This is a genomic window from Psychrobacter sp. ANT206 (genome assembly GCF_056880555.1).
In genome coordinates this window covers 1,960,832-2,076,174 of record NZ_CP096271.1, presented here as the reverse complement: position 1 = coordinate 2,076,174, position 115,343 = coordinate 1,960,832, and the positions used below count along the sequence as shown (strand labels likewise).

Genomic DNA, 115,343 nt, shown 5'->3' with positions numbered 1-115,343 from the left:
ATTGTCAATAAGATGGAAAGTGATCGTCGTTTGATGGTCAATATGTTCTTAAAAGTTGGACAAAAAGAAATCAATTTTATTTGGCATATTAGTGCTTTGATTGGGCTGATTTTTGGCATTATCCAAATGTTTATATTCTTGGTAGTGCCGCAACATTGGACAGTACCGTTTTTTGCGGCCATTTGGGGCTTTTTGACCAATTGGATTGCGATTTGGATGGTATTTAATCCTGTAGAGCCGCATTTTATCCGTTATGTGAAGTTTTTTGCGCTACAGAGCCGTTTTCCTTTTATCAAGCCACAATTACCGCATATCGCTCGATATCGACTCCAAGGCGGCTTTATGAAGCGCCAAGAAGAGGTATCTGAAGTATTTGCTGAGATTGTGGTCAAAGATTTGGTGACGCTTGAGAACATCATGAATGAGATGATGTATGGTGACCGCGCTATTGAGACGCGTGAATTGATGAAGTCGCATCTGTATAAAGTCTTAGAGTCACCAGTGATTAATACGACTTTACGATTAGGGCTGGGTCGCCGCGAGTTTGGGCAATTAAAAAATACCATCATTGATAAATCTATCGTTGCAACGATGGTGCCACTAAGGGACCCTGAGCTCAATGAAAGTCGTGCCAGTAAGATATTTGGACTGTTTCGTGATCGCATCCGAGCGCTGACGCCTGATGAATTCCAAAACTTATTACGTCCTGCCTTTCGTGAAGATGAGATGACGCTAATTGTGCTTGGCGGCTTGACGGGATTTTTGGCAGGTTGGCTACATCTGGTATTGGTGTTTTTCCCATCCATGCAGTGATGAGCACTGTTTCATGCTTTTTATACACATCGCATACAGAGTGGATACAGAAACGTGACAAGTTGACGCTAATGTACCATGTTGTAAGCTCTCTAAGCTGCAATGGCTTAGGGCGTTATTTAGATAATAATAATCGCTTAAACTACAAGCAGTAACAAGTACTGGATACTTTCAATTATCCTGCAATACCAATCCCTAAAATAAACAATGACCGTATTAAGGTAAACAAGGTTAGACCGTATGTTAATCACAGAATTGGGTTATTTTGCCGTGCTAGCCGCCTTTATGTTGGCGATTTTGCAGGTAGTATTACCAACGATAGGCGTTATGCGTGACCATGTTGCTTGGCAGCGTTTGGCACCGAGCTTGGCATGGGCGCAATTTGCCGCCATGATTACCTCGTTTGGCGCATTGATGGCAGGCTTTTATTTTAATGACTTTAGCCTTGTCTATGTGTCGCAGCACTCGAATACCTTGCTGCCTTGGTATTATAAGTTATCAGCGACGTGGGGCGGGCATGAAGGCTCGCTGCTACTATGGATGACTATCATGGCAACGTGGTGTGCCTTGGTCTCATACTTTAGTCGTGGTTTGCCATTGTCGATGCGGGCGCGTGTATTGGTGATATTAGCCGCTGTACAAATGATGATGCTGGCCATGCTCATCTTTACCTCGTCACCGTTTGACCGCACTTTGCCAAACTTGCCCGTGGATGGTGCTGATTTAAACCCTGTCTTACAGGATTTTGGTTTAATTATCCATCCGCCGATGCTGTATATGGGCTATGTCGGTATGGTGGTGCCGTTTGCGTTTTGTATGGCAGCACTGTGGGAAGGTCGCTTAGATGCGGTATGGACACGTTGGTCACGTCCATGGGCATTGGCTGCTTGGGGCTTTTTAACCATTGGTATTGCACTGGGTTCTTGGTGGGCGTATTACGAGCTTGGTTGGGGTGGCTGGTGGTTTTGGGATCCAGTAGAAAATGCTTCGCTATTGCCTTGGTTGGCAGGTTTGGCGTTGCTCCATTCACTGGCAGTCACTGAAAAACGCGGTGTCTTTAAAGCGTGGACGATTATGCTGGCCATTTTTGCTTTTGCATTAAGCTTACTTGGGACATTCTTAGTACGCTCTGGGGTTATTACCTCTGTGCATTCATTTGCCGCAGATCCTACACGTGGTTTAGTGATTTTAGCGATTCTTGGCATTATTGTGGGCGGTGGTTTATTGATGTTCGCTGTGCGTGGCTGGCGTCTGACTATTGAGAGTCAGTATCAGCTGATTTCCCGTGAGTCATTTTTAGTCATTAACAATGTCATCATTTTGATTGCGACCTTAGTGGTATTACTTGGTACGCTCTATCCTATCATTGCCGATGCCTTTAATTTAGGTCAGGTATCCGTAGGTCCTCCATATTTTAATGCGCTGTTTGTGCCACTGACTTGGCTATTAATGATAGCAATGGGCATGGGCTCCAATATCCGCTGGAAACAAGACAGTCGCCCGCTCTTAGGCGCTGGCATGGTTATTGCGGCAAGTAGCCTTGTTTTAGCTGCAGTCATTGCCTATTTTGTTAGCCCATCTGCCATGCTCAATATTGGTGTGACGCTAGCAGTAAGTTTTTGGGTATTGTTATGGATGGTGGTCGATTTTAAAGACAAAACCAAAAATGCCCCAAGCTTATTCAAGGGCTTAGCTAAGCTCCGCTTGAGTTACTGGGGTCAGCAGACCGCTCACATCGGCGTTATTATAGCGGTCATCGGTGTTGCGTTTACCAGTACCTTAAGCATCGAGCGTGATGTGGCATTAAGAATTGGTGAAACGGTTAATGTCCAAGGTTATGACTTTGCATTAACCGATTTAAGAGAGACGAGAGGCAGTAACTTTGATGCAACGCAAGCCGAGGTCACAGTAACTAAGAAGGGCAAGGAAGTAACGATACTTCATCCTGAAAAACGGACTTACATCATCAGTACGATGCCGACGACTGAGGCGGCAATTAATGCCAACCTCATGCGTGACTTGTATGTCGCACTCGGTGAGCCTATCGCTGAGGGTAGCAATCAATGGGCAGTACGTATTTATGTGAAGCCATTGATTCGCTGGATATGGCTCGGCGCTATTATTATGGCATTAGGTGGTCTATTGAGTATGCTTGATAGGCGCTATCGTCTCAAAACAACTAAGACGCCCGCTCAAATTACAGCAAGCAAGTCAGGTTTCGCGACCGTTGCTGACTTAGATGGCAACAATGCGACAGATGCCACGGCAACAATAGGGGAGAAATAATATGACTCAATCAGAGAAGTCTCCTCAAAAAGGTACTGATAAAAAAGGCAATCAAACGATGAAAAAAAGCCAAATCAGAATATGGTTTTTGATTCCGCTGATCATCTTTGCGGCTTTTATAGTCATGCTGTATTTTCGTTTAGGTCAGCCGACCGAAATCGTAACCAATACCGCTCTTGAGCGTCCAGTGCCCGCTTTTGAGCTGCCGTTATTGTCCGATACCAGTCGTATCATGACCAATGACAACCTGCCAGATCAGCCGTTTTTGATGAATATTTGGGGCTCTTGGTGCCCAACTTGTATCATTGAGCATCCTTTTTTAATGCAGTTAGAGGAACGTGGCGTCAATCTGGTGGGCGTCAACTATAAAGATGATATTGGCGACGCCCTCGGTTATTTAAACCGTGGCGGTGACCCTTTTTCGATGTCTATCCAAGACTTATCTGGTCAATTTGCCTTAGATTTGGGTTTGACCGGTGCACCTGAAACCTTTGTGGTTGATGGTGAAGGTATTATTCGTCAGCACATTGTTGGTGAGATTAATGAGAGTAATTGGCAGAGCCGTATCACGCCTTGTCTGATGGTGCTCAATGAGGCTGATAAAAGTAATGTCAGCCCTGATCTTGACCAAGTTAAGGAGGCGTGCAAATGATTATGATGCCATTAAAATCTATCACGAAAAATTTGGCAAGTTTGATCGTTGCTTGTCTTTTTGGCGTGCTTAGTATCAATGCTTATGCCGCCATTGACGTCTACGACTTTGACTCAGTGCAGCAAGAAGCCCAGTACCGTGGTCTTATCGAAGAGCTACGTTGCCCAAAATGTCAAAACCAAAACTTGGCAGGTTCTGATGCGCCGATTGCCCAAGATTTAAAGCAAAAAACCTATGACATGATTAAAGAAGGTCGTAGTGATGGTGAGATTCGCGCTTATATGCAAGAGCGCTATGGCGACTTTATCACTTATAAGCCGCCCGTACGTCCTTCAACGTGGATATTATGGTTCTTCCCGCCATTATTATTAATTGTATTAATTGCTGGCTGGTTTTGGCAAAGCAAACGCAGTCAGCGGATAGCCCGTGGTCAAAGTGGCATCTTGGTAGACAGCGCCGCCGCCTTATCAGCAGCAGAAGAAGCGGAACTTGATCGTCTGTTATCACGAGCTGATCGCAATAAAACAGATCATGACATCACAAGCATAGAGGACAAAAAATGACCCTATTTTCTACTTTTGGCTTATTTATTGCCCTAAGCTTACTGATTGCACTTGTACTGGCAGTGATCGTTATCACACCTTGGCTACGAGCTTCAAGGTTACGAGAAAATCCTGTTGACAATCAGCTACTAGACATCAATATCGGTGTATTTCGTGAGCGTTTGACAGAATTACAATCAGACAAAGACAACGGCACAATTGATGACGCCCATTATCAAAATCAAAAGATCGAGCTTGAGCGTCAGCTATTGGATGCACAGTGTGAAGTCACCTCAATGGTCGCGCCTGGTATTAAGAGTCGTTTGATTATCATGGTATGGGTGCCTGTGCTGGCAGCATTGGCTTATTTCTTAGTCGGTGATCGTACACCAGTATTTGATTTGTGGGAAGCAGAAGACAAAGTTGCCCAAGTGGCGGATGATTTGTTGACCGGTAAGATTGACCAGCCACCCGCTTGGGCGATTGAAGATGGTACTCAGTTGATCAGCGCGATGCAGACCAACGTCTATCGTCATGCCGAGGACCATGATCGCTGGATGCGTTTATCAGAGCTGTTTTTGTCGTTAGAAGCTACTGACTCAGCGATTGAAGCTTTGTCTCGTGCTTATCGTCTGTCGCCTGACAACGAAGAAATCGCCACCACTTATGCGCAGATTAGCTTTTTTGCTAATAAAGGTCAGCTTGATGCCAATAGCCGCCGTGTGCTGCAAGATGTTCTTGCCAAAAATCCGCAGCACGAAGGTGCGCAAATGCTGATGGCAATGGGCGAGGCGCGCGGTAATAATTTTGAACAAGCGCAAGGTTGGATTAAGCGGTTACGTAAGAGCATTGCTGCTAAACCAGGTGACCATACCCAAGCATTGAGCAGTCTTGATGAGCTAAGTGCCAATGTCACGGCACAAGAGCAGCAAGCATCTGAAGGGATTGAAGTTACCATCTCTATTGATCGTTCATTGTTGCCACTAGTGAAAGCTGAAGATGTATTGTTTGTCGCGATACGTGATGTGAAAGGTGGCCCGCCATTTGCCGCCAAGCGTTTACCGATTAGCGTGATTAAGCAAGGCGAAGCAACTGTTAGTCTAAGTGATTTAGATGCGATGATGCCAGAGCGCACATTAAAATCTGCGCGTGATGAAAAAGTTCAACTCGCTGTCATTGCTCGCATCAGTCATAGTGGTACTGCCATTGCCGAGTCAGGTGATCTATCAGGTAATCCTGTGGTGATAAGCGTCGAGCAGAATCAAGTCAATGTGGCCATTAATCAGCAAGTTCCTTAACTCGCTGAGTTCAGAATATCATTCTACATTTAGTGCGCGCTATTGTCTCATCTATGGCGCGCAACCTTCTCTCATGAACAGATAAGTCATCATATGTTGCTGCATCAATACTAAAAATACTTGAGGTTTTGAAAGCCACAAGGTAAGGTAAGCTCTGCAAACCACCAATCCCTAAGTTTTATTAGTCCCAAAATCCTATTTATTAAGGAGAATCGTGTAATGATGCGTATTATTTTGCTAGGTCCACCAGGCGCCGGTAAAGGTACCCAAGCTCAGTTTATTTCTAAAGAATATGATATTCCGCAGATCTCAACGGGTGATATGCTGCGTGCAGCAATCAAAGAAGGCACTGAGCTTGGCAAACAAGCCAAAGACGTGATGAACGCTGGTGGTTTGGTTTCTGATGATCTGATCATTAACCTCGTGCAAGAACGCATCGCTAAGCCTGATTGTGTTAACGGCTGTATTTTAGATGGTTTCCCGCGTACCATTCCACAAGCTCAAGCGCTTGCAGATGCCAACGTGACGATTGATCATGTAATTGAAATCAGTGTACCTGATGATGAAATCGTCAAGCGATTATCAGGTCGTCGCCAACATGCTGGCTCGGGTCGTGTATATCATATTGATCACAATCCACCAAAGCAAGAAGGCATTGATGATGTCACCGGTGAAGCGCTTATCCAACGTGAAGACGATAAAGAGTCAACCATTCGCGACCGCTTAGCTACGTATCATGAGCAAACATCAGCCCTCGTTGGCTTTTATCAGAACAAAGCTAAAGAAGGCGGCGATGCGCCTAAGTATGATAAGTTCGATGGTACCCAAGGTATTGATGACGTTAAGCAACAAATATTTTCTGCCCTAAAAGGCTAATATTTGTACTGACGCTAGAATATAGCGGATTAATCGAATAGTGTTATGAAAGACCCTGCCGCTAGTAATAGCAATCAGCAGGGTTTTTTAATGGGTCAAAAATAATGACCAATAGCAACATAAATTTAAATGATTAAAAATAAACTCTAAAAATTTCCATAAAAAAACCCCTTACTCATGATGAGTAAACGGCTTTTTTATTAAAACGTCTTACTGGTACAGCCAGTAGCGTTTAATTTAAAACTTAAGCGTTACCTTCAGCATCAACTTGTGCTTGCTGCTGACTTTGCGCAAAAGCTTGGTCAAAGTTAACTGGTGCAAGCAATAACTGCGGGAAGCTACCACGCGTTACGATATCGCTGATGACTTCACGAGCATATGGGAACAAAACGTTCGGGCAATAAGCACCTAGGATTTGACCAATCTGATCTTCTGGGATGTCTTTTAATAAGAAGATACCTGCTTGATGAACTTCCGCGATAAACGCCGCTTCTTCAGCATTTTTCGCAGTGACACTAACGGTCAATACAACCTGATAATGGTCATCGTCCAGTTTTTCGGCATTGCTAGATAGATTAATATCAAGCTCAGGGTTCCACTCTTTGGTGAATACGCCAGCGCCTGGGACTTCAAGTGACATGTCTTTGACATAAATACGTTCTAGTGCTAATTGCGGTTGTGCTTGTTCTTCAGCCATGATAATTCCTCTAAAAGTTAATCAAGTGATTGGGCAAACTGTTATTTTAGTAAAATAGCATTGTAATATAATTCGAGACAAAAGCTCGATATTTTTTATCAAAGCCCTTTATAGCTGTCCCTATCGTTACTTATATAAATGACTCACATATAGACTAGTAAAATAAATAAAGACAGCCAGAGTAGCAAGATAGTAAATTAACCCGCTAATAGCTCGTCAAGTTTGCCTTGTTGGTTCATTTGATTGAGCTCATCAAAGCCACCGACAAAGGTCTCACCGACGAAGATTTGTGGCACGGTACGATAGTTATTAGTCTTTTGCATTAAAGCACGGCGATCATCGCTGCTCATATCGTGCATGCCAATCTCTTCATAATCAACGCCTTTTGATTTCAGCAGTTGCTTAGCATTTGAGCAATATGGGCAGATAGGAGTAGTATAAACTTTAACAGATACAGTCATGATAAATCCTTATTTATAAATGTATAGAGCAATTGTTATCGGATAGGTTATAGGATGGAAAATAGTATTATAAAATTTGCCTATAGAGGCTGCAATCAAGTAAATCACAAGCCTATATTCTATTATGCTCACTATAAAGTGGGGATAGGCAGTATAAATTCAAGCCAAATAAATATAAAAGCGTCGTCAGTATCACAAATGCCACATAAAAAAAACACCCTATGAAAAGGTGTCTTTTTTATTCACTACCGATAGATAGTAAGTCATAGTTTAATAAAGCGCGCTATCAAACTACTTGTGCAAGCTCGGTTTTGCTTTGACTTTAGTCTTCGGCTTAGCATCCTTTATGCCAACAAGTGGCATTCCAGCAGCTTGCCAGCCACCAACACCGCCTTCTAAGCGATAGACGTTTTCTTTACCAATCATCTGAATGGCCGCACCTGCTTGTACGCCCATATCGCAGATAATAATTACTGGCTGTTCAATCGCACGAATTTCCTCAATGCGGTCTTTTAGCTCAGTAAATGGGATATTGCGACTGCCTTGGATATAACCGGTGACAAACTTCTTTTTGGCACGGATATCGATAAGCTGCGCATTTTGCGAGTTCACCATCATACCAAGGGTATTGGGTGAAATCTTTTTACCGCTACGTTTGTTTTCAATAGCAAAAAATAGCACGGCTAGTACGGCTAATATACCAAATAAAAACGGGTGGTTGCCCACAAATTCCAGCGCACGATCCAAACCATACCTCCAAAAAAATAAGTGTTCTATTACGCTGAGAAGACAGCCTAATGGATTGAACAAGGCGCTATTATACCGATTAGCCTATCCATAGTAAACGTGTGATGGTCATCATCGTGATTAACAGTGGATAAGAATTAATAAGGCTCAATAGGGCTTGGTATCTGCCTCTTCTCTTAGCGTCACGAGGTTTTCAACGCGTCGCTGCAATACTTTGCCATCAGCAACTGCTTCCCATAACGCGCAGCCTTTACTATTATGAGTATGGCGACAGTCGCGGAACTGACAATCACCAGATAATGGTGCAAGCTCAACAAAGCCAGCAATAATGTCATCAGGCGTCAAGTGCCAAATACCATACTCGCGAATACCAGGGGTATCGACGATGCCGCCTTGGGTCAAATCGGCTGGATTAAAGGGCAGTAAGCGACTGGTGGTGGTGGTATGTTGACCAAGTTTTGAGTTATCAGAGATAATATTGACGCTTTGTGCTGATTCAGGTAGCAGCGCATTGATCAAGCTGCTTTTACCGACGCCAGATTGCCCAGCAAAAATAACCAGCTTTTTATCTATATAGCGTTTTAGCTCGTCAAGTCCTTCCTGGTCATCGCTATCCGCGACGTTTTCAGGACAGTCAACTGAGGTCAAAACGCTCTCATAACCAAGTGCGGCATATTGCGCCAATAACTCATTGGTATCGACGCCTTTTTCTTGAGCCAATAAATCGGCTTTATTCAGCACTAATAAAGGCTTGACCCCAGCATGATGGCAAACGACTAAATAGCGATCTATAAGTGTCGGGGCGGCAGCAGGTAAGGGTGCAAATACGATCGCCAAAATATCGACATTGGCGGCGACAGGCTTGAGCTTATGATAACGGTCAGGGCGCGAAACTAGTGATGTACGCGGCTTGACTGATTCAATCCGACCAAATCCTGTATTAGAGTCAGCATTCCAGCGCACTTGATCACCTGCTGCTAGCATTGGTAGATTGGTACGTACGTGGCAGCGCCAAATATCACCGAGTGCCAACTCTTGCCAAAACGGCTCAGGGTCATCAGGTGCAACCTCAGGCTGCACAGGTATGAATGATGGTAAGCTGGTCACTTGCACTTCCAATTGCTTGCCATAATGCGCCATGACCACACCATCCATCAAACTGTCATCGATACTATCTTGACTTAATAATTGCTGCTTATCGATGCGCCGAATCTGTTGTTTCGTTAGTTTGCGTTGTCGGATTAATGCCATGGGTTGGTGACCTATTATAAAATATTGCTCAGTGTAGCGTGAAAATTTGCTAACATACAGCCTAAAGCGCCTGCACTGGGCAGAGATTTTGTAATATTTTAGTATTCATAAATTCTAAGTGAAATTCACAGCTGCCTAATTACAAATATTTTTTGCACTGAGATAGTTAGATAGGCGCATTATTTTATTCACATTGCTATTAAAGCATTGCTTGTAAGTTGTCTCAAACTTTATTGACCATAGGATATTTTATGACCACCGGCGACCATCCCAATAAAATTAAAATCAGAAACCAAGGCAAAAAAGGGCTGGTATGGATTGATTTAGAAATGACCGGACTTGATACTCTAAATGATGAGATTATCGAGATAGCGACTGTTGTCACCGATGAAGATTTGAATGTCCTTGCCGAAGGACCTGTCTTTGCGATTAAAGTATCAGATCAAAAGTTAAATGGCATGGATGACTGGAATACCAAGCAGCATGGGCAATCAGGGTTGGTTGACCGTGTACGCCGTAGTACGGTGACATTGGCTGAGGCGGAAGCTGAAACCATTAAATTTTTGAATAAATGGGTCGATAGTGGTAAGTCGCCAATGTGTGGCAATTCAATCTGCCAAGATCGCCGCTTTATGGCGCGTCAAATGCCTGAGCTTGAGCGGTTTTTTCATTATCGAAACCTTGATGTGTCGTCTATTAAAGAGCTCTGCTTCCGCTGGCGCCCTGATGTCCTCAAGAATTTTGAGAAAGGCGGCAGTCATTTAGCGTTAGATGATATTCGTGACTCAATTCGTGAGCTTAAGCACTATCGTCAGCATTTCTTTAAACTGATACCTTAAAATCGGCACCTTAGAAAAAAAGCTATCAAGAAAGCCTTCAGATGAATCAAGCGCTACGATTGGGCTAATTTGTTTGAAGGCTTTTTTGTATTAAATAATCCAAATTATAATCTAGAGGTGTTATTTGAGTCATGATTAATAAGGCTGTCTTAGTTTTTAACGCAGCCCATGCAACGCCAGTACCATGATTACCTACTATTGCAGTAGCAAATACCAAAGGTTTACCAAGCTTAGAGTCGACCGTTGCTATATCAATATCGACTATATCTATATTAAGGTGTTTTGCTAATATGCATCCTAGCGCGTAGGAACCACCTAGAGCTTTATAGGCATTAAGTCCAAAACGCTTTGATTCATCTTTTACTAAAGTTGATTTAACGCCGAGTTTAGTTGCCAGCAGTGGTAACGAGACCAAAGGTGTTGGTTGCTACCCATCAATTTAACAATGAAATGCATGAGCTGGCTTAGCAATTTTTACAGTGAATAGAGGTGAGTTCTGACCAGTATAAAAATTATTTTTAGCGACATTTAGTATAAGACTCTCTTCCATGAAAATTGACCACATCATGAGTATGTCATGTAAAAGGATAAGGATGGTCATCGTTTAATCACCGACTATTCAAATGGCGACTTTAATAATAGTAATTATTTATTATTGAAGATAGATAACGGAGGAGAGTAAGGAGCCAGTGAGCCACGGGAGGACAGAAGATTTAAAAGGCAGGGATTACCTATAATAGAGGTTTAGGTAAATAATAAACACAAAAAAACCTCAAACAATCTAATGTTTGAGGTTGAAACTTTTGTATTAAAACTAAGTTTTAAATATGGCGCAGCGGACGGGACTCGAACCCGCGACGTGACAGGCTAGACCCACTAAAATACTTAAAAAAACCTTAAGGTATATTATCCTATAACACTATATATAGCAATAGCTTAACTCATTACTGAACTACGATACTTAGCGCAATTTAAGAAACTTTATATTGGATATAACTTGAGTTTTGGTCACTAAAAATGTGTAAAAATTAAACATATAATAAAATTTAATGTGTAATATTTAAACATTAAATTTTCAATATTAATGTATTACCTGCCAATAATAGTAAGTAAGGAACATGTTTGCTCAGCAACTCTTAACCACAACTAATCGATGCCTAGGCAGTTATGAACCACCTAGGTATTGTCGAAGATTTAACATTCTTAGAGAGAACTACAGTGCAAATATAAGAGACAGTATATGCATGTGGAAGGCAGTTAAAGATCTAACTATTACGTCCTATAAAGCATTTTCATCACATGACAGGCAAATCTGGTTTTCACTAATATGATGTGAATATCTCACCTTTAAGGCAGACTCTATTAAGTACTTATACCATTGCCAATCGAGTTTGGTAACTAAAAATAATGAATCATGTTTAAAACACAAAGGCTTTGCTTTTTGAGCCTTCCCCATTATGAAGAATATACTAACGCTTTACACATTTTAGTAAAACCTAAAGAACTAGCTCTTGGCATTACTGCAAAGCTTAGAAAAGGAGATCAGTTTGGTGTGATAGCTCAGAATGAATCAACCCGCTTATAAGGTCCATCAGGCTATAGCTTAGATTAATGTAAACAAAGTCGAATGTTATTACACAGCTAAATTAATCAGATTAACGCTTCTAATTATCTTTGACTTTATTATGATTAATAACAGTGAATCGAGTCTTATCAATAAGCATTGAAAAATCTTTTTGACTAAAGTGACTTATTGGCAACTCACCTTCATTACCAAATATTTCGTTCCAGACAGTGCTACTATATTTGCTTTTCGCCCGTGATAACTCTCTAACTTCTGAATACATGACACCTGGTTTTGAGAGTGAGAGAATAGAAATTGCCCTAATATACTCCATATATATAAAGTCTATTACGTCTTGATCAAACTTATCTTTGATTCTTTTTTTAACTCTGTTTACCTGTTCATCAGTTTTATTTTTTGTATCATGGCCTTGAGATGTTGTATAACTTAAAATTATAGTATTCTCATTAGAAATATCATTTAGATCAAATATAGGGGAAAAACAGCCTCCGATGATTTCGTATGAACCATCTTTAAATATGACAGAAATATTATGAATAGGTATCTCAACTCTGCTGCCAAAGAAATTAGATATTTTTTTTAGGTAGGTACTCTTATTACTACTAATATAGGCTTTCATCAGTACTTGATGAAGCCTCCTAGCTAAAGGATGGAATTTTACGGTTGAGTTGCTATTTAAGCTAATCGTTTTAGCAGATAGTTTCATAATGTTAATCCTTGACTTGATTTTATCCTCTTGCCCATCACTATGAATACATAGTGACTAAATATTTGTATTGTCCTCACATTCCACTGCGTTATAGGCATAGTAGAGTTTGCTCTATTTTGAATTCTTGTAGCTTCAGTTTGACTAGCGAGTGATAACTCTACTCGGATCTGCCTTTGATTTTGATAAAAATTCTCTGCTCGCTCATTATCCATATTTCTTCTCTGCGAAATAGGTATATCTTTTAAAGCATTGTTCCAAGCATTCTGATCTTGTTTGGCAGCTTGCGCATAGTTGTAGTATTTCAGTCGAATATCTTTTTTGTAGATTAGTTTACGAATAATCTGAAGGTAGTTATAGAGATCTACCGCGCTATTGAATGTGATAAAATTTGTATTATATTGAGAATGAGTAAGTGTATGATATATAAATTGATGGATAGGTTTTTTGTCATCACTCTCTAGGTATAGGCTGCGAAATCTTTCCATCATTTGCATCATTATTTTTTTATCATCATCATACCTGTCCTTAATAGGTAATAAGCCTTTCTTATCATTTATATCAAATAATCTAGGATTGTCTTTTGTGGTTTGAAATTCTGAAGCATCTCTTAGTTGCTTTGCATTAGAATGCCATTTTTCGAAAGTTTCTTGACTGACATCATAGATATGCATAAGGTTCTCATAATCACCTTTCTGAGTGTAGGCTTCCAAGATTTGATATACTTCATCAAAAGAATACCTCTTAACCTTTGAAATTTCTTCATTACATATTTTGCTAAATATATTACTATGCATAGGTTGCAGAAGATAAGAAGGCTTATGCTTATTCATTAGATACTCATTTATTTCTAAATGCACACTCCCAGTTTCAAATCTTCGTCGTCTCGGTATTTTTAGTATCTGATTGTGCTTAAGAGACAGTTTGAAATTGGTCTGCGATAATAATAGTCCAACTTGAATGTCCGTAAAATGTACATATGACGAAAATGTTGTACTAGGAGTAGCGTGCCCTGCTATCCCTGCCAGAGCATATATTTTCTTGTATGCAAGATTGGTTTCGAAATGATTAATAATGCTAACAGCTTGGTCTGATTCGTAAGGTAGTAAGCTTTTTAAGAACTTTACACTTGGATGGTTATTGAATTGATGATCTTTATCATATAGAAATGACATCAATTGAAAGTTAGTTAGGCAACTATGACGCAAGTGATGTGTAGTGAGGTAACTTAGCCCAGTAACTTCCTTTATGAGACTACTGAGCATTTTTGATAGTGCTTGAGCTTTATATGGCAGCCCAGCTTGATTTGCGATGAGTGTTTGGGTCTTATAATCTGAACGTTTAATGTACACGCGTTTTATGAGTTTAACATCAGACTCTGTCAACAGTTGTGCCAGTAGGACACGGCGGCGGGCAGAGAGGCTCTTATTATTGCCAAATTTATTATTCCGAACCTCTAAATAGTTTTGGGTCTCTGCTACATCATGTATTCTTATTTTAACGATTTCACCAATCCTAAGACCACAACGATGACCTAATATGAGTGCTAAGCTTAGAGCTTGCTTTTCATCAACAGTCATAGTTAAGCCATTAATTTTGATGAGCAGAGCTTGAAACATATTTTCTGAGATATAACCCACTCTATGATGGGCTCTATCGCCAGTTGCTAATGGAGCTATAGACTCTACTTGATAGTGGTCAACTAGATACTGGTGTACCTCGTTAATCAGTGTTGCAACTTTATTCTTGGCTTTTTCGGTTTTACTAAGTTCAATCATTTCGTTATATAGAGCTACAAAATCTTCTTCTTGATAGTGCTTTAAGTCTACATCTTGTGTAAGTGCCAGCCAGCGATTAGTAACTCTATTACTATAGGTCTGGATGCTACTTACTTCACAGTTAGATGTTTTTGATAGAAGCCAGCCAACGATCGCTTTTTCATTTAATGGATAATGATTACTTTCTAGTTTTTTATTGAGATGCTCTAACTGTTCAACAAATGTCTTTTTAGCAACTTTTGCATTCTCATCCCTTTTAAATAATTTAGCAATCTCAACTGCCAATTGATGGTTTTTCTCTTTAGAACTACTATTGGATACACTAGATATTCTGCTATTCAGCTCTTCTTTTTGATCGCTTGTATGGTGTTGAATATCATAAATAATGGACTGCCAATTAGATGTTGCTAAACTATAAGTATCTTCCTCTCCAATAACTATGTACCAAGTATGCTCTGAGAGATTAAAATAAAAATAATTCTCAAGAACATAAATTGCGCCCATTAAAAAACGTTTCAAACCAAACTCTACATCATTACCTTGGTTTGCTTGTGTTAGTTGTATGCTTTGATACCGTTTGTATATCGTGAGATTTCTATCACGATTAATAACGTTATTTTTCTGCTCTTTGATATATGACAGAATAAGATGAGCTGACAGTGGAGAAATAAAGACCTGTGCTTGATGTACTGCTTTTGACGCTTTATAAGTATTTGTGTGATAAGACTCATCATTGACAATCACAGTGATAGTTGGTAAACCTGAAATTTGTTCAATTTTTAAACGTTTCTCAATGACTTGATCTAATATCTCCTGTAGTACAGGAGCCTTTAGGATTGCACTGTGAAAGATTAGAGTAAATAAGATATCACTTATAGTTATATCAACCGTTTTTTTAGTTTCTAAACCTTTAACCCAGTTTAGATAAAAATCTAATACGCGCTTGCCGTCATTGAACCATTTTTGTGTACGAAAAGATTTGGCACGAGAGGATTGAATGATAAGCTTAGGAAAGCCTATATCAATATTTGCATTCTCTACTTGATTTTGACAGTATTTTACAGCGTGATTATATGCGGTAGAATATTTTTTAACATCTTGAAAATGTTTATTAGCGGATAAATTAGTATCAAATTTTACCCACATCGAGTTAAACGATCTCTGTTGGTCTTCAGATGCTGAAATTTCTGTTAGGTCGATGTGTTTGTCTATTAGTTTATAAGCTAACGAAAAATTCTTTTCTTCTAGTTTGTCTCGTTTTCCTTTACGTATTTGAATACCAGATTTTTGACGTGCCATCTTTAGTGCTCCAATTGAATGGCTATAAAGCCAATATCTCTGATGATTCCATCTAGTATATTCGCAAACTCTCTAAGTTCAGATCGTTTCAAACCGCTGAAACGGTCATAGAAACTGAATCCTAGTTCATCAGAATGTCCCATCCAAGCACTAATAACGTCATACCCAATTGGTCTTTCATTGAAGACTGAGCTGTATGAATATTTACCGATGTCTATATTTTTGAGTGAGCGTATAAAGTGTCTATGCCAATTAAGAGGTAGCGATATATATTGTGACATGCGCTCTTTTATGAATACTTTATTTAGCTTCACCTGAATAACTGTATTAGTTATCTCATCTAATTTTAAATAACTTATCAGTCCAATATGGCTATTCAAAATATCCATGTATATTTGACCAATATTACTTCCTAACTTATTAAAAAGAATGCCATTATTTTTAATGAAATTTTTATACTCGTTGATTTGCTGGCATACGGTATGTGGAAGATAGATGAGTCTACCAATAGTGTCAGCTTGCACTTCCTTATCGCTAATAAAATAGACTCCAGTTCTGGTATCTATATCTGACAACCTGCCAAATGGCTCAGTAACAGGTCGATAGCCACTTGCAATAGACATCAAAATATATAGATAATCTATAAAGCTGTTATGTAGATAAACCAATGAACCCAAGTTATTTAACTTTAAATCTGCAGTAGCAGCTTCTACTTTTTGTCTTAGTTTAACCACGATCTCTTTTAGTCTAAATTCATTAACCGCTAATGCACTTCCGATAGTCTTACCCCAATAAGCTGTTGATTTTTCATCAGGTAGTTCAAAAAGCATATATAGTTTAGTTTCAGTTTGCTTCGGACCATATTTATCTTCAAGTAGTCCTATCAAGTGATCCATGTAATCTCGTTGACATCTAAATAAATCATATTGACTGACATTATAATAAGGTAGTGCCGAGAGATGATGAACGGCACAGTTAGTCAATACTTCTATAAGCGCTTTATCTATGTTTTTTTGAGCTAAATAGTGAGGCAAATAGTTTCTAATCTTATTTATGCTCAGTCTTATCCCAAACTCTTTATTGAGTTTACGGAGATCCTCTTTTGCTTCTTCATGAATAGAATCTCTCATTTTATCATCAGTACTTTCAATCATTTCAATATGCATCGCACCTAACGAGGACGGCATGAAAAGATACAGTCTGTCTGGCTTATTCAATTTATGGGTACATAACGATTTATCCCAGTCATCATCGATATGGCTACGTGCTGGACAAAATGTGAGTTGGTAGCGATAGCCGTTAGATCCAAGATGTAACTGTTCGGAAGTATATATGTCATGAATACCGGTCAATAAAAGCATATATAGATATAATGCGGATTGATCAGCTATATCGAATTTAAGCTTTCCTTCTTCGTATTCATGCTCATATTTGTACTCTTTATCAATAGATAAAAAATCAAGTCTACTTAGTTTGCTAGCTATATATTCGACCAATCTTTTTATTTCATCTTCATGCGCTGTATTAACATCAGTGACCTGATTCATAGCTTTTTTCCGACGACTGTTTGATTGACCCTCTGCTTTTACCAGATCTAAATAATAGTTACTTGGGTTATTTATAGTTACTTGTTCAAAGGATTCCTGCTCATTATCTTGGCGTTCACCAGCTTCAAAAGCATCTGTATTACTTGTAACTTCAGAGATGTTTGCTAGATCATTGATTATATTACCTGTCGTGTCGTCATAATATGAGGGACCCCTAACAATCTGATAAGGGATGCTAGTTACTCGAGTAATACCAGAATCATTTTTGAAGTAGTTTTCAATCGGTAGGATATATTCGTAAATATATTGGGCTATACGCTCATTAATATCATTTCTAGCATCGCTGGAAGGAAATAATGTATTTTTATTCAGCAACTTGCTTTTATATCTTTTTATTTCTGACTCAAAGGTATCAGGAGAGCTATTAAACCATCTGGTATAGTTATCGCTTTCTTGAGCTTCAATAAGATTTTCCTGCACATCTTCCAAGCTATCCATTTCTGTTAAGTCCGGTAAGAAAGGAATCAGAAATTCACGGGTTTTATTGGTTAAAAATCTGCATTCATCAAGTGTCGTCTCAACTCGACTGTCATAATCCGTTAGCTCAACCATCCTTAGACACAAGAAAAAATAAAGAGCACGAATATTATTTACCTTAGATGAGTCTGCTCGATGGACTAAAAAGGTAATAAGATAAAGATCTTTCAGATAAAGACGACGCTCTTTAAATTTTTCTAAAAACACTTTATGATCGATACCTTTTTCATATGTTTGTGACTTCTTTAACTCCACTAGAGAGCCTTCAACCTCTACTGTTTCTATCCACTCAGCCAATGATTGATATTCATTGTTTAACTCTAATCTAAATTGTTCAGGCAAAGTATCTTTTAAAAACTCTAGCTCAATTATTAAGCTTGCTACCTCTCCAATATTGGCAAAATCAAGGATATTAACCTTTAACCAATTCTTAATATTATTAGAGATATTATTTTTATCAGCCATTATTCTATAACCATTACGAACTCTTTCCTTAACTGTAGCTCCATTTATATAAAGCATCCAGCGATAAAACTGAAAAAAGACATCTAGTTGGATGTCTTTTTGTTAAGTATAGGCTTTTTCATACGTTTTGTAGTATTCCCCGTGCTATCAGTAGCTTATCTAAAGCACTTCCGTCTTGACGAGTTAGATTTGGTACATATCGCGAATACACTGTGAATAGCATTTTAGTGTTGCTATGGCCCATTTGCGCAGCAATCCACTCAGGCGACTCACCAGCAGCGAGCCAGAGCGTTGCAGCCGTATGTCTACTTTGGTAAGGATTACGTTTATCAAGCTCTAGATATCGTAGTAACGGATACCAAACTCGCTTTGTTACATTACGATGATTCAAAGGAGTACCTGCTTTTGTACAGAAAACGAACTCACTTTGATGTTTAGTTAGGCTCTGCTGTTCAATCAACGCATCATGAACCAGTTGGTTCATCTGGATGATACGATTTGAGCCTATAGTTTTAGTCTCACCTATAACACCGTTAACGACTGCTTGATCAACGATGATTTGTCGCCGCTCAAAATCTATATTCTTCCAAGGTAAGCCATCAATCTCACCTGTACGCATACCTGTAAAAAATCGTACGATATAGTAAGGCTTATAATCTGCTCTCACGTTATTGATAATGAGCATGACCTCATCTAGATCAAAAGGACTGACATTACTTTTAGGCTCACTGAGTGGTTTTATATTCTTCCAAGGACTGTCAAAATCAAAACGCTCAGAGGCTTCGGTCAGCACCATACGTAATGGCGTCATGACATGATTAATGCGAGACGCTGATAAAGTTCGTCCGTTATTACCATCTTTGACTAACCTGCCTCGAAAAGTCATGATTTTGGCTTTGCTAATGGTATTTAGCGGTAAATTGCTAAAATGAGGAATGAGATAAATTCTAAATATATCTTCCACATTACTTATTTGAGAGTCCCGCCATTCTGGCTTTTTCTCCTCTAACCAAACTTTGCTAAAACTATCAAAGCTTGAGCTTGAGTCCTTATGACTACTCCTTGACCTCATAAGCTCTAAGCTTTGAAACTGCTCAAGCTTTTTACTTTGCGGAAAATAGTTTTCATATCGAAAACTACCTAATTGCATATCAGCTTCCATTTTTCTAACGAAATTTTCTAGACGCTTTCGATTAGGCTTAGTGTCTGCCAGCAAGGTTTGCTCTCTACAACGTTGACCTACGTATCGGAAATCTATATATAGGTTGCCATTACGGCTATTGATACTCGCCATGATTATGCTCCCGCTGCAAATGGAATGTTATCGTCGTAGCCTGTCAGCATTAACTCTTCAATCTTTTGCCATATGAAAAGGATTTTTCTACCTCCAAATGGTTTGATGTAATGAACGCCCTCAATGAATACCGCATCCTTAAGTTGATTGCGTATTGTCTTGCTGTCATATTTAATACGTTGTGACAGCTCTTCGGTTGTTAAATAGGTATAACTCATAGTAAAATCCTTACTAAAGATTAAAGTGTTATTATCTAATAGCTTTATAACCTGCTATAGAACATAATTTACACTAAAAATCATCTTTTGCAAGACATTTTTATCTACAGTAGGTTATTTTATTATGGAGGAGGTTATGGTGAAGTGTAATTTATCTAGAATTATGGGCGAAAAAAGACTTAAGATTGCCGATGTGTCTAGAGATACAGATGTCAACAGAGGCACAATCACACGTATGTATAACGAAGAAGCGACCAGAGTGGATCTAGAGGTAGTAGAAAAGCTATGCTTATATTTGGATATTGAAGTGGGTGACCTTTATGAGATAGTTAAGGAAGAAGAATAAACTTTCCTCCTTTTAAAATTCAAGATAGTGCTGCGCTTATCAGTTATTACACCAAATAATACGCAGCAATATAGTTTCTCAAATGAGTTAAATATTCTATTAAGTAACAAAAAGCTCTATAGAAGGTTATTTTAAGTTGTAGTAGCTCAAAATGTATGTATAATTTAATCTGTAGAAAGTCATTACGACCAATATAAAGAAATATTAATCTACAGGAGATTATACATGAACACATTTATTAAACCGCCGCATGCTTCAATTTGGCTAAGCGCTGAAGCGATATCGCTATCTACCAAACTTATGGTAAACCTGCAAATACAACAGGGTTCACAGTTAGCAAAGATGCTAGGCGTCAATCCGATATTTTATAATGATGAAGCGGTTAGGATATGGGTGCAACGAGAGCTAAATGAAGGATTAGCGCTGAATCGTTATACATTAACGAATCTTGAGACCAAATTTTTGACCATTATGAATCACTACGATGTCCCTTATTCGTTGTGATTAACGTTAATTATTTGGTTTGGAGATAACCATGAGCTTAAAACTTATTTTTAGCGCTAATACAGATCAGTCCGACATACAATTATGTGAAGACTATTGGGCATACGGGCATGATGGGCGATATGTAGAGCATATAGAAGTACTCTGTAGACAATACCATATCGATTATCATATTTTGTTTGGCGTATTAGCGGAGTGTCAGGCTTACTTGGATGATATACACTGTGAGTACTGTGGACGCCCATATCAACTTGATGTACCAGCGGATATACCTTATATCAGAAAACAGTCATCTTGGTTCTGCGAATCATGTATTAGTTTTTCTGGCGGGCAGCTTACAGTTGGCAGATGATAATTTAAAGATTACTTAATAACCAGATTGCTAATGCTCTCTGGTTTTTTTGCAAATGTGATTTTCTTATGAATATACGGAAATAATTGTAAAGCTCAAAGTTTAATTTTTCTCTGATTAATGATTAAACTTTACTAGATATTTTAGATTCATTTCTAACTGTTCATGAACTAAGGCAACAGGGATTTGCCACAATTCAGATAACTGCTTAGTAGCAATATCACTATCCCATGGCATTAGAGACTTTCTATTATATTTTGCAAACGGGCCATCAGTTTCAGTAAGAATCCGATCTTTTGGCATCATTGATACCAAAGCTTGCCCTTTTTTAGTATTAAGCATTGCAGGACCAACGGTGAACCAACAACCCATATTAATCGCTCTTTTAAGCTGTCCTTGAGTACCTGTAAACCAGTGAAGTAAAGGAATGCCATCAATGCTTTTTAACTCATCTAGAACTTCAGAGGCACTCTTTATACTATGAATACTCATAATCCGACCACCAGAATTGTGCGAACTCTTTAGGATATGGCGAAAAACTTTCAACTGAATGTCCCAATGCTTTTTGAAGTTAGTTCCTCCATCAAGACCAATCTCACCGATATACTTAGTTTCAGGTAGTAGAGCATCGAAAAGCTCAATTTCGTGTGCTCGATGATGAGCAAGTTGGGGATGTAGCCCCAAAGCTGTTCTAATACGAGAACTGCCATGTGCTAATAATTTGGTTCCTTCCCATGCTTTGGGAGTCGTAGTTACTGATAATAAATATATGCCTTTATCGTCACATTCTTTAGCTACTTCAAATGGGTTTTGATATAGATCCAAATGACAATGCATATCTATCTTCATAAAATACCTTCTGATTCGAAATATAGCTTAACTTCATTAAGACCTTGAGTAAACACAGTCTTATAATCTGCTAGCTCGTTTTCAGGTAAAGGCCCACTATTTAGAACCCAAGTGCTAATATTCTTACGCTCTTTTTGTGCTACAGCAATTAACATCGCCATAACATCATCCCGATGGTCAGGATCAGATAGTGCATTAGTAAGTGTTTTAAAATAAGTTATATTTTCTTGAATACCTCCTGTGTGCAGAGATGCTTTACGAATAATACAAGGCACACAAGTTCCACACTGTTGATTCTTACGTTTCCAATGGCTACAAGAGACTGTTTTATTTACTAAGTTTGCAAGTAGTGTTCTATCTTGACATTCCAAAACCATTTGACCCTTAGTTTTGAACTGATAGGGGTTAATGATAGTACATTCAATACCAACTTGATCAAAAATACTCTGAATACTTTTAATAAAGTGAGGATGGGTTGTTCTTGTACTTAACGTACCAATACGTCTAGGTGTAAGAGGCGCATTTAGGGAAATAAACCCATTTTCAGGTACGTATAAATCAACATTCTGTAAACTGTTACTTTGCTGTAGAGCGCTTGCTCCCACAACTGCAAAAGCTAAAAAGTTTATACTGCGAGTGCGCATCGTTATATCTGTTTCACCATTGGCACTAAGAGGATATGCGTTTACTTCAAAACGTGAGTACTCGCCCGACAGAATTTGGTTTATGTCTTCTTGATGAGATTTATCGCCTTTATAAGCATGACTAACTAACAACGGCTTATTCCCATCACTGAGTAAATCTATTACCCCAATAGCTGAATCTAATCCTCCTGAGAATAAACTTACGCAGTCAAGTCCATCTAGTTTAACCAGCTTAAATCTTTTACCATGGGGAATAGGAGGTTCATAGCCACCTCCTGTAAGATTTACACTCCACATATCTCCACTTAAAAAATGTAAGGCTCTCTCTAAATCCTCTTTTAGATGTATCCAATTTTCTGGCTCACAAAGCGGAATTGTGAGTGAGAGCTGCCGTGTCCATCCGTCTGCACTTTCTGACCGTAATACAAACGTATCAGCAGCAGTAACAGCTAAGGCAATTGATAAAAAATCTATTGCCTTATTACTTATTTGAACACCTAGGCGCTGAATTTTGTCAATAATTGGATTGCCTATTACACCAATATCACTACGAGAATGCTTTCCATCAATTCCGTATAATTGAACAGGTATTAGTGAGTCGTTAGCTATAGGGAGTTGATGCCAATCATGATGAAACACTAATTCTGTCATACGTAATTCTCCCATTCAGTCCAAACATCTTTAATTGTTTGTCTTTGAATATCTTTTATTTGAGCTTGGCTAATTGACTGAATATTGCTTGGAAATTTATTAGCCATATGCAAATCTACAGTTACACAAACTAAATCATTAAGCATATTCTCCATGTTAATAGCTTGGGTAGGAGTCTCTGCTTTATCAAACGCTTTGTTTGAGTCCATCATCATTTGTAAAAATATAACTTCCGAGAGATAATTGATCATAGTATGGATGATGATATCATCAGTAATACTCAAAGGATCAAAGGTTTCAATACCCTCTAAAGCTTCTGCTAAAGCCTGATTCATAGCAGATCTAATTTTTTCAGAATCACCATCGTCTGTTAAAAGTGCTTGAGTAATAATTGATATAGCAGTATCACAAGGAAGCCCAGTCAAACCATTCAAGTCGACTATCGAATCGGTTGTTCCACCTCCTCCAATGAGTAATCCAAAAAGTTGTGTACCAGCCTGAGTTGCGCTGCCCATGCGTCTTACTGCCGTTTCATTACGTCCATTAGATTTTCTTGCGTAATGTCCTATCGCTATTCTTAAGTCAGAACGACTTCCATTGGAAACTGCTCTACCTAAGGCTTGTCTGTATCCAACATATCGACGATCTGATGGTTCAGGAAGAATTTGGTCAGGACTATCATCAGCCCAAGAAGGTACTAGTGGTGAGTTGCCGCTTGGACCTGGACTAGATTGTGAAGTTCCCATTATTATTCCTTATACCAAGATTGACTTTTCAACATCATGTTCATCCAAGGCGGATTTTCATTTAGCCCATTTAAATATCTAACAAAAACTTTTGCAGCTTCTGAAGAGTATTCTGCAAGTATAAAAGCTCCTGCGAATCCTTCTGGCTGCGCATTCCAATCAGAAACATTTCTTAAATGACTAATAAGGCCTTCCATAACGGGAACCTGCTCTTCTATTACAAGCTCTTCTAGACTTTTCTTAGCAGCTGGAGATGATACTTTCTTAGTCTTACTTAAAGATTCTAATGCGACTCTACCTATTGGAGACAAACCAGTTACATAACTACCTAGTGGTATAGTCTCACGAGATAAATAAATTGCTGGTCTTAGATCGATTTCACTTAGCTTAGGCTCAAGTAAACACCACTCGTTAATGAAATCGCGTCGTTGATTTAGTGACTCTGGTAGAGATACTGATTCATTTTTGTCTTCTAAAGCTTTAAGAAAATTAGGTTTACCTTTCTCTTTATCAATTGCACTATAGAATTCCTTAGTTGCAGCTGCTCCAGCACATCTTTCGAATATTACTAGTTTAGTAATAATAGCTTCGTTAATCGGCATGTCACGCCGCTGCGCAGTTTTAACACGCATTTTTATTACATTTAGCAATCTTTTTACAGTTCTTGGGTTTCCATGAATAATTGGTGAGTTAGCTAATATTGGAGCAATACGGTCTGCTCGTTCAAATGATTTTTCTAACTCGTTATCCTCAGTAAATCCGAGCAGAGCTAATGCATCATTTCTAGTGATAGGATCATCTTTCCAAGACTGTTGTAGAGCAGCTTCTAATCCCTGTCTAAGATTACTTAGTTCAGTAGAGTCGATTCCAGCTTCAATAGCATATAGCATAAATAAGTAAGAACGAATCTCTCTCATACCAGCTTTGGGCACGCGGATAGGCACTTGAATGAGTTTATCTATGTAATCAAGCTGGTGTCTATCTGAACTGCCTTTGAAATGCTCAGCAACTGAAGATTTAATCATTTCTTCATCAGCAGCAATTATAAAAGCTGTGTTTTTAAGGAACAAAAACAATCGAATAGCTTCAAGTGTGTGGATTGCATTAGCAGGCAAACAGCGATCTAAATTATCAATAATAATAACAACAGGCTTATTCAATGCATCTAATATTTCTTCATATTCTGTTCTAAAAGCATGGATTTGTTGAGGAGGAGTTTTAGCTTCTTTAGGTTTTATCGTTTTATCAAACTCATTTTTCACATCCGCTACTACAGCACGACCTTCTGTATACTCATCCTCGTCTTGAACTCCATCGGTTGCATTACCAATAGCATTAACTCCTCTCGCAAGAAGTCCTGCTGTAGGAACACCAGCAAATAGTGCAGCACCTTCTGCAGCTAGCCCTAATACTCTAAAAATATTCACTCGCTTAAGTAAACCTTTACCTTTCTCTACTAAGTCTTTATCTCCTTCAGCTTCTTCTAAAAGTCTTGTAGCTATTACTTCTAGAAGGGCGGCTCTTGCATCATCGAAACCTTGATAAAGCCATGCATCAAAATTTATTACGATATAATCCTGCTCGTCATCTTCAAGTTTAGTTTCAATAAGCTTGAGAAGCGAAGACTTTCCCGCTCCCCAGTTACCGAAAATTCCAATTGAAATAGGAAGCATATTTTTAGCAGATAAAATATCAACTGCAAGATCCGATACTTCACCAAAATTAAGATAATCTTCACTTGATTCAACGTCAGACCACATATTTTTTATCTCATTTATATAATTTTATAAACAATAATTATAAACTATTGTGTATATCTAAACTTGAATGAATATGGTGGTTTTTGAGTACAATTAGTTTGAGTAGCTCTGAGCTATAGATATGAGTACTATCGAAATTCTCAAATGGATGAGCACGTTGCTTTTTTATAGATAATGTCATCTGGATCTCCTTATTAGTCATATTGGTTTCAATATACTTAATCTACTATGTTCGGAGATCTTTACAATAGTTAGCTAATTGTTTTGCGACATATGCTGTCGTTTATTTCTAGTTCATTATAAAAATACACAATTGTTGTGCTATATTTACTAAGCAATAATTGCGTAACATTAATTCTACTATTGGAGTGATTATGAAATCACCTTTTTTACTATCTATAGCTGTTTTAACATTTTCATCTCTTATTTCTACTGTTTCTATAGCAGCTCCTGGCTTCTCGAATGGTATTGAAGTATACGAGAGCCAAGATGGAGGAGTATATACAACGACGTGGCGAGCATATCCGATGACTATAGAAGGTTATACTGGTCCAAATTATAAAAAACCAGATAGTCTATTAATTGGTCTAACAGCAGATGGAAAAACAAGTGATTTTAGAGGTGTTTTGAGAATTACTTGCTCAAGCCCGATAAACTCAAATATAGTAAGTGATGGCGGCTATAAAAGCTTAAAAGACGCTATGGCTGATGGAACCATTCCTCGTCCAGCAGTGAATGGCTTGTTCGCTAAGTTCTGTAAATAATCAATGGTATAGTTGATAATTGTAAGAGTTCAAAGAAAATTTAAATCAAAAAAAAGGACCTTATAATACAATAAGGTCCTTATTAACAATCCCATTATCACTTACAGGTTTTTAAAAGAACCAAAATCATAACTATCAAACTTACTATCCTCATCAAAAATAGGTGAGTTTAAATAGCTTTGAGTGACTGTTGTAATATGATTCACTTGTTCTATATCGGTAGTCATGAATCCTACAGGTAGAGTGACATCGTATTGATCAGGGAGTTGAACATGATAACAAACAACAGCAAGTGTATCTTCTAATACTATAACTTCGGTATTGCCCTTCAGAAAACCTTCAGAAAACCCGTAAAGGTTATCTTGAGACACTTCTTTGAACTGATGCTTTAAATCACGAACTTCATTGCGTAGGCTTCTACTTTCTTCAGGTAACGGTAAATAAGTTTTAAAGTTATACAATCTGACCTTTTCTTTATTGCGTTTCACCATAGAACCGTTGGAAATTGAGTTAATTACTTCAATTAGCTTTGTTTGCTTGCCCCAATAAAAATCACTCGGCGCAACCCAAGTCAAGTTTTTAGTTGTCTTTAGTTTACTAGCTAGTTTAGTAATTTCATCAACTACTTTATTTTGATGATATGTTTGTCCGACAAAATATGTTTTGTCGTTACTATTTAACTCTAATTCCATAAATGTATGGACATCAAGTTTACCACCTATTATAGTTTTTAAGATATCTGAAGCCCTCATTGCCTCCATACTTTGCATGATGTCAGATAAGTTGTTTTGCCCCAATCTATGGTTGCCCAGCGTTTCAGTAATCATTTGTTGAATGTTATCGGACCTAGTAAGCTCAAGTTCGCTACGCTCTAACTGAGTGCCGTCTTCAGCATTAATTTCGAAAGGCTGGGTAAATCTAAAAAAGTCAGTATAAAGTTGTTCAATTAAATCTATCTTGTACAGCTCAATGTCCTCCGAAAGATTTTCGATTACCTTATCTTCCTTTAGGTTCATAAAGTCTGATTGAAACTGGCGTTTAGCGACATCCTTACTCTCTGATAAGTCTTTGTTTGATACATTTAATTCCAATGCATTACGATTATCTTTAGAAATCCTTTTTTTCGGTATGAAGTTTCTATCTAATAGCTCTAAATGCAAACGTTGGGTTCTCTCTTGCAAACTAGGTATTTTCGGACCTTTACTGTTTTGATCAAATAAGAGTTGTCCCTTGCTTGACAGTCCGATAGTACCATCCTCATTCCATCCAACCCATCCTTTATCAGTCAAGTCTTGTATGGCGATTTCGGCTTCTCTTTGAGTAAAGTCAAAATAATCAGCTAGATGCTTAGGTTTACACGAATTTAACTTTAGTAAACGTAGGACAAACTCTCTGACAAAAGGAATTCCACGCTCATCCATATAGGAAAATATGATTTTAAAGCTAGGTGACTTGATGGCAAAATCAATTTGATTAAAAGCTATGCTTCCTGAATTATTCATTATTTGCGTCCTCGCTTGTTAGAAGACAGTTCTATAAGATTATATTTTGAGTCGTTACCGTGTTCTTTAAAATAGTTAAGAACTTCCGCTAACGGTGTATGTTTATTTTTTGGACTTTCCCAAGTTTTTGTTGCTCCAACAATAACGAGCTTATCCATAGCTCGTGATAGCGATACATTAGTACGGTTAGGTAAATGTAAGAATCCCGTTGTCAGTTGTTTATCAAAACGTGTAAGAGATACAATAATGATTCTATTTTCTTTACCTTGATAACTGTCTACCGTATCGATCTTTATCAACTGTCTAAAGCTGTCATCCCAAGTATTTTCATTGAATTTTTTACGTAACAGTCGTTTTTGTTCTGCATACATACAGATCACTCCTATTAAGTGATCGCCTTCTTTCAAACACTTTTTGGCCGTCTCACTACTTAAAAGTTCATCGTTGTTTTGGATATCTTGTAGTAATTTGATGATGACATCAACCTCAACCCGATTAGACGAACTCCCATTAGATGCACCTGTATGATATGCATTAGGCATAGAGGATGTATCAAGCCAACTGACACAGGACTGGATCTCTTTGGGTACGCTGCTATATATATCAGGAATATCTTCTTCTTGTTTACCGTTTTCAAGCAAACCGTCGTAAAAACAGTATGAAACAAGATTACCAATAGCAGGTGCCATACGGTATTGAGTTTTTAGTGTAGCACAAGTATTTTTTCCGTATTCAGACTGGAATACACGCTCAAAGTCACTACCTAAAGCATCATCTAGCTCTTCACCTCGTTTAGGAATACCTAATCGTCGTGCTAAAGCTAACTTGTGTTCTTGTGAATAGATAGGAGGTAGTTGTTTATGATCACCAACCAATAGCACTCTCTTCCCAGACTGCATGGCGATGGCTAACTCACTAGAGATTGATCTTGCTGCTTCGTCAATGATTACCCAATCATAGACATTTTCGTTAATACCGATATGTGACTGTCCCATACCAACACAGGTCCCGACTACTAACTGACGTGATCTAGCAAGGAACTCTGCATAGTTAGTACGCTCATTTGATAATGAATCAAGCATATCTTCAGTAAGTTGAATTAACTCACCAGCTTCTGAGCTTTCCTTTGGTTCAACGGAGTATTCTTTATTGATTTCAGAAACTAACTTGGTATAAATATCTTCAATACTTGACTGCTTAATGTTGAAATCTATATTGAAATTGGTTTGAGCCATCTTAGATTCAATATCTTGCTCAATAGCTTTGAGAAGATTTGTTTCCTCTTTATTATCTATATCCTTTTCCTTATTGTCTTTATCACTCATCAATAAGTTATAACGCTTAATTTGTTTACCTATATCAAAGTGTATTTGAGCTCTTTTACGTAAGTAGTCTTTTTCGAGTCCCAATAATAAACCAAGATTTTGAATGCGTTCAATTTTTTCAGCTTTGAGTAACTCGTACTTTGAATTTTGCAAGTTCTCAGAGAATACATCCTGTAATTCACTTGAAACAGTTCTACTACGGTTACTAAAACGTACAACATCCAATTCTGTATCAAGCCGACGACAGTGACGACGTATTCTTTCAGCCGCTGTATTAACAGCCTGATGAGACTGACTCACCAGTAGTATGCTTTGAGTATTCTGTTTTTCAAATAAGTAATGTACGAATGCTGCGATAAACTCAGTTTTACCTGTCCCAGGAGGTCCCTGTAGGAGAGATACTGGTCCGTTTTTTAATAGTTTTTCAAATGCCTCTTTTTGGGGATCATTTAATCTTATCGTCTGCTCATATTCATTAATACGATCATATCGTTTGAAGTCATCTTCACCAATAGTAGAGTCGTAATGAGTAGCAGGTAATTTACAAGTTGCATCAAAATATTCATAAAGGTTATTGATTACGGCCTCACCATCTAAAATTCTAGATAGCGCATTTTTACGACGGTTAAAAGAAACCTTACTCTGTTTACTTTGTATATAAACTATTGTGTCTTCAACTATAGAGTTATTACGTCTGACACTACCTGGCTTAAAATGAAGCTCGTTTAAAGAGCTCCTTTTAACATCTATGTTTCCATATACAAAGGTCTTATCATTAGCGGTATCTTTGCCTAAAGCTTGTACAATATCGTCTTTATCGAATTGGTCTAAAGGGCTTACTTCTCCATTGTAGGGTACATAAACCTTATCCTCATCCTGCCAAATAACTGAGTCAGTGGCGGTAATATATGGAAGCGCTTCGGTTTCGGTGTTTAAAATTGCTTGCCATAACTCCTTAACTGTAAAGGAGTATGAGTTTTCCTTCTTTGAAGGTTCTTCAGTAGATTCCATTATTTCAGAAGTAACATCAGGCTCAGATTCAAGTTCTACATTTTGATTGGTAGTTTCATCCGTTATTTGTAACTCTTTAATAAAGTCATCAACTGCATTAGTAAAATGAGTGTCCTTTAATAGTACTTTGTTTAAATCAGCTAAATCATGACGATGCTCGCTAGTTAGCCGCACTCCTACAGAAATAATTGATTGGCTGTCTCTTCTATCTTTAGCTGATATATGGTCTCGGCTAATAGGCGGTAGGACATGCGTGAATTTTTTTTCTGTCATTGAGTAAAAAGCTTTAAATAAACCACCTAAACCTATAAATTTAACTAGTATGTCGTTCTTTTCTTTACTTTTACTTTTTTCAAACTGAAAAAACAGCTCATCGTTTTCTGGATATATTTCAAGAGTGTCAAAAGAATCTCTATTGCCAATACCTACCGCAATCATTTGAACTTCAGATTTTGGTTGAAGAGCGTCTTTAAAACGTTCAAGAGAAATAAAGCCTGATTTGAGGTCTAACAACTCAGTAGATACGACTTCAGCAATATCAGGAAATTCAGTAGAGTCTTCACCCCAAGCGATCCCTAATAGCTCACAACTCATTTTTATAACTGCAAAAATATCACGCATTTGAGCCGTAGCGTTTTCAGCGTGGCTAGGGGCATAATCATAATTTAAGTTGCTATTGCCATTTGAAGTAAAGTCTAGAGTATCAAGTAGATAGAGCTGATAATCGATACTATTAGAATCAATTTGACTTACTTTTATATTTTCAGGATGCAAATCACCATGCGTAATATCAATCCCATGAAGATGCTCAACGGAATGAATAAGTTGATCGATTAATCCAAACTTATGTTCAATAGTTAACTTGTCATCTGAATTATGTAACTCTGACCACGCGAAACCTTCTACAAGGTCGCTAACCATATACAAACTACCAGATTTAGTAGCAACACCAAACTCGTGAATATTAGGTATGTATTTTGGTGAAAGCTGTTTTAACCTAGAAGTTCTTTGTAGCCAATCAAATATGGCACGAGCTTTATAATCTCCATTGACTGGAAAAGTATTTAACCATGCCTTAACTATTTGACCATTAGATACATAAACTTCCTTTTCATCAGTTTCAACAATGAAATCTTCATCCTCTCTAAACTGACGAGAGTAATTAATATCATGATAGAAAGGTTCTAGCTGATCTTTATCGAACGAAAAGTCTTTCTCATCTATGGGTTTAGCTTCGTTAAATGCACCTAAAAACCCCTCTGCATTCACATAAGAATCCTCAGATAAAGCTTTCCTAATAATAAGGGAATACCACTCATCATCAGCTTCTAATTCATGTTTAAATGACTCAATACTATCGTTAGATAAACGCTTTGCTTGTAGAATATGCCAGGATAATACAGCCAAAGCTCGTACGTCTAATTGGTAGGCGGTGGGTTTGTTTATAGGGTAGATATTTTGGACCAAGTCAGTGGATACGGTGAGTATGTCTCTAATGTCTCCAACAGTTCCTTTCTTAGGAAAAAAAGCAGTGGCGAAACCGGATAGGGAAACTTTCTTGTCAGCTGATAGCCATACACTGTGTGTTCCTAAATCCCTATGAGCAATATCAGCATTGTGTAAATCGACAAATTTATGCAATAGTAATTTGACATAGTCAATACGGTCTTTAATTAGAATTTGTTTGGCTGTTTGACCGATAAATTGATTAAATCTAAGTTGAGAGGGCATCAAGTCAAATAAGTCCGTATGATCGACTGTCATCTCTGATTTTTGAGGGACTGTTTTATAGTTCAAACAGGCAGAGTAAAGCTCTTCATTAATACCCTTTAAGTGTTGTAAAACCTCATACTCTCGGCTGACTAACTTGAATCTACCATCAGGCGTTTGCGCCTCTGGATTTTTTATCTTTGAAAAATCCCAACGACGTAATAGTACTTGATCATTTTTGGAGTGCTCTGAATGAGCAAAATACTCATTATAGATTTTATTTGGATGTTGAAATGCAGGGTCATCTTCTGCTACATAGCCATTCACGCGAATACTCTTAGGTTTTATGTTGCTTCCACCAAAAACCTCATCAAATATTGCAAAATCCTTATTTAAAACCTTAGCCTCTGGATGAGGTCTGAAACGGCCATTAAACTTCTTTTCATCTTTGAGTTGTAGAAACTCTTTTAAGCTTAAAGTATGTATTTTCTCATTGTCATCTAATTTGCTATAATCTGCATTACCTGTCATTACGACTAGAAAATGTATAATTGGAGTGCGGACTTTATTAGTAAATCTATTTTTGTATCGCTTTAATATACGATCAATTAAATACTGTTTATCACGTGTAATAGAGACTGGGGATTTTCCCATATCTTTACTGCCAAGATACCAACGATTATTACTACTGGTAATTTTGTTATTATTCCAATCTTTTAATTCTATTATTAATACATTGCAATGAGTGATGATTACTAAATCAAACTCACCTTCTTTATTGCCTTTAGGATCAGCCAATCTAAATCCGGAATATCCCTTCCATGGAAACATAGGATTGCTAGGTACGCTTTTTTTAAATTCAGCCAAACTAACATTTTTATTGCCTTTCTTATTAAGCTCAGCTAGCGCATCTGATGCTTGAAAGTTTGCTTTAATTTTTTCAATAGCTTGAACTTCATGCTGTGTAAGCCCGCCACCCCAATCCTGTACTTCCATTATTTATCCTTAGATTAATATCTATTCGAATCTATAAAAACTAATCATTATTATATTATTTCGAAAAAGTCTTTAGTTTATTGAAGATCTATATTTTTTTAATGTTTAATACTATGAGTAGCATTAAATTTTAAGTAAGGTTAGAAGCATCTTCACACTCACTCTCATTTACTGGCTCTGCGATAGCTTGTACTCTTCTAGTCTCAGTATATAAACTACTAAGTGGTTGTGCAGTCGAAATAGGGTGAATATTAAGCTTAGTAAGCTCACCTAAAAGCTCATCAATGATAGCTTCTTTATGCATGACGAATGTTGAGGCAAAGCAACGCCAGAATTTCCAACCAGCTCTTTCAAGAATACGTTGTCTATGTATATCGCTTTCCCATTTATCAGGACCATGATAGCGATCACCGTCACATTCTATTGCTAAACTATTATCATCTTCTCCTTCAACAACCATATCTATACGATATCGACCAACCTCTACTTGTGGTATCACCCGATATCCACGCTCTACCAAAATATCAAAAACTTCAATCTCAAAAGGTGATTCACATTTGCTACGCAAGTCATCTGCTTGCTCTTCATCCTGCATAAAAGGTTGTTTAAAGTGTTGAATAAGCTTTGATCGATAAACATCGGCTTTACTTAATTGATCCAATTCAATACTGCGCACTAGATACATTCTATCGCGAGCCCTTGATGCAGCGACATTTATACGTTGTGCAAATGACTCCGTGGTTAATGCGTGGGCATCTCCAGGCGAGACTAATAGGGACAAGAACATAATATCTCTTTCTTTACCCTGAAATGTTCTAGCATCACCGCAAGCTATATCGAAATCTGTAATAGCTTTTTCTCCCAGTTCTCGAGACAGCATCTCCATGATTTCTCGGGATTGGTAATTGCCCAGTAAAGAAATTACACCAATAGTTCTACCAATATATACAGGGTCTTCTACGATATTTTTTATTTCATCAATGATAAATCTTGCTTCAGGTAAATTAACTCCCTTTGTGTTTCTATGACCGTCAGTCACATGAACATCAATTAGTGGAGGATCTAGTCTCTCTGAAGGTTTGGACTTACGTAGCGGTTTGAGCTCATGATCATAAAACTCACGTTTAGAAAACTCAATAATAGCTGGTGCACAACGGAAGTGTTCTTTGAGCATAACTGAGCTACCAGCAAAAACGACTTTAAACAAATCATATATTGAGCGATCAGGTGACAATTGTGAGCGATAAAGTTTGACTTGATCTCCTAAGTATTGATTCATCAAGTCTTTTATCTTATCCTCTTTTAACCCAACAGTATCAGGAGAAACCTGCTTGTCATCGCCTACGACTAGGACTTTTTTTGCACGTAAAAGCGCTGGTAAAGCAGTTAAGTCAGACTGTGATGCTTCATCAATGATAACTAAATCAAAACTACCGAAATTAGCAGGTAATGACTCGCTGATACGGTAGTGGGGCATAATCCAACAAGGAATAGCAGCGCTTGCTTGTTCAGAAGCTTCTTGAGCTTCGCGGCGATAGCGTGGGGCACGTTTTCCTGTACCTTTACCAATTCGAACGATAGCAGCTCGGTATTTTTCTAGTGCCGCCCTAACGGTTGGAGTAGCATTTTCTGATAGTTTTAACCACGTTTTCTTAGTGATTACTTCCTGATAAAGACGTGCTAAGTTGTTCTCTAAGTCTTTACGTCTTGTTGCCAATTCGACTAGTTCTTGACGAGCATCAATACGATTGACAAAACTGACCAAGCGGTTTAAGCGCCAAACTTTTCGCCAGTTATCTGGTAATAATTTATCTTGAGTATCAGACGGTGGTTCTTTTCTAAGGCTGTTTGCCCAATTTATTGCTCCCGAGTTTTCGATGGCTTGGGTCACGTCATTTACAACTTGAAAATCATCTGTCAAAACACGAATACGTTCTAGCTCTACCATTAAGGTCAGCCATTCACTTTCAATATATTGTTCAGAGTGGATTTTATTACCAATATTATCCGTAATAAATGTAGTTAATTGTTCTGTAATAATTCCTGAGTGTTCTAAGAGTAAGTTTTCTATATTTTCTTTTGATTTCCAAGTCTTGGATAAAGAATGCTTCGTCAAATGTTGATTTAGAGTTTGCTCAATCTCAGTTAATATTTTTAGCGAATAATAACTATCGTTATTGGCTTGCAAGTTTAGAAATATTGAGTCGAATGATGATTGTATTTCTTTTTCTAGCTGACAATTTGACTGAATAATCTCACTCATTTCAACTGCTGACTTTAAAGCAAGTAAGCTATCAACATTAGGCTCAAAGCTTGGTAAGGATATTTCAGCAGATAAAGCATTCCAACGGACGATAAGCACTTTTGCTACTTGTTTAAAATCAATAAACGCTAAAACATGTTGCCAGTCTTCGTGGGTTACTGCTTGGACACCATTAACTTGAATATCTTCTAACAACTTTTTTTCAGCAGATTTACCGAATAAACCTGCTAAACCAAATGGTTTTTTGCCTTGAGATAGATTTCTTATAGAATCTTTCAGTTCGTCATTGTTATCGATATCTTTAGACATACTTACAGACTTAGTTATAAAAAACATTCTTTGAGCAATTAAAGTTTCAATTTCCTCTTTCAAAGCAATAAAATAGTCAATAACTTCTGTTGTATTACTATTTAAACTCTGTCTGAATAGCGTTGTCCAATTCTGGTCAGCTTTATCGACAATATTAAGTTGTGATTTTAACTGCACTATTTGAGTAACAATGTCTCCAATAGTTTGAATTGTCTCGGAAGTATTGTTTATTAATTCTGGTAGAGCACCTGTAGTTTCAGCTTGTTGCAGTTCCTTAATGTGTATAAGATTTTGGTGTAGCTCAATAATTTCATTGATCGGTGGAAAGTTGTTATGATTAGGAATGGTTTTGTTGAGATAAATTAAATCTTTTTTTAAGTTGATTCTAGCCATTCTTAAATCAACAATATCTGAGCTTGAGAACTGTGGTTTGAAAGTATCCTCTATATCCAACTTATCGGGAAACCAACTTATATCAGCCTGTTTTAATGCAACTTCTTCAGCAGCTTGAAGAGGTGTTACATGTTCATCGTCGATGATAATCTCTTCGAGATTGAGCCTTCCCCAATGAGAAATAGAAGTATCTGTACTAGCTAAATATGCATGGGTAGCATCGATCTCATCATCAAGTTGCTTGATAGTATTCTGATATTGTTTACGGTCTATGCTTGAGATTTCACTAGAAATTTTTCTAATAGAAGATTCGAATTGTTTGATTGATTCGGTATCACTGCTTAATAGACTAACTGCTAATGGGCGAATAGTTTCTGGTAGCTTTTCCTTTAGTACCGATAGCGCGGGATCTTTCATTGAAGTAACCAAAACTCTCTTACCCAGTGCAAGATAATGACAAATGACATTAGCAATAGTATGGGTCTTACCAGTTCCAGGCGGTCCTTGCACTACTACACCGTCATAAGCTTGGAGCATCTGAATGATTCGGACTTGTTCATCGTTATAAGCTTTTGGGAAGTATAAGTCATGAGGTTTACTATAATTATCCTCGCTACCTATAACTGCTGAAATTCCACGATAAGCTGGCAGGGTCACTTCTTTATTTTCTGTGTCAGGCTCAGTCAGAATAGCTTCTAATGCACCGCATATAAATTCGGAAGAATCATCAGATAATTTTCCAGCAAAATTTTCTAAGTCTTGTAGAAGAAAATTATCACCTCTTGGACGTGCCATTAAAACCCAAGTATCGGTAACAACTAAATTGTCAGTCGCTTTTGGTAGCTTCCTATCTTCTACACTATCGTTCGTAGTTTGATCTGTCCAACACTTCCCAGAAGCATCCAAAAGCATAGCTGCTGATCTTAAGATTGGTGCATAGGTACTTGGATTAAAAGGATTAAATACTAAATCCTCAGACTCGAAAAAAGACTTACTAGTTTCTATCAAGGTGACTAAATTAGGATTCTCCGTGGATGAGAATATGTCAGTCTCTAGCTTTACTGGCGATAAGTTAGGTCTAACTGACAAAGCCATTGTATTTTTATCTAATGAGATTTCTACTGACTGAGTCAGTACAGGATAATTAATAGCTCTCGCATCAGTTTGATTCCACAAAGCAATACCAACACCCCATACCAATTCTAGCTTCGCATCAGCTAAATTACCTTGTAATTCTTTAGTCAGTAAAAATAAGTCAGAATAAAGTTTAATGCTTTTTCTTATTTGCTTTTCTTGTTCTAGCCATGGTTTCCATGATTTTTCTATATAACTTTTTAGCTCTTTTTCTATATTTTCTTTATCAAAAAAATCATTTAAGACGGTATGTTTTGTCTCAGTCTCAGTCTCAGTCTCAGTCTCAGTCTCAGTCTCAGTCTCAGTCTCAGTCTCAGTCTCAGTCTCAGTCTCAGTCTCAGAGTGCAGTTCTAAACCTTCTTCTAATGACATCAATAAATCAATATCGGATTCAGTCTTTGCCTGCGCAGGAGTGATATCAGGAAATTTCACTCCTGCCTCTAGCAACCTGCTTGTTAAGACTCTTTCCTGAAGGCTGGGAGCATTGTTAAATTTTTGAGGAAACTCTATCCATAATCTTAATAGATGACTCTCAGGTAGCGGAGCCGGACTTGCATGCAGACGTTCAATAGATAGCCAAGTCTCATCTACTGACTCCACATCTTGATTTAATTTAACACCGGGCAAGTTTTGTAGTTGTTCTTCTAGCCTTACAAAACTAGTATGCTGAGAAATACTAGTTATTGGAATTTTACCCATCAACAATGTTTGTTGGGTAAACTTAATTAGTGCAGATAATCTGTCTTGTTGAATATTCATAATGAAATTTTTCCAGCTTACATGAATAGATAGATAATAAATACTAAGGGAGCAACTAGTGCTATTAACCAACTAACAGTCTTAAAACTGATTTGGGAAGGTACTTGAGGTCTAGTATGAAAGGTAGTTCTCATAACACCTTGTTTGAATTGAACTTCAAAAGATGTTTTGCAGTTTGAACAAGATAGATACTGCACTTTATCATCAAGTGCATATAAAAAGTTTGGCGTTTGACACTGTTCACATTCTACGATGTAGCGTTCGGGAGGAGTTATAGTCGGTAATACTATAGGTTCAGGCTCTACGGCTTTAGGTTTCGGATTATGTATAATCGTTGCTTCTGTACTATATGGTGACGAAGGTATCGAATGTTCCCCGCAAGAACTATTTTTGTTCGGATTAGATACAATTAATTTTTCAATTTCAGTTTCCAGTAATCGTGATTTTGAATACTTCCTATGACTGAGTTCAAACTTCAAGGCTGTAAGGGTCTCAATATCATTCTTAGATTCCGTAAAGAGAGCTTTCAACTCTTCACCACTGTATCTGAAATAAGGACGTTTACTCATTTAATCTTCCATTTCGTATATTCAGTATTACATCTGAAAACATCTAGCATCTTTCAAATAGGTGTAAATGCTAATTCGCATAAAATACTTTAGAATTGCCTAAATCATGCAGATTAGCAATCTAAAAATTAAATAGCTTAATATAGCTGAAAAATGTTGATAAAGTTAAGGCCAACAAGTATTTGAATAAGTATTCTTCAGAGCTAAGGGTCAGCACTACTATACCAAACATTGTTTTATAAAAATAATACTATAGCCATTAAACCTATAAATAGACAAAAACGTTTAGCTATTTGGTAAAAATAAGGGAACAGAATGAATTTTTGGCATATGCAATTGCATGAAGATAATATAAATTGGAAACGTGAAAAAGAAGTTCTCGAGCAAGTAGGTTACATTGGTATGGGTGACTGGAAAGAAAAAAGAAAAGCTCAACAACTTAGCTTTCAAAATGATATGGATATTGGAGACATTGTAGCTATTAAAAGAGGGGAAACTTTAATAGCTTTAGTGAAAGTAATAGGAGAATATGAATACAAGAGTGAAACCAATAGAGATTTCGATTGGTTTGAGCGAAGGCGTCAAGTTGAAATATTAGATTGGTATCGTACAGCATATGATCTAAAAATTGTAGGTAGGAAGACCTTAACTAGATGCGACATGACCAATAGCGATGCAGAAACCAACATCAATATTAAAAAATGGTATGAGGAAGTTATGAGTAACACTGAAATTAATGAAGTATCTGCACTCCTAAAATACAAGCATCAAGTAATTTTACAAGGCCCGCCAGGCACAGGTAAAACTCGACTGGCTAAATTGGTTGCTAAGAATTTGACGCAACCTGAACTTAAGGGTACACCTGAATCCATAATTGATGATTTAGTGAAAAACTTCGATACAGAGTCTGATGAAGTAAAATCAGCTAGATCAAAAAACGATAAATTATTATCTAAATTTTATGAATCTTTTCCTAAGGAGTGCTTAAGCGGACTTTCTTTGTCAGAATATGCAATTGGGCATGGGGATAACGACTCGCTCTGCTGGTGGCTAGAGGTAGGGTTAGAAAGATTGGGTACATTCTCACCAGGATTTTCAAACAACTACCCTATATATTGGAGTAAGAAGAACGATAGATACATGCTCAATAAAAAGGTTGCTAATTCAACTGATGATGAGTCTGCAATGAAGCAGATTGCTAATGAGCTATCAAAGCTAATTCAAAAAACTGACCTTGATGATTCCATTAAATTTTTTGGTCCATGTTTCACGTTAAAAGTGTTACATAGCTACTATCCAGATGAATATTTCCCTGTAAACAGTGAGAAAATATTGAATAATGCTCTAAAGCTGTTTGGTAGTTACGACAAGAAGCTAGGAGTAATTACAAAAAACACTAAGCTAAATGATATTTATCTTAGTAAAAATAATCAATTAGATACTGACCTTACGAATATTGAGTTTATTAGCATTCTTTGGAATAACTTTAATTTAGAGGATGGAGAGGATTTATCTGAGTTTGATGAAGTGATGACTCATGGTGAGTATAAAATAATTCAGTTTCATCCTGCTTATACTTATGAAGACTTTGTTAGAGGTATTGCTGCCAAGACTAATGATGCTGGAAATATCAGCTATGAAGTTGAGAATAAGATTCTCGCTGAGTTTGCAAAAAAAGCTATTGATAACCCTAATGGTAAGTACATTCTTATAGTCGACGAGATTAATCGCGCTAATCTACCATCTGTCCTAGGTGAGCTTATTTATGCGCTTGAATATCGTGGTGAGAGCGTTGAATCTATGTATGAGTATGAAAATACACTAGATATTAAACTGCCTAAAAACTTATATGTCATAGGCACAATGAATACAGCCGATCGTTCGGTAGGTCATATTGACTACGCTATTCGTAGACGTTTTGCATTTTATGACGTATTGCCATCAAAAAAAGTAATCACATTTCAAAAAGCTACAAAGCTATTCGAATCTATTGAGAAATTATTCAAAGGTGATAATGCTCAAATTTCTTCTGACTTTGATGCTGATGACGTTCAGTTGGGTCATAGCTACTTCTTACCATCTAAAAAGGATATATCCGAGGAAGATTTCTATAAAGAGCTTTCTATAAAACTGAAATATGAGATTAAACCCATTCTATACGAGTACATAAAGGACGGTGTTTTATTAGATAGCGCTAGAGAGGTAGTCAAAAACCTTCATGTCTAAGCTAATAATGTCAAACCACTTAGAAACTGTGCGCGAACACAAGCAGATAGACTTGGCTTGTAAGAGTGTAGAGGTTTCAGATATATTTTTTCAAGATAATAAGAAAAATGAGCGCTGTATTCAGGTTCTTTATGGCAGAGAAAGTCTTTCGCTTAAAATGTCATATTTTATAGGCGCAGACTGGCTTGTTAAGAATCAACAAGCCATTTATGTTGCACCGAAGATTAATAATAGTGTTCAGGAAGTTGATTACCTTGGCATGCTTCAATCATGTCTTACGCATGGTAGCATTGCTAAGAATACCAAAGACCTATACTACATTAAGCTAAACGAGCCTTTTATCGAAATTGACCAGCAGATGGATTTATTAACTCCACTACTAATCATGCAGTTTCTTCAAATTCTCAAAAGCTTGGTGAAGAAGGGATTAAAGCAATCCTATTATAAAGTCGAACGCAATCTTAATAGCAGAATTAAAGGCAAAGTCTTAATTGCTCAGAATATCAAAAAGAATGTAGTTCGAAATAAAGTTACGAACACCTTTTGTAGTTATGAAGAATTTGGCTTTGATAGCATTGAAAATAGAGTTTTAAAGCATACGCTAAGCTTTGTTAGACGTTATTTATCTCAATACCCAGAATACCTTGGATCAATGAAGTACTTAATTGACTATTGCAAACCTGCTTTTGAAAGTGTCAGTGATGAAGTCAATTTACATGAGCTTAAATCAGTTAAGCGTAATTCTTTTTATAAAGAGTATCAGGAAGCGTTAAAGCTCTCTAAGATTATTCTTAAGCGCTTTGGTTATCATATCAGTGAAATCGACCAGAATACCGTTGAAAAGATATCAGTACCGCCGTTCTGGATTGATATGTCAAAGCTCTTTGAATTATACATATTGGGGCTTCTGAAAGATAAATATGGAGATAAGATACTTTTTCAAGCCAAAGGTAACTACGGGTACCCAGACTATTTATTAATAGATGACATGCAACCGCTCATTATAGATGCCAAATACAGACCAACTTATCAACAAGACAAGAATTTAAGCTATATCATTGATGATATTAAACAGATAAGTGGTTATGCAAGAGATATGGGTATACTAGATAAGCTAGGCTACCATACGGTAGAGGAGCAGTCATCAAAGGTTGTTAGTTGCGTTGTTATCTATACTGATCAAAATGAGGGGGATAAGCTGCCAAACTGTTTAACCGCTAGCAAATCGATTGAAGGCTTTACTAAATTCTATAAGGTACCAATCTCTGTCCCTGTTCTCAAAAATAAAATAGCTGAATAAACTCTGTCAAACGGGATCGTTTACCATGACTAATTTTAACAATCTTGGTCACGAAATGGTCACCGTTTGGTCACCGAGCACTTGGTCACTGATTTTCAAAGCATAGAGCGTTTGCAAGAAAACTTGTCATTCATGCATTGTTAAAGAGTAGAGTATTTCGTAAAGGTCAACATAGGGAAAACATCCAACCCTTATAAACACAGGCTTTTAGAATAACTGCAAGCACAAAAAAACCTCAAACAATCTAATGTTTGAGGCGAAACTTGCTTAAACTCGAAAGTCTAAATTCGTTTTAAATATGGCGCAGCGGACGGGACTCGAACCCGCGACCCCCGGCGTGACAGGCCGGTATTCTAACCAACTGAACTACCGCTGCTTAGGTCATACTTAGTTTATTTAACCACTTAGCCTACTACTTTAGAGTAACGCTATACTAAATAGTGGTGGGTGATGACGGATTCGAACCGCCGACATTCTGCGTGTAAGGCAGACGCTCTACCAACTGAGCTAATCACCCTTCGAACAATTGCTAAGCAATTTATTCAACATCAACTGAGCTCTAAGTTTGTCACTAAGCTCTGCTGCTGTGGGTGTGTATTATATAGATTTACACATGGCTGTCAAACACTATTTTACATTTTTTAAAAAATGATTATTAAAAAGGCGTTTGAGAGTATGGCTAGATGATGTAACAGCCCATATGACAACTACCTAGTCAACGAATAGTTACCTATTGCGCGGCGGATAAAAGCTACTATACTTGATTGGTCGTATTTGATTATATTGTGCTATTACCAGTTGGAGGCGAAAACAATAGAAGCTTTATCTACTACTGAGCAGCAAGTGGCAGCATGGTCTTGGACAGACTTTGCTGGGCTAGGTCTGATATTTCATATTATTCTTATGATTGTGATGACGTTGCGTATTGTCTCGGTACAGCGCAATATTGGGGTGGCAATTGCATGGATAGCGGTTTTGTTTACTTTGCCCGTATTTGGCTTGATTGCCTATGTGCTGGTTGGTGAGCCGATGATAGGTCGACGTTATCGCCAGCGAATGGATCAAGCGCGACTACTGATGAATGAGATGGCACAACGGGAGCGCTTGGTGTTTGATGAAGGGCAAGAGGTATTGCCGACTCATTACCGTGGGGTCAGTCATATCGGTACGCGCTGGACAGGGTTTGGGGTATTCTCAAACCATGATATGCAATTGTTGACGCACGCCAATATTATTTTTAAACGTTTGATTGATGACATCAATGCCGCTCAGCGCAGTATCTTGATGGAGTTTTATATTATTTATCCTAAGGGGCAGGTGCTTGATGTTATAGAATCGTTAATGGCAGCCGCTCAACGCGGAGTTGAGTGTCATATTCTGATTGATAGTGTGGGGAGTTTTAGTTTTTTTAACAGTAAAGCCCATCGAAAATTAGAAAAAGCAGGCGTTTTTGTCCATCAGTCATTGCCAGTAGGGTTGTTTAAAACGTTATTTAAGCGTTCAGATTTGCGTAATCATCGTAAAATCGTAGTTATTGATGGTTATATCGGTTATATCGGTAGCTTTAATTTGGTTGATCCTAAGTTTTTTAAGCAGAATAAAGACGTCGGTGAATGGATTGATGTGGCGATACGCAGTGTCAGTGATAATGACATTAGCATTGCGACTGCAATGGCAAAAGTGGTGGTGACCGATATCGGGGCGGAAAACAGTGACAATCTAGATGCGCTGCATCAACGAGTCAACAGCTACACACGTAAGCTATATGTGCGCAATCCGACGATTAATGACATCAATAGTCGCATCAAAGTATTGGATGATGGGATAGAAAATGTAGAAACCCCCTGTACTGGTGCGATGTCGACAGTGATTCCGCAGATGCCGGTAGTAAAAGGCGTGGTCGCGCAGCTGATTCCTTCAGCGCCACAAGTGACCGCTCACGTTATTTATAATACCTTAGTAACCGTTTTACATCGTGCTAATCACTGTATTTGTATCACAACGCCGTACTTTGTACCGGATGAAGCTTTGTCAGGCGCGCTAGTGACGGCAGCCAAGCGCGGGGTCAAAGTTACGCTGATTATCCCTGAAAAGGTTGATTCATTCTTAGTTCAGCACGCCTCGCAAGCGTATTACCAAGAGTTGTTAGAAGCGGGCGTTAGCATTGCTCTGTTTAAGGGTGGTCTGCTGCATGCCAAAACAGTAGTTATAGATGACGATTATTGTATATTTGGTACCGTCAATATCGATATGCGCAGCTTTTATCTGAACATGGAAGTCAGTTTGGCGATTTATACGCCTGAAATGGTCGCGCAAGTTGCCGCTTGTCAAGATTCGTATTTACAAAGCTGTCGTTTTTTAACCTTGGATCAGTGGCAACGGCGTCATAAGGCTGAACGCTTGTTTGATAATGTGATACGCTTATTTAGTCCATTATTGTAGCCCTACATATTTTAAGTTAAGGTAAGCACTATATTTTGCATAACTGCCTGTAGTTCATTGCCTCTATGATTAATTTACTTTTTTAAAGGATACGCGTTTCTTATGTCTGCATCGCCCTTAACGCCCCTTGATTATATTGCAACAGGTTATTGGCAAGATTTTTTGGCAAGGCGTGCTGTCGCAGGCGGTATCGCTTACGAAGTGGATTTGCATCACTGTGGTTTGGATGAATCTCTGGCAAGCTTGCAGCGCATAGATACGCTACTGTCTCAGATACGTCGCGATATGGTCAAAACAAGCATTTGGGATGAAGCAACGTTATTAAAAGATGAGCGCTATCGTAACTTTATGGTGTTTTTGGCGTTTTATGCAGGGCGAGTATTAGCGCAGCAATGGCAACAATCGCCACGTTGGTTTGGTCAGTTTGAGCTAGATGCCCGCTATCCTGAGTTAGTACTGACGACCGATGATTTTTATCAGCATATGGCAATGTTTTATGGCGCTGATACTGATGTTAATACCAAAGATAGCAATGATAAAGACAATATCCCGCTTTTCTTTGCTTTAGAACCGATAGGGATGCGTTTATTTGGTCATATCGACCGCGCGTTTAAATCGGCGCAAGGTGGTGAGGTCGCTAGCGGCTTATACCAAGCCGTTAGTGACAGATTGCCAAAAGCTGTAAATCATCAGCCTCATTTGGTTGATACGACCGTAGCAGATAAACCAAACACTCAAACAGCAAATGAAAAGGTATTTATTGAGAAAGTAAGCCCTGAAAATAGTAGCACATCCCTTTACTCGAATAGTAAGTCGTCCATAGACATGGCGACAACTCAACTTTCAGATGACAAAATGGGTAATGTATCTTCTATATCAGCTACTACAATTACATCAGTGCCATTAGCAGAATATATAGAAAGAACAAACGCAACGGTAGCACCTATAGTAGAACCAGTAAAAACCACGGCAGTCGCAAAAAAACCACCCACGCCAGAGATTTTTAGCCAACTATTAACAGAGCTACATGAGATAGAAGTAACACAGACCACGGGCGAAACTGAATATGAGAAGGCGTGCAAGGTTTTAGATCAGTTTGAACGTCATATTGCAAAGCAAGAAAAACCCCGTAAGCAAGTCGTCTTTTCAGAGGCGCATCTGCAAGCAAAGCAGCAGGCCTTGCTAGGATTAAAAAACGCTGCAAATGCAGGAAACAGTGCTGCGATGTTGCGCTTGGCGATGTATGAGCTGCTCGGCGAAGGTCTGATAGCAAACGAAGGCGCTGATAAAGTCGCTGGTATAGAGGCTGGGGTTGAATGGGTGCAACAAGCGGCAAGTAAAAATGACAGCCGCGCTCAGCGCTTACTGAGTAAAATGTATTATCAAGGCGTAGGGGTTACGCAAGACCTTAAGGTTGGTAAATATTGGCTCGAGCAAGCGGCAGAAAACGGTCATGTGGAAGCGGCAAGCTTGGTCGGTAAGTGGCAACAAGCACAAACGTTAATCAACACCCAAAAGCAAGAGCAGCATAGCCTTAAGCGCTATCAGCTACTGTTTGCAGTCATTATCGTAATAGCCTTACTCATTATTATTTTGGTCTAAAAAACGATGACCAACATCCTTGAATTTAAAAACGTATTGTTTGGCAATAAATTCAGGTAGAATTGGTGCGTTTTTTGTGCGCGACTCCTATTATCTGCTCCATTAATTATCTGGGCTTTTGCATGCCATCTTCTGACACCTCAAAAAATCTTTCTATTCAGGCACAGCCTCTGCAAAGCCATGCGGTATATAAGCCACCTGTGTATTATCAAGTCGGCATAAGCTTATTAAAGCCGTTATATCGCCTGCAAGTATGGCGCCGCTCGCATGCGCGCGATAATTATCAGCAAGAAGTTGAACAGCGTTTTGGTAAGCGTTATCCTGCGCCTCCTATAGCCACAGAAACGTATCTGCCAGCTGCGGATTTAAACAGCAGCATCAATGTTAATAAGCGAAATAAAACCATTTGGTGCCACGCGGTCTCTTTAGGAGAAACCAATACCGTTGCGCCATTATTGGATGCACTATTGTCTCGTGGTTATCGGATATGGCTGACCAACACTACCCAGACTGGTTTTGCGCGCGGTGCCAGTCGATTTGCAGAAGACATTGCGCAAGGTCGATTGAGTCATAGTTATGTACCGGTTGACAGTCCGGCGGTGATTGAGCGCTTTTTAACTCATGTACAACCTGTTGCTGCTTTATTTGTAGAAACAGAGCTATGGGCAAACATCTTAACCAAATTATCTGAGCATCATATGCCAAGTATCTTGGTGAATGGGCGACTGTCAGCATCCTCTTTTAAAAGCTATCAAAAAATTGGCGCAGTCAGCACCAGCATGATGAAAAATTTGAGTTTAATCATTGCGCAGGATAATGACTCTGCCAAACGCTTTCGACAATTGGGTGCGCATAGCGCCCAAATCCGTGTGGCAGGCTCGCTAAAGTGGGTCATTAATACGCCTAAATTGTCTAATGTGTCTGAGCCAGATGATGATAAGGCGATTGATGTCGATATCGTAAATAGCGAGCAGCCAGAGTTAGCAGAAAAAACGAGTGTGACGGCGAGTGATTTGGGCGTGGTCAATCGCCCAATTTGGTTGGCAGCAAGCACTCATGGTGGTGAAGAGAATACGGTACTGTCATGGCAGCAGCAATTACTGTCAAACCCTGCATTGGCAAAAGCGCTACTTATTATCGTTCCGCGCCATCCAGAGCGTTTTGATGAAGTGGCAGCGCTCATTCAAAATTCAGGCTTGACCATGGCACGGCGCAGTGCAGCAGAAGCTATTGATATAAACACTCAAGTCTATCTGGCGGATAGCATGGGTGAGTTAATGAATTGGTATGCTCTTGCCGATGTGGCATTGGTTGGCGGCTCATTGGTCGAGGTGGGCGGACATAATCCAGTTGAGCCGGCAAGTGTGGCGACACCGGTTTTAATGGGTGTTCATACTCAATCTTGTCAAAGTGTCGTGGATAAACTGGCGAGCGTAGGGGCGTTATATCAGCCAAACAACCCTTTTTATCAGGCTATTGATCATACTAATAATCATGATGAACAAGCGAACGAAAACCAAAATTCTGCCGCTGATGAGACACTGATTTATCAGCAGCTAAAATATTGGCTGAGTCATTTAGCATTGGCTAAACAGGCAGGGGAGGCGGGCGCGCAGATGACCGATCAGCAGCAAGCAGTATTGAGTCGTCAATTATCGATGATAGAAAAAGTCATCGAGCAGCATGCTCTTCAAAGTGTTAGCCAAGATTTAAATTAAGAGCCACTATGAACTGTATTTTATTACCGGCTGCAAACTTTTCTAATGAATCTGCATATATCAATGCCGTGGCGCAAATTGAGCATGTCAACCAAGTTCTGGGAGCGAAAGTAGGCGACACCCTAAAAATTGGGCAGTTAGAAGGCAATCTTGGCACTGCTATTATTGCTGATATAACGCCTGAGCGTATTGATTTATGTGAGATAAGTTTGGTCACAGCACCGCCGCCTAAGCTTGATCTCACTGTGGTATTAGCATTGCCACGCCCAAAAGTATTGCGCCGTCTGATTATGGATATGACCGCGCTTGGTGTCCGCGATATCATCTTGATTAACAGCTATCGTACGCAAAAAAGCTACTGGCAAAGCCCGATGCTGAGTCGCCTTGATGAGTTCGTATTAGAAGGGCTGCAACAAGGCATTGATACCGTCGCGCCGCGTATCAGTTTGCAAAAACGCTTTAAGCCCTTTGTTGAAGATGAGTTGGCAAACTTAATCACCAATCGAGCTATTGTCGCTCACCCTTATGCGGAATTATCGTTTTCAAAGTATGTGCAACAACAATTAGAAAGCTCTGAATCACCTCAGAAATCGATACTACCGAGCATGGTTTTTATCGGTGCAGAAGGCGGCTGGATTGATTATGAAGTTGAGCTGCTTGCAAGGCAAGGCTGCCAAGCGGTACATATCGGTGCGCGAATATTGCGCACCGAAGCGGCAGTCAATGCTATTCTCGGACAATGGCTATTGTAAGATAATAACTGATATAAGTCTTAGTTGGAAATGCGGCAAGATTCATTACAACGGTATTAAAACCCCATTAAAAAACCACTATACACAGCATTAATTGTCGATTATTTAACTAAATAATCGGGCTAAATAAATGTATTGATAATTAATATCATTTCCATTAGTATATGCTTTCCAGACATTAGGGTCTTTTTAATCCTATCAATCCATGATTTTTAATGTCTTTTTATCCTACCTATCTGCCGCGCTATTATGGGGAAAACCATGTCATTGAATGTAATCAGTGCAAATTTATCTTCTGCTAAACTTACTTTACCAGTTGCCGTATTTGGCATGATGTTGGCGCTTGCTGGCTGTAGTAAATCATCGACGCCAGAAGAAAGTGTTGATGCCGAAACGCCAGCACCAAGCACTGAGCAAGAAGTAGCAAAAGACAACGCGGCGAGTGCTGATGGACAGACAGTGACTATCTACTCATCACGTAATGAGCAGCTAATCAAGCCATTGTTAGATCGTTATACTGAACAGACGGGTGTGAAGGTTGAGCTGGTTACAGACAAAGATGGTCCACTGATGGCGCGTCTGCAAGCTGAAGGTCAGAATACCCCAGCCGATATGCTTTTGACAGTTGATGCAGGTAACTTATGGCAAGCGGCTGAGCAAGGTTTACTGCAACCTGTTGCTTCTAGCGTTTTGGAAGCAAATGTACCGGCTAAGTATCGTGATCCAGAAGGTCGCTGGACAGGTTTGTCATTGCGCGCCCGTACGATTTTTTATGACCCAAGTAAAGTAAGCGCTGATCAATTATCCACTTATGCAGATTTGGCGGATCCAAAGTGGAAAGGCAAATTATGTCTACGCACCTCGAAAAAGGTTTATAACCAGTCATTGGTTGCGAGCATGATGGAGCATTTAGGTGCTGAAAAAACAGAAGCGGTCATCCGCGGTTGGGTTGCTAACTTAGCTACTGATGTTTTCAGTGATGATACCAATCTACTAGAAGCTATCGCTGCTGGTCAGTGTGAAGTGGGTATTGCCAATAGCTACTACTATGGTCGCCTGCTTGATGAAAAGCCTGATTTCCCAGTAAAAATATTTTGGGCAAACCAAGGTACGACAGGCACGCACGTTAATATCTCAGGTGCTGGCGTAGTAACGGGTTCAGACAATGCAGATGGCGCATTGAAACTGATGGAATGGTTGTCTTCTGATGACGCACAAGGTCTTTATGCTAGCGCTGATAAAGAATTCCCAGTCAAAGTTGGGATTGATGAGTCAGAGATGCTTAGATCTTGGGGTCAGTTCAAACCAGATGACATCAATGTACAGAAATTTGGTGCATTACAAACCCAAGCCATTCAAATGATGGACAAAGCAGGCTATAAATAAAAGTCTGCCAGTCATTTAATCTGTCAGTTATTTAATAGAGTTATGATGCGTATGACACGGTAACAACTTATGATAACAATGCCAGAATCGTCTGCAAGTCAGAACAATACTGTCAATGAAAGTAATGAGACAGGCAATACGAGTAAATCTATTCGCCAAGACCATGCTACCCGTAAACGTGTCATCTCGAAATCAGTCTTAGGACTGATTTCGTTGTTTATGCTAGTACCGATTTTAATCGTGTTATTGTCATGGACACAGCCCGTCGCTGATATTTGGGGGCATATGCGTGAGTACGTATTGCCACAAGTCCTCAAAAATACGGCTATTTTACTATTAATGGTCACAGTAATTTCTGGCACGATTGGCACGGCATTGGCATGGCTTACGAGTATGTACCGCTTCCCTGGACAGCGGTTTTTTTCGTGGGCGCTGATGTTGCCGCTTGCTATGCCAGCTTATGTCTTAGCATTTGTCACAGTTGGTATCGTTGATTTTAGTGGACCATTACAAACCGCATTAAGAGATTTTGGGGTTACGACTGCCATTCCGTCGGTACGTAACGTCTGGGGTGCAGGGCTGATCTTGTCATTGGCTTTTTATCCTTATGTTTATTTGCTGGCGCGCCAAGCCTTTTTATCTCAAGGTAGGCGAGCTATTGAAGCTGGGCAGATGCTTGGCTTAAGTCGTGGTCGAGTGTTTTTTCGGTTGGCATTACCGCAAGCATTACCTTGGGTCATCGGTGGTTTGCTACTGGCAAGTATGGAGACGCTAGCAGACTTTGGCGCGGTGTCAGTATTCAATGTTGATACCTTTACTACTGCCATTTATAAAGCTTGGTTTGGGTTTTTTAGCTTGACGACAGCGGCACAGTTGGCAGCACTATTAATTGGTGTGGTCTTCATCGTTGTCTTGTTTGAACAATATTGGCAAGCAAAACGCGGTAATATTATTACCCAAGGTAGTAGCCAACGTTTTGAAGTCAGTAAACCAGCTAAGCTTGCTATGACGCTGCTTTGTACGCTGGTATTCTTGATAGCATTTTTGATCCCGTTTGCACAGCTTATCTATTGGACAGCGGCAAATTTTCAGCAAGATTTTGATGCCCGCTATATTGATTTTGTCACCAACAGCCTCATGATTGCTAGTATTACCACTGCGTTTATTGCGGTCTTAGCGATTATGATTGCGTGGATTAAGCGTCAATATCCGGACAAATCTACCAAGCTTATGACTACTTTAGCCAATTTGGGCTATGTGGTGCCGGGTACGGTATTAGCGGTCGGGATCTTTATTCCGATTGCGTGGCTGGATAATCAGCTAATTGCTTATGGCATAACCTCCACGCAGTTTTTATCTGGGAGTGTGATCGTGATGCTGCTGGCTCTATCAACCCGTTTTATGACGGTCAGTTTTCAGCCGGTAGACCGTCAGCTTCAGCGCTTGACCGTCAATCAAGAAGCGGCTGCTAAATTGCTTAGCGATAGTCCTTTTCAGCGCTGGCGGCAAGTGATGTTGCCCGTATTGAGCCCAGGGGTATTAACGGGTTTGTTGATGGGTTTTGTCGAAGTAATGAAAGAGATGCCGATTACTTTGATGACGCGGCGTCAAGGTTGGGATACGCTAGCCGTTCGAGTATTTGAAATGACCAGTGAAGGCATGTGGGGTCGCGCTGCATTACCAAGTTTGTTGATTGTATTGGTCGGTCTTATTCCTGTTTGGATATTACTGCGTCAAAGCGATAAGCAGGGTTAAGGTGTTTTTTAATTAAAGTATTGTGCTTAAATGATCAACGGATTCTAATTGGTGCTTCTCACGTTATTCACACTTTTAAAGTTTCATGTTTTTAACGTCTAATATTTTGAATGTTGTGACGCTGGATTTTCTTCACTAATAGCTTATTGGTACTGTCTATGTATACTGACTTGATGAACGATTCAATAAATCCAGCAGACTCTGATTCTGTAGAGCCTCAGAGTAAAGCACGACAAAGTAATGTGAAAAAGTCACCTATGACTATCATAACCAAAGCGCAAATGGCGCAAGCTGTAGCGGAAAGAGAGTTACAACAAGGTGTTGCTAACTTAGATAGTACCTTTATTCAGAATCATGAAACCGCTGCCACTCAGCCGTATTTTAGTGTACAGGACTTGGTGGTTGGCTATGACGACACCATAGTAGTCAATGGTTTGTCACTGAACCTACAGCAAGGTGAAATTGGTTGCTTTTTAGGTTATAGCGGCTGTGGTAAGACCACGGCATTAAGAGCGATTGCAGGGTTAGAAGAGAGTCGTAGCGGCAAAATCACGCTTAACAATCAGCGACTGACAGAGCAAGCAGCGCGACTCTCATTTGCTGTTGCGCCTGCCAAGCGCGGCATGGGGATGGTATTTCAAGACTATGCGCTATTTGGTCATTTAAGCGTGGCAAAAAATATCGGCTTTGGTCTCAATAAATGGTCGGCTGCCGACAAAAAAGCCCGTGTTGCTGAGATGCTAGCGCTGGTAGAGTTGTCTGAACACGCTGATAAGCGTCCAAGTGAGCTCTCAGGTGGACAGCAGCAGCGGGTGGCATTGGCTCGTGCGTTAGCACCAAAGCCTAAGTTATTGCTGCTCGATGAGCCGTTTTCGAACTTGGATGTGGTATTGCGTGAGTCACTGGCCATGAATGTTCGTGATATCCTCAAACGTACCAATACCACTGCGATTTTGGTCACTCATGATCAAAATGAAGCGTTTGCGCTCGCTGATAAAGTCGGCGTCATGCATAAAGGTAAGCTGGTACAGTGGGCAACCCCAAGTGAGCTATATCATGAACCGGTCAGCCCGTTTGTCGCTGAGTTCGTCGGTGAAGGCGCGATGATAGACGGCATCATCAAAGAAGGTCATGTTGAGACGGCGCTTGGTGATATTTATCGACGGATGGAGGTCTATGATGCGTCAGGTCAGCCGCAGTATTGTGAGTATGATTATCCAAATGGTACGCCGATTAAGGTATTGGTGCGTCCCGATGATATTATCCATGATGATGACAGTACGCAGACCGCCTTAGTGGTTGGTCGGGTATTTCGCGGTGCCAATTATCTCTATCGCTTGCAACTAGATGATGGTCAAACGGTATTGTCATTGGTCGCCAGTCATCATAATCATGAAGTCGGCACCCAAATCGGTATCTTGCCGATACTGGAGCATGTGGTGGTATTTGATGAAAAAGACATCAACGCCACCACGTGGTCGGAGTACGATAGGTCAGAGCGGTTTGAGGACATATGATAGCGTTTATTAAGTTGTCTTTACCGAAAGGACGCCTGATATTAAAGTTGTAAAGCTTTTAAGAGGCATGTGTTTAAGAGACACGTGTCGCTAGAAGATGTAAGTAGCGCCCAAGCCACTTATAGGGATCCAGTTGCGAGTAGCGTAACTCCATACGTATGACCGCTTCAGGATCGTTATGCCCACCACGTTTTAGCGGCGAATAATCATGGAATACGCGCAGACCGCTGGCGATCAGAGTCTGATAATCATGCGCCTGTAGCCAAGCTTCAACCTCTTCCTTTGCAACCGGATGATTGGGCGTCAGGCTTTTTTTATTGTCGGCTTTATATTCAGTGTTATCTAATAAGTTGAAATTGCCCATTATCAAGTTACGATAATCAAAACTCGCTGGATTATAAAAGCACAGCGATAATGCTCCATTATCGGATAATTGCTGATCAAAAAAGTCCATTACCGCGGCAGGCTCTGCCAACCATTCAAGTAGCGCGTGACACATGATTAAATCAAATTTCTCCGTCTCATCAGCCAGCTTTTCTTCAAGCTCTTGATACGGGCATACATACCACGTAATATTCAATTTTTCATCGTTTGCACTACTTTGTGCAGCGCTCTCTTGCGCCTTCTCTAACATATTGGCCGAGATATCATTGATGACCAGTATATGTCCTTGAGTCGCAAGCTCAATCGCAATTTGCGCAAGCCCTGCACCCACATCCAAAATACGTAAAGGTCGCCCAAGTTTTTGGCTCGTCTGCGCGCAGTAGTCAAAAAGATCACGGCGCAATACTGCTAATCGAATGTCTCCCTTTAAGCCACCATAGACCTTTTTCTCAAAGTGATCGGCAATCGCATCAAAGCTGCGGTCAGTACGCACATCTTCTTTTAACGCTTGTACTGTCACATTTTTTGTAGAGTCTACCGCATCGCTATTATTAATATATTGAGGATTGGTTGGCATAAAGGGTTGTCTATATCGGAGGATTTATGATGGCGTATCGTACAATAAAGCAGGGCGCTAATCTAGCGTTGACGTCTTTTTAGGATTGTTTTTAAATTGCGTCAACACCCAACTCTGATTATGCGCTATTTGAAAAAATGGGCGTTAAATGGTATTGGCTAAATAACGGTCTTTATATATATCAATGGCAAAATTAGCCAGTGATATCAATGCTGTCGGGAAAGGTTTTTAAATCATGGTAATTGATGCAAAAAGTAGCAACTAATGAACTGTTTTGCTTGATTTTAATAGCACCTAGAACCCCCTAAATCAACAAATTTGTGCTAAAATAGTTTCTTTTATTCAACATTAAAACTATCGCTAATTCTCTATAGATTTGAATGGTTGCTAAGCCTTTTTTGATGGTCACTGTATTTATTATATAACGACGCTTTGGTGCCGTTATTGTTGCCCATTATGGCTTAGATATGCCAATGTTAGAGAGTAGATGTGAGTGAGGGAGTGTATATGAGCGAATCGGTCAGTCCTATTGCCATTGTGGACGAATTAAAGCAGTCCTATTTGGATTATGCGATGAGCGTGATCGTCTCGCGCGCGCTGCCTGATGTGCGTGATGGGTTCAAACCAGTACACCGCCGTGTGATGTATGCGATGCATGTATTGTCTAATGACTATAACAAAGCCTACAAGAAATCTGCACGTGTGGTTGGCGATGTCATTGGTAAGTATCACCCACATGGCGATAGTGCTGTCTATGATGCCATCGTACGTATGGCACAGGATTTTAGCTTGCGTTACCCGATGGTTGATGGTCAAGGTAACTTTGGCTCGATTGATGATGATCCTCCGGCAGCGATGCGTTATACCGAAGTGCGTATGACCAAGTTGACCCACCAAATGCTTGCTGACTTGGATAAAGATACCGTCGATTGGGAAGACAACTACGATGGTTCTGAGCGTATGCCAAGCGTGTTGCCTGCGCGTATTCCTAATTTATTGATTAATGGTGCTACCGGTATTGCGGTTGGTATGGCGACCAATATGGCGCCGCACAATCTGACCGAAGTGATTAACGCTTGCTTAGCTTATGCTGAAAATCCGCAAATATCTGCTGAAGAGCTGATGTCGCATATCTCAGGTCCTGACTTCCCGACAGGCGGTATTATCTATGGTCGCGCCGGTATTTTAGATGCTTATCGTACTGGTAAAGGTCGCTTGCATGTACGTGGTCGATATATTATTGAGCCGATGAGTGAGACGGGTGTCAACCGTGACCGTGAGCGTATTGTTTTCACCGAAGTGCCTTATCAAACCAATAAAGCCAAGCTGATTGAGCGTATTGCAGAACTTGTGCGTGACAAAAAAATCGAAGGTATTACCGAGATTCGTGATGAGTCTGATAAAGACGGCATGCGTATCGCTATTGATTTACGTCGTGGCGAAACAGCGGAAGTGATCGTTAACAACTTGTTCCTGCAAACGCCGCTAGAATCGAGCTTTAGTATCAATATGGTGGCGCTTGACAATGGTCAACCGAAGCTATTGACCTTACGCCAGCTGATTGCAGCATTTGTACGCCATCGTCAAGAAGTGGTAACGCGCCGTACCATTTTTGAGCTCAATAAAGCCCGTGTCCGTGGTCACTTATTAGAAGGATTGACCGTTGCACTTGCTAATATTGATGAGATTATTGCGACGATTAAAGCCTCTGCAAACCGCGGCTTAGCTCGTGAAAACTTACTCAGTAATACCTGGGGTTCAGGTAGTGTTGTAGCGATGCTAACCGCTGCAGGCAGCCAGTCGGTACGTCCTGACTTTATAGAAGGCGAAGATCCAAAAGCGCCGTTTGGTCTGATTAATAATCAAGAAAGCTATCGCTTATCGCTTGAGCAGGTCAATGCTATTTTAGACATGCAGCTGCATCGTTTAACTGGTCTTGAGCAAGACAAGCTGACTGAAGAATACCAAGACTTGTTGCGTGAAATCGCTCATCTAGAATCTATTCTTGGCGATTTTGATAAGCTAATGACCATTATCTCAAACGAGATGATTGAAATTCGTGATAATTTTGGTGATGAGCGTCGCACTGATATTATTGATTCGCGTATGGACTTTAACCGTGAAGACTTGATCCCAGAGCAAACGGTTGTGATGACGGTATCACGTACCGGTTACGCGAAAACGCAGCCCATTGACGATTATGTCGCGCAAAAACGTGGCGGTAAAGGCAAATCAGCGACGGCGATGAAAGAGGACGATGTGATTGATCACTTAGTTGTGACCTCAACGCATGCAACCGTACTGTGCTTTACTGATACAGGTCGCGTCTTTAGTTTACGTGGTTTTGAAGTGCCTATCGCCAGCCGCGGTGCCCGTGGACGTCCATTAGTGAATTTGATTGGCTTAAATGCTGACGAAACGGTCACAACGATATTGCCTATTCCAAAAATAGTAGAAGAGTTATCGGTCAAAGGCGAAACATCAGAAGATGCTCTAGTAGATAGTGATGATGATCTATTAGACGACAGCACGCAAGCAGAGCCGCCTTTTGTATTCTTTGCAACGGCGAATGGTACGGTGAAGCGCGTAGAGCTGAAACAGTTTGCCAATATCCGCTCGAACGGTTTGATTGCGGTTGGCTTAGAAGAAGGCGATAAATTGGTGAGCGCTCGTATCACCAATGGTGGCCAAGAAGTCATGCTATTTGCGTCAAGTGGTAAAGCGATTCGCTTTAATGAAACTGATGCTCGTGCGATGGGCCGTACTGCTAAAGGCGTCCGTGGTATGCGTCTGGCTACTGATGAATTTATCAAATCATTGGTTGTTATCGAAGATGATGTCCGCGAGATTCTGATTGCTTGTGAAAATGGCTTTGGTAAACGTACCTTTATCGATGAGTTCAACACGCAAAATCGTGGCGGTGGCGGTGTTATCGCTATTAAAACTAGCACGCGTAATGGTGCGCTGGTTCGTGCTACCAAGGTGGACTCTACAGACGATATTATTTTAATCTCAGACAAAGGTACTTTGGTGCGTACCCCAGTTGAGCATGTAGCAAGCTCTGGTCGTAATACCCAAGGCGTCACGCTGATTCGTTTATCAAAAGATGAAAAGCTGGTTGCTATGGCGCGTGTTGAGCACGAAGAGGGTAACAATGAGCTGATTGATGCAATGAGAGAAGATGGAACGTTTGAAGTAAAAGGTCAAGAACAGATGGATGTTGATGCAGCGAATAGTGATGCTACAGAGACAGACTTTGATGATACTAGTCATACAGAAACTGACACTGACGAATAACGCTTTTATTAGTTAGCTTTTTGGTCTATTCTTTTATTACCTTTTATAAAAAAAGCCTCTGACGTTATCGTTGGAGGCTTTGTTTTTTTTCTGTTTTTTAAGGCTGTTGTTATGCTTACGACCAATCAAACCGTTCAGGGAACTTTGGCTTCAGTATCATCAAGTTTTTTGTTTTCTTTGATGTTTCTATTTGGGCTATTTATGCTGCCATTAACGGGTACGCAGGTGGCTTCGTGGCGCGTATTGATGATGCTCCTGAGCCTAGTGCTATTGGTCAGCCTTACAAAACAGTGGCAGCATGTATTTGATTATCTCAAAACACTAAAGACGCCAAAAGAGTGGATTATTTTTGTACTGCCAACCCCAATTTTAGGTGGGCAGATTTGGCTGTTTATGTGGGGACCGGTCAATGGCTTTGGTCTTGATGTGACCTTGGGCTATTTTTTATTGCCGTTGGTCATGATTGTGATTGGGCGTTTTTTCTATCATGAGCATATGAGTGCTTTGCAATGGTTAGCAGCGATATGTGCTGCGCTCGGTATCGGCTATGATATATTGCAATATGGCAGTATATCTTGGGTAACTGCATTTGCATGCTTGGGTTATCCGCCTTATTATTTGCTACGTCGTAAGCTTGCTGTGCCGCCTATTACAGGTCTGTTATCAGATTTGACGTTACTGACGCCAGTGGTGCTGATTATGCTTTATAGCAGCGGCGGCTTTAGTGTGGCGGCGCAAAATACCAAATTTTGGTACATATTGCCGCTGCTAGGCGCTTTTAGTGCGCTTGCCATGTCTCTGACTATGGTTGCTAGTAGTAAGCTGCCAGTGTCGCTATTTGGCGCGCTCAGCTACATAGAGCCTATGCTGCTATTTGTATTATCTATTACTGTGTTAAATCAAAGTCTGGATGAAGGAGGCTCGTTATTCATGTATGGCATGATTACACTGGCATTGTTTGTTATGATTGCTGATAGTATGAAAGGCTTTCTTATCCGACGCCGTGACAATCATTTGCATGGTTACCGAGAGCCACAAGTTGGGAGTTTTCCACCGCGTCGCCGTTTTATCGACCATCGTATAGAAGGGGTATTAAAGGCGCACCGTTTTCGTAAAATCAGGAAATACCAACAGCGAATAGATAAAATCACGCGTAAAATCCAAGCGTTAGATTCAAAGTAGTTATTGATGTAATGATAAGTAGTGTGGCCCGATAAAAGTGGTTTGATAAGTCAAGCTACATAGTAAAGCTATAATAAAAACAGTAAGTGAGTTATTATCAAGCATTATTATTGACTTAAATCGGGTTGTTTGATTTATTAAACTCCTTTATTTAAACAGAATATTGAAGAATTGACTTATAAAATCTGCTATTGAATACTAAAAACTTATTATAAGGATGGTTTATGCTACACCTTCATCACTTGGCAAACTCACGCTCATTTCGTATCTTATGGCTATTAGAAGAGCTGAATGCCGACTACCAACTGACCTGCTACCAGCGTAACAAAGCATACCGTGCCCCTGACAGTTTAAAGCAAATACACCCGCTCGGTCATGCACCGATGCTAGAGGTCGATGGTCGTGTGCTGATTGAGTCAGGCTTTATCATCGAGTATCTATTAAAGCACTATGATAAAGAAAAGCAGTTTAAGCCTGCTGATGACAATGAAGCGGCGTGGGAGGCCTATACGTTTTGGCTACACTTTGCCGAAGCATCAGTGATGCCACCGTTGGTCATGCGTTTGGTATTTACTAAAGTGGTTGAGCAGTCGCCGATGCTGATCAAACCTGTGAGTAAAAGCATCAAGAAGCAAGTCGAAAAAAGCATGATAAGCAAAAGCTTGACTGCCATACTCGATATGATGGAGCAGCATTTACAAGACAACCATTGGTTTGCCGGAGCAGAATTTAGCGCCGCTGATATTCAGATGCATCTGGCTGTGGTCGGTGCCAATGCAGGCGCAGGTTTAGACAGTAGTAAATATACCAATATCTTAACTTGGCTTAAGCGTTGTGAAGAACGTGACGCCTTCAAACGTGCAGAAGAAAAGGGCGGTCGTCTACAGTTCTAAGTGCGACGCTTATTATTAATTATTGATTTAATATAACAATAAAGGGCTTTGTTTATTTATAGACAAACCCTTTTTTTAGGATGAAAAATGACAGATTTGAATAAGTCGAATAATACCGACCGTACCAACAGTGCTAATGAACAACCACTTAATGCAGTTAATAATAATAATGTGAACAGTCAGCAAGTTTCTATTAAAGCATGGTCACAAAAACTGTTGGTAGTGATTCTATGCATTGCCAGCTTCTATGGTGGCTGGAAGTCGTATGAATCCAATATGGTCAATGAATGTACGGCAAATGGCGGACAGATGATTGAAGGCAAAAAAACCATGATATGTCAGTTGTCATAACAGCTCGTAATGATAACCAGCAGAGATAAGCGATGCTAAAACTCACTTTTTTGGGTACCTCAGCAGGCGTGCCAACCAAGCAACGTAATGTAACGGCGCTTGCCATCGAGTGCCTCAATCCTTATAGCTCAGGGACAGATCAACGGCAAAACAAGAAATCACGGCCGTGGTTATTGATTGATTGCGGTGAAGGTACGCAGCATCAGCTTTTACATACCAAGTTATCTTTACATCAGTTACAAGCGATTTGCATTACTCATGTGCATGGCGACCATTGCTATGGGTTGCCGGGGTTGTTGGCGAGTGCGGCAATGTCAGGACGTACTGCGCCGCTGATACTGCTTGCGCCAAAAGCGATTGCCACACTGCTTAATGCTCTTATTTTGACTACCGAATTGCACTTTCCATTTGCTATTAACTTTATGGCGATAGAAGATTTGCTATCTGAGCAAGATAGTAAAAATAAAGCTCAGGTAACTATCCGCTTTGACAATCAACATCAGCTTGAGATTGGTATCACGCCGTTATCGCATCGCGTTCCCTCTTATGGCTTTGGTATCACCCAGACGATAAGTCGTCTCCACCTTGATAAGAACAAGCTGATAGCAGATAATATTCCAGCCAGCGCGCTGTGGGGCAGACTGCAACAGGGCGAAGATGTTATGACCGAAGACGGTCGCAAGCTTCGTTCAACAGATTATGTCGATAATGAGAGTCAGCATACAAGGGTAGTGGTGGCTGGAGATAACGATACGCCAGAGTGTCTTAACAATGCTATAGTCGATGCGGATTTACTCGTTCATGAAGCTACATATACTCATGAGGTATTAAATAAGATTCAGGCAAAAAATCCAGATTTTGATCCAATGCATAGTAGCGCGCAGTTATTGGGTCGATTTGCCCAAGACAATGGGCTTAAGAACCTAATTCTCACTCATTTTAGCGCCCGTTATCAGAGCTTTGATAATCCAAATAGCAGCACGCCAAATATGGCGCATATTCGATTGGATACCGAAAGTGTTTACCAAGGTAATCTATGGCTGGCAGCAGATTTTGACCAATATCTGGTGAATGGAACAGCGGAAGAAGAGGGTGATAATATAGCCAGTCGCGTACAATATTTAGGCTCTGCACGCGACCATAAAAATACATGATATGAGTTTTTAAGACTGACTATCTTCAGCTGCCAATTGGGTCTGTCCTATCCAATAACGACTGAATTGATATGCCACTCGACCAGAGCGTCCACCGCGTTCTGATGCCCAGCGTAATGCGGCTGCTCTGATATGAGTGGGTAACTCATCAATGCTGCCTGCACCTTTATTCTCAATATCACCGTACATGTCATCATGACTAGTTTTAGCATCAGTTTTTTGCTCAATAGATAAATAATGATGCACAATGTATAAATACGTGTGTTGATCCATTGGATGAAAGGACAGCCATAAACCAAAACGGTCAGATAAAGACACCGTCTCATCAATAGTCTCATAAGGGTTAACCTCATCGGTTTGACCATTATAAATATTAACATTGTCTTTCATGAGCTGCGGTAGTAGATGGCGGCGGTTACTGGTTGCATAAACCAATAATTTGTCTTGCTCTGAATCTAGGGCACCATCAAGTACACTCTTTAAGGTGCGGTAGCTTTCATCTTGACCATTAAATGCCAAGTCATCACAGTACACCACATAGCGACATTTGCAGTCAGCTGGTAAGGCTTTAATCGCTGCCCGTATTTTATCAAGCATCCGTAAGTCATCTCGGGCAATTTCAATAATGCGCAGACCTTCATTATGATAGGCTTGTAGCAATGCTCTAATCAGCGATGATTTACCAGCGCCGCGTGTCCCTGTCATCAAGACGTGATTGGCAGGATAGCCTTTGAGGAATTGACGCGTGTTTTGTACTAGCTTTGATTTTTGCGTATCGATACCATGTAAGTCATCTAAACTTAAAAACAAATTAACCGCCAGCGGCTCTAAATGTCCAGTCTGCCCACCGACCCAGCGATAAGCGAACTGCGCAGGATCAATCTCAATGGTTGGCGTGATCTGCTCTTGCAGATACTGACTGAGCAGATCTAATAAATGGTATGGCAGAGCATAATTCATAACGGGCTTAGTAGATTGGGGCATAATACTCAGTCGCTTATAAAAATTAAAATGACGTTTGGCTTAATAGATATATAAAGGCATCACTTTACCATGAAAAATAGTGCCAGTATTCCTTGTGTATTACAAGCAGATGCAAAACAAGCGTTACGAGTGCAAGCGCAGCAAATCCTGCCAGCATTAACGGCATTCTTTTTCAGCCTAAATTATAGCGAGATCTCGCATCAACGACTCAGTCAGCAACATAATGGTAGTGACCTTGATTATCAGGGCTTAACACGCGCCCAACACTCGCAGTTTGGGCGCGTAATGATTAAATGGCAGTTATATGCTAATGCTAATCAAGACCTGTCTGATTTAACCTATGAAGCTGACGTTCTAACATCTATAAACAACTTATCAAATAATCAAAACAAGCTTCAAAATAGCCTTTCCGCTATCGTACCACCACTATTGTTTTATGAAAATATTACTTCGGAAATATTAACGCAGCTGCAGCAGCTGACTATCCTGGTCATGCCTTATTATCCAAATGGCAGCTTGGCAAATCAGCTGAGCGCTCAAAAGCATTTATTATTAACACAGGCACAAAAAAATCAATTTATCCTACAATCTGCCAATCTTATTTACCATTTACATAATATCGGCTGGCTACATAATGATATTAAGCCCAGTAATATTTTGCTAGAAGGTTTTTTGCCAAATAATGCGGATAATAGCCGTATCACCTTTGATTTATTATTGACGGATTTTACTTTAACGAGCACTCTTTATCAGCCCAGTGTAGCAAATACTGCTGGCACGCCTGCCTATCTTGCTCCTGAGCGTTGGCAAGGGTATGGCTCAACGGTTCAAAGCGATATATACGCTTTTGGGATTATGTTGTATGAGATATTAGTCGGCGAGCGACCATTTGCCGTTGATGCTCGAAGTAGTAATCCAATGATTGATTGGGCGACACAACATTGCCAACACTCTGTGCCGACCTTGCCATTAGAGTATAGTCGCTATCAGGACGTTGTTGATAAGGTATTGGCGAAGCAGATAGAGAAAAGGTATCAGAGTATGGGTGAGGTGCTTTTAGATTTAGAAAGTATTGAAAAGTAAATAAGCCCAACAACTAAGGTTGAAAGGATAAATCTAGTAAATCCCAGACACAAAAAAACCTGCTAAAAGCAGGCTTTAATATTTGGTCTAAGATGTACTATCCGAAAATGGTGGGGCTGGAGAGACTCGAACTCTCACACCTTGCGGCGCCAGAACCTAAATCTGGTGCGTCTACCAATTCCGCCACAGCCCCATTTTCGTTACCTTATCATCTTTGGTGTTGATATTCAAACCCCATCGAGATAAATAACTGATTCGGTAGTGCGTCTCAGTGGTTGGCTATTATATAGAGTTTGAATAGTTTGGCAAGCCCTATTTGCACTTATTTTTAATTATTTAGCCATTTTTTTTGCTGAATATCATAAATAATTGATATTACTGATTTTTTAATTCATATTTTTTATCACTTTATTCACACTAATATTACTCTTGATATGATGAGAGGTTCAGCTGCTGTAATTTACGTGTCAGCGTATTGCGTCCCCAGCCAAGTAAGTTGGCAGCAGCTATCTTTTTGCCGCCGCTATGATGGAGCGCTGCGGTTAGCAAGACCCGTTCAAACTCAGGTGTTGCTGTCTGTAAAATATCGGTTGCGCCAGCTTGTAGTGACTGCTTCGCCCAAATACCTAAAGCTTGTTGCCAGCTTTGGGTACCAAAAGTATCCTGACTTTGTAGATGATTATTTTCAATAGCGTCTTGTGAGGATACATGCTGCTGTTGATTGTCTAGAGTAGAGGAGATGTTTTCGAGCAACTCTGGAGGCAAGTCATCGATCATAACGGTGTCGCCGGTCGCCATTACTGTCAGCCAGAGACAGACATTCTCAAGTTGGCGGACATTACCGCGCCATTCAAAAGACTGCATCATTTGCATTGCTGACGGATGTAGCTGTTTTGGTGCCGTATTCATCTGCTCAGCAGCGCGCTGCATAAAATAAGTGGTTAATGCTGGTACGTCCTCCCGGCGAGTCCGTAAGGGCGGCAATGGCAGGCGAATGACATTCAGGCGATAAAATAGATCCTCACGGAATTTGCCTTGTTTGACCAATTCTTCCAAGTTCTGATGGGTAGCGGCAATAATGCGTACATCTACTTTGACGGGCTGCTGACCACCCACGCGAAAAAACTCACCATTTGCCAGCACTCGTAGCAGCCGCGTTTGGGTACTAAAAGGCATGTCTCCGATTTCATCTAAAAATAACGTGCCACCATCTGCTTGCTCAAAACGACCTTGGCGTGAAGTTGTGGCGCCAGTGAATGCGCCTTTTTCATGACCAAACAATTCAGACTCAATCAAATCATGGGGAATTGCTGCCATATTTAGTGCAATAAAGGTTTTATTGTTTCGCGGTGAGTGCTGATGTAAGGCGCTAGCGACCAACTCTTTACCTGTACCTGATTCGCCAGTGATTAAAACGGTAATCGGTGAGTGCGCAAGTCTACCAATGGCACGAAATACCGTTTGCATGGCTTGTGATTGACCAATGATACCGCTTGGGTTGTTATTAGTTTGGGGTTTGGGTTTTTCATGAGTTTTACTTTCAGCAGCTTTAGGGGTTTTTCTAGCTGATTTGGCTGCATTTGATTTGTTCACAGGCTGTTCTTTGGTATCGGTACTTACATTCGTATTAGACTCGATTGAATGGTTTGATATGACTAGATTCGGCTGATAATTAATGGCTTTATAAATCGTTGCGACCGCATCATCTAAATCAAACGGCTTGGGCAGATATTCAAATGCACCAGTCTGATAGCTGCTAATGGCAGAAGTAAGGTCTGAATGCGCTGTCATAATGACAATCGGAAGCTTAGGAAAGTGCTTGTGTACCCAGTCACTAAAGGATAGACCATCCATCATCGGCATACGAATATCGGTCAATATCACATCAGGTAACAAGGCGGTTGACTCTGACGATTTTAGAATATCATTGAGGCGTGTCCACGCTGCTTGTGCTTGGGTAAAGCTGATAACTGTCAATCCAGCGTCTTCAAAAGTATCTGCAAGTACCATACGCAGCGCCGCATCATCATCGATGAGCCATAAAGTGGCAGGCTCATTATCAGGACTGTTATTGACCGTGACCATTGGCGTTCGCTCATTGCTTGTAAGAGATTGGGTGTCATTATACTGGGTCATGTATTTAGCCTAATAAGCAGTGAGAAGAATTGAGGTGAAGGCATTAATTTTCAGCAATTGGCTGATGAAAAGGCAAATAAAGAGTAAAACGGGTCTGACTATAATGGCTATTTTTATTATCGACATTAGTATTCGTGCTGGTGCCTTGCGATTGAGTAGAGCTGACATCAATCATACCATGATGACGGCTGATAATATCTTGCACAATGGATAAACCAAGCCCAGTTCCTAGCGCGCGACTGGTCACCATTGGGAAGAATATCTGCCCAATGATATCAGGATGAATGCCAGAACCATTATCGGTGATAGCAACTTGTAGTACTTGTTTATGTTGCTGCCCAGCAATCGTATGTTGAAAGGCAACACGTGTTTGAATATGGAGTTTGGGTTGATAGCCATCGTCAAAATCAAGATTATTAAGTGGACTATCTGATGTTAATTGATTGGATACGGCTGGCACGCTTTGCTGCAGCGTTTGTGCAAATTCCGTCATGGATTCGCAAGCATTATTAATTAAGTTTAAAAAGACTTGTATCAGCTGATCTTTATCAGCACAGAGTTCAGGTAACGATAAGTCATAGTCACGCTGTAATAAAACTTGCGGATATTGATGGATGATCAATGCCAAAACATGCTCTATTGGCTCATGAACATTGAGCATTTGCCAATGTGGTAATTGATTAGAACCAAGAAACTGCCCAATCAGCTGAGTTAGGCGATCTGTCTCTGAGATAATGATGTCGGTATAGCTGCGTAATTTGTCAGCAGTTTTCTGTAGATGGTTATCAGAGTTTAAAGTTGGGCTCGATATAAGGCTAGGGTAGTCAGTATCAGTAGTGTGAGTATTAAAAGAGCGCTCACTAAATTTGATAAATTGACGTTGCAATAATTGCGCGGCACCGCGGATACCAGCCAACGGATTTTTGATTTCATGAGCAACCGAGCGCAGCATATGACGCGCAACATTGTACTGCTGCTGTTGGCGCTGTTCTTCTGAGATACGACTTTGGCGGTCTTTGCCCCATATCTCTATAATAAAGTAATTTTGCTGCTGATAGATAACAGGGGTGACGCTATAGTCAATCGAGAGTGATAAGTTGCTATTTAATGGGCTGTTTATCAGATGGTCATGGTCAATAAAAGGTTGTTGATACTGCTTCGCTTGAAAAAAGCGTTCAGTCAAAGAGCAGGTTTTGTCTTTTGGACTGTCAATAAGTGTGCTGCTTTTGGTTTTCAACTCTTCGGGCGCAAGCAGCATCAACACCGACTGATTAAGCAATCGTCCACTACTGATCGCCAGTAGCTGCTCAGCTTGGGCATTTAGCCAAGTAATGGACAATTCATCATTGACCCACAAGATAGCCGTGAACAAATGCTGCGATATAAAGGTTAAGTCAGGCGTTGGTTTTGTGCTTATAAAATCAGCGGTCATGAGTAATACCTAGATAAATAGAGGCTCGATATAATATTTAACCATAAATCAACACTATAGAGCGGCAAAACTGGCGATTTTTGTAAAAAAAACGTACAATGCGCACAGCCAATTTATCTCTAGCAAGGTTAGCCATGCCCAATATTTCTACCGAGTCCGTTAATACGACTATAGCCCCTTCACAGCCAGCTTCTATACCAAAAGACACTGCCACTCTCTTTAATCCTGCTAAGCCGACAGCAATGCCTGCGCAAAGCTCGACGGACAGTGTTCAACCTTACCATCATAAAGCCAATCATAATCAAAATCGTAGTGTCGAACAAAGCAGCGAGGTAGTTTCAGCGGCTTCAGCTAAAACGACAACAGCAACGACCAATGCCCCTGTCAATGCCGCGCCAAAGATTGGATTTGTGTCTCTAGGTTGTCCAAAAGCCTTGGTCGATAGTGAACGCATTATCACAGAGCTTAGCCGTGATGGCTATCAAGTAGCCAGTGATTATGAAGGCGCCGACTTAGTAGTGGTCAATACGTGCGGCTTCATCGAATCAGCGGTACAAGAGTCGCTCGATGCAATCGGTGAAGCTATCAGTAAAAACGGTAAGGTGATTGTGACAGGCTGCTTGGGTAAAGAGGCAGATAAAATCCGTGAAATGCATCCTGCTGTACTAGCAGTGACGGGCGCTCATGCTTATGATGACGTCATTAGAGCCGTCGCGTTGCATGTACCAAAGCCTGACCGTGGTTTGGATGCCAGTTATGACCCAAAAATAGATTTGATTAATGAGGCAGGTATCAAATTAACGCCTAGCCATTATGCTTATCTAAAAATATCAGAAGGTTGTAACCACCGTTGTACTTTCTGCATCATTCCAAGTTTGCGCGGTGACTTGGTGTCGCGTCCGATTGATAGTGTGATGAATGAAGCGCTGGCGCTAAAAAAAGCTGGCGTGAAAGAGCTATTGATTATCTCGCAAGATACTTCTGCTTATGGTCTAGATTTGAAATATAAGACCAGCTTTTGGAATGGTATGCCGCTGAAGTCAAAATTTTATGACTTATGCCAAGCGTTAAACGATTTGGGTATTTGGGTGCGTCTACACTACGTTTATCCGTATCCGCATGTAGATAAAGTCGTAGAATTAATGGGCGAGAAGAAATTATTGCCTTATCTTGATATTCCATTCCAACATGCCAGCCATCGCATTCTAAAAGCCATGAAACGTCCAGCTCATAGCGAAAATACCTTGGCGCGTATCCATGCATGGCGTGAGATTTGCCCTGATATCGTCATTCGCTCAACCTTCGTTGTTGGCTTCCCTGGCGAGACAGAAGAAGACTTCCAATGCTTGCTTGATTGGTTAGTAGAAGCCCGTCTTGATCGCGTTGGTGCCTTTACCTATTCAGAAGTTGAAGGTGCGGTTGCCAATGACTTGCCAAATCATGTGCCAGAGGACATCAAGCAAGAACGTTACGAGCGTTTGATGACGTTACAGCAAGATATTTCAGCGCAAAAACTGCAAGAGAAAATTGGCAAAACCTTGATGGTATTGGTCGACGAAATTGATAGAGAAGAAGGTGTTGCGATCTGCCGTAGCTATGCTGACGCACCAGAGATTGACGGTCATGTCTATGTCGATGATATTGACGCTCAGGTCAAAGTTGGGCAGTTCTTAACGGTTACTATCGACGATGCTAGTGAATATGATTTGTTTGCCAGTTACAAAGGCTAAGCAATCACTGTAATAGGCGCATGAAAATTGCCCAATCGCGGGCAGTTTTTGCTACAATTAGCGCAATTTGACCTTTGTACCTGCTTATCCTTAAGTTGGGCAATGCCGTCAAGTCTCAAAGTAAACTCTATTTGTATATTACCGATAACTTTAATTATAATTCAATACTGACAAGGTGACCTCATGTCTGACAAAAACCCGCGTTATTCTCGTATCTTGCTAAAACTCTCTGGTGAAGCCTTAGCGGGTACGAAAGATATGGGTATTGATACCGAAGTGCTCGATAAGATGAGCTTATCTATCGCCCATTTGCGCGGGCTTGGTGTCCAAGTGGGTATCGTGGTCGGTGGTGGTAACTTATATCGCGGTGCTCAATTACAAAAAGAGGGTTTGGTCGGCCGCGTCACTGGCGATCAAATGGGCATGCTTGCAACCGTTATGAATGGCCTTGCAATGCGTGATGCTCTTGAGCGCCGCAATATCAAAACGCGCCTAATGTCAGCCTTGCCGATTGGTGAAGTCACTGAAAGTTATAGCAGCCGTAATGCGATTCGTTATCTTAAAAATGGCGAAGTATGTATCTTTGTCGCGGGTACGGGCAACCCTTTCTTCACCACTGATACGGCTGCTTGCTTACGTGGTATTGAAATCGAAGCAGGCTTGATTCTAAAAGCGACCAAAGTAGATGGTGTTTATGATAAAGACCCAAGCCTACATAGCGATGCAGTAAAATATGATGGTCTGACCTTTGATGAGGTGTTAGAGCAAAAGCTTGGAGTTATGGACTTGACTGCCATCGCATTATGTCGTGAGCACGATGTGCCATTACAAGTCTTTGATATGAATAAGCCTAATGCTTTATTAAATGTTGTGATGGGCGAGAATGAAGGCACACGCGTCTATCATTAATATCGTACCCAAAAATATGATAAAAGATAGGCAGAAGTAAGACAGCTGCTTATCTGTGAAAACACCTGAATAGTTTTTATAATAAACAATAAATGATTTATCGGTAGCGATAAATAAGGATACTTCATGATTCAAGAAATTAAGCAAGACGGCGAAGCGCGCATGCAAAAAACCTTGGAAGCGCTTGAAAGTACTTTTAGTAAAGTTCGTACGGGTCGTGCGCATCCAGGTATGTTGACAGGTGTAATGGTCAGCTACTACGGTTCGCCTACGCCTTTAAATCAAGTAGCGAGTGTTAACGTTGAAGATTCGCGTACGCTACTGGTACAGCCATTTGACCGTACCATGGTGCAAGCGATTGACAAAGCTATCCGCGAAGCAGATTTGGGTCTTAATCCAATGACTGCTGATGTGATTCGTGTTCCTATGCCAGCATTGACAGAAGAAACTCGAAAAGATATGCAAAAATTGGCACGTGGCGAAGCAGAAAACAGCCGTGTTTCTATTCGCAATATCCGCCGTGATATGATGAATGACATCAAAGAGTTAGCCAAAGAGAAAGAGATCTCAGAAGACGACGAGCGCCGCGCCAGTGACGACATTCAAAAAATCACTGACAAATATATTGAAACAATCGATAGCCGCTTAAGCAAAAAAGAAACCGATTTGATGGCAGTATAAGCACATTTTTCTGCTGTCAAAAATGATGTGCTATCAATATTTTATATAACAAATCGCTAAAAACAAACAGCCAATATCAAAGTGCTATTGGCTGTTTGTTGCCGTGTAGACAACTAAGCTTACTCTATAGCTTGTTTATATTGTCCTTTTTTATAAGCACTTTATATGAATCTTTTTATATAGATTATGAGTTAGGGTTTTTATAAAGTATGGCGCGCGTTATGATTATTTTACCTAAACAACAAGCAAGTTAGCCTATGTCTATGTCAGAGAATTTAGCTCCAGCCCTTCTTCCACGCCATATCGCTGTTATTATGGACGGCAATAACCGCTATGGTAAAGTCCATAATTTAGGCAAAGGTCAGGGGCATATCGCTGGCAAAGATGCGCTAGACCCTATTGTTGAGTATTGCGTCAGTACAGGTATTGAGGTTTTGACCGTCTTTGCCTTTTCAAGTGAGAATTGGCAGCGCCCCCCAAGTGAAGTGGCATTGCTGATGCATTTGCTGAGCTTAACCATCAATGAGCAGATGCCTCGTATGGTTAAGTACCGTATTCGTTTGCGTTTTATCGGCGACCGCAGTCAGCTTAGTGATGATTTGCAATTATTGATGGCAGATGCTGAAGCAAAAACGGCTGATTTTGACGCTATGACATTGGTCATCGCCATCAGTTACGGTGGACAGTGGGATATCGCTCATGCAGCAAAGCAGCTATTACAGCAAGTGCAGGCAGGTCAGTTATCAATCGATGATATTGATAAGGAAAAACTTGGAGAGTATGTGCAATTGGCAGATGCACCAGAAGTAGACATGCTGATACGTACCGGCGGCGAGTACCGTCTTTCCAACTTCTTATTGTGGCAATCAGCCTATGCAGAGCTGTTCTTTACCCCAACATTGTGGCCAGACTTTAGCGTCGATGAGCTAGCAGCAATGCTAGAGGATTTTGCTCAACGTCAACGCCGCTTTGGCAAAACCAGCGAGCAAATAGTGACGGCTCAGCAAATATCTTAGAGGTCATGTTAAGAGCATTAGACGACTTTTGTCAGTTTGGAACACTTTCAATAGCGTGCGTCACTATCAATACGTTATTATAGTCAGCAGCTGGCTATGATACGTCATTATCTATAGTAAATATTTATCACGCAATTTGACCAAATGTTCTTCATTATTATAAGGCTCAATAAGTATGTGGCAACGAATTAAGACGGCAATTGTTCTCGTTATTATCGTTGGTATTGCAATGTTTGCGAGCCAAACTCCTATATTATTTGCACCACTTTTAGGGATTGGGGTCATTATTGCCGCCCATGAATGGACTAAATTGATGCCAAAGTGGCGTCAGCCCGCGGTCTTTGTAGTATTGGTGTTGCTGCTGACGTTAGTATCACTCATGTTTAAAGTCACCTGGCTTTTTTGGTGGGCAGCTTCTCTCGTCATATGGTTGATGGCGCTATCTTGGGTACGAGTTTTCCCAACGTCTACCAAATGGTATGGTAAGCAGTTGGCGCTAATGGGAGCAGTGATATTAACGGCTTCAATTACGGCTATGTTTTACTTATGGCAATTGTCGCCATGGTGGCTACTATATGTGTTTTTATTGGTCTGGTGTGCAGACAGTGGTGCTTACTTTGTCGGACGCAAGCTTGGGCGCCGAAAAATGGCACCGAACGTTTCACCCAATAAGAGTATGGAAGGGCTGGCGGGTGGCTTAGTCACAGGACTACTGGTCGTAGTAATTATAAGTGTCTTTAAATTACAATTGACGGGTGCAGCGCTCCTCGCCTTTGTGGCATTATCGGCTCTGACGATTTTAGCTTCCGTACTGGGCGATTTGTTTGAGTCTATGCTCAAACGCCGTGCTGATGTTAAAGATTCAGGAACGATTCTACCGGGGCATGGTGGAATACTTGACCGTATTGATTCACTGCTACCTGCTACGCCGATATTTGCGCTTGGTTTTTGGGCAATACAGCAGTTTGGTTTGATTGTCGTTTGACTTGCCTAATACTATCAAAATCGCTTATGCAGTTATCTGACAGAACATAAGCTTAGCTGCTCATTTAATTTTCATCTTATTACTACCGTATCATTTATAGGCACCCATGGTTATGACCCAACGTATCGCCGTATTAGGCGCGACAGGCTCGATTGGCGACAGTACGTTAGCCATCTTGGCGGCACAACCACAGCATTACGATGTTTATGCCTTATCTGGATATCACCGTTTAGATAAGCTGCTTGCTCTTTGTCAGCAGTTTGCTCCTAAGCGGGTAGGCGTACCGACAGCTGCGGTTGATGAGTTTGCCAAGCGTCTTAGCGAGGCAGGACTTGATATTGAAGTAGTCGGTGGCGAAAATGGCCTTGTGGATATCGCAACCGATTCACAAACTGATACTGTCGTTGCTGCTATTGTTGGCGCCGCAGGCTTGCCTTCTACTCTAGCTGCTGCCCGTGCAGGCAAGCGTATCTTACTAGCGAACAAAGAAGCGCTGGTGATGGCAGGGCAAGTGATGATCAATGCGGTCAAAACGAATCATGCAACCTTGCTGCCGCTTGATTCTGAACATAACGCTATCTTTCAGTGTTTACCATTTGCCATCCAGCAGGATAATACTCAAATTCACCGACCAAATCATGGTGTGCGTAAGCTATGGCTAACGGCTTCTGGTGGACCGTTCTTACAGCAGTCATTTGCGCAGATGCAGCAAGCTAGTGTCGCTGAAGCGGTCAAACACCCAAACTGGTCGATGGGGCAAAAGATATCGGTCGATTCTGCCACGATGATGAACAAGGGGCTTGAGCTGATTGAAGCCTGTCATTTATTTGATTTACCTGAAAATAAGATAAATGTGGTGATTCATCCACAAAGTATCATTCACTCAATGGTAGAATATAGCGATGGCAGCTTTTTGGCGCAGCTTGGCAGCCCAGATATGAAAACGCCCATTGCTCATGCGCTCAGTTACCCTGACCGTATTGACAGTGGCTCGCAGCCATTAGACTTATTTGCCTTAAGTGGTCTAGAGTTTATCGAGCCTGATTTGCAAAAATTTGCCTGCTTACGTCTGGCACGAGAGGCGATGCAAGCGGGTACGCACGCGACCATTATTCTAAATGCGGCGAATGAGATTGCAGTTGCCGCATTTTTGAATAATCAAATTCGTCTGACGGATATTGCTGATATTAATGAGCAAGCATTGAATGAGATACAAGTTTCGGCATTAACTGAGACGGCTGATATTGATGAGATTTTAGCAATTGATAACTTAGCGCGTCAGCATACTGAGAAGCTGGTGGCAAGATTGGTTTAGATGTATCAAGTGCTATCGCCTTTATAATGATGTTAAGAGTACCTACTGAGAAAAGATCATGACGTTTCTATTAACACTCCTTGCGGCAATATTTGTTTTAGGTCCGCTTATTGCTTTGCATGAGTGGGGTCATTATATTGTAGCGCGTCTTTGCGGCGTTAGAGTACTTACGTATTCTATTGGTTTTGGTCCCAAACTCTTTGGCTGGACCAGCAAAAAAAGTGGCATTGATTATCGTATCTCGGCATTACCCCTTGGTGGATATGTCAAAATGCTTGATGAGCGTGAAGGTGAGGTGGCAAAAGATGAGCAGCATTTAGCATTTAATCGTCAGCATCCGCTTAAGAAAATAGCTATTGTGGCTGCTGGTCCTATCATGAACTTCGTTATTGCCATTGCATTGTTCTGGGTGTTATTTATGACTCCCTCAGAGCAGCTTGCCATCAAGATTGGTCAAGTATTGCCGGATACGCCTGCCGCGATAGCACAGTTGCCTGCCGGTGATAAAATCGTTGCGATTGACGGTCATGACGTACAGACGTGGGAAGGGATTAATTATCGCCTTGCTGGGCGCATAGGCGAGACAGCCAATATAAGCGTGACGTTGCAATCAGAAGCCAATAATAATGCAACCAAAACTTATCAAGCGCCTGTAAAAGAATTTATGCAAGGTACCGCACAAGGTAAAGATGCCTTATCAAGCTTTGGTATGATACCGTGGCAACCAAATATTGCCCCGATAGTTGGTGATGTAACGCCTGATGGCGCGGCAAGTCGTCAAGGTCTCAAGGCTGGCGACCGCATCACTGCTATTAACGATGAAGCCATTAATGACTGGATTAGCGCCACTCGTATTATCCGCGACAATCCTGAGACTTTGCTTACATTTAGCGTATTGCGTGATGATAAGCCAATTGAATTGCAGATTATGCCGCAAGGTAAAAAAGACAATTTAGGTAACGATTATGGACAAATTGGTGCTATGGTGGCACAGTCTGAGATTGTCATTCCTGATGCATACAAAACTACGGTGGTCTATGGTCCTGGCGAGTCGTTAATCAAATCGTTTGAGAAAACTGAGCAATTGGCTGTTATGACTGTCAGCTCAATGGGCAAGATGCTATCAGGTATGATAGGTCTTGATAACTTATCAGGTCCGATTACTATTGCCAAAGTCGCTAAGCAAAGTTTTGATATCAGTTGGCAAATGGTATTATCTACCGCAGCCTTAATCAGTTTGAGCCTTGCGGTTTTAAACCTTTTGCCCATTCCAGTATTAGATGGCGGGCATATCGTCTATTATCTGATTGAGCTGATACGTGGTAAGCCACTCTCTGAAGGCGTGCAAATGGTAGGCTTAAATATTGGTTTACTCTTGCTGGCAGGTTTCATGGTGTTAGCAATTGGTAATGATATCAGTCGGCTGTTTTGATGATATAGCATACTTCTTGCACGGTAAGATGCGATAGACTAATGGTTTTATGCCTGTCCTGTATCTATTGTTAGGCTAATAAGCAATTTCTTTTATCGCCGTGCTGCTGTACTAATTTTATATTTTAGTTTATTTTATGACGCGTTTTATATAAAGTGTTCTGAGTCTGTTCCCTAAGTGTTTACGATATGACACAAAAGAGACCAGATAAGATGTGCTTTTCAACTTAACTTAAGCAAGTTTTTTATTGACGGATAGTGTTTATGCGTACGCCTTTATTTATGAGCGCGGCTGGGTTGCCGTTAGTTGTAGCAATGATGAGTATGCCGGTTCAGGCTGCAGAATTTGTGGTCACTGATATTGGCTTTAATGGTCTACAACGCCTAACACCTGATAGTTTATATCCAGTACTGCCTATTACAATAGGTGATACGGTCAATGATGCAAATCTGGCTGCCAGTATCAAAGCACTATATGCCACCGAAAACTTTGCTGACATTCAAAGCCGTATTGAAGGCGGCAAGCTGCGCTTTGATGTCGTTGAACGTCCGACGATTGCAGAAGTTAATTTTGATGGCAACAAACTTATTCCCAAAGAAGGGCTTGAGCAAGGCTTAAATAACGCAGGTCTTGCTGTTGGTAATGTACTTAAGCAAGCAACCCTACAAGGCGTTGCAAACGAGCTACAACAGCAATATATCAGCCAAGGTTATTACAATAGTAATATTGAAGTCGATCAGACGCTGCTTGATGGCAACCGCGTCAAACTTGATGTGCGCTTTATCGAAGGCAAGCCGGCCAAAGTAGTTGATATCAATATCATTGGTAATAAGCACTTTAGTGATAAAGAAATTAAAGAAGTCTTTGCAGTAAAAGAGTCCTCGTGGACGCGTCTATTATCTAAATCTGATCGTTATGCGAAAGAGAAGCTCGCGGCAAGTTTAGAGAATCTAAAAGCCCTGTACCTAAATGATGGTTATGTACGCTTTTCGGTAGACAATGCGGTGCTCAATATCAGTGAAGATAAGAGCAGTGTATTTATCGAAGTCAGTCTTAGCGAAGGCGAGCAATATCAGTTTGGCGAAATTAATTTCTTAGGTAAGCCAACTTTTGAAACCAGTGAATTAAAAGAGCTGGTCACTTTTGGTGCTAAAGAAAAGTACTCACAAGCCAAGCTTGATGCCACCACTGCCGCTCTTAAGAGTCGTTATGGTAATGAGGGTTATTATTTAGCGCAAATCAGACCAGTACCCCGTATCAATGATGAGACTAAAGTAGTCGATATCGATTATTATATTGATCCTGCACGTCCTATTTATGTGCGCCGTATCAATTTTACTGGTAACTTAAAAACCCAAGATGAAGTACTGCGCCGTGAAATGCGTCAGTTGGAAGGGTCATTGGCTTCTAGTGATAAGATTCAGCTGTCGCGTACGCGTTTGATGCGCACAGGATTTTTTAAAAATGTTAACGTTGATGTGAAGCCGGTTCCTAATCAACCAGACCAAGTCGATGTAAACTATACGGTTGAAGAGCAGCCATCTGGTAGCTCAACCATTGCTGCCGGTTATTCACAAAGTGGCGGTGTTACCTTCCAGTTAGATCTTACCCAAAACAACTTTATGGGTACTGGTGACCGCGTGAAAGCTTCTTTGTCACGCTCAGAGACACGTGATTCTTATAGCTTGGGTTATACCGATCCGTACTTCACGGAAAATGGTGTGTCACAAGGTATCAGCGCTTATTACCGTGAAACCAAATACGATGATCGAAACGTTAGTAACTATGTTACTGACGCTTATGGTGCAACGCTAAACTACAGCTATCCAGTTGATGAAACCAAACGTGTGAGTGCGGGCTTAAATATTGATAACACCACAGTACGTGGCGGTAGCCGTCTTGGTGTATCAAGCGTTCAGCAAATTATAGATGACGGTGGTACGTTCGAGAAATTCAATAATGATCAAGATGAATTCTCTGGTCGTACGGGCTTTAAAAACGAATATCAAAGCTACAACTTACTATTCGGTTGGGATTACAGCACGTTAGATCGTCCCGTATTTCCGAATAAAGGCATGAGCCATACAGTCGATGCGACTATTGGCTTAGGTGATGCCAGTTATCAGAAACTGGTTTATCGTGGTAACATTTATCAACCTATCTATAAAGATTGGGTTGCTCGCGGTTATACCAAACTTGGTTATGGTAATAATTTACCGTTTTATGAAAATTTCTATGCTGGTGGTTATGGTTCAGTACGTGGTTATGAAGCATCAACGCTTGGACCTAAATCACAAAGCTACAATGATGCGATAAATGATGATGTTCGTTTTAAAGACGAAGAGGTGGGTGGTAATGCGCTAGTCAGCTTTGGTACTGAATTGATTTTACCAATGCCATTTAAAGGCGATTGGGCGGATCAAGTACGTCCAGTACTATTTGCTGAGGGTGGTCAGGTATTTGATACCACTGACAAAGAAAATCGCACCTTTATTGATCCAGATACGACAAATCCAGATAGGGATACGGGTGTACCCCTATTAACACAGGACAATAAATTGCGCTTTAGTGCCGGTTTAGGCGTCACTTGGTATACGCCAATTGGTCCGATTTCTTTGAGCTATGCTGTACCTATCGGTGACAAAGAAGGCGATGAGACTGAAAAAGTCCAGTTCCAAATTGGTAACACTTTCTAAGTGCTTGCTACTTGCCTGTTACTAGGTAAAGGGTTTGATTCTTGTTATTCAGCCCTTTAGGTAATTGAAGCGTTCGTTAGATTTAGCCGGTCGTCAAGATGATATCTCAACTTGACGACCCTCTTATTCCTGCCAATACTAATACTGATTATGATATCGATTGAGCACCTCATCTCCCAGATTGAGCAGCGTCAGCCTGTTCTTAACAAGGCTGAGCTTAGCGCTGAGCAGCGCCGTCTATCCTTAGAGGGTATTGGTAATTTAACGATGGCCAATCGCCAGCAGTTAAGTTTTTTGGCCAATCCTCACTATCTTTCTAGTCTAGCTAATACTGGTGCTGGGGCAGTACTTATCACTGAAGAGCATCACAAAGAAGTGCCAATTGATACGGTAGCTTTAATTGTTGCGGTCCCTTATTTGGCTTATGCTAGCGTGAGTCAAATTTTTGCTCGCCAACATTCATTTAGCGGTATTCATCCGACAGCCGTCATCGCCGACAGTGCCGTTATTGGCAATAAAGTGACTATCGGCGCTTTTTGTGTCATCGGTGAGCAAGTGCAGATTGGTGATCGCAGCGTGCTTGAGGCTCATGTAGTCATCGAGGATAATACTACCATTGGTACAGATGGTGTTATCAAATCACAAGTGGTGATAGGACATGACTGTATTATTGGTAGTCATGTTAGGTTGCACGCTGGGGTGACGATAGGCTCGGAAGGCTTTGGCTTTGCACCCACTGCCAATCCTAGTGTCACAGGTTGGGAGCGTATTGCACAGTTAGGGCGTGTGCTGATAGGTGATCATGTACGCATTGGCAGTCAAACCTGTATAGATCGCGGTGCCATCGATGATACGGTGATTGGAAATCATGTTATTATTGATAACCTCGTACAAGTAGCACACAACGTCCGTATTGGTGATGGTACGGCTATCGCTGCTCATACAGGTATCGCAGGTAGTACTACAATTGGCAAACGCTGCATTATTGGCGGGGCGGTCGGTATTACCGGACATATTGATATCACAGATGATGTTACCTTATCGGGTATGACTATGGTCACTAAGTCAATCACCACTGCCGGATCGTATTCTTCTGGAACGGCTGCTATGCCAACTGCTAACTGGCGCCGTGCGGCTGTCCGTTTTCGCCAGCTTGGTCGTGATTAGCGTTTAAAGGTTCATAGTTAAAAAAATTGATACTTAGACTATTTATAATATTAAAACTCAGCAAAGCTTTACTCTCAAGCAAGACTTTAAATACAGCAAGGAAGCGCTACTATGAGCACTAGCAATATTGATAACCCAACGGCAGAAGACATCAAAAGCTTGGCTGAACAAGGGTTAACGTTGCCATTAACTTACCATACATTAAAGCATTATTTGCCACATCGTTACCCATTTTTATTGGTAGATAAGATAGTTGCTTGTACACCAGGCGAATGTATCACGGGCATAAAAAACGTCACCATTAATGAAGAGTTTTTTAATGGGCATTTCCCTGATGAGCCTATCATGCCAGGCGTATTGATGGTTGAGTGCATGGCTCAGGTATCAGGTGTGCTTGGTTTTATTAGTGCAGGACTGACGGCAGAAGATGGCTATTTATACTTGTTCGCAGGGGTTGATAAAGTGCGCTTTAAGCGCCGTGTTATCCCTGGTGATCAGCTGATTATCCGCTCTAAAATTGTGATGCAAAAGCAGGGTATTTATAAGTTTGATTGTACTGTACATGTTGAAGATGAGCTTGCGGTTAGTGCGCAGATTATGATTGCCCGTCAGGAGCAATAAACCGCATTAGTCACTTTGAATAATGCATGAAACATCTAAACCATGATGTTAATGCTTATTTAATAGCATCATCTTATTTTTTAACAAAGGCAGCTTTAGGCTATTTAATTTCACTAAGCTGTCTGTATTTGTTTTACTAATTTAATTGCATTCGATGATACAAAGGCCTCTATTATGAGTCAGATCCATCCCACAGCACTCATCTCACCGTCTGCTACGATTGATAAAACCGCAACTATTGGCCCTTACTGTATTGTCGGTGATGAGGTTACGATTGGTGCACATACTGTATTGCATCGCCACGTGGTCGTCACTAGATTGACTCGTATCGGTGAATACAATCAGTTTTATCAATTTTCAAGCATTGGCGAAGACCCGCAAGACCTCAAATACGCGGGTGAGCGTACTTGGCTTGAGATTGGCGATCATAATACCATTCGAGAAGCCTGTAGCTTGCACCGTGGTACTGAGCAAGATGGTGGGTTGACAAAAATTGGCAGCCATAACTTGCTCATGGTTAACACTCATGTGGCTCATGATTGCTTGATTGGCGACCATAATGTATTGGCTAATAATGTCGGCGTCGCAGGTCACGTTACCATTGGCAATCATATTATTGTCGGTGGCAACTCAGGCATTCATCAGTTTTGTACAATTGATGATTATAGTTTGGTTGGTGGTGCAACTTTGGTCTTAAAAGATGTAGCGGCGTTTACCATGGTTTCAGGTAATCCTGCTAAGGCACATGGTCTTAATATTGAAGGTATGCGCCGTAAAGGCTGGTCTAAAGATAGCATCGACGTGCTGCGTCAAGCTTATCGTGTGGTATTCAGATCGGGTTTAACGACAGTGCAAGCACTTGAAGTATTGAAACAAGATCTGCTGCCAAAAGAGTCAAAAATTGAATTTTTAATCGATTCGCTACAGAAAAGTCGCCGCGGAGTCGTGCGCTAAATTCTGTTTTGATACATCGGTAGCTCATTTTAAATAGTTTTTACCATCAAAACTAAATGTTATAAATAGTAATCATAAATATAAAAAGCCATAACTAATAGTTATGGCTTTTTATATTTATGATTACTTGACTTTTTTAGTTGCTTAGCAGAAACTGAGCCTCTACAACAATGTAAACAATTCTTTCTTAATGTTGCTGGATGCATCACATTGATGCATAGAGTAAATAGTCAAATATTATGGACAGCTATTTATAATAATCAAGGATGATTATAAGCAATATTAATTGAAGCATGAGGAAGGAAAAATGGCTAGTAATAAACAAGATCATGCGCAGTGGAGCTCAAGTTTTGGCTTCGTACTTGCAGCAGTAGGCTCGGCAGTCGGCTTAGGGAATATCTGGAAATTCCCTTATATGGTAGGTGAGAGCGGTGGTTCAGCTTTTGTTATTGCCTATTTATTCTGTATTGCTTTGGTTGGTTTTCCTGTATTGGTCGCTGAGTGGCTCATTGGTCGCCGTGGTCAAAAGAATCCTATTAATACCTTTAAAGATGTTGCTGTTAGTGAAGGTAAGTCAAGTAGCTGGGGTATTGTCGGCGCAACCGGTATCTTAGGTGGTTTTTTAATTCTCTCTTTTTATAGTGTCATCGGTGGCTGGGCCCTGAACTATATCACTAAAGTTGGCACGGGCAGTTTTACTGGTCAAAACAGTGACTCTGTCGCTGCAACCTTTGATGGAATGCTAGCATCAGCAGGTACGCTAACGATTTGGCATACGGTATTTATGATCATCACTGCGCTCATCGTTGGTATTGGTGTGACGCGCGGTATTGAAAACGCTGCTAAAATCATGATGCCATTATTGGGTGTGATTTTATTTATCATTGTTGGTTATAACGTGATAAATGGTGGTTTTGGTGAAGCGGTTAATTACTTGTTTGCACCTGATTTGAGCAAGTTGACCGTTGATGTAATGCTAGCGGCATTGGGTCATGCTTTCTTTACCCTATCTATTGGTATGGGCATCATGGTGGCTTATGGTTCATACTTAGGTCGTGAAGTGAACTTACTAAAAACAGCTCGTACGGTTGTTATTTTAGATACAGTTATTGCCTTAGCAGCTGGTTTGGCCATTTTCCCAATCATCTTTAGCAATGGTCTTGATCCTGCATCAGGTCCTGGTTTGATTTTTGTCAGTCTACCGATTGCTTTTGGTAGCATGGCTGGTGGTACGATTATCGGTACCTTGTTCTTCTTATTGATTACCTTTGCTGCTGTGACATCGTCGATATCACTGCTAGAGCCAAGTGTTGAGTTCTTAGAAGAGCGTACATCGATGAACCGTACGATGTCTACCATTGCTGCAAGTACTGTGATTTGGCTATTGGGTATCGCTGCGCTATTGTCGTTTAACTTATGGAGCGACTTTACTATCATGGGTAATGGCATCTTTGATGCACTAGACAAACTTACCAGTAAGTTCTTATTACCGCTAACCGGTCTTGCAGGCATTATCTTCTTTGCTTGGAGAATGGACCAACGTAGCATTCAGCAAGAGCTTAATTTATCAAACGGTACTTGGCAGATTTGGCAAATCGTTACTAAATTTGTAGCGCCAATCGCGGTCATCGTGGTATTTGTGGCTGCATTGGTAGGCTAATCATTTATTCTTGATATGTATCCTGTTGATAGTTAGCTTATCAAAATTTAGTGAACAAAAAAGGCTTAAGATGAATCTTAAGCCTTTTTTGTATTTTATATATGAATAGCTAATGTCAAATTACCATTACTATTAACTCAAATTCAGCTCTGGCACCGTCTGTCCGCGTTTGCTATAAAATTCATTCACGAACTCATCAAATTTATCTTGTTCGATGGCATCTCTGATATTTTGCATCAAACGTTGATAGTAACGTAAGTTATGAATCGTCGCTAACTGCGCGCCAAGCATCTCTTTGCATTTATTCAAATGCGATAAATAAGCACGACTAAAATTCTGGCAAGTATAGCAATCGCATTCAGGGTCTAATGGACCTTCATCGGTGCGGTATTGGCTGTTGCGTATACGTACCACGCCCGCATTGTCGGCGTCGCCTGTGACAAAATAATGACCATTACGCGCATTCCGGGTTGGCATGACACAATCGAACATATCGACACCGCGGCGTACTCCTTCAACGAGGTCTTCAGGCTTACCGACACCCATCAGATAGCGCGGCTTATCGGCAGGCATGTCATCTGCGATATAATCTAGGACGTCTATCATCTCTTCTTTTGGCTCACCAACAGACAAACCGCCAATGGCATAGCCATCAAAGCCAATTTCAAGCAAGCCTTCTAGTGATTGCTTGCGTAAATCAGCGTACATACTGCCTTGAATGATGCCAAATAACGCATTGGTACTGCCAAGCTTTTTATGCTCATCAACGCAGCGTTGTCCCCAACGTAGTGACAACTCTAAAGACTTTTTAGCTTCATCGTGAGTGGCAGGATAGGGCGTACACTCATCAAACTGCATCACGATATCTGAATTCAAGCTATATTGAATCTGCATCGATTTTTCTGGTGATAAAAAGACCTTAGCACCATCGATAGGTGATTTAAAAGTCACACCTTCTTCAGTGATCTTACGCATCGCGCCAAGACTGAATACCTGAAATCCGCCAGAGTCAGTCAAAATAGGCTTATCCCAATGCATGAATTTATGTAAGCCACCGAATTTATCAATAATATCGGTACCAGGGCGTAACCATAAATGAAAAGTATTGCCCAAGATGATATCTGCGCCAATTGCTTCGATATCACGTGGTAGCATACCTTTAACGGTACCGTAAGTACCTACTGGCATAAAGGCTGGCGTTTGTACGTCGCCATGATTGAGATGGACTGTACCACGGCGTGCGCGAGTGACGCCACTGGCCGTTTTATGTAAGACAAATTGCATAAGATAACCGCTATATGAGCTATGAAAATAGTGCTAATTATAGCATTGTTAGGCTTTTTTTGGTTATTGATGTTTATCTGATCTGGATTTCACAGGGTGTTTTTAGTCGACTATAACTAAAAGCTACAGACATCGTGATCAAGTCATTGCTAAAGTAGAGAACAGACCAAAACCCAAGTATTAATACCTTATATGCTTTTGGACAATGGAGATAAGTCATGACCAAAAGAAATTACTTAATGAGCAGCTTATTGTTAAGTAGCTTATTATCGATATCAGGAGCAGCTATGGCTACCGAAGAGCCGAAATATACTGTCTTGTCGCAAACTGAAAATTTTGAATTGCGTCGTTATGATGAGCAATTGGTGGCGCAAACTTGGGTTTCTGGTGATCAAAATATGGCCAGTCGTGCAGGGTTTAAGGTGTTAGCAGATTATATATTTGGTAACAATACTGCGCCAAGTGGCGAGAGTAGCAAAATCAGCATGACTGCCCCTGTGACGATGCAATCTGAAAATAAAAATACCAGTGATGAGTCGCAAAAAATAGCCATGACAGCGCCAGTGAGTATGCAACAAAACGATGGAAAGTGGCGTGTGCAATTTATTATGCCAAGCCAATACACGCTGCAAACGCTACCGAAACCAAATAATTTAAATATTGAAATTGTGAAAGTACCCGCTAAGACTTACGGTGTTATTAAGTTTTCAGGGCTTGCTGGCAGTGAAAAGGCGGCTGCGAAAACGGCAGAATTACAGTTTTGGATGCAGGCGCAAAAATTAAAGATGAAAGGTGAACCCGAATTAGCACGTTACAATCCACCATGGACACTGCCATTTATGCGCCGCAATGAAGTCATGATTGCTTATCAGCAAAAATAACTCATAAAAAAAGACAGCAATCGCTGTCTTTTTTTATCCGAATTCAGAATATTAGCTTTAGCTATTTTGCTCACGAATGATGTTTAGCATACGGCGTAATGGCTCAGCCGCGCCCCATAACAGTTGGTCACCCACGGTGAATGCGCCTAAATACTCAGGCCCCATATTAAGCTTACGCAGGCGACCTAGTGCAACCGTTAAGGTGCCGGTTACTGCAACAGGTGTTAAGCGGTTCATAGTGGCTTCTTTATTGTCTTCAACCACGTCTAACCACTGATTACCGCTATTCTTCAGTGCTGCTTCGATCTCTTCTAATGGAATGTCTTTTTTGAGCTTAATCGTTAAGCCTTGTGCATGACAGCGCATCGCCCCAACGCGAACACACATACCATCGATAGCAATCTTATCTGCTTCAGAGTTACCAAGGATCTTATTGGTTTCAACACCACCTTTCCATTCTTCACGAGACTGCTTATTCTCTAACTGTGAGTCGATATAAGGAATCAAGCTACCAGCTAATGGCACGCCAAAGTATTGTTTAGGAAAATCGTCTGAGCGTTGAGTCTGAGCTATTTTTTTATCAATCTCAAGAATGGCGCTAGCAGGATTGGCAAGCTCATCTTTAACAGCATCACGTAATACACCCATGCCTTCAATAAGCTCACGCATGTTGTTAGCACCAGAACCACTAGCGGCTTGATAAGTCATGGCGCTGACCCATTCTACCCAGCCTTTATTAAATAGCTCACCAATTGCCATCAGCATCAGTGACACAGTACAGTTGCCACCGATAAAGTCTTTTTTACCCTCAGCGAGTGCATTATCGATAACAACTCGATTAACCGGATCAAGAATGATGATGCTGTCATTTTCCATGCGTAAGGTGCTTGCCGCATCAATCCAATAACCAGCCCAACGACTATCCCGCAGTGGTTGATGTACTTTTGAGGTATAGTCGCCACCTTGGCAGGTAATAATCACATCACAAGCGGTAAGGGCGTCAATATCATGAGCATCTTGTAGTTGGCTGGTCTTAATACCATCAAAACTTGGCGCATCACCGCCTGCATTACTGGTTGAAAAAAATACTGGCGTAATACCTTCGAAATCTTTTTCTTCCATCATACGTTGTAACAATACTGACCCGACCATACCGCGCCAGCCTACCAAACCTACTGTTAAATCACTCATCAAACTCAATCCTTTTTTACAATAAATTGTTGCATCGCCAACCAATAACAATGCCGTGAATAGCTCCAAAAAGCAAGGTTTTTTGATGGGTTTCGCGGGTTTTACTAGCACTATTAACTATGATAGTTATAACTTTGAGTTATGGTCATTCTTCTAGCTCTGCTAATGAATTAGAAATGATATTCATCATGAGTGAAATATCGACTTTGATAACAGAATAAGCACAGACGTAAGCCTGATCTTTGTAATGTTTTATAGTATCTATTAGGTAATTAGTGTTCAATAGTAGGCGCAGGTTGTCTGGAATGCTAAAGTAAGCCCTTATATATAATGCTTACCTTAAGCACTTTTCGTTTTTATGTTTTTTATTTAAATATTTTTATATGCATTTTATTAAGAGAATTTATCGTTTAGCTATTATAGACGCTAAGCCATAATAATAACGAACGTAATCAACGGTGTAACTGTTGATTTGATAAATGGTCGATACACATGATGGATTTCTCCTTTCTATATTACGGTGCGCAAGGACTGGCAGGGCTCGTCGCATTTATCACTATTTGGGGATGGCTACCACTTGATAATTGGTGGGTACGCGGTGTGGATTTCCCTCGTATTCAAATCATGATACTTGGTATCATTGCTTGGCTTGGCATGGTGATATTTGGACCTCAGTGGCAGCTAGAACAATGGCTGTTATTTGCGGCTTTGAGTATTACGTTAGCCTTTCAGCTCAGAATGGTATTGCCCTATACTCTGCTATGGAAGAAAGAAGTACAAAATGCCAAAGATAAACCGGATGTTGAGGAATATCAGTTAAAAATCATGGTTTCAAATGTGTTGACCACCAATGATGATACTTATAAATTGGTTGAGTTAGTACAACAGAAACAACCTGATATCTTAATTACTTTAGAAAGTGATGAAAAATGGGAAAAAGCGCTTAATCAAGTTGAGTCTGATTACCCTTATACAGTAAAAGTGCCTTTAGATAATTTATATGGTATGCATCTTTATTCTAAGCTTGAGCTGATAGACCCTGAAATTAAATATTTGATCATTGATGATATACCTTCTATTCACACTCAGATACAGTTGCAAGGTGGGCGCGTCATTTGGCTTTATTGCTTGCATCCTATGCCCCCCAGTCCAACAGAAGCTGATAAATCTACGACCCGTGATGCTGAGCTATTGATGGTTGGCAAGCATATTAAAGACAATAAGCAAACGGCCATATTGGCAGGTGATCTTAATGACGTTGCTTGGTCACAGACCACACGTCGTTTTCAACGTATTTCAGGGCTGCTAGATCCCCGTATCGGACGACATTTTATCAATACTTTTCATGTTAACTATCCGTTTTTACGTTGGGCATTGGATCATCTTTTCCATAGTGCTTGCTTCACAGTGATTGATATTGAACGTTTACCTTCGATTGGCTCTGACCACTTTCCTGTGATGACAACGTTGCAATATGAGCCAGAAGAGGAGAGTAATCAAAAAGGAAATGCTCCTACAGCACAAGCAGCCGACTTTAAAGAGGCGGAAAATAAGATCGAAGCAGGCAAAAAAGAAGGTTGCAAGGTGTCTAAAGAGCATGAAGAATCGGAATAGAAGTGAGATTCAAAAGAATCCTAGTAAGCAAAGGACACCTACTAGCTAAACAATTCAGACGTAAGCAAATGCTTACGTTAAATAAGGTCTTTAGCCTCTAGTCGCTGCACATCAATTGTCTTAGAATACATCCATCAACACAAGGATACGCAAGGATGTAGTGTTGAGACAGTATCAATAATAGGACAGGACAGCCCACTGTCTCATGGATTACTGTTTATGACTTAGGATGAGTCAACACGGAAGAAATAACAATAATAATATGAAAAACCATAGCCCCAAACCAATCGCCCTAGGTTCGGGGCTTTTCTTTGTGCTTAAGCTGTTGATTTATATATTTTTACTCGTCTTTTTTATGCTTGAGAATTTATGTATCTGCTATTATTTTCAATTAAATAACAAATCAAAAAGCATAAAAAAAGGATATACGCACTGGCCTATACCCGTTTTTATAAAATACTTTGACTGATTATTTAGTTCACTTGATCATTAACCAAGCACTTGGATATAAGCGCCAGCACGTAGCTCTTGTAGCCAGTCTTCTTTGGCTTGTGGTGCTAGGCGTTGATATAGAGTTTGACGTGCCATAGTGCGACGATACTCATCGCTGACATCTTGTTGACGCTTACCTTCAACTTTCAGTATGTGCCAACCAAATTGCGTTTTAAACGGGGCAGAATAGTCACCGACAGCTGTGTTTTTCATCATTGCTTCAAACGGAGCAATCATTTGATCTTCACCAACCCAATCTAAATCGCCGCCGCGCCCTGCTGAACCAGGATCGTCTGAATACGTTGACGCTAGACTATCAAAAGCAGCACCATTACGTAGCTGACTATATAGGTCATTAATTTTTTGCTCAGCAAGAGCATCTGTTTGTAGCTCATCAACTTTAACCAAGATATGACGAGTGTTCCACTGAGGAACAAGCATGGTATCACTGGCTTTTTTATTGGCAAGCTTAATAATATCGATACCTTCAGGGGTGACTAAAGGCGCACTCACAGCGCCAACCTCAAGTTTGGTAATCTCGCTCGATAGCTCAGTTGGCAGGGCAGCGGCTTTATGAAAGCCCATATCACCACCTTGTAATGGGATAGGGTAGCTGCCTTGACTGGCTGCAATCGCTTCAGCGACATTGACATTTGGCACAAGAAGGCGTGTACGTAACTTTTGTGCCACTTTTAAGGCGTCATTACGCTGTGCTTCTGATAGGCGACTATAGTCATCCATATATGGAACACGGACATGGACTGTCTGATACTCACTTTGGTTCAAGCGTTTGGCTTCAGGTGATGCCAAAAATGCATCGATATCCTGTTCGCTAATACGCACACGATTGGTGATTTGACGCTGTTGTAAGGCTTGAATCGCGGCATCTTCAATCAACTGCGTGCGCAAAGTCGCATAGCTGCCCGATTGCGCTGAGTCTAAACGCTGTTGTAAAGCGGCGATGCTATTTAAACCTTCTACTTTTGCTATTTGTTCTAAGCGCTTATTGATAGACGCTTCATCGGGATTTAAACCAACACGTTTGATCAAGGATAGCTGTAGTTCGCGCAAAATAAGCGCGTTTAATACTTCTGACTGTAACTGTGCTGAATTGGCAATAGGTTCACCCGCAGCTTTTGCACGTGCCTGTGTCTGAGCAATGGCAGCAATGAGATCACTTTTTAAAATCGCATTTTCATTCACCAATGCAATGATGCCATCTGTACTATTGGCAGGCGTTAAACGAGCCACGTTGTTTTTTTGAGTCGTCGTCGCTTGCGCTTTTGCAGAGTTCACCGTTGCTGCTTGGGCACTAACGCTCATACCAAGAGCAGTCATTAAGCCCATCGATAGGAATACTGCTTGGCTTGTCTGGCGTAAAGAAAAAAATCTCATGATGCTCCTCATCAATGTCATTGCATCGGATGGTAATCGGTTAAATCCACTCGCCACAATTTTAGCATCAAATAATGTTAATACTAAAATAGTGGCTAGGGTTGTTTATAATAGAATGCAAACCAGTTTATACCATACATACTAGGCTATAAATTAGGCTTGTCTCTTATCATGTTATTAGTCTTTCCATGCATTTTGAACAGGTTCAAAGCCTAATACTTTATCAGAAAGTAAGCGTGTCAAACGGCTACTACCACTGCCAAGACCACTTAATCTCACTTCTGCCATAATCGCTTGTGTGGGTTTTTCAGCAATATTCAAGTCATTATAGTAACGACGACCATAAACCGCAAAGCCAAAACAGCAATCTTCATAATCGATCCCAATCAATGAATCGAGCATTTGGTTGCGATTATAGTCGTATTGACCTTGAGCCAGTAGACGCCAGTTATTATTGATTGGGAAAACTGCTGACGCTGTTAATGCAGACAGTGGTAACTGGTTGGTATTTTCATCACGTTGACGTTTGATAAAGCCTACATTAAATAAGCTATTATCAGATGGCTGATAACGTAACTCAGTAGTAATATAATTTAAATCGTAGCTATTGGTCAGCGCGCCACTCACATCGACCCAGACATTATTATAAGGCTGTGTGCTGGTATCCCAAACTAGCCCTGAAGAGGATGAGGTAAAGACAGGTTTTGTATTATCAAGCGTAACGCGTCCATCATCGAGATAAAATTGTTCACCAATGCTACCATCAAAACGTGTCACGCCCGTTGCATCGATGTAACGATAGTTAATACCTGGGGTAAAAGCATGTAAATCTTGTAAGCGATCATGCCCTAAAAACCAGCTGTCTGAGAATAACTGCTCATAGTTAATAGAGGCAATACGAGTATTAAAGTTTGGAATATCGTTTTGGTCTTTATAAGGCGAGTAAGTATATTTCAGGCGTGGGCTAAGTAAGCGATAGCCACCTAACGTGTCATCAAATGCGCCAAACGGTGAGCCGGCTTGATAAAAATGTAAACCTGCATCAATACTGGCTTGCGGGACAAACACTGACTGGCTACCATTATCTTTATCCAATGAATTGTCAACTAAGCTGTCTTCATCATAAGTGGTAAACAGATGTTGTAAGCTTAACTTTGGCTTGATATAACCCCATGAGTTTTCCATAGGATAAGATGCACTGAGTTTATTATAAAAACGTGTGCCACTTTTTTCATTCTCAGAACCATCATCGATGGATTTTTTAAAATAAGCGGAGTCACTGACGCCAGTGATATCAAAATGCTTTGCCCAAGGTAGACGGTAATCAAGTTTGAGCTGCGGTAGGCGCGAGTAAGGTTTGTCTTTATCTTGCAACATCTGCCCATTGTTATTCAACGCATCAAGCGTTTGGAAGGTTTCTACTTTTAGCTCGCCGTCGACATAATCGTTATAATAATTCAGCTGCGCTCGGCGCGGCAAGTTTAAGGTGTTGTCTGATAAACCTAGCGTATCAAAATCATTAAGGTAGTCGGCATCAGATACGTAGCTGTATTTGGCCTCACCGCTTAGGCGTGGAATGCTGGTAGATGACCAATAATGATCATAGAACAAACTGCGGCGGTCTTCGCCATCGTATTCTTTATCATTAGGCAAGTACGAACCATTAAAGATACCCTCGCCATAATTTTCTGTTAAATAACGAAACTCTCCAGATAGCATAGGATTACGAGTGGTATAAATATGCGTGCTTAGCGTGGCATCATAGTTGGGAGCTAGGTTGAAATAATAAGGCACATCAATTTCAAGTCCGTTTTCGCTACTGATACTTGCATTAGGCAATAAGAAGCCACTACCGCGTCGACTGTCTATTGGAAAGTTAAAATAGGGCAGATAAAATACGGGCACATCAGCAATACGGAAGGTGGTATTGTAAGCTTCACCGCGTCCTGTCTCAGTGTCTAAATCTATGCTTTTGGCATCAAATTGCCACTTACGATTGGTCGGAGGGCAGGTGCTATACATGACCTCATCCAATTCATATTGGCTCTCATTCGGTCGGTTTAACCGCTTGGCATAACCATGTGCTTGTAGCTCAACACTGGCAAAGGCAACATTTGTAGCAGTAGATTGCCCTGTTTCAGTATTATAATTCAAATTGTCAGCGACACCAATGAGACCACCTTGTGTTGCTTTATCAGTAAGGCTAGTTTTACCATTTTGCTGAGTGCGGTCTTGTGCACCATTTACAGAGACATTGCCAGTAGCTTGGTCAGTAAACATCACTTTACCTTGCGCCGCTGCTACCCCGTTGCTTAAGTCCAATACGATTTTTTCAGCCTCAATATGCTGAGTCCCTTGGTCAATGATGACATTACCTGATAGTTCGGCATAATCGACATTATCATAGTAGCCATAATCTGACTCTGCAAATAGTGGCGCTTGATTGTTGGGCAGACCATTTAAATTGGGTGCTGGTTGACCATTACTGGCGCCTGCTTCATTAATAGCCCGTTGATAGTTAGGGTTTTTCTTAGGATAAACCCATTGTCCTTCACAGCGCGCCGCACTATCGACGGTATGTGGCAGCAAGCGCAGATTGCTACCTACGGTTGGGATATTAGTCGTTACAGGCGTCAAACTGTTTTGAATATTATTTTGTTCGTCGTTTACGCTAGTGCCTGTAGTATTGTTTGATGTTGCAATATTCGTATCTGGTGTCAGCTCATAAAATTCTGCTAAACGTTTAAGGCTTTCTTGAATACTCTCATCATTGGTATCAATTCGACGATTACCAGCTTTTGCTGCGTTGCTTGTATTTACTGGGGCAACGCGGCTATCTTGGCTCGTCTTGGTACGATCATTAATCGCAGTGATATTATTGTTATTTACAGCCGCGTCATTACCTAGAGTAGCATCACTACTCAAACTGGCTTTTTTATAGGCTGCTGCCTGCTGACTGTCGCTTTGATAGCTGATGTCTTGATTGTTGATTTCATTATTAAAACCAGCATCAGTTGCTACGTCATCGGCATACTGGTTTGAGCTATCAGTCACCAATGGCTCAGGCATCATCGAGTCAGTCTGATTGATAGCGGCACTAACGGTCAAGCTCGATAAGCCCAGCGCGCCAAATAAAATCAAACGGATGCTTTGGTAAAGCGGAGAATATAACAAGGGCACACCTATGATTTGTAGAGCCTATTGAATTGCAATATATCGTCTATCAAGTCTGTTTTAGACAGCTACAGCGCTTTATAAACGAATAATAAATAATATAATCTTAAAAGTCGGGACGTTTTACATATAATGACGACTAATCATAGTCAAAAAAAACCAAATCAGCTACACTATTTATCAAATTATCAAAGTTTATTAGATAGCCATGCTATTTTTAAGACAACAGCGACTGTGCAATAAGCGCTCACTATTTTAGCAAGTATTTGTCCTACTTATCACTCATTTAGTCATTTACGACTTATATTTAACCTGCGATGCTTTTTATGACCGAAAAAACTATTACCGACGAACGAATATTGGAACTTGCGATACCTGCCATTAATACGCGCCAAGAGTCATTAGAGTGCTGGTTAAAGCAAGTGTTCGAGAATCAAACCTTTACCCTTGAGAGCTTACCTGGTGATGCCAGTGCTCGCCGTTATCACCGTATTCAGCTAGTAGCTGGTGGTACAGATGATACGACAAAAATAGCGCGTTATATTGTCATGGATTCGGCTGATGAGCAAGACGCGATGCAGCAGTTTATTAATGTGGCAGCACTCATGTCGCAAGCCATCAATGTGCCGACGCTGATCGCGCAAGATGTGACAAAAGGCTTTTTAGTCTTGCAAGATTTTGGCGCGGTAGAGTTCGCTCATTTATTGGTTGGTGCTACGCCTGCACAAGTAAATGACTACTATCAATCAGCGATGCAGACACTGGTTGCGTTGCAACAGATACCGGTAGAGACAGCAAAGTCTCAACATCAATTGCCTGATTATGATGCCGCAATGCTAACCCGTGAAATGGACTTATTTAGCGACTGGTTTATTCCACATATCGGCGTGACACTTGATACGTCATTATGGGAAAACCTAAAATCAGCCTTGATAGAAGAGATTCTATTACAACCGCAAGTCATCGTCCATCGTGATTATCATAGCCGCAATTTGATGCAGGATCAGGCGGATAACACGCGATTAGGGGTGATTGACTTTCAAGATGCCGTGATTGGCACGCATAGCTATGATTTGGTATCATTGCTGCGTGATGCCTATGTCGAATGGTCGGAAGCACAAGTAACGCAGTGGATTTATGATTTTTGGCAATTGCAAAAACGAGCAGGGCTGTTAACAGCAGACAGTGCTGAGCAACTTGAGAATCAGGTCAATATCATGGGCGTACAGCGGCACCTAAAAGTGCTTGGTATTTTTATCCGGCTTTATGAGCGCGATGGTAAAAGTCGTTATTTAGCGGATATTCCTAAAGTCATGCGTGATTTTCTCTTTGAATTAGAATGGTTAAGTACAAAAGGCAGTGCGCGTCTGCAACAAGTCGTTTTGCCATTTAATCAATGGATAATGGATACAGGATTGCCTGCTTATCAAACCAAATTTGTGCAGCAATATATTTAACGCTCATATATTTAATGTCAATGTATTCAAAGCTATTGATCATCAGTCGCCTCGTATAAATTTCGCCAAGAATAAGGATTATCTATGTCGGTAATAACGCAAGCCATGATTTTGGCAGCCGGTAAGGGTACGCGTCTGCGTCCATTAACCTTAGAGACACCAAAGCCGTTAGTGGAAGTAGGTGGGCAGCCACTTATTATTTGGCATATTAAAGCGCTACAAGCCGCTGGTATTACTGATATTACGATTAATGCCTCTTGGCTGGCTGATAAGTTAATGGATACGCTTGGCGATGGCACGCGGTTTGGCGTACAGTTGCATTGGTCACTTGAAGCTGACGCGCCATTAGAGACAGCAGGTGGTATTTTTAAAGCGCTACAAACTAGAAAGTTAAAAAATGAACCATTTATCTTAGTCAACTCTGACGTATGGACGACGTTTGATTTTAGTCAGTTGGTCACGTATGAGCTAAGCGCAGACCAGCGCGCCCATTTATTGTTGATTGATAATCCTGAACATAATGAGGGTGGCGACTTTGCTATTAATAATGGTTTGGCATGCGAGCAGGCCATTGGTGACGCCGATAAATATACTTTTGCTGGCATCAGTGTGGTGTCGCCACGATTGGTTGATGGCTTGGTATCAGGTCAATCTGCTGCCCTTGGACCCTTACTTAGACAAGCAATGATAAAATTCCAAGTAACGGCTGAGATCATGCCTGATAATTGGATAGATGTTGGTACGCCTGAACGCCTAGAGCAGGTAAATACCTTTATAGAGAATAAAGGTGTAAGCGAACATTGCGGTGCTTAATTTATAATATCCAGTAGTAATAGGCTATAAAAAACCGCAGCGCTAATCATTGATTAGGGCTGCGGTTTTTTATGAATAGCGAATGGGATAACTATTTATATTATACGTTATACGCCCATTGCCAATTTAATCAGCTGGGCAATGGTAAAAATCGTCAGAAAACCTGCGATATATAAACCAATAAACCATGCCCACTGAGATTGTTTTTTACTAAGATTTTTCATGATATTCTCCTAAACAGTGTTCTCCTGAAAACTATAGAATATAGAATACTCCTTAATAGCTATTAATACATGTGCTCGTGACCGGTTTTACCTTTAAACGTATAGTAGGCAAACGCGGTATAGCTCAAAATAATGGGTAGCATAATGCCAGCACCAATAAGCATAAATGATAATGAAGTATCTGCTGCTGCTGCCTCATAAATGGTCATTTGATACGGCACGATGTAAGGGAAAATCGCAAAACAAACACCGATATAACCCATCAAAAATAGCACGACGGTCAATAAGAACGGACGATATTCACGCTCTGAGGTCAAGTCTTTACGCATAAAGAAAAATAACGCCAAGACGATAATCGGCATCGGTGCAAGGTACAATAACCCTGGGAAACTAAACCAACCTTCAAGCGCATCAATGTCTGAGAAATACATAAAGGCAGTCACGACAATCATTGCGACTACCAATGCTGATAGCATCCAACCAGAAACTTTACGCGCCCAAACTTGCAGCTTATGCTCAGTCTTAATAATCAACCACGTCGAGCCAAGCAGCGCGTAACCGATAATTAGAGCGATACCGCAGACCACAGAGAATGGCGTGAGCCAATCAAAAGGGCCGCCGGTATATAAACGATTACTTGCCTCTAATCCTTGTACCAACGCGCCAAGCATAATCCCTTGGAAGAAGGTAGCAACCACAGAGCCGATAAAGAAAAAAGTATCCCATACATAGCGATGTGAAGTTGCTTTAAAACGGAACTCAAATGCTACGCCGCGCATAATTAAACCGAACAGCATAAAGGTCACCGGCAGATAAAGCCCTGTCATAATAATGCCATAGGCGACTGGGAAGGCGGCAAATAAACCACCACCGCCCAATACTAGCCATGTCTCATTACCATCCCAAAAAGGGGCGATAGAGTTCATCATGCGGCTACGATTTTTGTCGGAACCCGCAAACGGGAATAAAATACCGCAGCCCAAATCAAATCCATCAAGTAACACATAAACGAAGACAGCTAAAGCAATTAAGCCGCCCCAGATGAGGGGTAAATCTAATACGTCACCAAAGTTAAACATTAGCGTAATCCTCCATCTTCGACGTCATCGGCAGGTTGATCCAAATCTTCTACTTTCTCACTGGCATTGCTATCGCCGCTTAACGTGCGACCTTGACCTTCAGTGATAGAGTGCTCATAGAAGTTATCATCAGCAGGGTCTTCATACGGCTGTGGACCCTTTGCAATCAAGCGTAAAATATAAAAGCTGCCTGCGCCAAATACGAAGACATATAGCACGATAAAGCCAATCAGCGTCGTTGCCACTTGTTGTGCCGCAACCGGAGACATGCTTTCTGCCGTTCGAATGACGCCGTAAACTGTCCACGGCTGACGTCCGGTTTCTGTGACGAACCAACCAGCAAGTAGGGCGATAAAACCCATCGGCGTCATCATCATCCATAAGCGGTGGAACCAGATACTGTCAGAATTAAACTGTTGTTTTTTGAAGTATTTATATAGACTAAATAGTCCCACCAATACCATCAGCATACCAATAGAAACCATGATACGAAACGCCCAAAAGACAATGGGAACGAATGGTCGATCTTCTGGTGCCCAGTTTTTAAGGCCCTTCACTTCTTTATCAAATGAGTGGGTTAAAATTAAACCGGACAAATAAGGTATTTTAACTTCATAGTGATTCTTTTCTGCTTTTTGATCTGGAATGCCGAATAATACTAGCGGCGCACCGCGCTCATTTTCCCAAAGCCCTTCCATCGCTGCGACTTTGACAGGCTGGTGCTCTAGCGTATTAAGCCCATGCATATCGCCGATAAGTACTTGTGCTGGGGCAACAAAAATCGCCATCACCATCGCCATACCGAGCATGACACGACCATGTTTGCGATGTTCGACATGTTTTTTGGACTGTAGATAATACGCACCGATGCCACCGATAACAAAAGCAGTCGTCAAGAAAGCCGCGGTCATCATATGCGCATAGCGATAAGGAAATGAGGGATTAAAAATGATTTCTAACCAATTGGTGGGATACAGTAGGCCATCCGCACCAACCATAAAGCCTTGTGGCGTCTGCATAAAGCTGTTGGCGGCCAAAATCCAGAACCCTGATATCAGCGTACCGATAGCGACAATTGCCGTTGAGGCAAGGTGCATACGTTTACTGACACGACCCCAGCCAAAGAGCATAATCCCTAAGAATGAGGCTTCTAAAAAAAAGGCGGTTAATACTTCATAAGCAAGCAAGGGGCCCAGCACGTTACCCGCTTTATCGGAAAACACTGCCCAGTTGGTGCCGAATTGATAGGACATTACCACGCCTGACACGACACCCATGCCGAATACCACGGCAAATATTTTTACCCAGTGTTTGTAGACTTCGGCATAGATAGGCTCACCAGTTTTTAACCAGCGAAACTCTAAAACGGTCAAGAAGCTGGCAAGTCCGATTGAAAAAGCTGGAAAAACAATGTGCCATGAAATAACAAAAGCGAACTGGATACGCGCAAGCATCAGCGCATCAAGCTGGTCAATCATAAATGTAGCGAACATAAGCGGTTACCCTTATATTTTAGCTGAATAGCGCTTGCTTCCATGTTACGCTGAAATCATTGTTCGTAGCTGTCCGTCGATACGGATGTCAGTAGGATAATAAGTGTTACGAACAATAGTCAATGTAAACTGGCTATCGTTGTCATTTAGACAACACCTTATCTATGATAACTTAAGCACTACTATTTAGTTAAAGTAAATAATTTATGTCCTTATAAACTATAAGATATGTCTCTTATGGCATTATTAAAATATTTTCTATTTCAGCATTATGCGCCTGAGTTTGCTTACACGCAAGTTGCTATCCAGCCATATCACGCACCTATTGGTCATAAATGATTAACAATGTAATATAGTGCTTTTCAAGCTATGGCTATTGTTTAAGTAAGGTTATCAATAGAAACAGAACAGTAATATAAAACAATACCTTTTAATAATATTTTTTTGCTATCTATTGTAAAAAATCTACTGTGAAAATAACCAACCTGTTATTCAATTTGAGCTATTGCTGTAATTGTTTATGCAATATACGTCGCAAGGTCAGAATGGTTTGCGGATTTTCTTGGATACTATGACCGCCATTGATAACCGTCTCAGACGCTGCACCATCAAGATGCGCGCTGGTATAGGGCACGATACCATCTGACAGACGTTCAGTTAATGCTTGGCTAATCTCTTCATTGACGATAACAGAAGCAACCAGTGCTTCAGGTGGCAAGGTATCTGTCTTAGCAGTCGCATCTTTTGAAGTCTCTCCATCAACTACGGCAGCTGAAACGTTTAAATTATCTGAGTTTTCTACATTGCTGCTACTACTGGTATCGACAGTCTCAATTACGCTATCGTCATCTTCTATGACTGCTTGTGACAAATCAAGTTTGACGCCTGCCGGCTGCATTGCTGCCAGACCTCTTGTGATATCAGAATCGTTATTTGCAATGATCGAATGATAAGTAATACGCTTATTGATGCTAATGTCTTTGGTTAATTGAATAAAAGAAGACTTGTCGCTCAATTGACTGGCACCATTTTGCAGATATAACGCCCCTAAAGGGTTATTCGCCAAGTCGCCTTTGATAGCAATGGTTGCCAAATTGTCTGTAACGGTTTTTACTAAGCCCACAGGCAGATAAATAATGCGGCGTAACGCACGGGTAAACCAGCGATCGGCATAGTCCGTACCTTGAAAAGGTGACGACAAAAATACTGCTGTATCGACCTGCGGTAGCGCCTTTAATTCAAAACGGTTGCGTAGCTCTTTATTGGTAAGTGCTTGCTTGAGCATGGCGTCAACCTGACGCTGGCTGCTGTTGGCTAATAAACTGTTATCGTCTAATGCATCCAGATTATTCGCCAAATTATCATCAGATAACATCATGCGAGCAATGATGCCGCCCATGCTATGGCTAATAATGACGCTGTTCTTACTGGCAAGATTTTCCCCTGCAGGGTCTGTTTGCTGATAAGTGGCAGTGATTAATTTTTGGATTTGATAGCGATTTTCTAAAATAGGCAGATTGGTCGGATAAAAGATTTGCCATACCTGATAGTTATTACGTAATTTATCATCATTAAAAATATCGTTGGTCAAATTGACCCACGTTGCCGGACTTGATGCAAGACCATGCAGCATGATAATCACACGTTTATTAGGGTCGTAGGGCTCAAGCATAAAAAGTTTGGGTAAACTGGCTTCTTTTTGACGGGTAATAAGGTTTAGATAGCCGACACCATCGAGCTGATTTTCTGCTAACCAGAGTCCATAACCGGCAGAGAAGTTGGCGGCCAGTGGATAGTCATCGCCTAAGATAGAGGCGCTCTCGCTGCGGTAAGGGTTATATAAATGGATATCTAGCTGCTCACTACTTAGGGTGTCGAGTACGCTAGTGCCCGTAGGTTTAATCAGTCCTGTCATCAATAGATGCCCAGTAGGATAAATGCGTGAGCTGGCATCTTCTTCTTGAGCAATTTTTGCAGCGTTGCTTGCGCTATTGTTGCCAAGTCTGCCATTAGCAGCTTCTTGACCGATTTGACCTGAGAGCGAAGAGAGTAATAATTGACGAATAGTGGTGGTATAGCGATCGTCCAATGACGCCACCAAACTGATACCTAAACCTGGTCGCTTGCTAATAGAGTTTAGCCCCGACAAGCGCAGCTCATAAGTTGACACTAAGTCTGCTAGCGCAGAATTTTTCTCATTGGCATTTTTAAGATAGTTGTTTTCATTTGGCAAATACACGTTTAAATGATAGTTGTCTACTTGCACCTTCATTACTTTGACTTGATCGGTTGGCTGTCCTTTGACGAGTGAACTATTGGCAATGGCTGCATTGACGGCAAGCTCACTACTATCAAGCCTGCTGGTATTAGCGCTCGTGGCAAGATGCTCTACTTTTACATTGCGCATCAATTGGTTCATGTCGCCTGTTGATTGATAAAGCTGAGTAATAACATCGTTGCTCGCGGCATTATAGATATCTTGAGTTTGGATATCGATATCGCTTGGGATACGATTTTTTGCCCGCCCGCCACTTACTTTTTCATCGGCTCCTTCAAAATCATGCTCTAGACTGTCATAGAATAAGTAGGTATAGCTGGATTTGATGGCATCAAAGAGACGCTCTTGATAGTCAATTAAACATATCTCGGTTTTGCTCTGCTGCGCTTTAGCTTCAGCATCATCCAAAGGTGCATTGGCATAATAGGGATCAAGTGGCGGACGGGCAAGCGCATTGCTACAGCTTTTTGAGGTAGCGAGTTGGCGCGCTTTTGCATAGTGTAACTCTGAAAAGGCGGCCAGTGCTGGGCGATAGTGCCTATTAAGCATGCTATCAGCAAGCTGTGTTAAGCAAAGCTCAAACTGCTGCATACAGGCTTGCTCATTGAGCCCTGCTGATAATAATAATGATGCGGTATCACTACTGAGCTTGTTATCAGTGACAATATTACCTCGCTGCGCCGAAATCGTCTTGGCAGAGGCCTGTCTATTGACAGAGACCGTGCTACAGGCAGGTAATATTGCCATAGCTGATAGCAGTGCCAATACAGCTAAAGGCATCTTATTTTTATGAGTGGCTTTTGGCGCATTATTGACAGGGTCGGCGAAAATCATAGGTAATTCCAATGAATAATGGACAGGCATGTATTATCAAATAGCAATTATATTAGGATGAGTGTAGCGGAAGTTTGGTGCTTCGACTATCGTATTTATCGCCTTATATTCAAATTTTGCTAAACTTACTGGATACGACGCTAGAGAAAATAGCCCTACTGAAAAGATAGAATAATAAAGAAGGACAGCGCTTCAAATAAAAGTGAATGTAAGAGCGGGATGACATTTTATTTGACGTTCATAATACGCGTTTATATTTGGTACAAAAAAGCGCCTTAGTTTTATATCGTTAATTTCTCAATATAAAAAAAGGCGCTAGATTTTTAATTTTTAACTATGTTTATCTAATATTGATGACGTATTTGTCATACATCATCTTTATAAGGTTTTGATTTACATATTTGGTTTTATATTTGATGCTGGTATATCCCAAATATAAAACTTACCGTCTTCGATTAGCTTGATTTGCTGACGGATAACCGTATTGTCTGGGACTTTCTGCTCTAAACGACGCAAACGCTCTAACGCTTTTTCACGGCGATCACTCAAGACATCCGATTGTGCCAAGCTTTGCTCTGCTTCGATATAACCTAAGCTAACCGCTTGATCAAGATACTTTTGACCTTCTTTAAAACCACCGCCTTCTGAGAGCATCATGCCATATATAAAATTGGCTTCGCCGCTATCCGGTTTGATTTTGATGGCACGATCAATATATTGCCCACCACGTACCGTATATTCCGAACCCAAATCCAAGTTACGTCCCATACCGTTTAACTTAGCTGCACGTAATAGTACATCATAAGAGGCATTTGGCGATTTGGCATAAGGTTCAATCCAGTCAGTTAGTACTTTGATTTTTTCACGAGCATAATGACGCTGGGTGCGGTTAGGGAAGTTTGGTGGATAATGGCGTGCATATGGTGATGTGTCTTTAATAAAATCATCGAGTAGACTGACATCCAATTTGTCTGTACCAAGACCGGTTTGCTGCGCTATCAAGATGGTAGGTACAAAGCTGATGTCTGAAAGTTGCACTTGCGGCGTTGGAATGTTTGACAGCTGACCACCACGTAAATCGATACCCGTTGCAACCATTGGTCCACGCTCATAAACCCGCGTTGTCCCTGTAAGCTCAGTATTCTGATTGGTTTGGACGGCTTGATTTTGGATAGTATTTTGAGACGCACGAGTGGGCTGTGTATTGTTTGTTTGAGTATTAGGAACTTGGGCACTGCTTTGTTGTGTCGTATTGATATTTGCTTGAGCAATCACTTGTGCTGCGGTATTTGTTGCCACTTCTGGTTGAACATTGGTTGCTGCCTGAGTAGCACTGACAGCTGCATTAGGTCTAGCAAGACGAATCACTCGTTTGCTTGAGTCAATCGCGCTTGGAACAGCCGTAGTTGCAGTCGTTGAAGCATCAACTTCGGCAGCATTCACAGGCGCAGATAGCATCATGGCACAAGCGGCGGCCAATGCGGTTAAAGTCGCAAACTTAGGCGATTTTTGAGAGTGGGTCGGTTGACTGATGGCGTTCATAAAGATAGTTACCTTATTTAATCGTTGTTTCGTCTATTTGGTCGTTATTGATAAATCCATTACTTAATAGCTGCTAGACATTGACGTCGTACTCATATAGTTACGGCAAAATCGTGCAATTTTTTATACCCTAGCAAATTAATCTCAATACGAACAGTAGTAGGAGTGTTAAAAGTCATTACTGAGGCATTTTTTGCTGCCCTGTGTTTGTCAAAATAATTCTATTAAAAATGATACGCTGTGGCTTTCATGCGGTTTGCCATCCAGCGCATGGTATGGCGCATGAGTGGCGACAATGCAGCGCCACCATTGGCAAGTGCCAACTCACGATGATGTAGTTCCTCGCTATCCATTTGTGCCAATATCTCTTTTGAGCGCTGATCTTGCGGGGGCAGTTGTCCAATATGATCTTGAAGATGTTCGCTAACTTGTGCTTCTGTTTCAGCGACAAACCCCAAGCTAAACTCGTTAGAGATTGCGCCTGCTACTGCGCCGAGACCAAACGACATACCATACCATAAAGGTGTAAACACACTTGGATGACTACCAAGCTCGCTTAGACGCGTCTCACACCAGACTAGATGGTCGACTTCTTCTTCGGCAGATTGCTGCATGGCTTGTTTGACATTATTATCTTTTGCCGTAAATGCTTGCCCATGATACAGCCCTTGCGCGCATACTTCTCCGGTATGATTTATACGCATCAGCCCTGCAACGTGCCGCGATTCTGTAATACTCAGCTCAGGAATTTCATCACTACTCACTGGCAAAGGGCGAGTACTCGGGTTGGAATGCGGTACGACCGCTCGCAATGCCTTGTCTACTCCAAGCAGCAATTGATCGATTTTAGATAAGGGACGCAAAGCCATGATTCACTCCTGATGGCAGTATTTATTATGAATGACGTGTTGCTATGAATTTTTAAAGCGTTGCAGCGACTACTACTACTTAATCTTAGAGCTTACTATAGCAAACAACATCAATGGTCGGCATCATAATAATGAGGCGTTCAGCAATCGATTTATAATGACAGTTGTCATTAATGCTGTTGATTCAAATTATCAAACTCTTTAATCATGTCTGTTTAGCTGATCATCATGAGTTTGTATGCTGGCATGCTTAATATGTTTATTTAGCTTGGTATATAAAAATACCCCAAAGGCAATATTAAGCAAGCCTGTAACAAGGAATAACTGCGGTAGTGACATGCCTAAGCTATTTAATACCACGATAGAAAAAATCGCTGAGCCAACCATAAATATGGCATTAAATATGTTATTGGCACCAACGATGCGTGCACGATGGCTTTTGGGTGCGTAAGCCTGCATAGATGCATATAAAGGGACAATATATAAGCCGCCACTAAAGCCCAAAAAGAATAAATCGACAAAGACGCGCCAGCTACCAGGGATAGCGAATAATCCGCTCACTCCGATTAACGTCTCAGTATTCCCATCAATCGACAATCCTGATAGCGAAAAATACAAGTCGATAGCAAAGATACTCAAACCAGCGATACCAAAGGGTAATAAACGTAAGCTGACCTGATTCTTGGTAAGCCTTTTGCATAATAATGAGCCGATAGAGACACCGACTGAGAATAAAGTCAGCAGGAAAATTACCACTGATTCATCGCCATGAAGAATGACTTTGCTGAATTCAGGTGTTTGGGTCAAAAAAGTCGCGCCATAAAACCAAAACCAGCTGTTGCCCAAGATAACGAAGAACAAAAACCGTAAGGAATATAAATAACGTACCGTTGACACACTGGTGGTAAAGATATTCCAATTAATCTTTAAATCAGGCTGCATCGCTGGCATGGTGGGTATAGATCGGGCGGCGAAATAACCTAATATCGCAACGACTAATACGGTCAGACTAATCCAATATAGCGGCTGTGGCACTTGGGTTAAGACGCCAGCAATAATCATACCAAGTAATATCGCTAATGACGTACCCATTTGAAACAGACCATTGGCACCGACCAATTCATTTTCTTGCATCGCTTGTGGCAAGTAGGCATATTTGATGGGCCCAAAAAAGGTAGATTGTGTGCCCATTAAAAACAACGCGACAAATAAGAGTGCATACCACTCAAATACAAAACCCACTGCCGCAATCACCATAATGGACAGCTCAAGCAGCTTGGTTAAGCGGGTCAATTTAGACTTTTCAAACTTGTCAGCGATTTGCCCTGCCAGCGCTGAAAATAGAAAATACGGCAAAATAAATAACATGGCTGCCAAGTTATTTAAAATACTAACCTCAACGCCAAGCTGGCTCGCCGCCGTGTAGGTCAGAACTAATATCAGCGCTTGCTTAAAAATATTGTCATTAAACGCTCCCAAAAATTGGGTAAAAAACATGGCGCTAAAACGGCGACGCTTAAATAACTGAAACTGATTGGCCATGAAAATTCCTACAAATGGGTCAAGACAAATAAAAGTGAAGCAAGACGGAGAAGATAGTCATTAATACTAGGGTAATTATCAACGCTATCAAAAACTTAACTAAATATGGCATAGGTTTTATCAATGTTAAGCCGTATAATAGCAAGGCTTTGGCAAAAATACATACGTCCAATGCTATGATTTCATAATTAACTAAGTTATGATTTGTAAATTTTAGCCGACTAAATCCTAATAAAGTAGCCAATAGCAAAGGTTTGCCGATGCTTAAATGGTCTGATGTAAGTAATTTTTTATATACTAATTACATATTAATGCTTCAATCGTAGGCTAAATCGTCAGACAAAAAGTAAAGTCGTAAGTTAAAAAATTGTTTTAGCTCATTATAATTGTTGTTATCACTGTATTTACCGCCAAGACTTAGTAGTCGTCAGCGTCAGCAACCTTGCGCTGCGTGAGGGAATAGGAATGAATATGAAACATCAGCCTTCAACGCCAGTGCATAACGTACCTGTTAAGTTGCCTGACCTCTTAGGTTGCCAAAATAGCTCAATAAAATCTAGCATTGCTATTAGTGCTAACGATACTCCGCGTCTTTATTTTACCCGCACAGCGCTTTTTAGTGCATTGACCACCAGCTTGGTCGGTTTTGGCTGTAGTCTTGCCCCTGCAGCTTTTGCCGCTACTACTGATTCAAATAATAGCGCTATAAGCAGCCAGATAACAGCAAAAACTGCTACAGCAGCATCACCAAAAATCCCCAAAGCGGCGATTTCTGATGATGACCGTCAGCTGGATATGGCGTTAGATGCGCTGCGCCTAAAAAAAGCGGTTGAGCAAGGTATTATCGAGCAATCTGTATTGGATGACTATAGTGAGCAAACGCTAGGTATTAAGAATCCAAACGCGAAAAATTCAGCTGGCAAGACTAACAGTAATGTTATTCCAGAAAATGCCAATAGCTTTAATAATGATTTCGATGATGCGCAAAATTTTGATACAAATCAAGATCTAGAGCAGCAAGCAGCAGCGATACAGCAGCAGGGCTATCAGATGATGACGCCTGAAGAGATTGATCGTGAGCTTGCGGCGATGGACAGACAAAACGCGCAAGATATCGATAGGATCGGCACTAGTAATAATAGTGGTTTTGATGCACCTGTCGCCACTTTAGACGATCGTACGCCGCCGATTGGGTTGGATGTGGAATTAGACGCAACCAATCTGCCGACACCCAGTAATTTAGATACATTAGGCATCAATGAACGCATTGCTGAGCGAGCTGAGACTGCAGAGATCATGGCGCGTCCTATTACGGTTAGCGATGCTGTCAGCACTGGTAATGCCAGTGAGGTGATGGATAACGATATTTTAGCCAACGTCAATCAATCAAAGAATACAGAAAACTCGATCAATCCTGATGACTATTTGCCAGATTATCAAAACGATACCGAAGCCGTTAGCGAAAGTATCGAGCAAGCCAAAACGCCGAGTCCAATGGCGCGCAACAAAGGCAATATTGTCAAGCGTCTCTATAATCGATTGTTTAATTCAGGCTCACTGGCGCTACCACATGTAGATACTACGATTTACTTACAACAAGTCGCAGCTAACAATAGCAATGCTGTCAATACCAAGCCGATACTAGTCAAAGCTGATGACGATGTGCAGCCTATTAAGAATATCAAGGCGGCGCTTGATGATACCACTGTGCAGTCTGTCGTTGACTTTACAGCGGCATTACCGCGTTTACGCCAAACCGCATTAGATGCCGCAAAAGCAGTTGGTTACTATGATGTGACTTTGCGTCTAAGCCAGCCTTATACAGACACGATCGACGTCGTCATTGAAAAGCTGGGTGAGCCCGTACGTGTCGATAGCCGGATTGTCGACATTCGCGGTGCAGGCAGTGAGCAAAAAGAATTTGTTGAGCTTGAAAAAGATCTGCCACCAAAAGAAGGCGATATCTTTAACCACCGCGTCTATAAAGACAGTAAATCTGCCCTTGAGTCGCTCAGTAATACTTACGGTTACTTTGATCAATATTGGTTAAATAAATCCGTCGATATTATCTTGCCTGATAACACAGCAGATGTTTCACTGGTTTACAATACTGGCGATCGCTATGAGTTTGATGAAGTGGTATTTTTTACTTATGATAGAGAATCAGGGACACTGACCCGTGATCCTGCAAAACTGCCCGTTGAATTGTCACTGTTAAGGCAGTTATTCGACTTTAAAGAAGGCGATCCTTTTTATCGTCCCGCTGTCACCAAATTTAGTAACGATTTATCGGCGACCCGTTATTTTAATACCATCAACGTTGAGTCGATTTTGCCGCCAGATGAGCGCACACAAAGTGCTACTTTGGCCTTTGATAACTCACCAAATGTAGACAATTTTATTGAAACAATGGATGACGAAGTAAACAATGCTTCTGATGTTAATGCGCGCCAAATAGAAGGTGTTAGTAATGACGGCGAGCTTTATGCCAATAGCGGAGAGAAAGTAAATGCGGCTGACATTGCTGCTATCGAATTTGAAGCCGATGAAGAGACGCTTGAGAAGCTGCAGGCCATTAAGCAAAAAGCAGAACGCTTAAGCCGTCTGCCAAATGATCGGGTATTGGATGAAAAAGACCAAGATTCAAACAGTATTTTAGGTAAAATCAGTGATGCTATCAGTGACATTGCACAAAAGATATTCCCGGATGAGAAAAGTATATTGGCGGATGAGAACTTCGTACCACCAACATTGGCAGGGCGTAAAACACCTCAAGAAGTGTTAGAGAGTAAGAAAGTACCCCTATACGTGTTTGTGGCAGCGAATAAACCGCGTGATGCTCAGGTGGGTATTGGTTATGGTACCGATACTGGTGTCCGCGCAACCGCGAAAATAGATTATAATCTGCTCAATCGTAAAGGCTATCAGGCAGGACTTGAGACAGAAGTTTCGAGAATCACTAAAAATGTCGGTGTCTATGCTAGCAGGCCTTGGAAGCACCCTTTGAATGACAAGCTTGAAGCAAGTTTAACTTATGAAGAAGAGGCGATTAATCAAGGTGAAGGCAATTTTGATTTGTCTACCAAAACCCTAAAAGGGTCGCTAGCGCGTAATATCCGCCGTGAAACGGGTTGGAATCGCAGCTACTCTCTGCGCTACCGTTTAGATGAGTTAGAAACGGGTATTGATGATGAAGCGCAGTTAAACGATCTTCCTATTCGCTTTACGTCTTCAGAGCCTAGACAGCAAGCATTATTACTTGGTTATGGCATCAGTAAGACAGATGTAGATAGTGTCACCAATCCCACTAGCGGTATCCGCCAATACTATTCGATTGAAGCGGGTGCTGATAAAGCGCTTAGCGATACCAATCTAGCAATTGCTCGCGCTGGCGTCAGCGGTATTTATAGCTTTGGTGCTGATGACAAGCATCAAGTGCTTGGCAGTATCAATACTGGTTATATTTGGGCAGATGACTTTGATGAGGTGCCTTATAAGCTGCGCTTCTTTGCTGGTGGTGACCAAAGTATCCGTGGTTATGACTATGAAAGCTTATCGCCACTAGATAAAGGCTATCTGACTGGTGGACAAATCCTCGCGGTTGGTATTGCAGAATATAACTATGAGTTTAAACCCGGCTTTCGCGGTGCTGTTTTTACTGACATTGGTAATGCTTATGACAAAGATTTTGAGACAGATACCAAAGTTGGTGTCGGCGTTGGTATCCGCTGGGCGTCACCTGTTGGCGTGGTGCGCGTCGATGTTGCAGCTGGCGTGACAGAAGAGAGCATTCCAGTTAGGTTGCATCTGTTTATTGGCTCTCCTTTATAAAAGTATATAAACAAAACCGTTGTCTTTTTATTATTCTAGCGATTGCTGGTAATCGTTCTTTAACGTAGTTGAGTGTCATGTCGACCAAAAATACCCTGCCTAATAAGCCATTAGATGAAGATCCAGCACAACGAGATGCCCGCGCCGTAAGACGTTGGTATCCGTTGTCTTTTGTGCTCAAATTGCTGGTACTGATTCTTATCGTGCTAGCGATTATGTTTGCCATCTTCTTATATGCGGCGGGTACTGAGTCAGGCACTAAGTTTATCTTAGAGAAAATCAGTGCAGAAACTGGTATTGAATTCAAATACGGTAGCGGCAATCTGCGCGAAGGTCTATGGCTCACTGATATCGATATTGTTGCCAATGAAGATCTTGAGATATTGGTAGATAAAGCTTACGTTAAAATAGGCTGGCGCGCCGTCTTTGCCAAAGAAGTACATTTGCGTGATGCGGATATACAAACCATTGAAATTATCAATAAAAAACCGCCAACAGGTGAGGCATTCGATTATAGAACCTTAAGCTTACCGGTTAATCTACGTTTTGATTATGCAAAAGTAAAAACCATCATTTATAAGCAAGTAACTCGTGACCCCATTGTTGTGCATGATATTGAAGCCCGCGATTTGACGTGGGTTGGCAGTATGGTGACGGTGGGTCGCGGTAGTTTGCAATATGGCGATATTGTTAAAGTCAGTGCTTTAGAGGGTCATGCCGATTTGCAAGGCGACTATCCTTTAGATTTGAGTGCCATTGTAGAGGTCAGTGCTTTAGAAAAAGCCTATATTGATCCCTTGAATATCACCGCAACAGGCACGTTAAAGCGCACCGTTGGCAAGGTTAGTAGCCGCTACAATGATAGTGCGGTTAGTGGCGACTTTGTAGTGCAGGGATTGGATCCTGATGCACCGTTTCAAGCAAAACTTGAATGGGATGACATTCTGGTTCCTTATGCGGACAGTCAAAACATTCACTTAAAGAGTGGCATCGCGACCGCATCAGGCGTGATCTCAGAGATACGCCTACGTATAAACACTGAATTGACCGCTAAAGACATTCCTTCAGGACATTACCAAGGACGCGCCATTCTTGCCAATCGTCAGCTACGTGTTGATCGCCTAGATGCAGATGTGGCCGCTGGCAACTTGATATTGCAAGGTATCTTGGATTGGAACAGTAGTTTTGATGCAAAGATAAGAGCGAGCGGCAGTAATTTTGATGTACGTCGCGTCATTCCTAAACAATATGCGGACTTTAAAGTATATGCTCCGCAAAAGTTAAACGGTCGATTATCCGTTCATTATCAGCAGAAAAATACTGCTGGTAATATGGAAATGGATGCTGCATTACGTCAGCGTGACGGCGAGCAAGTCAATGCCAATATTGTCCGTGGAAAAACCTCAGCCAAATCTAAACAAGTTGCCCCTTTGTATATTGATGCAAAATGGCAGAACCTTGTGCGTAAAAATATCCCTAATATCGGCAACATCAATAGCCCTAGTGGGCAAGCAAAGGTGATTGTTCGCGGCTCAAATCTTTCTGTCGATGGCAAAGCCATTATTAATGAGCTGAATGCAGCGCCTAAAGGTAACTACGATGTCAGGCTTCGTAAGGCTGGCAATATCATTGATATCAACCGCCTAAACTATAAAGGGGTGGTGGGCGATTTGTCAGGCACAGGTCAGATTCAATTAGCCACTAAAAAACGTCCGCTTACTTGGCAGATTGATGCACGTACTAATGGCTTATTGCCCAAGCAATACCGCAGTGATATACCGCTTGAGCGCCTAACTGGACGTATCAGTGCCCGCGGACGATTGCTGAATATCACTAAAAACCGTGTCAAAGGTCAGCGGCATATTATTAGTTTCAATAATACCGCTTTGCAGGCGCAGTTGGATGCCACACAAAAAGGTCGTGCTATCGGCATTACTGGCGGCGGCGATGCCAGTGTTGATATTATCGGTGGTAAGCTATCGGTCTTTGATGCGCGTTTTGATGGTCAAATTGACACGGCTGATGTACCAAAAGGTCGCTTATCAATCGATGCCGCTGGTACGCCAAATCTGATCAGTGTTCGCAAGTTAAATTATAATGGCGAAGCAGGTGCGGTCAAAGCCAAGGGTGTCATCGACCTAAGAAAGAATATCGGCTGGACGCTAGATGGGCGCTTTGATAAGTTTAATTTGGGTTATTTCTTGCCCAATAATGCCGCCATTATTACTGGTGATTTAAAAACCACTGGCGAGTGGCAAAGTCCGCCAAAGAATAATGCTAAGGCAAAAGGCGTACTGAAAAACTTCGTCGTAAACTTTGATGGTGTCTTAGACGCTGAGCAATTGCCAGCAGGTAAACTGACTATTGATGCCAGTGGTAATGCACAGCTCATTCGCATCAAGCGTTTTCGACACGTGGGCGCAGCAGGCAGTATTGATGCTAAAGGCACCGTTGATGTGCGCCAAGGTCTTGCTTGGGATATTGATGCGGTCATGGATCGCTTTAATTTGGGTTATTTCTTCAAGGACATACCGAGTACGATTACCGGCACTATTGATACCAGTGGACGTTGGGGTGATACCCAACAGACGATTAATATCAAGCAAGTGAATTTGAATGGGATGCTAAAGGGTCAACCACTTAGCGCCAAAGGCAGCTTGACAGCCACACTACATCTACCAAAAGACTTGGCAAGCTATTTTCAACGTTTGCAGAAGCAAGATGCGCAGGCACAATATAAGCAAGTGAACGCTTTAATCGAAAGCTTAAATGCCAATAATTTAGTACTGCGTTGGGGTAATAATTACATCACCGCTAATGGTAATGCCAAACAGCTACAAGCCAAAATCAATATCACAAGCCTTGATCAGCTCTCAGACAAGCTTGGTGGTAAAGTCTCTGGCGGTGCTACCTTGTCACAGCCAGCAGGACAAGCATTGCCGACGATTTATGTTGATTTGGTTGGTGAGCGTATTACGCTACCAGGCTTTATATTACGTCAAGGTCGCATACGCGGTAAACTGGTTAATTTGGCAAACAGTCCAAGTCAGTTTATTATCACTGCCGAAGGCTTAGAAGCGGCGGGGCAAAATTTTAAAAACTTTAATGCAACCTTTAATGGTACTGAACAAGCTCACATAGTTGATTTTGATCTGCTTAATGAGAAGCTCAGTATCTCAGCAAGGCTTAAGGGTGGCTTTAATCGAGATAAGCTCAGCTGGTCAGGTGTTATTGGCAAGGGTCAAGTTAAGTCCAAATATGCAACCTTAAACCAATTGCAGCCAGCGCAGCTGATTGTTAATTTGCCTAAGAAGCAAGGTAAAAATAGCACAGAGCTAAAAGTACAGCTGGCGGCACATTGTTGGCAGGCGACTGATCAAACAGGTAAATTGTGTTTACGTGAAAACCTCATTGCTTCAGCTGCCAGTGGTCAAGTTGATTTGGCGATACAAAAAATAGACACCTCACTATTTTCAGCATTTTTACCGAAAGATATCGATTGGCATGGCAAGATTAACGGCAAAGCGATTGTTGGCTGGCAACGTGGTCGTCCACCAACGATTAATACCACGCTGTATTCTGACAACGGTAAAATTGGCTTGATTCAAGATGGTGATAGCTTGCCTGTCACCTTACCTTACAAGCGCATCTCGCTCATTGCGGTGTCTGTACCAAATGGTCTAAAAATACGCTCAGATATCAATACGGGTGATGGTGCTCGTGGTTATGCAGAAGTGATCGTTGATCCATATAAGACGCCCAAACCTATATCAGGTGCGTTGGTGCTCAATGAGCTTAATTTGGCTATTTTTAAACCTTTCTTCCCTGGTATGCGCGTGCTCGAAGGTAACATCACTATGGCAGGCGGCTTGGGCGGCACACTGGATAAGCCACAGTTTTATGGCGATGTGAAGTTAGCGAATGGTCGCATGGCGATGCTTGATTTGCCGGTCAATTTGACCAAAGTGAATGCCACTGCCAAAATCCGTGGTACTCAAGCAACGATAGATGGTAGGTTCAATAGTGGTACAGGGAAAGGGACGGTTGCTGGCACTGTCAATTGGCAGCAAAAGCTACAGGCTAAGCTGAGTATAGATGGTAAAGGTTTGATATTGACCCAGCCGCCATTATTGGTGGCGAGTGTTGATCCTGATATCGATATTATCGTGCGTCCTTCCGATCGCTATGTCAATATCACTGGGGCAGTCAGTGTGCCATCAGCGACCATTCGTCCGCCAGAGGCTAGTGAAGATATCATTACTCAGACCGAAGACGCTGTCGTACTTGATCGTCGTCTTATCGGCAATATTGATGAGGTTTTAGCTATCTCAAAACCTTGGTCAATCAATGCTGATATCGGTATCGATTTGGGTAATGACATCAACTTCCGTGGTTTTGGTGCCGTGATTCCTCTAGCAGGTGCCATTCATGTCACGCAAAGCGGTACAGGCATCATGCGTGCAAAAGGGGTGGTACAGGTCTCACGTCGTACCAATATTAATGCTTTTGGTCAAAACCTAGAGCTTAACTATGGTCAAGTGCGCTTTAACGGCGATGTGATGAAACCGAGTTTAAGTATTGAAGCTGTCAAAAATATCAGTGGTAAAACAGTCGGTGTCCGTGTCAAAGGTAATACTGAAAGCCCTAATATCATCGTTTTCAATAATGCCGGGCTTACGCAGCAGCAAGCGATGAATGCCTTGGTCACGGGTCGTATTAATAATCAAAGTGCTACTCAAATCAGTGAGCAAGGCTTTAAATCTCAAGTCACCAATAACTTAGCGGCCGCTGGACTCAGCTTTGGGCTGAGCGGCACACGTAATTTGACCAATCAAATCGGTCAAGCGTTTGGCTTCCAAAGCTTAACGGTTGATGCTTCAGGCAGCAGTGAAGATACCAATGTCAATGTCACCGGTTATGTGACCCCTGACTTATATATCCGCTATGGTGTGGGCGTTTTTAATGCGCAGAACAGCTTGTCGATACGTTACCAGTTGACCCGCCGTATCTATGTAGAGGCAACGTCAGCAGCAGAAAATGCCGTGGATGTGGTTTATAGTTGGCAGTTCTAAAGATTGTACTTAGATATCTACCCTCATATTTGCTGTGACTTTAATAGATGGGCAGCTGGGCAGATTAGTTGACCGGAAGTGACGGCTTATAAAGTAATCTATCATTACTATTTGATCAAATAAAAAACGCCTTTATAAAAAGGCGTTTTTTTATGAGCATTAAGAGAATTTATTTGGTTAAAATTAATCGATTATTACGTGTTAAGCGAAGTCGATATTCTTCGCCTTCATGTTCAATACGTACCTCCTTAGTCAAAGCAAACAAGTGCTGTGATTGCAAAGTAGGCAGACGGTTTTCACGGAAGTTCAAATGACGAGAGATAACAAGACTCATGGTAAATTCCTTTTGATAGCAAAGTAGCAAATATTCAAAACAATAAATACTAATAGAATATAATTTATTAACGATAATAATTATCATTTAGATTGAATGATTTTGCAAGCAAATTTATAAAATAAATAACAGTGATTATGTAAACTTATCCAACCGTTTTTTTATTCAAACAATTTTAGCCATCAATCTCAGTAGCATTAAAGGAAAATAGGATGACAGTCAAACAAAGTAACTTTATAAAAAACACTTCAATAACGACAGTCAATGTAGCGGTTGCCGTTATTCATTATAAGGATCAATATCTACTAGGATTTAGAGCGGCTTCTCAGCACCAAGGCAACCGTTATGAGTTTGTAGGCGGAAAGATAGACGCTCATGAAACAGCAAAACAAGGGCTGATACGAGAAGTTGCTGAAGAGACAGGTATCAATATTGCTAATAATACGGCAGTTAAACTGGGTCGATTGCATCATGACTATGGTGATAAGCAGGTCTGCTTACAAGTTTACCGTATTGAAGTGACTGCACAACAATATGCGCAATATAAAAATCTCAGCTATGGACTAGAAGGACAAAAGCTAACATGGGTAGAGAAGGCCGAGCTGCTAGCAGGACATTATGACTTGCCTGCTGCCAATAAGACAATCCTTGCGTGGTTACAGTTGCCTATGCAGATCACAGTTACTTATCCATTATCGCATTTTGATGCTGCCTCTAATCCTATAGCAGCATGGTTACAGTATCATCATGAGCATATAACGGCTGGTGCTTGGGTTTATATGCGGACAAAAGCAGCAGGGACAGAAAACAGTATCAAGCAGCTATTACAACTACGTACTGATATTCAAGCGATTACTCCTGACCACTTAGATATGGACAAAGCAGACAATGTAGAAGCAAATAATCAAATAATAGCAAGTCATTTAACACAGACACAGCTTATGCAATGGTCAAGCGGAGTAGCTAAGGAGCCCATGTCGTACTCTGCCTTGTCTACAAGCTTGCCATTAATCGTTAGTTGCCATGATGTAGATAGTATTAATGCTGCCAATCAACTGGCGTCTATTCGATTACAGCAGCAGTTGCCACCCGTTATCGGTATTTTCTTGGCACCTGTTGAGTGTACCCAAACCCATCCTGATACACCGGCATTAGGATGGGAGGCGTGGTCAAATTTAGCAAATTTAGCGGATATGCCAGTTATCGGCTTAGGTGGACTATCGCCTATGATGTATAAACAAGCCGTGCTACATGGAGGCGTTGCTGTTGCTGGAATTCGCCAGTTTTTAAAATAGTTTTTGGTACTATGGTTAACCGCATTTTTATAACAATTTTGGGCATTAAGCTGCCATTTGAACACCGCTAAAACCAGACTATGATAGGTCAAATAAAAAAATTCTCAGAGGAAAAATAGCACTAGATAAGTAATTGATTTGAATATTCTTTATCGGTTAATAAAAATGTAACTTCGCATATCTTATAAACAGAATTACTTACAAACCGTTGCGTTTTCCTACATTGCCACACTGTTTTGATTAGGGATTTGCCATTACTATGAATCATTAATTATCGAAGGGCGCTAAATCAAGCTTTTATAGACTTATTAATTGTTAAGACTTTTAATGACTATGATGTTAAAAGTAATAGCCAATTTAATTTCCATTCATTTTTTGTTGTAGGGCCAGTGGGTGAAAATCATTTTGTGCTGCTCTGATAAATAACAATGGTATGAATAAATGCCTATAAGTAGATAGATCGCTCTTAATAATCACTGTTAATAAAATGGTATCCCTATGAAAACCAATAAGTTACCGAAGTCAGTATGGTCTGATTCTGAGGCAGCTGGTTCTCAATCACCGCATACTGACCAGCTACCTAAGTATAAGATGAATAAAGATCAGGCAACACCAGCAGGTAATATTGACTGTGCCAGTAATGACGCCAGCTATAATAATGTAGGTTTTAGTAAAGAATATTTAGAAACTCTGGCACAAGATATGTCACAACAAACCAGCTTTTTTGATTATAAATGTGTCAAAAAAACTCATGTAAGTGTACTTAACTCTAATTTAATTGATAACAGCACCTTTAACGCCAGTACAGCTGAAGTTGATTGTATTAAGACAAGT

General features: G+C 40.9%; 80 protein-coding genes and 3 tRNA genes (2 of these 83 running past the window's edge). 45 read left to right on the top strand and 38 right to left on the bottom strand.

Features of this window, described 5'->3' with window-relative positions:
* The 6 genes from M0221_RS08580 to adk form a co-directional block, all read left to right on the top strand.
* Window positions 1–813: the 3' portion of a hypothetical protein gene (locus M0221_RS08580; RefSeq protein WP_483283557.1), read on the top strand. 522 nt of this gene lie to the left of the window's left edge; 813 of the gene's 1,335 nt are visible here — the last part of the coding sequence; the start codon falls outside the window, past its left edge; its stop codon occupies window positions 811–813.
* A gap of 240 nt (window positions 814–1,053) precedes the next feature.
* Entirely contained in the window at window positions 1,054–3,099 is a 2,046-nt protein-coding gene (locus M0221_RS08575; RefSeq protein WP_483283556.1) for a heme lyase CcmF/NrfE family subunit, read from the top strand.
* Between the two features lies 1 nt (window position 3,100).
* Window positions 3,101–3,751, top strand: coding sequence for a DsbE family thiol:disulfide interchange protein (locus M0221_RS08570; protein ID WP_149491920.1), 651 nt, complete (start codon window positions 3,101–3,103; stop codon window positions 3,749–3,751).
* Entirely contained in the window at window positions 3,748–4,314 is a 567-nt protein-coding gene (locus tag M0221_RS08565) for a cytochrome c-type biogenesis protein (protein ID WP_483283555.1), read from the top strand. The genes M0221_RS08570 and M0221_RS08565 overlap by 4 nt, the downstream gene beginning before the upstream one ends.
* Complete coding sequence (gene ccmI, locus M0221_RS08560; protein WP_483283554.1) at window positions 4,311–5,591, top strand: c-type cytochrome biogenesis protein CcmI; 1,281 nt, start codon at window positions 4,311–4,313, stop codon at window positions 5,589–5,591. The genes M0221_RS08565 and ccmI overlap by 4 nt, the downstream gene beginning before the upstream one ends.
* Window positions 5,592–5,813: 222 nt before the next feature.
* Window positions 5,814–6,467 (top strand): adenylate kinase, encoded by a 654-nt coding sequence (gene adk / locus M0221_RS08555; protein ID WP_187289141.1) that lies wholly within the window; start codon window positions 5,814–5,816, stop codon window positions 6,465–6,467.
* A gap of 244 nt (window positions 6,468–6,711) precedes the next feature.
* Here the strand turns inward: adk and secB are convergent, their stop codons facing one another.
* From secB to rsgA, 4 genes are all read right to left on the bottom strand, one after another.
* Window positions 6,712–7,164, bottom strand: coding sequence for a protein-export chaperone SecB (gene secB / locus M0221_RS08550; RefSeq protein WP_011514062.1), 453 nt, complete (start codon window positions 7,162–7,164; stop codon window positions 6,712–6,714).
* Window positions 7,165–7,361: 197 nt separating this feature from the next.
* The gene (gene grxC, locus M0221_RS08545) at window positions 7,362–7,625 is read right to left on the bottom strand and encodes a glutaredoxin 3 (protein WP_011280820.1); all 264 of its coding nucleotides are present in this window, start codon (window positions 7,623–7,625) and stop codon (window positions 7,362–7,364) included.
* 291 nt (window positions 7,626–7,916) lie between these two features.
* Window positions 7,917–8,372, bottom strand: a complete 456-nt coding sequence (locus M0221_RS08540; protein WP_149409625.1) for a rhodanese-like domain-containing protein — start codon at window positions 8,370–8,372, stop codon at window positions 7,917–7,919.
* A gap of 147 nt (window positions 8,373–8,519) precedes the next feature.
* The gene (gene rsgA, locus M0221_RS08535; protein ID WP_483283553.1) at window positions 8,520–9,623 is read right to left on the bottom strand and encodes a ribosome small subunit-dependent GTPase A; all 1,104 of its coding nucleotides are present in this window, start codon (window positions 9,621–9,623) and stop codon (window positions 8,520–8,522) included.
* Window positions 9,624–9,874: 251 nt separating this feature from the next.
* On the opposite strand from rsgA, the gene orn reads away from it, so the two are divergent.
* Entirely contained in the window at window positions 9,875–10,462 is a 588-nt protein-coding gene (orn, locus tag M0221_RS08530; protein WP_011514059.1) for an oligoribonuclease, read from the top strand.
* 64 nt (window positions 10,463–10,526) lie between these two features.
* On the opposite strand, the gene M0221_RS08525 is transcribed toward orn, so the two are convergent.
* From M0221_RS08525 to M0221_RS08500, 6 genes are all read right to left on the bottom strand, one after another.
* On the bottom strand, window positions 10,527–10,877 hold the full coding sequence (locus M0221_RS08525; protein ID WP_011514058.1) for a PALP domain-containing protein: 351 nt from the start codon (window positions 10,875–10,877) through the stop codon (window positions 10,527–10,529).
* A gap of 1,249 nt (window positions 10,878–12,126) precedes the next feature.
* Window positions 12,127–12,753, bottom strand: a complete 627-nt coding sequence (locus M0221_RS08520; protein ID WP_483283552.1) for a hypothetical protein — start codon at window positions 12,751–12,753, stop codon at window positions 12,127–12,129.
* Window positions 12,750–15,830: a tyrosine-type recombinase/integrase gene (locus M0221_RS08515; protein ID WP_483283551.1), complete on the bottom strand. Its 3,081-nt coding sequence runs from the start codon at window positions 15,828–15,830 to the stop codon at window positions 12,750–12,752. The genes M0221_RS08520 and M0221_RS08515 overlap by 4 nt, the downstream gene beginning before the upstream one ends.
* Window positions 15,831–15,832: 2 nt before the next feature.
* On the bottom strand, window positions 15,833–18,379 hold the full coding sequence (locus M0221_RS08510) for a hypothetical protein (RefSeq protein WP_483283550.1): 2,547 nt from the start codon (window positions 18,377–18,379) through the stop codon (window positions 15,833–15,835).
* A gap of 118 nt (window positions 18,380–18,497) precedes the next feature.
* Entirely contained in the window at window positions 18,498–19,673 is a 1,176-nt protein-coding gene (locus M0221_RS08505) for an Arm DNA-binding domain-containing protein (protein ID WP_483283549.1), read from the bottom strand.
* Window positions 19,674–19,675: 2 nt separating this feature from the next.
* On the bottom strand, window positions 19,676–19,891 hold the full coding sequence (locus M0221_RS08500) for a hypothetical protein (RefSeq protein WP_021813684.1): 216 nt from the start codon (window positions 19,889–19,891) through the stop codon (window positions 19,676–19,678).
* A 136-nt stretch (window positions 19,892–20,027) separates the two neighbouring features.
* Between M0221_RS08500 and M0221_RS08495 the strand changes: the two genes are divergently transcribed.
* Both M0221_RS08495 and M0221_RS08490 read left to right on the top strand, forming a co-directional pair.
* Complete coding sequence (locus tag M0221_RS08495) at window positions 20,028–20,237, top strand: helix-turn-helix domain-containing protein (protein WP_045445187.1); 210 nt, start codon at window positions 20,028–20,030, stop codon at window positions 20,235–20,237.
* 225 nt (window positions 20,238–20,462) lie between these two features.
* Window positions 20,463–20,741: a hypothetical protein gene (locus tag M0221_RS08490; RefSeq protein WP_483283548.1), complete on the top strand. Its 279-nt coding sequence runs from the start codon at window positions 20,463–20,465 to the stop codon at window positions 20,739–20,741.
* Between the two features lie 469 nt (window positions 20,742–21,210).
* On the opposite strand, the gene qatD is transcribed toward M0221_RS08490, so the two are convergent.
* The 5 genes from qatD to M0221_RS08465 are packed head-to-tail and all read right to left on the bottom strand — an operon-like array spanning window position 21,211 to window position 25,924.
* A complete protein-coding gene (gene qatD, locus M0221_RS08485) occupies window positions 21,211–21,942 on the bottom strand; it encodes a Qat anti-phage system TatD family nuclease QatD (RefSeq protein WP_483283547.1) in 732 nt (243 codons plus the stop codon).
* Entirely contained in the window at window positions 21,939–23,237 is a 1,299-nt protein-coding gene (gene qatC / locus M0221_RS08480; RefSeq protein WP_483283546.1) for a Qat anti-phage system QueC-like protein QatC, read from the bottom strand. The genes qatD and qatC overlap by 4 nt, the downstream gene beginning before the upstream one ends.
* Window positions 23,234–23,983: a hypothetical protein gene (locus tag M0221_RS08475; protein ID WP_483283545.1), complete on the bottom strand. Its 750-nt coding sequence runs from the start codon at window positions 23,981–23,983 to the stop codon at window positions 23,234–23,236. Before M0221_RS08475 ends, qatC begins: the two co-directional genes overlap by 4 nt.
* Before the next feature lie 2 nt (window positions 23,984–23,985).
* Window positions 23,986–25,743, bottom strand: coding sequence for a KAP family P-loop NTPase fold protein (locus M0221_RS08470; RefSeq protein WP_483283544.1), 1,758 nt, complete (start codon window positions 25,741–25,743; stop codon window positions 23,986–23,988).
* Window positions 25,744–25,780: 37 nt separating this feature from the next.
* On the bottom strand, window positions 25,781–25,924 hold the full coding sequence (locus M0221_RS08465; protein WP_483283543.1) for a hypothetical protein: 144 nt from the start codon (window positions 25,922–25,924) through the stop codon (window positions 25,781–25,783).
* 193 nt (window positions 25,925–26,117) lie between these two features.
* Between M0221_RS08465 and M0221_RS08460 the strand changes: the two genes are divergently transcribed.
* Window positions 26,118–26,507: a hypothetical protein gene (locus M0221_RS08460; RefSeq protein ID WP_483283542.1), complete on the top strand. Its 390-nt coding sequence runs from the start codon at window positions 26,118–26,120 to the stop codon at window positions 26,505–26,507.
* Between the two features lie 101 nt (window positions 26,508–26,608).
* On the opposite strand, the gene M0221_RS08455 is transcribed toward M0221_RS08460, so the two are convergent.
* From M0221_RS08455 to M0221_RS08440, 4 genes are all read right to left on the bottom strand, one after another.
* Entirely contained in the window at window positions 26,609–28,009 is a 1,401-nt protein-coding gene (locus M0221_RS08455; protein WP_483283541.1) for a hypothetical protein, read from the bottom strand.
* Complete coding sequence (locus M0221_RS08450) at window positions 28,009–33,051, bottom strand: AAA domain-containing protein (protein ID WP_483283540.1); 5,043 nt, start codon at window positions 33,049–33,051, stop codon at window positions 28,009–28,011. The genes M0221_RS08455 and M0221_RS08450 overlap by 1 nt, the downstream gene beginning before the upstream one ends.
* A 130-nt stretch (window positions 33,052–33,181) precedes the next feature.
* On the bottom strand, window positions 33,182–37,909 hold the full coding sequence (locus M0221_RS08445) for an AAA domain-containing protein (protein WP_483283539.1): 4,728 nt from the start codon (window positions 37,907–37,909) through the stop codon (window positions 33,182–33,184).
* Between the two features lie 17 nt (window positions 37,910–37,926).
* Window positions 37,927–38,478 carry a hypothetical protein gene (locus M0221_RS08440; protein WP_483283538.1) on the bottom strand — a complete coding sequence of 184 codons (552 nt, stop codon included), beginning with the start codon at window positions 38,476–38,478 and terminating at the stop codon, window positions 37,927–37,929.
* 315 nt (window positions 38,479–38,793) lie between these two features.
* Here M0221_RS08440 and M0221_RS08435 point away from each other — a divergent pair, with 315 nt between their 5' ends.
* Window positions 38,794–40,704 (top strand): AAA family ATPase, encoded by a 1,911-nt coding sequence (locus M0221_RS08435; RefSeq protein WP_483283537.1) that lies wholly within the window; start codon window positions 38,794–38,796, stop codon window positions 40,702–40,704.
* Between the two features lie 7 nt (window positions 40,705–40,711).
* Entirely contained in the window at window positions 40,712–42,004 is a 1,293-nt protein-coding gene (locus M0221_RS08430; RefSeq protein WP_483283536.1) for a 5-methylcytosine restriction system specificity protein McrC, read from the top strand.
* 299 nt (window positions 42,005–42,303) lie between these two features.
* Here the strand turns inward: M0221_RS08430 and M0221_RS08425 are convergent.
* Both M0221_RS08425 and M0221_RS08420 read right to left on the bottom strand, forming a co-directional pair.
* Window positions 42,304–42,380: transfer RNA gene (locus M0221_RS08425), tRNA-Asp, on the bottom strand.
* Between the two features lie 65 nt (window positions 42,381–42,445).
* Window positions 42,446–42,521, bottom strand: a tRNA-Val gene (locus M0221_RS08420).
* Window positions 42,522–42,802: 281 nt separating this feature from the next.
* Between M0221_RS08420 and M0221_RS08415 the strand changes: the two genes are divergently transcribed.
* The 7 genes from M0221_RS08415 to M0221_RS08385 all read left to right on the top strand — a co-directional run bounded on the left by M0221_RS08415 (window position 42,803) and on the right by M0221_RS08385 (window position 53,176).
* Window positions 42,803–44,446, top strand: coding sequence for a cardiolipin synthase (locus M0221_RS08415; protein ID WP_483283535.1), 1,644 nt, complete (start codon window positions 42,803–42,805; stop codon window positions 44,444–44,446).
* A 102-nt stretch (window positions 44,447–44,548) separates the two neighbouring features.
* Window positions 44,549–46,048, top strand: a complete 1,500-nt coding sequence (locus M0221_RS08410) for a tetratricopeptide repeat protein (RefSeq protein ID WP_483283534.1) — start codon at window positions 44,549–44,551, stop codon at window positions 46,046–46,048.
* Between the two features lie 122 nt (window positions 46,049–46,170).
* Window positions 46,171–47,766, top strand: coding sequence for a 3-deoxy-D-manno-octulosonic acid transferase (locus M0221_RS08405; protein WP_483283533.1), 1,596 nt, complete (start codon window positions 46,171–46,173; stop codon window positions 47,764–47,766).
* A gap of 8 nt (window positions 47,767–47,774) precedes the next feature.
* On the top strand, window positions 47,775–48,518 hold the full coding sequence (locus tag M0221_RS08400; protein WP_483283532.1) for a 16S rRNA (uracil(1498)-N(3))-methyltransferase: 744 nt from the start codon (window positions 47,775–47,777) through the stop codon (window positions 48,516–48,518).
* A 261-nt stretch (window positions 48,519–48,779) separates the two neighbouring features.
* The gene (locus M0221_RS08395; RefSeq protein ID WP_020443822.1) at window positions 48,780–49,904 is read left to right on the top strand and encodes a Fe(3+) ABC transporter substrate-binding protein; all 1,125 of its coding nucleotides are present in this window, start codon (window positions 48,780–48,782) and stop codon (window positions 49,902–49,904) included.
* Window positions 49,905–49,973: 69 nt separating this feature from the next.
* The gene (locus M0221_RS08390) at window positions 49,974–51,659 is read left to right on the top strand and encodes an ABC transporter permease (RefSeq protein WP_041772284.1); all 1,686 of its coding nucleotides are present in this window, start codon (window positions 49,974–49,976) and stop codon (window positions 51,657–51,659) included.
* A 257-nt stretch (window positions 51,660–51,916) separates the two neighbouring features.
* Complete coding sequence (locus M0221_RS08385; protein WP_442792453.1) at window positions 51,917–53,176, top strand: ABC transporter ATP-binding protein; 1,260 nt, start codon at window positions 51,917–51,919, stop codon at window positions 53,174–53,176.
* Window positions 53,177–53,249: 73 nt separating this feature from the next.
* Here the strand turns inward: M0221_RS08385 and M0221_RS08380 are convergent, their stop codons facing one another.
* Window positions 53,250–54,137 (bottom strand): methyltransferase domain-containing protein, encoded by an 888-nt coding sequence (locus M0221_RS08380; protein ID WP_483283531.1) that lies wholly within the window; start codon window positions 54,135–54,137, stop codon window positions 53,250–53,252.
* A 507-nt stretch (window positions 54,138–54,644) separates the two neighbouring features.
* Here M0221_RS08380 and gyrA point away from each other — a divergent pair.
* The 5 genes from gyrA to M0221_RS08355 all read left to right on the top strand — a co-directional run bounded on the left by gyrA (window position 54,645) and on the right by M0221_RS08355 (window position 61,014).
* Window positions 54,645–57,434: a DNA gyrase subunit A gene (gene gyrA / locus M0221_RS08375; protein WP_483283530.1), complete on the top strand. Its 2,790-nt coding sequence runs from the start codon at window positions 54,645–54,647 to the stop codon at window positions 57,432–57,434.
* Window positions 57,435–57,545: 111 nt separating this feature from the next.
* Window positions 57,546–58,616 (top strand): EamA family transporter RarD, encoded by a 1,071-nt coding sequence (gene rarD, locus M0221_RS08370; RefSeq protein WP_483283529.1) that lies wholly within the window; start codon window positions 57,546–57,548, stop codon window positions 58,614–58,616.
* Between the two features lie 224 nt (window positions 58,617–58,840).
* A complete protein-coding gene (locus M0221_RS08365) occupies window positions 58,841–59,509 on the top strand; it encodes a glutathione S-transferase (RefSeq protein ID WP_181210142.1) in 669 nt (222 codons plus the stop codon).
* Window positions 59,510–59,596: 87 nt separating this feature from the next.
* Window positions 59,597–59,860 carry a hypothetical protein gene (locus tag M0221_RS08360; protein WP_483283528.1) on the top strand — a complete coding sequence of 88 codons (264 nt, stop codon included), beginning with the start codon at window positions 59,597–59,599 and terminating at the stop codon, window positions 59,858–59,860.
* Window positions 59,861–59,892: 32 nt separating this feature from the next.
* On the top strand, window positions 59,893–61,014 hold the full coding sequence (locus M0221_RS08355; protein WP_483283527.1) for a ribonuclease Z: 1,122 nt from the start codon (window positions 59,893–59,895) through the stop codon (window positions 61,012–61,014).
* A gap of 9 nt (window positions 61,015–61,023) precedes the next feature.
* Here M0221_RS08355 and M0221_RS08350 read toward each other — a convergent pair whose 3' ends face one another.
* Window positions 61,024–61,998: an ATP-binding protein gene (locus M0221_RS08350; RefSeq protein ID WP_483283526.1), complete on the bottom strand. Its 975-nt coding sequence runs from the start codon at window positions 61,996–61,998 to the stop codon at window positions 61,024–61,026.
* Window positions 61,999–62,067: 69 nt separating this feature from the next.
* Between M0221_RS08350 and M0221_RS08345 the strand changes: the two genes are divergently transcribed.
* Window positions 62,068–63,081, top strand: coding sequence for a serine/threonine-protein kinase (locus M0221_RS08345; RefSeq protein WP_483283525.1), 1,014 nt, complete (start codon window positions 62,068–62,070; stop codon window positions 63,079–63,081).
* Between the two features lie 108 nt (window positions 63,082–63,189).
* Here M0221_RS08345 and M0221_RS08340 read toward each other — a convergent pair.
* The 3 genes from M0221_RS08340 to M0221_RS08330 form a co-directional block, all read right to left on the bottom strand.
* A tRNA-Leu gene (locus M0221_RS08340) sits at window positions 63,190–63,274 on the bottom strand.
* A 230-nt stretch (window positions 63,275–63,504) separates the two neighbouring features.
* A complete protein-coding gene (locus M0221_RS08335) occupies window positions 63,505–65,217 on the bottom strand; it encodes a sigma 54-interacting transcriptional regulator (RefSeq protein WP_483283524.1) in 1,713 nt (570 codons plus the stop codon).
* A gap of 43 nt (window positions 65,218–65,260) precedes the next feature.
* Complete coding sequence (locus M0221_RS08330; RefSeq protein WP_483283523.1) at window positions 65,261–66,649, bottom strand: two-component system sensor histidine kinase NtrB; 1,389 nt, start codon at window positions 66,647–66,649, stop codon at window positions 65,261–65,263.
* Between the two features lie 134 nt (window positions 66,650–66,783).
* Between M0221_RS08330 and rimO the strand changes: the two genes are divergently transcribed.
* From rimO to M0221_RS08270, 12 genes are all read left to right on the top strand, one after another.
* On the top strand, window positions 66,784–68,379 hold the full coding sequence (gene rimO, locus M0221_RS08325; protein WP_483283522.1) for a 30S ribosomal protein S12 methylthiotransferase RimO: 1,596 nt from the start codon (window positions 66,784–66,786) through the stop codon (window positions 68,377–68,379).
* Window positions 68,380–68,562: 183 nt separating this feature from the next.
* The gene (gene pyrH, locus M0221_RS08320; RefSeq protein WP_011514039.1) at window positions 68,563–69,288 is read left to right on the top strand and encodes a UMP kinase; all 726 of its coding nucleotides are present in this window, start codon (window positions 68,563–68,565) and stop codon (window positions 69,286–69,288) included.
* A 126-nt stretch (window positions 69,289–69,414) separates the two neighbouring features.
* Window positions 69,415–69,969: a ribosome recycling factor gene (gene frr, locus M0221_RS08315; protein ID WP_011514038.1), complete on the top strand. Its 555-nt coding sequence runs from the start codon at window positions 69,415–69,417 to the stop codon at window positions 69,967–69,969.
* Window positions 69,970–70,226: 257 nt separating this feature from the next.
* Window positions 70,227–70,985, top strand: a complete 759-nt coding sequence (gene uppS, locus M0221_RS08310) for a polyprenyl diphosphate synthase (RefSeq protein WP_483283521.1) — start codon at window positions 70,227–70,229, stop codon at window positions 70,983–70,985.
* Between the two features lie 175 nt (window positions 70,986–71,160).
* Complete coding sequence (locus M0221_RS08305) at window positions 71,161–71,970, top strand: phosphatidate cytidylyltransferase (RefSeq protein WP_483283520.1); 810 nt, start codon at window positions 71,161–71,163, stop codon at window positions 71,968–71,970.
* A 106-nt stretch (window positions 71,971–72,076) separates the two neighbouring features.
* Window positions 72,077–73,285, top strand: coding sequence for a 1-deoxy-D-xylulose-5-phosphate reductoisomerase (gene ispC, locus M0221_RS08300; RefSeq protein WP_483283519.1), 1,209 nt, complete (start codon window positions 72,077–72,079; stop codon window positions 73,283–73,285).
* Window positions 73,286–73,343: 58 nt separating this feature from the next.
* Window positions 73,344–74,717, top strand: a complete 1,374-nt coding sequence (gene rseP, locus M0221_RS08295; protein WP_483283518.1) for an RIP metalloprotease RseP — start codon at window positions 73,344–73,346, stop codon at window positions 74,715–74,717.
* A gap of 263 nt (window positions 74,718–74,980) precedes the next feature.
* On the top strand, window positions 74,981–77,413 hold the full coding sequence (gene bamA, locus M0221_RS08290; RefSeq protein WP_483283517.1) for an outer membrane protein assembly factor BamA: 2,433 nt from the start codon (window positions 74,981–74,983) through the stop codon (window positions 77,411–77,413).
* Window positions 77,414–77,563: 150 nt separating this feature from the next.
* Entirely contained in the window at window positions 77,564–78,580 is a 1,017-nt protein-coding gene (lpxD, locus tag M0221_RS08285) for a UDP-3-O-(3-hydroxymyristoyl)glucosamine N-acyltransferase (protein ID WP_483283516.1), read from the top strand.
* 111 nt (window positions 78,581–78,691) lie between these two features.
* Window positions 78,692–79,201, top strand: coding sequence for a 3-hydroxyacyl-ACP dehydratase FabZ (gene fabZ / locus M0221_RS08280; protein ID WP_011280792.1), 510 nt, complete (start codon window positions 78,692–78,694; stop codon window positions 79,199–79,201).
* A 174-nt stretch (window positions 79,202–79,375) separates the two neighbouring features.
* Window positions 79,376–80,155 (top strand): acyl-ACP--UDP-N-acetylglucosamine O-acyltransferase, encoded by a 780-nt coding sequence (gene lpxA / locus M0221_RS08275; RefSeq protein ID WP_149409602.1) that lies wholly within the window; start codon window positions 79,376–79,378, stop codon window positions 80,153–80,155.
* Window positions 80,156–80,462: 307 nt separating this feature from the next.
* The gene (locus M0221_RS08270) at window positions 80,463–81,815 is read left to right on the top strand and encodes a sodium-dependent transporter (protein ID WP_483283515.1); all 1,353 of its coding nucleotides are present in this window, start codon (window positions 80,463–80,465) and stop codon (window positions 81,813–81,815) included.
* Between the two features lie 132 nt (window positions 81,816–81,947).
* On the opposite strand, the gene tgt is transcribed toward M0221_RS08270, so the two are convergent.
* Window positions 81,948–83,099 carry a tRNA guanosine(34) transglycosylase Tgt gene (gene tgt, locus M0221_RS08265; RefSeq protein WP_483283514.1) on the bottom strand — a complete coding sequence of 384 codons (1,152 nt, stop codon included), beginning with the start codon at window positions 83,097–83,099 and terminating at the stop codon, window positions 81,948–81,950.
* Window positions 83,100–83,317: 218 nt separating this feature from the next.
* On the opposite strand from tgt, the gene M0221_RS08260 reads away from it, so the two are divergent.
* Window positions 83,318–83,980 (top strand): SOUL family heme-binding protein, encoded by a 663-nt coding sequence (locus tag M0221_RS08260; protein WP_483283513.1) that lies wholly within the window; start codon window positions 83,318–83,320, stop codon window positions 83,978–83,980.
* Window positions 83,981–84,037: 57 nt separating this feature from the next.
* Here M0221_RS08260 and asd read toward each other — a convergent pair whose 3' ends face one another.
* Window positions 84,038–85,171 carry an aspartate-semialdehyde dehydrogenase gene (gene asd, locus M0221_RS08255; protein WP_483283512.1) on the bottom strand — a complete coding sequence of 378 codons (1,134 nt, stop codon included), beginning with the start codon at window positions 85,169–85,171 and terminating at the stop codon, window positions 84,038–84,040.
* A 492-nt stretch (window positions 85,172–85,663) separates the two neighbouring features.
* Between asd and M0221_RS08250 the strand changes: the two genes are divergently transcribed.
* Window positions 85,664–86,785 carry an endonuclease/exonuclease/phosphatase family protein gene (locus tag M0221_RS08250; protein ID WP_483283511.1) on the top strand — a complete coding sequence of 374 codons (1,122 nt, stop codon included), beginning with the start codon at window positions 85,664–85,666 and terminating at the stop codon, window positions 86,783–86,785.
* A 489-nt stretch (window positions 86,786–87,274) separates the two neighbouring features.
* On the opposite strand, the gene M0221_RS08245 is transcribed toward M0221_RS08250, so the two are convergent.
* The gene (locus M0221_RS08245) at window positions 87,275–88,672 is read right to left on the bottom strand and encodes a peptidylprolyl isomerase (protein WP_483283510.1); all 1,398 of its coding nucleotides are present in this window, start codon (window positions 88,670–88,672) and stop codon (window positions 87,275–87,277) included.
* A gap of 177 nt (window positions 88,673–88,849) precedes the next feature.
* Window positions 88,850–91,846, bottom strand: coding sequence for an LPS-assembly protein LptD (locus M0221_RS08240; RefSeq protein WP_483283509.1), 2,997 nt, complete (start codon window positions 91,844–91,846; stop codon window positions 88,850–88,852).
* A gap of 317 nt (window positions 91,847–92,163) precedes the next feature.
* Here M0221_RS08240 and M0221_RS08235 point away from each other — a divergent pair, with 317 nt between their 5' ends.
* Together M0221_RS08235 and murU are read left to right on the top strand one after the other, a co-directional pair.
* Window positions 92,164–93,303 (top strand): aminoglycoside phosphotransferase family protein, encoded by a 1,140-nt coding sequence (locus M0221_RS08235; protein ID WP_483283508.1) that lies wholly within the window; start codon window positions 92,164–92,166, stop codon window positions 93,301–93,303.
* Window positions 93,304–93,387: 84 nt separating this feature from the next.
* Window positions 93,388–94,116: an N-acetylmuramate alpha-1-phosphate uridylyltransferase MurU gene (gene murU, locus M0221_RS08230; RefSeq protein ID WP_483283507.1), complete on the top strand. Its 729-nt coding sequence runs from the start codon at window positions 93,388–93,390 to the stop codon at window positions 94,114–94,116.
* A gap of 107 nt (window positions 94,117–94,223) precedes the next feature.
* On the opposite strand, the gene M0221_RS08225 is transcribed toward murU, so the two are convergent.
* The 7 genes from M0221_RS08225 to M0221_RS08195 form a co-directional block, all read right to left on the bottom strand.
* A complete protein-coding gene (locus tag M0221_RS08225) occupies window positions 94,224–94,340 on the bottom strand; it encodes a hypothetical protein (RefSeq protein ID WP_020443792.1) in 117 nt (38 codons plus the stop codon).
* A 62-nt stretch (window positions 94,341–94,402) separates the two neighbouring features.
* The gene (gene cydB / locus M0221_RS08220; RefSeq protein WP_011514020.1) at window positions 94,403–95,419 is read right to left on the bottom strand and encodes a cytochrome d ubiquinol oxidase subunit II; all 1,017 of its coding nucleotides are present in this window, start codon (window positions 95,417–95,419) and stop codon (window positions 94,403–94,405) included.
* Complete coding sequence (locus tag M0221_RS08215; protein WP_483284775.1) at window positions 95,419–96,897, bottom strand: cytochrome ubiquinol oxidase subunit I; 1,479 nt, start codon at window positions 96,895–96,897, stop codon at window positions 95,419–95,421. Before M0221_RS08215 ends, cydB begins: the two co-directional genes overlap by 1 nt.
* A gap of 517 nt (window positions 96,898–97,414) precedes the next feature.
* The gene (locus M0221_RS08210) at window positions 97,415–100,024 is read right to left on the bottom strand and encodes an esterase/lipase family protein (RefSeq protein ID WP_483283506.1); all 2,610 of its coding nucleotides are present in this window, start codon (window positions 100,022–100,024) and stop codon (window positions 97,415–97,417) included.
* Window positions 100,025–100,417: 393 nt separating this feature from the next.
* The gene (locus tag M0221_RS08205; RefSeq protein WP_483283505.1) at window positions 100,418–101,566 is read right to left on the bottom strand and encodes a tetratricopeptide repeat protein; all 1,149 of its coding nucleotides are present in this window, start codon (window positions 101,564–101,566) and stop codon (window positions 100,418–100,420) included.
* Window positions 101,567–101,790: 224 nt separating this feature from the next.
* Window positions 101,791–102,429, bottom strand: a complete 639-nt coding sequence (coq7, locus tag M0221_RS08200) for a 2-polyprenyl-3-methyl-6-methoxy-1,4-benzoquinone monooxygenase (protein ID WP_483284774.1) — start codon at window positions 102,427–102,429, stop codon at window positions 101,791–101,793.
* A 207-nt stretch (window positions 102,430–102,636) separates the two neighbouring features.
* Entirely contained in the window at window positions 102,637–103,977 is a 1,341-nt protein-coding gene (locus tag M0221_RS08195; RefSeq protein ID WP_263241975.1) for an MFS transporter, read from the bottom strand.
* A 465-nt stretch (window positions 103,978–104,442) separates the two neighbouring features.
* Between M0221_RS08195 and M0221_RS08190 the strand changes: the two genes are divergently transcribed.
* Both M0221_RS08190 and M0221_RS08185 read left to right on the top strand, forming a co-directional pair.
* Window positions 104,443–107,808, top strand: a complete 3,366-nt coding sequence (locus M0221_RS08190) for an autotransporter assembly complex protein TamA (protein ID WP_483283504.1) — start codon at window positions 104,443–104,445, stop codon at window positions 107,806–107,808.
* Window positions 107,809–107,885: 77 nt separating this feature from the next.
* Window positions 107,886–112,880, top strand: coding sequence for a translocation/assembly module TamB domain-containing protein (locus M0221_RS08185; RefSeq protein WP_483283503.1), 4,995 nt, complete (start codon window positions 107,886–107,888; stop codon window positions 112,878–112,880).
* A gap of 169 nt (window positions 112,881–113,049) precedes the next feature.
* Here the strand turns inward: M0221_RS08185 and hemP are convergent, their stop codons facing one another.
* Entirely contained in the window at window positions 113,050–113,214 is a 165-nt protein-coding gene (gene hemP, locus M0221_RS08180) for a hemin uptake protein HemP (RefSeq protein ID WP_020443783.1), read from the bottom strand.
* A 212-nt stretch (window positions 113,215–113,426) separates the two neighbouring features.
* Between hemP and M0221_RS08175 the strand changes: the two genes are divergently transcribed.
* Window positions 113,427–114,509 (top strand): NUDIX domain-containing protein, encoded by a 1,083-nt coding sequence (locus M0221_RS08175; protein ID WP_483283502.1) that lies wholly within the window; start codon window positions 113,427–113,429, stop codon window positions 114,507–114,509.
* Window positions 114,510–115,007: 498 nt separating this feature from the next.
* On the top strand, window positions 115,008–115,343 hold the 5' end (the start) of the coding sequence (locus tag M0221_RS08170; RefSeq protein ID WP_333954143.1) for a lipocalin family protein. Its footprint extends 771 nt past the window's final position; 336 of the gene's 1,107 nt are visible here — the first part of the coding sequence; it begins with the start codon at window positions 115,008–115,010; its stop codon lies off the right edge, out of view.

Coding starts and splice junctions, on each gene's coding strand:
- M0221_RS08575 (WP_483283556.1), top strand. CDS start 1,054: ATGTTAATCACAGAATTGGGTTATTTTGCCGTGCTAGCCGCCTTTATG.
- M0221_RS08570 (WP_149491920.1), top strand. CDS start 3,101: ATGACTCAATCAGAGAAGTCTCCTCAAAAAGGTACTGATAAAAAAGGC.
- M0221_RS08565 (WP_483283555.1), top strand. CDS start 3,748: ATGATTATGATGCCATTAAAATCTATCACGAAAAATTTGGCAAGTTTG.
- ccmI (WP_483283554.1), top strand. CDS start 4,311: ATGACCCTATTTTCTACTTTTGGCTTATTTATTGCCCTAAGCTTACTG.
- adk (WP_187289141.1), top strand. CDS start 5,814: ATGCGTATTATTTTGCTAGGTCCACCAGGCGCCGGTAAAGGTACCCAA.
- secB (WP_011514062.1), bottom strand. CDS start 7,164: ATGGCTGAAGAACAAGCACAACCGCAATTAGCACTAGAACGTATTTAT.
- grxC (WP_011280820.1), bottom strand. CDS start 7,625: ATGACTGTATCTGTTAAAGTTTATACTACTCCTATCTGCCCATATTGC.
- rsgA (WP_483283553.1), bottom strand. CDS start 9,623: ATGGCATTAATCCGACAACGCAAACTAACGAAACAACAGATTCGGCGC.
- orn (WP_011514059.1), top strand. CDS start 9,875: ATGACCACCGGCGACCATCCCAATAAAATTAAAATCAGAAACCAAGGC.
- M0221_RS08520 (WP_483283552.1), bottom strand. CDS start 12,753: ATGAAACTATCTGCTAAAACGATTAGCTTAAATAGCAACTCAACCGTA.
- M0221_RS08515 (WP_483283551.1), bottom strand. CDS start 15,830: ATGGCACGTCAAAAATCTGGTATTCAAATACGTAAAGGAAAACGAGAC.
- M0221_RS08510 (WP_483283550.1), bottom strand. CDS start 18,379: ATGGCTGATAAAAATAATATCTCTAATAATATTAAGAATTGGTTAAAG.
- M0221_RS08505 (WP_483283549.1), bottom strand. CDS start 19,673: ATGGCGAGTATCAATAGCCGTAATGGCAACCTATATATAGATTTCCGA.
- M0221_RS08500 (WP_021813684.1), bottom strand. CDS start 19,891: ATGAGTTATACCTATTTAACAACCGAAGAGCTGTCACAACGTATTAAA.
- M0221_RS08495 (WP_045445187.1), top strand. CDS start 20,028: ATGGTGAAGTGTAATTTATCTAGAATTATGGGCGAAAAAAGACTTAAG.
- M0221_RS08490 (WP_483283548.1), top strand. CDS start 20,463: ATGAACACATTTATTAAACCGCCGCATGCTTCAATTTGGCTAAGCGCT.
- qatD (WP_483283547.1), bottom strand. CDS start 21,942: ATGAAGATAGATATGCATTGTCATTTGGATCTATATCAAAACCCATTT.
- qatC (WP_483283546.1), bottom strand. CDS start 23,237: ATGACAGAATTAGTGTTTCATCATGATTGGCATCAACTCCCTATAGCT.
- M0221_RS08475 (WP_483283545.1), bottom strand. CDS start 23,983: ATGGGAACTTCACAATCTAGTCCAGGTCCAAGCGGCAACTCACCACTA.
- M0221_RS08470 (WP_483283544.1), bottom strand. CDS start 25,743: ATGTGGTCTGACGTTGAATCAAGTGAAGATTATCTTAATTTTGGTGAA.
- M0221_RS08465 (WP_483283543.1), bottom strand. CDS start 25,924: ATGACATTATCTATAAAAAAGCAACGTGCTCATCCATTTGAGAATTTC.
- M0221_RS08460 (WP_483283542.1), top strand. CDS start 26,118: ATGAAATCACCTTTTTTACTATCTATAGCTGTTTTAACATTTTCATCT.
- M0221_RS08455 (WP_483283541.1), bottom strand. CDS start 28,009: ATGAATAATTCAGGAAGCATAGCTTTTAATCAAATTGATTTTGCCATC.
- M0221_RS08450 (WP_483283540.1), bottom strand. CDS start 33,051: ATGGAAGTACAGGATTGGGGTGGCGGGCTTACACAGCATGAAGTTCAA.
- M0221_RS08445 (WP_483283539.1), bottom strand. CDS start 37,909: ATGAATATTCAACAAGACAGATTATCTGCACTAATTAAGTTTACCCAA.
- M0221_RS08440 (WP_483283538.1), bottom strand. CDS start 38,478: ATGAGTAAACGTCCTTATTTCAGATACAGTGGTGAAGAGTTGAAAGCT.
- M0221_RS08435 (WP_483283537.1), top strand. CDS start 38,794: ATGAATTTTTGGCATATGCAATTGCATGAAGATAATATAAATTGGAAA.
- M0221_RS08430 (WP_483283536.1), top strand. CDS start 40,712: ATGTCAAACCACTTAGAAACTGTGCGCGAACACAAGCAGATAGACTTG.
- M0221_RS08410 (WP_483283534.1), top strand. CDS start 44,549: ATGTCTGCATCGCCCTTAACGCCCCTTGATTATATTGCAACAGGTTAT.
- M0221_RS08405 (WP_483283533.1), top strand. CDS start 46,171: ATGCCATCTTCTGACACCTCAAAAAATCTTTCTATTCAGGCACAGCCT.
- M0221_RS08400 (WP_483283532.1), top strand. CDS start 47,775: ATGAACTGTATTTTATTACCGGCTGCAAACTTTTCTAATGAATCTGCA.
- M0221_RS08395 (WP_020443822.1), top strand. CDS start 48,780: ATGTCATTGAATGTAATCAGTGCAAATTTATCTTCTGCTAAACTTACT.
- M0221_RS08390 (WP_041772284.1), top strand. CDS start 49,974: ATGATAACAATGCCAGAATCGTCTGCAAGTCAGAACAATACTGTCAAT.
- M0221_RS08385 (WP_442792453.1), top strand. CDS start 51,917: ATGACTATCATAACCAAAGCGCAAATGGCGCAAGCTGTAGCGGAAAGA.
- M0221_RS08380 (WP_483283531.1), bottom strand. CDS start 54,137: ATGCCAACCAATCCTCAATATATTAATAATAGCGATGCGGTAGACTCT.
- gyrA (WP_483283530.1), top strand. CDS start 54,645: ATGAGCGAATCGGTCAGTCCTATTGCCATTGTGGACGAATTAAAGCAG.
- rarD (WP_483283529.1), top strand. CDS start 57,546: ATGCTTACGACCAATCAAACCGTTCAGGGAACTTTGGCTTCAGTATCA.
- M0221_RS08365 (WP_181210142.1), top strand. CDS start 58,841: ATGCTACACCTTCATCACTTGGCAAACTCACGCTCATTTCGTATCTTA.
- M0221_RS08360 (WP_483283528.1), top strand. CDS start 59,597: ATGACAGATTTGAATAAGTCGAATAATACCGACCGTACCAACAGTGCT.
- M0221_RS08355 (WP_483283527.1), top strand. CDS start 59,893: ATGCTAAAACTCACTTTTTTGGGTACCTCAGCAGGCGTGCCAACCAAG.
- M0221_RS08350 (WP_483283526.1), bottom strand. CDS start 61,998: ATGCCCCAATCTACTAAGCCCGTTATGAATTATGCTCTGCCATACCAT.
- M0221_RS08345 (WP_483283525.1), top strand. CDS start 62,068: ATGAAAAATAGTGCCAGTATTCCTTGTGTATTACAAGCAGATGCAAAA.
- M0221_RS08335 (WP_483283524.1), bottom strand. CDS start 65,217: ATGACCCAGTATAATGACACCCAATCTCTTACAAGCAATGAGCGAACG.
- M0221_RS08330 (WP_483283523.1), bottom strand. CDS start 66,649: ATGACCGCTGATTTTATAAGCACAAAACCAACGCCTGACTTAACCTTT.
- rimO (WP_483283522.1), top strand. CDS start 66,784: ATGCCCAATATTTCTACCGAGTCCGTTAATACGACTATAGCCCCTTCA.
- pyrH (WP_011514039.1), top strand. CDS start 68,563: ATGTCTGACAAAAACCCGCGTTATTCTCGTATCTTGCTAAAACTCTCT.
- frr (WP_011514038.1), top strand. CDS start 69,415: ATGATTCAAGAAATTAAGCAAGACGGCGAAGCGCGCATGCAAAAAACC.
- uppS (WP_483283521.1), top strand. CDS start 70,227: ATGTCTATGTCAGAGAATTTAGCTCCAGCCCTTCTTCCACGCCATATC.
- M0221_RS08305 (WP_483283520.1), top strand. CDS start 71,161: ATGTGGCAACGAATTAAGACGGCAATTGTTCTCGTTATTATCGTTGGT.
- ispC (WP_483283519.1), top strand. CDS start 72,077: ATGGTTATGACCCAACGTATCGCCGTATTAGGCGCGACAGGCTCGATT.
- rseP (WP_483283518.1), top strand. CDS start 73,344: ATGACGTTTCTATTAACACTCCTTGCGGCAATATTTGTTTTAGGTCCG.
- bamA (WP_483283517.1), top strand. CDS start 74,981: ATGCGTACGCCTTTATTTATGAGCGCGGCTGGGTTGCCGTTAGTTGTA.
- lpxD (WP_483283516.1), top strand. CDS start 77,564: ATGATATCGATTGAGCACCTCATCTCCCAGATTGAGCAGCGTCAGCCT.
- fabZ (WP_011280792.1), top strand. CDS start 78,692: ATGAGCACTAGCAATATTGATAACCCAACGGCAGAAGACATCAAAAGC.
- lpxA (WP_149409602.1), top strand. CDS start 79,376: ATGAGTCAGATCCATCCCACAGCACTCATCTCACCGTCTGCTACGATT.
- M0221_RS08270 (WP_483283515.1), top strand. CDS start 80,463: ATGGCTAGTAATAAACAAGATCATGCGCAGTGGAGCTCAAGTTTTGGC.
- tgt (WP_483283514.1), bottom strand. CDS start 83,099: ATGCAATTTGTCTTACATAAAACGGCCAGTGGCGTCACTCGCGCACGC.
- M0221_RS08260 (WP_483283513.1), top strand. CDS start 83,318: ATGACCAAAAGAAATTACTTAATGAGCAGCTTATTGTTAAGTAGCTTA.
- asd (WP_483283512.1), bottom strand. CDS start 85,171: ATGAGTGATTTAACAGTAGGTTTGGTAGGCTGGCGCGGTATGGTCGGG.
- M0221_RS08250 (WP_483283511.1), top strand. CDS start 85,664: ATGATGGATTTCTCCTTTCTATATTACGGTGCGCAAGGACTGGCAGGG.
- M0221_RS08245 (WP_483283510.1), bottom strand. CDS start 88,672: ATGAGATTTTTTTCTTTACGCCAGACAAGCCAAGCAGTATTCCTATCG.
- M0221_RS08235 (WP_483283508.1), top strand. CDS start 92,164: ATGCTTTTTATGACCGAAAAAACTATTACCGACGAACGAATATTGGAA.
- murU (WP_483283507.1), top strand. CDS start 93,388: ATGTCGGTAATAACGCAAGCCATGATTTTGGCAGCCGGTAAGGGTACG.
- M0221_RS08225 (WP_020443792.1), bottom strand. CDS start 94,340: ATGAAAAATCTTAGTAAAAAACAATCTCAGTGGGCATGGTTTATTGGT.
- cydB (WP_011514020.1), bottom strand. CDS start 95,419: ATGTTTAACTTTGGTGACGTATTAGATTTACCCCTCATCTGGGGCGGC.
- M0221_RS08215 (WP_483284775.1), bottom strand. CDS start 96,897: ATGATTGACCAGCTTGATGCGCTGATGCTTGCGCGTATCCAGTTCGCT.
- M0221_RS08210 (WP_483283506.1), bottom strand. CDS start 100,024: ATGATTTTCGCCGACCCTGTCAATAATGCGCCAAAAGCCACTCATAAA.
- M0221_RS08205 (WP_483283505.1), bottom strand. CDS start 101,566: ATGAACGCCATCAGTCAACCGACCCACTCTCAAAAATCGCCTAAGTTT.
- M0221_RS08195 (WP_263241975.1), bottom strand. CDS start 103,977: ATGGCCAATCAGTTTCAGTTATTTAAGCGTCGCCGTTTTAGCGCCATG.
- M0221_RS08190 (WP_483283504.1), top strand. CDS start 104,443: ATGAATATGAAACATCAGCCTTCAACGCCAGTGCATAACGTACCTGTT.
- M0221_RS08185 (WP_483283503.1), top strand. CDS start 107,886: ATGTCGACCAAAAATACCCTGCCTAATAAGCCATTAGATGAAGATCCA.
- hemP (WP_020443783.1), bottom strand. CDS start 113,214: ATGAGTCTTGTTATCTCTCGTCATTTGAACTTCCGTGAAAACCGTCTG.
- M0221_RS08175 (WP_483283502.1), top strand. CDS start 113,427: ATGACAGTCAAACAAAGTAACTTTATAAAAAACACTTCAATAACGACA.